Genomic DNA, 115,343 nt, shown 5'->3' on the forward strand with positions numbered 1-115,343 from the left:
GATGAAAATCTTCAGGCTTTCCCCGGTCCCTAAGACCTTGGCGCTTCCTGCAAGCGGTTCCCTTTCGGGGAAGAAACGTGGCGGGGCTGGAAGGATTCGAACCTCCGACCAACTGGTTCGTAGCCAGCTACTCTATCCAACTGAGCTACAGCCCCGCATGGTTGCCGCGTTCCCGCGCCAACGAGGAAAGGTATATAAGTGGCGGTGCCTGAACTGTCAAATACTTTCTCCCGAATTATCTACTTTGATGACATGCATATCCGTAATGCCATTCAGCAGTTGCAGCAGGTGAACCTGCACGTGGATGATGACCGTTTCCGCATCCTGCGCAAACCCTGTTAAGTGGGGCAGCCGTGCCGTCATGGCATGGAGCAGGTCCCGGTGTTCACAGGCAGGCAGCAGGGTGGCGGTGCCTTCTACCGTGAGGGCGGCGGTTCCCGCATGGGGTGTTGCAGAATGGGCAAGGCGCGTGTCCACAAGCAGGCTTATGGTGGAGTTGTTTTGTATATTCGAGTGCTTGCGCGTGTTGCGCCGTGTCAGCATGTACACATCCGCAACCGTTGGGCCGCAGAAATAGCTCATCAGTGATGCATGTGGCTTGCAACCATCCGTGGTTGCAAGTACACAGAGGTCGTTACCGTGCAGAATTTCCTTCATGCGTTCCAGCATGTTCGCCTCGCGTGAGTGATACAGTTGCGCCGTTGTCCGTGCCCGGGACACACAGGTGTGCAGCCGGATGGCGGAGTGAGGAGTATGCAGGTTTCATAGGTCAGATGGGGGGCGGGGCGCAAGGCTCTTCGTGCGGGAGAGTGCTGTGGCGTATCCGCCGGTTTTCCGGAATGATGGTCGGTTTGCGTTCCGCCCGTAGCGGGCAGCGCATTCCGTTCCGCGCTGTTTCGTTGTTGCGGAACGGGCACGCAAGGAGAACCCCATTGTCAGGCAGTTGTTCGGATACTAACGGGGGAGAGAAGATGACACTCGCTCATAAGGTGGCGCGGGCCAAGGATTTGCTGGAAGAAACCGCACTGGAATTCGGGCCGGAGAACGTGGTCGTGGCGTGGACCGGTGGAAAGGACTCCACCGTAACGCTGCACCTGTGGAGCGGTGTGCTGGCAGAAATGGGTTTTTCTGGGCTCCGGGCACTGAACATAGATACCGGATGTAAGTTCCCGGAAGTTATGGAGTTTCGTGACATGTTGACCGCCGAGTGGGGGCTGCACCTTACTGTGGCGCGTCCCGCCGCCGACCTGCGGGACTACCCTGTTGCGCGGGATAAGGTTGCCTGCTGCGCGGCGCTGAAGGTGGAACCCCTTTCCCGGAGTGTACGCGAAATGGGGGCAGAAGCCCTGCTTACGGGCATCCGCCGTGATGAGCACCCGGAAAGAGGCAGGGCGCACAGCGAGCGCCGTGAAAGGCCCGATTGCCTGATGGTGCATCCCATTCTGGATTTTACGGAGATGGATGTCTGGGCGTACATCATGGAGCGCGGGGTGCCCTACTGTTCCCTGTATACCCAAGGCTACCGTTCCCTTGGATGTGTGCCCTGCACGCTGCCCGTGGCAGAAGGAGAGGAGAGGTCCGGGCGTAATGCGGAAAAGGAAGCGCACATGGGAACCCTGCGCGCGCTCGGCTACTTCTGATGCCGGTCTGCGGCCCACCGGAGCAGAAATCTCGGTGCTCTGTCTTCTGAAGAATTTCCCGGTGCCTCTCCTTCCAGTATTCTGCGGTCGCCTGTGGCAATCTACACCCTGTCGCAGAACACGCCTTCCATAAATTCTTCCAGCGCATCGTCCATCTGGGGGATGTAGTCGTTCAGTTCTCCCCGCTTGTTGCAGTGCTCACACTGCATATACACCTGCTGGCAACTGCGCATGGCCGTAATCGGCTTGCCGCAGTGCTTGCAGGGAATAGTGGTCTGGGCACTTCTGCCCCAGCGATAGCTGCCCCACATAGATTCTCTCCGTTCGGTATCGTATCGCGTTCATCCCTGCCGGAGGTGCAATCCGGCTGTAAAACGCAACCAGTGACGGCATACGCCATTGCGTCGTGTCAGGCAACCTTTCCGGGCTGCTCATTACCTGTGCCTGTCTTTCCGTCGGCAGACCGCCCGCGTTGCCGCATCCCTTCGCAACCTGCCGCCCTTCAAGTGTTCTTGCGGAGCGGGCGGGGTTGCATATTCCGGCTTTCCGTGTAGTATGAAAACTTGGTGTATGTGCCTCATGCCGCCCGTCACATCAAAATATCCACGCCTCACGGTGTTTTCGTAAGATCAAAACGCCCCGGCGCATCCCTTAATCATCCATTTCCCGAAAGGAGACTCTTCATGCTCAGCAAAACGATGAATCAGGCCCTCAATGAACAGGTAAAGTGGGAAATGTACTCCGGCTACCTGTATCTCTCCATGTCCGCCTATTTTGCCGAGCGCGGCATGGGCGGCTTTGCCCAGTGGATGCGCGTACAGGCACAGGAAGAGCTTTTCCACGCCATGAAGTTTTATGACTTTATCAACGAGCGTGGGGGCAGCGTGCTTCTGCAATCTATCGATGCTCCCCGCCATGCGTGGAAGAACGTGCTTGAAGTCTTTGAGGAGACCCTCTCCCACGAGCGTCACGTGACGGAGCGTATCAATAATCTGGCCAACCTTGCGCAGGATGAGCGCGACCATGCCACCGGCATTTTCCTGCAATGGTTCGTCACCGAGCAGGTGGAGGAAGAAGACAGCGTGAACACCGTGCTGGGCAAGCTGCGCATGATCAACGGCGAAGGGCAGGGCATGCTCATGCTGGACGCGGAACTGGGAGCAAGGGTCTTCACGCCTCCCGCGGCGGCATAGCGGGGCAGTGCGCATTGTGGAACAGGGGGTGTTCCGCTCCACCGTGAGCAGGACTGCCCGGAATGTCGTCCATGCTCTGTTCGCACCGTTCAGGGCGGTCTGCCGGAGTTTTTTTACCATGCAGTCAGGAGTAGCATGTGAGTAAGCAATCAAAACACATCATCATCGGTGGTGCCGCCGGTCAGGGGCTGGTCACCGTGGGACAGTTGCTGTGCAAGGCGCTCGTTCGCGCCGGATACGAGGTGCTGGTCACCCAGCACTACATGTCCCGTGTGCGCGGCGGTCACAACACCTTTAATATCCGTACAGGAGCGCAGCCCGTTACCGGTCCTGCGGATGCCTGCGACATCCTTGTGGCGCTCAATCAGGAAACCGTAACCCTGCATAAAGAAGAAATGGCCGGGAAGGGGTTTGTCATTCTGGATACAGCATTGAACGCGGAAGGGCTGCCCGCCCTGAAGGTTCCCTTTGACAAGCTTGCGCCCAAGGCCATTTTTCAGAACGTGGCAGCACTGGGTGTACTGTGCAGCGTGCTGGGAGTGGACAAGGAATACGCAGAGGAACTGCTGCGTGAGAGCTTTGGGAAAAAAGGCGAGGATGTGGTGCAGCAGAACAGGCAGGTGCTTGATGATGCCTGCGCGTGGGCGCAGGAGCAGCAGGCGCTGTGCGATGTATTGCCTGCCGTGCCCAGACGCGAACCCCGTATGCTCATCAACGGCAACGAGGCCATAGCCTTTGGTGCTTTGGCGGCGGGAGTGAAATTCTGTTCCTTCTATCCCATGACTCCTGCCACCACAGTGGCGCAGAACCTTATCCTGCACGGGCGCAAGCTCGGTGTCATTGTGGAGCAGGTAGAGGACGAGATAGCTGCCCTGAACATGGCGCTCGGCGCGTCCTATGCCGGGGCACCCACCCTTGTGCCCACTTCCGGCGGCGGATTCGCCCTGATGACAGAAGCTGTAAGCCTTGCGGGCGTCATGGAGCAGCCTGTGGTCATCGTGGTGGCTCAGCGTCCCGGTCCCGCCACCGGTCTGCCCACCCGTACGGAGCAGGCGGATCTTAACCTCGTGCTGTATTCGGGGCACGGGGAATTTCCCCGCGCCATCTTTGCCCCGTGCACACTGGAAGACTGCTTCCATCTTACCCACAAGGCCTTCGATATAACCGAAAAATACCAGTCTCCCGTTTTCGTGCTCACGGATCAGGATCTTTCGGACAGGCTTATGGGCGTGCCTCCCTTCGACCTTTCGTCTCTGCCGCCCGTTGCCGGGCCGGACCTTACGGATGATAACGCCGCAGGATACAAGCGCTATGCCTTCACTGAGAATGGCCTTTCTCCCCGGCGCATCCCCGGCTACGGCAGGTCGCTGGTGCTGGCAGACTGCCACGAGCATACGGAAGACGGCCATATCACGGAAGATATGGGCATCCGGACAGCCATGAACGACAAACGCTTTGCCAAGGAACTGGGCATCCTTTCCGAGGTGGTGCCGCCCAGACGCTTCGGAGCGGAACAACCGGACCGCATTCTGCTGTGCTGGGGTTCCACAGAAGGCGCTGCGCGTGAAACGGCGGATATCCTTAACGCGCAGGGGCAGAAGGTGGCCGTGCTCAGCTTCCCGCAGGTGTGGCCGCTCAAGCCGGATCAGTTCCTGCCGTTCCTTGCCTCGGCAAAGGAAGTAGTGGCGGTAGAGGGCAACAAACTGGGACAGTTCGCCCGCCTGCTGCGGCAGGAAACCGGGTTTGTCGTACACCGTACGGTGCTCCGGTATGACGGACGTCCGTTCACTCCCGACTTCATTCTGGCCAAGCTGTCCGAATAGCAACGAGGTGCACAATGATTGATATCAGCGTTTACGGCGACTACAAGACCTCGTGGTGTCCCGGCTGCGGCAACCATGACGTGCTGGCGGCGCTCAAACAGGCCCTTGCCGAGATGGATCTTGCCCCGCATCAGGTGGCGCATGTTTCCGGCATCGGGCAAGCTGCCAAGGCCCCGCACTATATCACTATCAATGGTTTCAACGGGTTGCATGGCCGTGGTCTGCCTCCTGCGCAGGCCATCAAACTGGTCAATCCGGAACTCACCGTCATTGCCGAAAGCGGCGATGGCTGCAACTACGGCGAGGGCGGCAACCACTTCCTCGCCGCCATCCGGCGCAATGTGGATATGACTCTGCTCGCCCACGACAATCAGGTCTACGGGCTGACCAAGGGACAAGCCAGCCCCACCACGGCGGAAGGACAGATCACCAAGTCGCAGCCCGATGGAGTGACCAACGCCCCCTTTAACCCCATTGCCGTGGCGGTGGCCATGCGGGCCAATTTTGTGGCGCGTGCGTTTTCCGGCAACAAGCCGCACCTGATCAAAATGATACAGGCTGCCATACGCCACCCCGGATTCGCCATGGTGGATATCTTCTCCCCGTGCGTCTCCTTCAACAAGGTGAATACCTTCGGCTGGTACAAGCAGCGCTGCTATGAGCTGGATGCGAACTATGATCCCACCGACTGGAATGCGGCCATGGAAAAGGCCAACGAATTCGGCGACCGCATCCCCATAGGCGTTATCTGGAAGACGGACCGCAAGCCTCTGAACGAGCGTTTTGCCGTGTGCAAGCATGGTCCGCTGGGCAGGCAGCCGGTCGACCTTAAGGCGTTGGACGCAATCATGCATTCCTACATCTGAGAAAGTGAACCGGGCGGGCGTCTGACAGAACAGGACGCCCGCCTTGCAAGGAGACGGACATGCACGGAGAAACCATGCGCAAGGTAGCCCTGTTTCCTTTTAACGGAGACGTGATGTGCTTTATCCACGTACTGCTCAACGCGCTGGATATGCAGGAAAAAGGCTATGGGGTGAAGATAGTGGTGGAGGGCAGCGCCTGTACGGTCATCCCCGCCATAGCGGACCCGCACCACTTCATGCATAAGCTGTATATACAGACCAGAGACGCGGGCCTTATCGTGGGAGCGTGCAGGGCGTGTTCCGTGAAGCAGCGGGTGGACAAAGCCATAGAGGCGGAAGGCATTCCCCTCATAGGCGACATGAGCGGGCATCCTTCCATGAGTCAGTATATGGCCGCAGGCTATGAAATAGTCACTTTTTAGCCGCGCTCCGCTCGCTTTCCGCCGTGGTCGATCACGGGCCAAGCCCCCCGGAGCATTGTGACGTCAGGCGTGTGTCTGCCCACGCTCCGGGTGACCTTATGCAGGCCCCTGCTGGCTTTCGCAGTGCGGCACCGGCTGGAAAAGGCAGGCAGGCTACCCCTCCTGTCCTGTTCCCTGCGGCGAAGCCGCCCGTACCGGGCGCATGGCTGTCACCGTGGCCACGGCCTTTATGCCTTTCTTCTCGCCGGTAAAGCCGAGCTTTTCTTCCGTGGTGGCCTTCACATTCACCTGTTCCGGAGCAAGCTTGAGCAGGCGGCAAAGGTTTTTCCTGATGTGCGGCTTCCACGGAGAGACTTTGGGCACCTGTGCGATCACGGTAACATCAACATGCGTTACCACAATGCCTTGCTGCAGGAGTTGATCGTACACCTCGTTCAGCAGAATGCCGCTTTCGATGTTATCAAACTCCGCCGCCGTGTCCGGAAAGTGCTCCCCGATGTCTCCTCCGCCCATGCAGCCCAGCAGGGCGTCTGTAAGCGCATGCAGCAGCACGTCCCCGTCAGAATGTGCCACCACCTCCGGCGCGCCGGGAATGGGCACACCGCCCAGCTTCATGGGGCGTCCCGTGCCGTAACGGTGCACGTCATATCCCCAGCCCACAACGGGCAGCATGGAAACTCCGTCCACCGTGTCCCGCTCCCTGTTTCCGAGCATGGCAAGGTCCTCCGGGTGGGTGATTTTGTGGTTTTGCGGGTCGCCGGCAACGGTGACAACGGGTATCCCCGCCTGTTCCAGTACCAAGGCATCATCCGTCACCTGCCAGCCATGCGCACGGCAGGCTTGGTGTGCGGTGCTGAGCGTTGCACGGTTAAATCCCTGCGGGGTCTGCACCGCGCGCAAGGTATCGCGCACAGGGGTGGAAACAACGTGCGTCCCGGTAACAACCTTGATGGTGTCCGTGACAGGCAGAACGGGAATAACGCCACCGGCTCCGTCCTGAAGCGCGTCCAGTAGGCGGTTAACCAGCGCGGGAGAAAGAAAGGGACGCGCGGCATCGTGAACGAGCACGGTGTCGCACTGCTCGGGCAGAGCCATCAGGCCGTTGTATACAGAATCCTGCCTGCGCTCGCCACCTTCCGCAACAACCCACGGCAGTCCCAGCCCGCGCAGGCGGTCCAGATCTTCCAGTTCCGCGCGAGCTTCTTCCATGTCGCTTGGCGGGAAGACAAAAACAAGGCCGTGCAGACGTGCCACGCGGGCAAGGGTAACGGCAGACTGCCAGAACAGGGGGGCACCGTTCCAGCGGATAAACTGTTTCTTCACGCCGCCTGCGGCCTGAGCCATACGGCTACCGCTGCCCGCCGCAAGAATGATGGACCAACACTGCATGGGGTTCCTCGCGTGTTGCGCGGTTGTTTTCATTCCGACCTGCTCCGCCAAGAAAAAGGGCGCACTGGGCGCCCTTTCATTGCTAACGGGAGTCGGACTGTAAGCCGGGTTCTGTCCCCTTTGCAGGGGGGGTATCATTCCTCTAGGATCATGGTTGCCCATGACCTCAAGCAACCTACCCGGAAGCATTGGCCGGGCCGACCGTAGCGCTTCCCTATTTGGTCTTGCTCCGAACGGGGTTTACCGAGCATACCGCGTCACCGCGGTATCTGGTGGGCTCTTACCCCACCGTTTCACCCTTACCGCGCGGCATGCCGCACGGCGGTTTGTTTTCTGTGGCACTTTCCGAAGATCGCTCTCCCTGGGGGTTACCCAGCGTTCTGCCCTTTGGAGCCCGGACTTTCCTCTCCGGGTCGTATGACCCGCAGCGATACCCCGTCCGACTCCTGAAAAACGTCTTAGGCCTCTGCGGATTCTTCCGCTTTAGCCTGCGCGGCGCTCTGTCCGCTCTGCGAAAGATTGGCAGGGCACTCATTAAAGTGCTCGCACCAGTAAATGAGCCGCTGGCAGTTGGGGCAGCTCAGAATCTGGTGGCCCTTTTGCAGTTCAATAAAGCTCTGCGGAGGAATGGCAATATGGCATCCGTTGCACACCCCGGCTTCCACAGGCACGATGACCGGGTTGTCCAGCCGTTCGCGGATAAACTCGTATCTGCTGAGAATGGGGGCGGGCACTTCCTGACAGGCTGTATCACGCTTTTTGTTGAGCTTGGCAATAACCTTGCTGGCTTCGTCAATGCGTGCCTGCAGACTGGCCTTCTTGGCTTCCAGATCGCTCTTCAGCGCGCTGTAGTCCACATCCAGTTCTTCCAGGCCGGACTGCTGCCGGGTCAGTTCTTCCGCAAGCGCCAGTTTTTCTTCTTCGCGCATGCGGTTCACTTTTTCAAGATTGTCCATCTCGCGCATCATGGCGTGGTATTCTTTGGTATTCCCCACGAGCATGAGCTTGGACTTGCTCTTCTTCACCTTCAGGGCGTCGTTTTCTATTTCGCCGCCAAGGCGTTTTTCCTGTTCTTTCAGGTGTTCAATTTTTTCGACAAAGCGGGTTCGCTGTTCTTCAAGGCTGTCAAAGCGTTCCTGGAGAATCTTGACCTCGCTGGGCGCGTCTTTCAGTTCCCGTGCAATGACGAGGATTTCATCGTCCACCCTCTGCAGGGCTACAAGCTGTTCTATCTGCTTAAGATACAGGCTCAAGGTTGTTTCCTCCTGAACAGTGACCCTTCCGGCGGCATGCCGGGTCAGGGGTAAATTTCGTTAACGTGCGCCGCGCACGGCAAGGCGCATGGGATCCTGCGCGGGCAGGAAATAAATATCAACGCCGGGAAGGGCGCTTCCGAGATGCAGGGCAAACCGCCGCATCATTTCTTCCTCAAGGCAGAAATGGCCAACGTCCATCAGGCAGCCTATAGAGTCCAGAGCCGCGTGGTATTTCACATCGCCGGTGATGAACACGTCCGCCCCCATGCGGAAGGCGGCATCCGCCATGCCCGCGCCAGATCCTGTGCAATACGCCACCGTGGCTATGGTACCGGGAGTCTGCCCGCAGGTTACCCAATAGTCACGATCTATGATCTGGGCAAGCCTGTCGCGGAATCGTTCTAACGTCATGGCTTCCGGCAGTGAGCCTATGCATCCGAACCCCAGCGTGCGGGGTTCGCCTTCCGGCAGGGCGGCAAGGAATACAGGCCGCATGCCCAGATCGCCTTCCACGGCAGAGCGGGTTTCCGCTCCGCAGGATTTGCGGCAAGTCATATGCACCATGCCCATTGTGCGGCGCACGGTCTGCACTCCGGGCAGCAGGCTCCAGCGGGCTGTCAGGGCATCCAGCTTATCCAGCTTATCCGGCTCATCCGGCTTGCCGGAAGCATCCGGGGCAGAAACGGAAAAGGCAAATGCCTCCAGTTCTTCCCTGTGCACCGGTTCCACAACGCAACGGCCGGTCAGATGCAGTTCATCGGCCAGCCAGCTCACAGGCCCCTGCGGGTTCGCATCCAGCGTGGTGTGGGCACTATACAGCCACACGCCGGATTCCAGCAGGGCGGCCACAATGCGGTAGTGGTCGTCCACCACATCAAGAAATTTGGGCTGCATGGAAAGGGGATGGTGCGTGAGGATGAAATCCACCCCTTCCGCAAGGGCGCGTTCCACCGTGCTCAGCGAGGCATCAAGGGCAACCGCGATGGATTTGACGGATCGCCGCCTGCCCGCCACCTGCACGCCGCATTTATCCCATGCAGCTGCTCCCGCCGGAACGGCGGTCTGTTCGATGGTGGAAATAATTTCCAGCGGCTTCATGCAGTGCCTTAAAAAAGCAGGTGCTTCCCGGAATACGCATTCACTAAGCACCTGCATTCTGTTTGCATGTGTGCGTGGCAATCAACGCACAATGTGCTGATAAGCAAAGAAAAAATGGTGGGCCCACCAGGATTTGAACCTGGGACCTGCCGGTTATGAGCCGGAGGCTCTGCCAACTGAGCTATAGGCCCACGTCATTGGCAATGAGCCGATTTCTATATCCGCAAGCCTCGGGCTTGTCAAGAATCCAGTGCGCATTTTTTGTAGCGCACCGTGTTAGGCGCAGAGCTTTTTTACATAGGATATGGCGGCTTTGGCGGCTTTAGCCCCTTCACCCACGGCAACCCCTATCTGCATAAAGCCACCCGTGCAGTCGCCTGCGGCAAAAACTCCTTGAATATTGGTGCGTTGCTCATTGTCAGCCACCAGAAAAACACCATTGCGCTCCACACCCAGTGAATAAGCAAAGTCCAGTGAAGAGGCTTCACCCATGGCAATGAACAGGCCCTCCGCCTCCAAAGAGCCGCCTTCCTGCAACGTCACCGAAGAAAGGCCGTTATCCCCCGCAAGAGACGTCACCCGTGTTTCAAGAACCGGAATCCCGGCCGTCTTGAGCTGCTTGCTGAAAGCCTCGGTCATGTTCAGCGTTCCGCCCTGCGTGCATATGGTCACATGCGGTGTGTAAGTGAGCAGTTCCAGCGCCTGATTGGCGGCATAAATGCCTTCACCCAGTACCACAACCTTGCGGCCCTTGTAGAAAAAGCCGTCGCAGCTCACGCAGTACGATACCCCCTTGCCTTCGTAGTCTGTCAGATTGGCAATGCCGGGACGCACGCGCGCCACCCCGGTGGCAAGGATGATACCGCAGGCGGTGTATTCTCCGCTGTCGGTATGAATGCGGAACCCTCCGTTATCGCCATGGTGCAGAGAAAGCACCTTTGCGTCCGTTATTCTGGCACCGAATCGCTGCGCCTGCATCCTGCCGCGGGTAATGAGTTCCCTGCCTGTTATGGTTTCATGAAAACCGAAGTAGTTGTCTATGTCATAATCTCCGGCAACCTTTGGTTCGCTGCCGAAGATGAGGGTGTTGATTCCTGCCCGCGCTGTGTAGATACCTGCCGATAAACCAGCCGGACCTGCACCGATGATCGCCAGCGGGATATTGTTGTTTTCAGACATGGGCGCCTGCCTTTGTAAAAGGGTGAAATGAACATATCACTTCTGACAATATGGCACCTGCAGAAAAAAAGACAAGCCCCGTGACGGTCATCGGCAGACCGCCACGGGGAAAAGGGCAGGGGAGGGGCGTATTGCGGAATAGAGCCGTTCTGCGACTACCCCAGACCAAGCTGGGCAAGCAGGTCATCCACATCGTTCTGCGAGGCGTCTCGGGTGGGGCCTTTCAGTTCAGATACCTTCTGCTTGGACTTGGCTTCCAGTGCGTCAAAATCTTCTTCCGGGTTTTCTTCCCGTGCCTTGATGATGAGTCCCGTGGAAAGATACAGGTCCAGAACCGTTGCCTCAATGCGCTGAATGGCGTTGATGATGCGCTTGATGCGCTGTCCGGTAAGATCCTGAAAGCTCAGGTGCGTCATAATGTCGGTCAGGCTGTTGCCAAGATTGTCTTCCAGTGTCAGCAATGCCTTAACATCTTTATCATTTGCGTACCGGGCACTCAGGTCCTTCAGGTGCGAGGCAGCCTTGGTGCGCAGCACCATCTGCAGTTCCAGAACATCCATAATTTTGCCGGTGGCTTCTTCCAGCGTCACGCGAACTTCGTCCAGTTGCATGGAAGCTTCGCTGAACAACTGGTTGGTCTGAGCCTGAGGGCTTGCTTCCGGGCCGCCGTTTTCCTTTTTGGCGGCAGAAGATATCTCTTTGTAGATGGATTGCAGCCCATCGCGCATGTCTTCGCTGATTCGGCGGTAAAATTCGCTTTCAAGCAACGCGCGGGTCAGGTTGGTGGTAAGGGCCTGCTCCACAGTATTCGTGATAACGTCCTTTATGCTTTCCGCCACCTGCGCGGAAACGCGTTCCATGACGGCTTCTACCATCTGGTCGTGTGCTCGCATCGAATTTCTCCCTTTAATGTGTGCGGCTCGACCACCGCAAAAAAAGACCGCTGTGCCGCCGCGGTTGCGCAGGGCGCGGGCAGGTTTTCAGTCTTCCAGCCGCATGGTGCGGATTTGACGCCGCTCTTCCACAAAGACGTGCTGAACAATTTTTTCCAGATCATCCTCACGGATGCGGAAAAACTCCACGGCGCAGACAGGGCGGCCTGTCCCGTCGGCTTCCTTGCGCAGCACCCTGCCCATGGCACCAGCCACGCGCAGGGGAAATTCGCTGAGAAAGAGTACCATTTCCACAAGGTCTCCCTCATTCAGGTCTCCCGAGTCCACGCACCGTACGCCGGCTCCGCTCAGTTCCAGAATCTCCGCGCGCAGCGGAAAGTCCTCCTGAAGCACATCCTGTTTTATATGGGCGAGCACTGCGTTCAGTTTGGCGTCAAAATCAAGCAGAAACGAAACCAGCACTTCCGGGATGTGCGACTGGGCAAGTGACTTGGCATCCACAGGAGCATCGGGCAGCGTAAAGCCGGAAAACCGGGGAGACTCCGTTTCGGAGGCGAGCAGGCGCATCCGGCCTTTCATGAAGAGCCTGATGCGGGAAAACGATCTTTTATCCATATGCCGCTCCGGGCCCCGTCCGTGTCTACCAGGGGCCGTTTTCCGTTTCCACGCTCATGGCATTAACAGGGCATATGCGCACGCACATGCCGCATGCCGTGCAGCGTTCTTTGTCAAACAGCACTACGCGCATCTCCCTGTCCATGCACAGGGAGCTGTTGGGACAGATGGCCGTGCACATGCCACAGTGCATGCACGATTCTTCATCGCGCGAGATGCGTTGCGCCACGGGAGCCACCCGTATGCCGTTATCCGCAAGATACTCCACACCTTTGCGGTAATTCTCTTCAGACCCGATAAGCTCAAGGGTCATATACCCTTCCTTGCGGGGCGTAATCTGCGCCTTAAGGATATTGAAGCTCAGATCATACAGCCGCGTCAGGTTGCAGACAACGGGGTTGCCAGAAACATCCGGCGGGAAGGTGAGGTGTATGTTTTTCCTGAAGTGCTTGCTGGTCATGCAATGTCGTCCTTAAATGTCGTCCTGGCACCGGCGCTATTTGATTTCCGCAATGGCCTTTTTGGCGCGTTCGGCTTCCGGGGATTTGGGGAATTTCTTGATCAGTTCTTCAAGCCGCACCTTGCCGGGTTCCGACTTGCCCATGCGGACAAAGGAAATTCCCTGCTTGAGCAGGGCAGAAGGGTACTTGTCGCTCTTGGGGTGATGGTCAATGACGCGCTGGTAGGCCAGAATGGCGCGGCCATAATCATTCATCTGATAATGACTTTCGCCCTGCCAGAAAACGGAGTTGGCAATCAGATTGTGCTTGGGAAAGGCTTTTTCAAAATCTTCCCACATGCGCACGGCATCCTTGTACCGGCGATCATTGAATGCCTGAAAGGCTGCGTCATACAACTGCTGTTCAGAAACAGCCTGTGCGGGTGCTGCGACCGGTGTCTGTCCGCCGGGAGGTGTTATGGTTGCGGCTTCCGTCTGTGCCGGAAGCTGAGGTGCCTGCCGGGGAGCCTGTCCGGGATTCACAACAAGCTCAGTGCCGTCCGGTGCCACCAGCACATTGCGGTCAGCAGCTCCGGGAACAGCGGGAACAGCGGGAAAAGCCGGTGCCTGTGCCGGGGTCTGGGCCTGTACAGCCTGAGCAGGAGCCTGTGCTGCATCGGCTGCGGGTGCGGCCGGGCTGCTCTGCATGGCCGGAGGACTTTGCAGCATGGGCAGGTCTATGGCCAACTGCGATGCCATAGCGCGGATGGAGGCGTCCAGATTGAGCACATTGCGCTGCACCACGTCAATCTTGCGGGCCATCTCCTCATTCTGTCTGGAACTCATCTGCATGTCTTCCAACTGAGCTTCCATGGCGGCAAGGCGGGAACGCATGCTCTGCACCTCCGACCATGTGTCGGCCTGCTCCGGGCGTGAAGCTTCAATCTGCTTGGATGTCTGCCCAAGTTGCTGGCTCATCTGACGGATCTGGCGGTCCTGATCGGCCACGCGCATTTCCAGCACATCCAGATCACTGCGGTTCACGCAGCCGGGAATAAGGAACAGGCAGAAAATCACCAGAAAGATACGGGAAAAAGTATGCATGGTTCCTTCCTTGTCATGTAATTGGGGCTGTGTTCAGGACGGAGCCGTAACCGCTACCGTCTGGTCGGGCTCTTTGCCCAGTCGGCCAGTCCGCGGGTGCGTCTCCAGCCGAACAGCAGATACAGCAGGCCACCTGCAACGGGAATGAAAACTCCCGCCAGCATCCATCCGTACTTCTCTGCGGGAGTGGAAAATTCATGTTTATACGCATGCCAAATACACCATAGATTCGGCAAAATGGGAAGCGCAAGCGCCAGCAGCCAGACTGCGGAAAACCCGCCGTCCTGCTGCAAAAGGTCCAGAATGGGAAATAACTCTTTCATGGTAAGTGCCCGTGCGTTTGCGCCGTTTAGTGTTCCGGCGCGTTCAGCGTTGCCTGATAAGGGTCAGCAGCACCAATCCCGTGCCCACGCATATGCCTATGTCCGCCACGTTAAAGGCGGGCCAGTGATATTGGCCGATGTGAAAGTCCAAAAAATCAATCACCGCCCGCAGCCGTATCCGGTCAATAAGGTTGCCCAGCGCGCCTCCCAATATGCAGCCCAGACCTATGGCAAAGGTGTTGCACGATGCCGTGCGCCCCATCAGGTGAATGATAACCACGGCCACAATGGCCGCAGTGGCAAAGAGCCATATCTGCCACTCGGTATTCGGATTGTCCAGAAAGCCGAAGGCCGCACCGCTGTTGCGCACGTTCACCAGATTGAAAAAGCCGGGAATGATCGTAATGGTGAGATAGCGGGGAATGGTGGTCACGGCCCAGTACTTGGTCGCCTGGTCCAGCAGCATGATGAAGAGGCCTAAGCCATATATGGTCTTGTAATACGGGCGCATGGGGTCGCAGTAATTCCTGTGCTTTAGTTCCCGGCTGCATGCCGGCATCATTTTGTAAAAGGGCCCGCCGTGGCACGGCAGGCCCATAGTATTTCTATTCTGCCGCGTCCTGCGGCATGGTCTGCATCACTCCGGTGCAGCGGGGGCAGATGGTGGGGTGCCCCGGGTCTGTCCCCAGCTCCTCGCTGTAAATCCAGCAGCGTTCGCACTTCTCACCGGGAGCCTTGGCAACCAGAATACGCAGCCCGTTCACTTCTTCCGCCGTGTGGGCGTTATCCGGTGCATCGGCAAGCGGTGCCGTAGAAAGCGCGGAAACAATGCAGGTGGCGCGCAGGTCCGTATTCAGGCTGCGCAGCGTGGCGGCAAGCGCATCATCCATGTACAGGGTGATGTGGGTGTCCAGCGGGTGTCCCACCTCGCCGGACTTGCGCACCGGCTCAATGGCCTTCGTTATCTCCGAGCGGACAAGAAGCAGGGTTTCCCACGCTGTCCGCTCCTCTGCCGACATCTGACAGGCGGAAAGGTCGTCGTCAGCCACGGCAAACACGGTTGCCGCGTTCATCTTCAGCCCGTCCGGCAGGTGGCGGAACACTTCTTCGGCGGTGAAGCTGAGCACCGGTGCCATGTCACGGATGAGCAGGCGCAGGATGCAGAGCATGGCGGTCTGCGCACTGCGGCGCGCGCGGCTGTCCCGTGCCGAAGAATAGAGGCGGTCCTTGAGAATATCCAGATAGAACGCCGAAAGGTCCGTGGTGCACAGGTTGTGCAGGGTGTGATACACCTTGTGGAATTCGTACTCGTCATACGCGGACTGAATGCGCAGGTGGGCGCGGTACACCACGTCCAGCGCGTAACGGTCCAGCGATTCCATTTGGTCGAACGGCACCAGCCCTTCGGGAGCAAGGTCGCTTATGTTGCCCAGTATGTAGCGGCAGGTGTTGCGTATGCGGCGATAGGCGTCCACAAGGCGGTTGAGTATCTCGTCCGAGATACGCACATCCTCACGGTAGTCCACGGAAGAAACCCACATGCGCAGAATTTCCGCGCCGTGTTTGTTGATGACTTCCTGCGGCTCAATGCCGTTGCCCAGAGACTTGGACATCTTGTGTCCGTTGCCGTCCACCGCGTACCCGTGGGTAAGCACCTGACGGTAGGGCGCGCAGCCGCGCGTGCCCATGGAGGCGAGCAGCGAGCTGTGGAACCAGCCGCGATGCTGGTCCGATCCTTCCAGATACATGTCGGCAGGGAACCGCAGTTCCTTACGCTGTTCCACCACGGCGGCAAAGCTGGTGCCGGAGTCAAACCACACGTCCAGAATGTCTTTGCTCAGCTTCCAGTGGTTGCCGCCGCATTTGGGGCACGCAAGTCCCTGCGGAACAATTTCTTCCAGCGGAGCAGAGAACCAGTAGTCACAGCCCAGCGGATGCTTTTCGAACCGGGAGACAATGTCCATCACCCAGTCCGTGTCGTACCATGCCTCGTCGCAGCTTTCACACAGCAGGGCGATGATGGGCACACCCCACATGCGCTGGCGCGATATGCACCAGTCCGGGCGGTGTTCGATCATCTGGTGTATGCGCTCCTCACCCCATGCGGGAATCCAGCGCACATCGTTGCGTATGGCCTTGAGCGAACGTGCGCGCAGGTCATTGGCTTCCATGGTGATGAACCACTGCGTGGTGGCGCGGAAAATAACCGGCTCCTTGCATCTCCAGCAATGGGGGTAAGAGTGGCTTACCTTGCTCTGCGCCAGCAGATTACCCATTTCTTTCAGCTTTTCAATGACCACCGGGTTGGCTTCAAAAACGGTAAGCCCCGCGAAGAACTCCACGGAATCCAGGAACCGACCCTCGTCGTTCATGGGCGAAAAGGTTTCCAGACCGTACTTCTGGCCAACCTCAAAGTCTTCACGGCCATGACCGGGAGCGGTGTGTACGCAGCCCGTGCCCGCTTCCAGCGTCACATGGTCGCCAAGACAGATGGGGGAGGGGCGTCCATAAATGGGGTGGCTGGCAACCAGTCCCTCAAGGGCAGTGCCCATAGCGGTTCCGGCTACGGTGTAGGCGTCCCAGCCAAAGGCCTTGACGCAGGCTTCCGCAAGCCCGGAGGCCACCAGATGGTATTCGCCGCCATGCTCAAGCAGGGAGTATTCCAGTTCCGGGTGCACGGCTATGCCCATGTTGTCCGGAATGGTCCACGGGGTGGTTGTCCAGATCACGGCATACGACTTCGCAGGGTCTGCGGCGGGGAAGACGGCACGCAGCTTTTCGTCATTCAACGGAAAACGCACATGGATGGAAGGCGAAACATGGTCGGCGTATTCCACTTCAGCTTCGGCAAGCGCGGTCTTGCAGGAGCAGCACCAGTAGATGGGCTTCTTGCTGCGGGCCACATAGCCGCCTTTCATAAAATTGCCGAGTTCGCGCGCGGTTGCGGCCTCATAGCCGGGGTGCATGGTCAGGTAGGGTTCGTCCCATACGCCCATAACGCCCAGACGCTTGAATTCCTTGCGCTGAATCTCCACATACTTGGCGGCATATTCGCGGCAGAGTTTGCGGAACACATGCTCCGGCAGGGTCTTCTTTTTCTCGCCGAGCTGCTTTTCCACTTTCAGTTCAATGGGCAGTCCGTGACAGTCCCATCCGGGCACGTATTCCGAACGGAAGCCCTGCATGTTCTTGGACTTGACGATGATATCCTTGATGATCTTGTTCAGAGCGTGTCCCAAATGGATGCTGCCGTTGGCATAGGGCGGGCCGTCATGCAGGACATATTCGCCCTTGGCTCCGCTGGCGGCGATCATGGCGTCGTAGGCCCCGGTCTTTTCCCAGAAGGCGAGCATTTCCGGCTCGTTCTGCGTAAGATTGGCTTTCATGGGAAAGGTGGTCTGGGGCAGATGCAGCGTCTTTTTGTAGTCGCTCATTGAAATCTCGTTCTTTTTTGTGTCGTTGATGATGCAAGGGGGGAAGAATGCTGCAATGCATTCGTAAAGTCAAGGCGCGGGCAGGCTGTGTCGGCTTGCAAAGGGCCATCCGCCATGGCGCGCAAGCCGATAGACCGGGGCACCATATCCGCTATTGCCGGCTTTCCACCGTCACCACCGTTACCATTGGCATCACCGCCACCGCGGTCGCCACCGTCGTCGCGGGAGTTACGGTTGCAATGGTCTCTATTGTCGCGACTGTCGGGATAGTCGCGACTGTCGGGATTGTCGTGCCAGTCGAGCCATTCCTGCCGGTCGTGCCTGTTCTGCCTGTTCTGCCGGTCCTGCCAGTCACGATTGTCTGCCGTGCTTTGTCCGCAGGCGCACCGTGCGCGAACAACCTATCCCGTCGGGAAGGGCATGCCTGATTACGCGCAAATGGAGCAATCTGTTCCGTGTACTGCAGAACCATGGCAAAAACTATGCACGCAGGGCTGTTCAGCGCAGTCACGCACAAAAACAGCACAAGAAGAGGCGGATACATCCGCAACAATACGGCAGACGGCTCCCGGTGTGTTACCGGATGCGCCCCAGCAATGTCTCAACCGAAGGGAGGATATTCTGCGCTATCCTTGTCATGCCTTCAGCATTGGGGTGGATGCCGTCTTCAAGATTCAGCGCAGGCTTGCCCAGCACGCCCTCAAGGAAGAAGGGGTAGAATACCGGGTCAAACCGCTCCACAAGCTTAGGGAAAAGCCCCTCGAACGCCCGGACGTATTCCTCGTCCGCAGGAACGAGTGGTCGCATTCCGGCGAGCAGGGCAGGAATCTCTTCCTCCGCCAGCCGTTGCAGCAGGCTGTCCAGAGTGGCTTCCACTTCCCATGGGTCGGTGAGCTGAATGGCATCGTTAGCACCCAGTTCCACGATAACGGCGTCTGGTCTGGGCCGCGTGGCGAGGTACCGTTCCAGCCGTTTAAGCCCTCCCCACGCCGTGTCACCGGAAAGGCCCTGATTGATAATGGAGACATTGTGCCCGCGCTGGCGCAGCAGTCTTTGCAGCACGGCGGGAAAGGAAGCCTCAGTCGGGAGGCCGTATCCCTCTGTGAGAGAATCTCCGAGGGCGAGGATGGTTTTCAAACGGTTCACAACAGCACCTGATGCAAACAATCGTATGGGTTAGAAAGCGCCGGGGGAATCTTCGTTGATATTCGCCATTTGCCTGAGAAGGCGCAGTGTTTCCTGCGCTTCTTGAAAATCGAGTTTGCGCAGGGCAAAGCCCGCGTGCACAATAAGGTAGTCGCCAATTTCAGCGGCAGTTTCCAGCAACATGGTGGAAACGTCCACATAGGTGTCGCTTTTACCCACACGGCAACGGGCCATGTCGTTGGGATGCAATTCAACAACTTCAGCGGGTATGGCAAGACACATGGCAACCTCCGGGTCTGTTTATCCAAAAAATGTCGGTCAGCGTCAGCAAACAATGGGCGTGTAGCTTCCGCCTGCGGCAGTTATTTCATCAAGAACACATCGGCACATGTGGGGCAACCGTTCAGCCACATCGGGCGAAACCTCCAGCCCCATGCTATGGTAGTCCACAGGCTCCATGCCTATAACCACCGTTTCCGGCCTGTTGCCCGCAAGTTCACAGTAGATGAGCGTGTCAACAAGATCCGTCTGATGCATGGAATCGTTGAACCCCAGACTCTTGCGCAGGTCTTCGCCCGTCAGGCGGTAAACTGTGGCAGGAGTGCTGCCCCCGAGCACTGCATCTACTACGATCAGATACTGGCTGTCCATCATGGAATCCATGAGTTTCATGCCCAAGGTGCCGCCATCCATAAGGGTTACGTTGTCGGAAAACGTATATTCCCGTTGCAGCATTTCCACGGCGCGCACGCCCAGCCCTTCGTCAGTGTACAGGATGTTGCCTACGCCAAGCACCAGAATTCGTTTAGCATCACTCATGCGTGCACCTTATCTGAAAAAGGGAACCCGGCGCAAGGCCGGGTTCCCGTGTTTTGAGGATTTTCTTTCAATTACAGAATCTTGAACTTGTGCACTTCGTTGGTGCGGCTGTCTATGACGTGCACACCGCAGGCGATGCAGGGGTCAAAGGAGTGCACCGTGCGCAGAATTTCCACCGGGCGCTTGGGATCTGCCACGGGGGTGTTCATCAGGGCTTCTTCCACGGGGGCGAGCTTGTTATTGCCGCAGCGCGGTCCAAGGCTCCATGTGGAAGGCACCACGAGCTGGAAGTTCTCGATCTTGTGATCGCGGATCTTGATCCAGTGAGAAAGTGCGCCGCGCGGTGCGGTGACAAAGCCCACGCCTTCCGCATCGCGGGGCATTTCAATCTCTTCGTATATCTTTCCGTCACCGGCGGCCACATTGGCTTCCAGTTCGTCCAGCATGCGTCCGGTTTCTTCCGCAATAACCACGGTCTCAATGCCCCGTGCCGCCGTGCGGCCAAGGGTGGAGAACAGGGCTCCTGCGCCCACGCCAAGCTTACCGAGAACCATGTCCACCAGCGGCTTGATCTTGGGATGCCCCTTGGCATAGGCGGCCAGCACCTGCGCCAGCGGCCCGGTTTCCATGGCCTCGTTCATGTAGCGGGGAGCTTTCATCCACGAGTAACGGTCTTCGCCGTGCATGTCAGTGTAGCGCGGCTCGGTAACGCCTTCATAGGGATGATGGGCCTTGTCGCCTTCATACCAGCTGTACTTGACGTGTTCTTCGATCTTGTTCTGATCAAATGCCTGCATGTTGCCAAGGTCACGGTTAAAGATGACACCGGGCGGCAGGAAGCGGCTGTTGAGGTTGTATTCATCCGTCGGGAATTCCCCGAAGGTGATGAAGTTCGAGGTGCCGCCGTACTGGGTCCAGTCCTTGTAATTGGCGGCAACGGCCAGCAGGTCAGGAATATAGACCTGATTGATGAAGTCGGTGGTTTCTTTCCACAGTTCGCGGAATTCCTTGATGCGCTTGGGGGTAAGGGCATCGTAACAGGTAACGCCGCCGGCCACTGTGAACTGGGTGTGCGGATTCTTTCCGCCGAAGGCGGCCATCATGCGTGCGGCCTTTACCTGAAGGCGCAGGGCTTCCAGATAGTGCGCGGTGGCGATGAGGTCCACTTCCGGTTCCAGATAGTAGGAGGGGTGCCCGCCAAGGAAGTAGGCGTTGGTGAAGGGGCCAAGCTGGCCGCTGTCCACAAACGCTTTCAGTTTGGTCTGCACGGCCTTCAGGTCTTCCGCCTTTGTGGGGCGTCCGGAGATAGTGTTGGCAATTTTGGCTGCCTTTACCGGGTCAGCCTTCAGTGCGTTGGTTACGTCCACCCAGTCAAGGGCGTGCAGATGATAGAAATGCACAAGATGGTCGTGCATATACTGTGCACCAAGCACTATGTTGCGGATAAGGGTCGCGTTCTTGGGAATACGTACGCCTATGGCGTTATCCACACAGCGTGTGGATGCGAGGGCATGCACATAGGTGCACACGCCGCACGAACGCTGGGTAAAGTGCTGCGCATCGCGCGGGTCGCGGCCTTTGAGAATGATTTCCAAGCCGCGGAACAGCTGGGAAGAGCTCCATACGTTGGAGATTCTGCCGTTGTCCACTTCCACTTCAATACGAAGATGCCCCTCAATGCGGGTAATGGGGTCAACGACCACCTTGCCCGAATAATTGCTCTGCGGAGTAACCGGGATACCGGCAGGGGCCTTCTGCGCTCTACAACCACTCATAGTCATCCTCCTTGGGATGTTCGTTCAAGATCAGTTTTCCTTGCGGCCTACATTTCATAGAAGGGGCTCATGTCATCCCAGAAATTGGGCTCTGAGCACCCAATGCAGGGATGACCGGCTTCTACGGGCCAGCTGGTCTGGTTGAACTTGATCTTGGGGCAGTTGTTGTAGGTGCTGGGGCCTTTACAGCCCAGCTCATACAGGCACCAGCCCTTGCGGGCTTCTTCCGAGTCAAATGAGGGGGCGAACTCTCCCGCCTCAAAGTGGGGAAGGCGTTCGCACTGTTCATGCACGGTCAGTCCGAAGAACATGGTGGGCCGGTTCAGGCTGTCCAGTTCGGGCAGGGCCTTCTTGGTCAGGTAGTACACGATGGTGCCCACCAGATTATACGGGTTGGGCGGACAGCCGGCAATGTTGATGCCGTTCACACCCAGATGTGCCAGAGCATCGTTAATACCCTTGGCGTCGGTGGGGTTCGGGGCGGCCGCCTGCACGCCGCCGAAGGTGGCGCAGGTGCCGTAATTGATAACAGCCAGTGCCTTGGGCAGGATTTCGCTGTTAATCTGCAGCATGGTGTGCCCGGCAACCTTGCCGTAGATGCCGTTATCCTTGGTGGGAATGGCCCCTTCGGTGATGGCGATAAAGCCATGCGGGCTGTTAACGGCATGGTGCAGTGCTTCTTCAGCCGCATCGCCGGCGGCAGCCATAATGGTTTCGTGATAGTCCAGCGAGATGGTGTCGAGGATAAGCTCGTCAATGAAAGGCTGGAAAGTCCGCAGCACGGATTCGGAACACCCGGTACACTCGGCATTGTGCAGATACACCACGGAAGGACGGCCGGGAGCGGTCATTGCTTTAGCAATCTGCGCTCCGAATGCCGGTCCCATTCCCATGGCAACAGCAAGTGCGGAGCAGAACTTCAGGAAGTCACGGCGGGAGACGCCGTTCTTTTCCAGCCGTTCCTCAACGCCTTCTTTGCCGAGACCCACAGAGAACTTCATAGGAACCTCCTTGAATGAAACAGGGTCTACTGCCCCGGAGTATCCCTATCTCCGGGGAGAACACCGGCAACACGAATTGCCGGTGCTGTGCGTTACCTTCTGCCAGGATAGGTTAGCACGACTCCCGCAAAAAGCAGCACCCTCATGCAGGAGTCACGGGAACCATACAATAAAAAAGTACAAAAGATAAAGTGGTGTGGAGAAAAATGTTTTGTTGGATTGTTTATTATAATGCAGGGATAAAAAATGTATTCGCTTTTTCGATGGAGTGAGAAACAGTTTCATGCTCGTGCGTAACACATTGAATGAATGAACAGTCGTTGTTGCCAGTAGTCACCTGCAAAGGTATACAAAGGGCGAACGCAGTAAAGACGCATGCACTTGTGTGCAAGTCTTTGTAGTCAGTGCGGTGATGGGCAAATGCGGTGCGCGGCAGAGCATCATTGCACCCAGTTGCGCTCTCAGCGACGGGGTTGGATCAGACTTGAAACCGGAAAATGCTGATTGCCTGAACAGGGGGCCGAAGGGCATATCTATGCTGCGGTGTCTATAGAAAAGTGCGCCTGGTTGGGCGTAGGTGTGGATGAACCAAGAAGCGCCCCGGATTTTTTTATGCCGGAGCGCTTCAAAAAGCTCGTGCGGGGAAAAGCCGCTGATAAAAAGGGTGAAGAAAAACAGAAGCAAAGCCGGACATACACCATCAAGAAAAAATCTTGATGTTCTCCAGACCATTTCCTTGCGAATACGTAGGGTGCGTAACTGTCAGGGGTTGTTACGCATCTCGCTGACAATACGGGCAATTTCCTTCCGGGCCAGTTCCAGAAACGTATCAAAGCGTTCTTGGCAGGGCACAGAAAGGCCAATGTTCCATGTGGTTATATCCTGCGGCTCCATGCCCAGAATTTCCATGCGGGGGCGTGAGCCGTTCTTCAGTTCGCACATCTTCAGCGAGTCCAGCATGTCAATATCGTGTATGGAAATACGCTGGCTTTCGTTGGAAACAAGGTCATTCTCGGTAAGCGTGTACAGCGTGCCGGGCTCGTGCCCACCGTGGATGACATCCAGCACCAGCAGCCTGTCATATCCTTCAAAAAGATAGAAGATATCCTGTGTAAAGGTGCCACCTTCCATGATGGTCACTTCCGGCGGCCAGGTTTCTTTCTGCAAAGCCTCAGCGGCAAAAACGCCTACGCCATCGTCTGTGAGCAGGCTGTTGCCTATGCCCAGAACAAGCAGTTTCTTCGGTGTGGACATGCTTTGAATCCGGTAACGTTTGAGTGGTTGTATGAAACAGCAGGGCAGCGGGTAAGGGCAAGCGTATGTTGTGCTTTGCACAATGCATGTCCTTATGCACCTGCCAACGGCATTCCGCAGGAAGAATACCGGCAGTACGCCCCGCACCGCAAGCGGATATTCTGCACGCCGGGGCAGGCATGCCTGCCCCGGTTTGGCAGAAGGTAACGCACCGCATTGCTGCAGGCGGTTCCACTAAAAAAGAGGGCCGGAATGCCCGGCCCTCTTCAGTATGGCGGTATCTATGTCAAGTTACTTGCACTCAACAACGGAAACCTTGCCGGTCTCTGCGTGCATCACGTGCACGGCACAGCCCAGTCACGGGTCAAAGGCGCGGATAAGCCGCGCCACGTTTACCGGGTTTTCAATGTCCGGTACGGGAATGCCGATGAGCGCTTCTTCCACGGGACCACGCTGCCCCTTATCGTCGCGGGGGTTGCAGTTCCACAGGGTGGCGGAAACGATCTGGTAGTTGTCAATCTTCTTGTCCTTGATGCTCAGGAAGTGCAGCAGGGAGCCGCGGGGGGCTTCGGTGAAGCCGGTACCCACGCCGGTGTCCGGAATTTCGGGCTTAACGTAGGTTTCTTCGCCGGGCTTAACTTCCTTCAGCCAGGATTCGATGAAGTCGAGCATGTACCACGTTTCTTCCGCACGGGCCACATGGCGACCCATAAGGGAGAAGGCAGCGTCTTCACCAAGGTCGCGGAAGCGCTTGGCGTCCAGACCAAAGTGCTCCTTGAGCGCCTTCTGGCCGATGGGCGACAGCGGCGGGTTCTCAATCCACATACGGGCGAGGGGGCCCACTTCGCAGGCAACACCGTTGTAACGGGGAGCCTTGACGAAGGAGTAGGCACCTTCCTTATGGGGGTTGGGCTTGGTCTGCCCCTTGGAGTAATGCAGACCGGTGGTGCTGTCGTCAAACCAGGAGTACTTCACGTCTTCGTGAATCTGGGCCGGATCAAGTGCATGATCCTGTCCGTTGTAGTATACGCCGGGCTTAAGCATGAACTCTGTCATGGCATCGTTCAGGGGGAACACGCCGTAAGCGATGCATGCGCGGTGTCCCTGGCCCACAGCAAACAGGTCCTTGTACTGGGAACCCACCAGATATACGACAGGCAGGTATTTTTCGATAACGAACTTCTTCACCAGATCAAAACGCGCAGCATATTCTATGAGGCGTTCCTTGGTGGGAATTTCGGATGAACCGCCGGCAACAATACCCTGAACATGGGGCATCTTGCCGCCGAACATGGCTACCATTTCATGGCAGACCTGGCGCACGGTAAGGGCTTCCACGTACTGGTCAACAGCAGCGGCGTTGACAGCGGCAAGGCCCTTGTTACGGTCTGTCAGCAGGTCGGAGTTTTTGTAGCGCGGCACAAAGGGGGCGCTGTCCGGGCCCTGCACAAAGTCCTGCGCAGCCAGATGGTAGAAGTGCAGAATGTGAGACTGCAGGTAGTTGGCACCAAAGATAAGGTTACGGGTAATGCGTCCGTTGGTGGTCACCTTGGTGTCCATGGCAGCATCCTGCGCCATAACGGATGCGGTGGCGTGCGCAGTGGGGCATACGCCGCAGATGCGCTGAACGATCTGGGAAGAGTCGCGCGGATCGCGTCCGCGCAGAATGGTTTCAAATCCGCGGAACATACCGCCGGAAAGCTTGGCATCGACAACCTTGCCACCCTCAACCACCACCTCGGCTTTGAGGTGGCCTTCGATACGGGTAACCGGATCGATGTGCAGCGTGGTCTTGCCGGTTGCGCCAGCAACGCGCTTACAAGAAGACATATGATTCCTCCTTCAAACAATGAAAGACAAGGGTGCGACTACATTTCGTAGAAAGGCGACTTACCATCAGGGAAGTCCGGTTCCACGCAGCCGATGCACACGGCGTTGTCGATGCACCAGTTAATGCCGTTGTTCCACTTGCGCTTGTAGCAGTCTGCCATGGTGCTCGGGCCTTTACAGCCCACTTCCATGCGGCAGCCGTCCTTGTCGCTCAGTGTTTTACACATCTTGTCATCATCGAAAGCAGGCAGGTACGGACAGTTGTCATGGATGTTCTCGCCGAAGAAGGGCGTGGGACGTCCCTCGCTGTCGAGAAGCTTCACCACTTCGCCCAGACCGGCAGCAAGGCCGTGGGTCTTGATGGCTTCCAGGGCAACAACCACGGTTCCCACAATCCAGTCGGGGTGGGGCGGGCAGCCGGGAATGTTCACTACGGGCGTGGCAATGCCTTCCTGAGCAAAGAAGTCGCGAACCGACATGGCGCCGGTTTCGCTGCCTTCCGCAGCAGGAATACCGCCGTAGGCGGCGCAGGTGCCAAGGGCAAGAACGGCGGCAGCCTTGGGTGCCAGGTCCTTCATGGCCTGCACCATGGAGATTTCCTTGTGGTGCGCTTCACCAATGATGCAGTACTTGCCGTCTGCGGCAACAGGAATGGAGCCTTCAACCGCGAGGAAGAAGCCACCCTTGTATTCTTCGGCAATCTTGTACATGTGCTCCATGGCGGGTTCGCCTTCCCACGCCATAACGGTGGGGTGATACTCCAGACTGATCACATCAAGAAGCAGATCCTTGATATGCGGGTTTACGGAGTTCAGCAAAGATACTGAACATCCGGTGCAGCCTGAGCCCTGAACCCACAGCACGGGGGGGCGGCTGCCATTAAGCGAGCCGGAAATGGCTTCACAGACACTGGGGTGGAACATCTGGGAAATTCCCATTCCAGCCACCGTGCCTGTGCACAGTTTAACAAAGTCACGCCTGCTGAGACTCATCCCTGCCTCCTTACCTTTTTGGCGTTTTGAAAAAACCCCTCAGCTATAAACACCCTATAGCTTTGTGAAATACCTATTGATAGCTACAATCCTTTTTAATGTTGTGTCAATGGATTACAAATGTTTTCGACCAGAATCGATAGAGAAAAGTTATCGTATCACAGCTCAAAAAGTGTTTGGGTACACAGTTCTTTGTACGAGTGTGTGAATCGTGAGGAAAGAACAACCTGAAAAACTGTGCAATTTTACGCTCGGCAGCCAGATGTAGCCGGGGCAAGATGTGGATTGTGCAATCAATCAATAAAAGAGGGGGGTGAGGGGGCATCCGAAGACATTTGCAAAGCAGCGGACAAGGCGAAGAGGTTGCATATGAAAAAGCCTGCCCCGATAGTGCACGGAGCAGGCTTTTTGTATTGTATTATCAGAAGGTGTGGTGACTACTTGTTCATCGCCATGAAGAACTCGGCATTACTCTTTGTGCCACGCATCTTTCCAAGCAGGAATTCCATGCTGTCGATGGAGGACATGGGCGAAAGTATTTTGCGGAGAATCCACACGCGGTTGAGCGTTTCCTCGTCCAGCAGCAGGTCTTCTTTGCGGGTGCCCGTGCGGTTTATGTCTATGGCGGGGAAGACGCGCTTGTCGGCTAGGTGGCGGTCCAGATAGATATCCAGGTTGCCGGTGCCCTTGAATTCTTCGAAGATGACTTCATCCATGCGTGAGCCGGTGTCTATCAGCGCGGTGGCAATGATGGTCAGGCTGCCACCTTCCTCAAGGTTGCGCGCAGCACCGAAGAAGCGTTTGGGGCGTTGCAGTGCGTTGGCATCCAGACCGCCGGAAAGCACGCGGCCGGAAGAGGGGGTAACAGCGTTGTAGGCGCGGCCCAAACGGGTGATGGAGTCCAGAAGAATCACAACATCCCGTCCGCGTTCCACAAGTCGCTTGGCCTTTTCCTGAACCATTTCAGCAACCTGAACGTGGCGCTGCGGCGGTTCGTCAAAGGTGGAGCTTACCACTTCCGCGTTTTTGACCGTGCGCTCCATGTCCGTCACTTCCTCGGGACGTTCGTCAATGAGGAGGATGATGAGGTAAACGTCCGGGTTGTTGGCGTTTATGGAGTTGGCAAGAGATTGCAGAATCATGGTCTTGCCGGTGCGCGGCGGTGCCACGATAAGGCCGCGCTGTCCGCAGCCGATGGGGGCCATAAGGTCAATGACGCGCCCGGAGTTGTTGTCCTGCCCCGTTTCCATCTTGAGTTGCCGCAGGGGGTAGATGGGGGTTAGGTTGTCGAAAAGAACCAGATTCTTGGAGCGCTCCGGCGGCTCAAAGCCTATCTCGGTCACGCGCAGCAGGGCGAAATAGCGTTCCCCTTCCTTGGGCGGACGTATGTGGCCGGAAACCACATCGCCTTTGCGCAGGCCAAATCGGCGGATCTGGGAAGGAGAGACATAGATGTCGTCCGGGCCGGGCATGTAGCTGTACATGGGGGAGCGCAGAAACCCGAACCCATCGGGAAGAATTTCCAGCACGCCATCGCCCGAAATGGCTCCGTTCTGCGCCGCACAGCGCTGGAGCAAGGCGAAAATCAGCTCCTGCTTGCGTAGGTTGCTGGGGTTCTCAACCTGATACTGGTCCGCAAGCTCCATGAGCTCGGCTGCGGATTTGAGCTTAAGCTCCGAAAGATTGAGCCCGCCTTCGCCGTTCACATCAGGGGTGACAGCCATATCCAGATCGGCGTCATCATACATGTCCGCTTTTCGATTCTGGTGCTGGGAAGGTTTGGACTTGGAGTCGCCCTTGTTGGAAGAGGGGGATTGTTTGCGTTTTCTCTGAGCAGGCTTGGACTGTCCTCGCGGGCGCTGTGGGGACTCCTGCCTGTTATCATCAACGTCTTTCTTTGTAGCCATAAGGACTCAGATGCGTTGGAGGGTGATGTTTCGGATGTATGTGCGCATGCAAAGCAGAATGGAATCCTGCTAGCCTGAAATGAATGGATGATACTAGGAAATTCTGTCTGTGCATCTGCCGATGCACGGCAGGAAGGACACCGGACGCTTGTAGCGGGGAAATGTCATGACGGCGCATGCAGTAAACCCCAAGCTTGTCCGGGAAAAAACCTAGCCTATTGCAACGTGGAAAGCAACTGGAAACCGCTAATTTTTTTCCTGCGCCTCAAGCACATCGGCAAACATGGCTTCAATCTCAGACTGCACGGCCGCCTGTTCCCGGTCAAGGGCATGGGCCAGTTCCAGCGTTATGAGTCCCATGGCCTGTTCCAGAAGCCTTCTTTCACCAAAAGAAAGCTCCTTATCCTTGCCTATGAGCAGCAGTTCCTTAAGCACGTAAGCCACATCGGCAAGCTCGCCGCTTTTCAGCTTTTCGGAATACTCTCTATAGCGGCGGTTCCAGTTCTGGCCGGTGTACCCGGTAAAGTCGGAACGGTCAGCAAGGCTTTGCAGGATGGAGTTTCCCTTCTCTGCGGAACATACAGCCCGCAGACCCACGTTGGTGGCGTTTTTCACGGGCACCATGAGGGTAACGTTGTTGCTCAGGATGCGTACAATGTAGAACTCGGCTGCGGCAGACCCACCTATGGTCTGGCTCTCAACCTTTTCCACTCTGCCCACACCCTGGGCCGGATACACCACTAATTGGTTCGGCACGAACAACTGTCAAACTCCTTGGATACTCCGCACGGTTTTTTAGCGCGAAAAAGAAATATAGCCCAAACCGCCATAAGAGTCCATGTCAATTTGGTAAAGCCGTAATCATACTCCCGCATCAAAGGCGTTAACCATATGAATGGCCTGCGTTGCTCCCTGCTCGGCAAAGCAGAGCATGCCGCGCACTGCGCCGACCATTACTCGTTGAACAGTGGTCCACTCCTGCGGCGAAAAGCGGCTGAGCACGTAGCTTGCGGTGTTGGGATGATCCGGCTTGCCTATACCGAGACGCAGCCGGTGAAAGTCGCGGGTGCCCAAATGTTGTGCTATAGATTTCAGGCCGTTATGACCAGCCAATCCTCCGCCTGTTTTGAACTTCATGCGTCCGAGAGGCAGATCCAGCTCATCATGCACTACAAGCACCTGTTCCGGGTTCAGATTGTAAAATCCGCAGATATGTCCCACGGCATCACCGGAAAGATTCATGTATGTCTGTGGCTTGGCAATGAGCCACGGAGTACGCAGGCCACCGGGAAAACACTTCCAGAGCAGATACTTCTTCTTGCCGGAAGAGAGGGGGGTGCACGCGTCAGGCTGAAAGCGACGCGCATCGTCCATCAGCGCGTCCACAGCCATAAAGCCCATGTTGTGGCGCGTGTTGTCGTATTCTTTGCCGGGGTTGCCCAGTCCTACGATAAGTCCCGCTACCTGCATTCGTGTGCCTCCCCGCCGGATGGAGAATAGTCCTGTAACCCGTTGACCAAGCGCTGTCAGGGCATCCGTTAAAAATAGAAAAACGGCCCCAAGCCATTCGGCAAGGGGCCGCAAAGGATAAGCAAAGCTTACTTTTTCTTCTTCTTGCCGGTTTCTTCAGGGGTTTCTTCGGCAGCAGAGGAACGGCCGGGCACAACACGCAGGATGACAAAGTCATTGTCGTACACTACGCGCACGCCTTCAGGCAGCTGAAGAGCAGAAGCGAAAACGGCGTCTTCGATCTGCATTTCAGTAACGTCCACAGTAATGAAGGGGGGCAGCAGTTCGGGCTTGCCGACAATGGTTACGGTGTCACGGTAATCTTCCAGACGACCGCCAGCCTTAACACCCTTGGAGGCGCCAACCTGCTTGATCTCAACCTTTACGGAAACTTCCTTGTCAAGGTCCACACCGTAGAAGTCGATATGCTGCACGCGGCTTTTGAAGGGGTGCATTTCCACCTTCCACAGCATGCAGGGCTTGCTCTCGCCTTCGATATCCAGATTGAAGACGGTGGTCTTGCCCACGCTCTTATACAGCTTTGCGAAGGGGAGCACTTCCGTTTCCACGGGAATGTTTTCACCGGTGGGGCTGTAGAAGATGCCGGGGATAAGGCCATTCTCGCGCAGGCGGCGGTTTGCGCCCTTGCCCAGACCTTCGCGCTTTTTGACGGGGTAGGTAATTCTTTCGGACATGAGTTACTCCTTTGGGTTCCACCGCGAGGTGTTTCACTCGCTACGGATGAACATGCTAAACGAATAGCACGCTTACGGACGATTCCGTATGTATGTTATGAATGGAGCGGGCCAGCAGGCTGGCTATGGAAAGTACGGTAATCTTGTCACAGTGCTCAAGCTTATCGCCTAGAGGCACGGTGTCTGTTACCAGAACCTTGGAAAATGCGGAATTATTCAAGCGTTCTATGGCGGGGCCGGAGAGAACGGGGTGGGTGGCGCAGGCCATAACTTCCTTGGCACCGTTTTCCATGAGCACCCTTGCGGCTGCCACCATGGTACCTGCGGTGTCGATCATGTCGTCCACCACAACGGCCACCTTGCCCTTCACGTCACCAATGACATGCATGGCCTGAGCCTGATTGGGCTGGTCGCGGCGCTTGTCGATGATGGCAAGCCCTGCGTTCAGCCGCTTGGCAAAGGCACGGGCGCGTTCAACCCCACCTGCGTCGGGAGAAACCATCACGATGTCGCCCTGAATGTCGCGCAGGTAGTCAAGGATGACGGGCGCGGCATACAGGTTGTCCACCGGAGTGTTGAAGAATCCTTGAATTTGTCCTGCGTGCAGATCAACCGTAACCAGCCGGTGCATACCGGCAGTGGTGAGGAAGTCCGCCACAACCTTGGCGCTTATGGGCGCTCTGGGTACAACTTTGCGGTCCTGTCGTGCGTAGCCGTAGTAGGGCACAACGGCAGTCACGCGGCCCACGCTGGCGCGCTTAAGCGCGTCGAGCATAAGGCAGAGCTGCATAAGGTTGTAGTTAACGGGTGCGCAGGTGGACTGAACAACGAAAACGTCATCGCCGCGGACATTGGCCCCGATTTCAATGCGTATCTCGCCGTCGCTAAATGTCTCGCAGACAGCAGGAGTGAGCTGGCAGCCCAGATGGTTGCATATGGCCTTAGCCAGTTCCGGATTGGATGAGCCAGTGAGTATCTTCAAGTCGCCGTGCATGATTTTCAGGTCCGGGCTTGAGGTAAGTAACTCACCTGTAAATGGAGTAAATGGCTGGGGCGGAAGGACTCGAACCCTCGAATGACGGGACCAAAACCCGTTGCCTTACCAACTTGGCGACACCCCAACATCTACAGGTGGTGGATGTAGGTCCGCACGCCTTCTTTTTCCAGAAGTGCTGCGGCCTGCATTGCCTTTTCCATCTCTCTGTACAGGCCGAAGAGGCTTGCGCCACTTCCACTCATCAACGCAACGGCGGCACCATGCCTGATGAGTGATTCCTTATACGCCCGCAGCTTCGGAAAGGCTGCAAATACCACCGACTCAAAGCTGTTAAAAAGCCACAAGGCACGAGAGAAGGGCCTTGTAAACGTATGGGCGGAATATGTCAACCGCTCCGCTTCGCCTGCGGGAAGGATTTTTCCGGGATTCTGCCTATCCCACGCGCCATATGCCCATGGTGTGGAAACACGTTCAGGCGGACAGGCCAGAAGCAGGGTGAACCCGCTCAGGTTCACGGGGTGTGGAGTCAGCTTTTCGCCAATGCCGGTTGCCCGTGCCGGAACATTGCGCAGAAAAAAAGGCACATCCGCCCCGATGCGCGCCGCAAGCATTGCCATCTGTTGCTCAGATAACGCTGCAGGGCCGGAGGTGGATGCTTCGTTCATACCGTTCGTCGCATGCCGGTTCAAATAGTCGAGAAACACCGCTGCATCAGAGCTGCCTCCCCCCAGACCCGCTCCGTCCGGAATGCCTTTGAACAGCCGCACCTGCAGGTCCGGGGCATGCCCGGTCATCTCGGCAAACAGCCGCCACGTTTTGTGCAGAATGTTGTCCTCCGTGCACAGATCGGCCCGGTCACATTCCAGTACAAGGCCAGCCCCTGCCGTTGCAGGCGCAATTTCCAGCCTGTCGCAGGGAAAGGGCAGGGGGTGGAACAACGTATCGAGCTCGTGGTAGCCGTCCGGGCGAACCCCTATGATGTGGAGGGAGAGATTTATCTTGCATCCGGCCGTGAGAATGACCGGGGGGTGCTGTGATGTTGATGACATGCCTTAACGCCTACCGGGAAATGGTTTCCACCGTGAGATTGGCGTTGGTGAAAACGCATATTTCTCCTGCGATCTCCATGGACTTGCGGCAGATATCTTCAGCCGAAAGCTCCGTGTTGCGGGAAAGGGCACGCGCGGCGGAAAGAGCATACGCACCGCCGCTGCCTATGGCGGCAAGGCCGTCATCCGGCTCAATGACATCCCCCGTGCCGCTGACAATCAGAATGTGCTCCGCGTCCGCCACAATGAGCATGGCTTCAAGCCTGCGCAGGTATTTATCCTTGCGCCAGTCCTTGGCCATCTCCACACTGGCACGCAAAAGATTGCCCGCAAACTCTTCCAGCTTGGCCTCAAACCGTTCAAACAGGGTAAAGGCATCGGCCGTTGCTCCGGCAAAACCCGCGATAATGCGGTCCCTGTAGATACGTCGCACCTTGCGGGCGGTGTGCTTCATGACAATGCTCTGGCCAAGCGTTACCTGCCCGTCACCCGCCATGGACACTCCGTTGGCGTCCTTCACCGCAAGAATCGTGGTTCCCCTGAGTTGCATGTATGCTCCGTACTAATCCTTGTTCCAGAACTCAGCCCGCTCGGCGTGGCGCAGGTCAAACCGTTCCAGCGCTTCCTTGTCTTCCGGGGTGGCCGCGTTGCTGCGTGCAAGGCCTAAATGGTATTGTGTTTTCTTTTTATCGTTCTTGTACAGGGCACTGTATGCAAGGTGCAGGTGCGCCTTGAACAGTCGCCTGTTCTGTCCGAGAAGCCGCCCGTAGTAATAGTGAATTTCAGGGTCTTCAGGCAGGTGCACAAGCATTTCTTCAAAGTAGTTCGCAGCGCCGTTTATGTCGCCCTTGTCGCCCAGAAGTCGTGCGTAATAGAAAAACGCCATGAAGTCGCGCGGGTTAAGCAGAATGGCTTTTTGCAGCAGGCTGCCCGCCCGGTTCAGGTCTCCTTTAAGATAGTGGAAGGTGCCCGCCTCGCGGGAGATAAGATGGTCACGCGGGCCGCATGTCAGAGCCCTTTCAAAGGAATCCGCCGCCTCTGTCACCCGGTTCAGCCGCGAAAGCGTAATGCCCCGGCCCATCAGGCTTATGCAGTCCTGCTGGGTATCGGTATTGTCAAAATGCAGCAGAGCCACTTTGGGGTCTGTGTAACGGGCGCGTATGAGCGTCTGTATGCGCCTGAAGCGGCTGTTGTCTTCCGTGCGTGCGCGGATTTCTTCCGGCAGGGCGCGTATGCGGTCAGAAAGATACTGCAGACGCTCGTCAATATCCGGGTGGGTGCTCAGATAGGCGGGCATGGTGGAGCCCATCTGCCAGCGCCGTTTACGGATGGCTTCAAATCCGCCGAGCATGCCCTGCGGAGGATACCCGCCGCCCACCAGATAGATAAGTCCCATCTGGTCCGCGTCGCGTTCATCCTGTCGGCTGTAGTTGAGCATGGCCGTCTGAGCCGCCGCGATGGATCCCACGGCAAGCCCGCCCTGCATGTTGCTGTCGCCTCCCAGCAGAATCCCTGCCAGAGCACCCGCAAGACCAAGCAGTTGCGTCTTCTTCGCTTTGGCAAGGCGGCTGGCAATATGCTGCTGGGTAATGTGCGCCAGTTCGTGCGCCAGAATACCTGCAAGGTCCGACTCATTTTCCAGATTGAGCAGCATGCCGGTGTTTATGAACAGGTAGCCGCCGGGAACGGCAAAGGCGTTCATGGAGTTGTCCAGCAGAACGCTGGCCTCAAACGTGTAGGGATGTGGCCGCATGGAGGCTTTCAGCCGGTCAATAATCTCGGCGATGTAGTTGACCACCTCCGGGTCTTCAATGATAGGCATGCGCGATTTGATCAGCACGCTGAACTTGCGGCCCAGTTCCATCTCGTCTTTGAGGGTGAAGTCGCCAAACAGGTCGCGGATATCCGCATTGCCGGACTGCACCGGCATAAGCAGTGTTGCGCACACCAAAGTCAGGCACAGCAAAAGCCGTCCGCAACGGCGCGCGCAGAACCCAAGGGCGGTGCGGCGTGCTGCGGACACGGTTCCGGCGGACGGCTTGTTCATTTGGTTTCCTACAGCACATCCCATGCGGGACCGGCGGGAGTATCCCGCACGTCCACACCCAGAGCGGCCAGTTTATCACGCAGGGTGTCAGAAAGGGCAAAGTCCTTTGCCTTCCGGGCTTCCTGCCGCTGCTGTATCAGGTCTTCCACATGGGAAGGAACAATGCCTTTGCGGGCAGCCCTGCACAGCTTCAGTTCATCAAGAAAGGCGCGCGCGTCCGTTCCGAACAGACCGAGCACGGTATTCCACGATGCAAATTCATCCAGAGCTTTCTGGAAAAGAGCACTCGCTCCCTGACACTTGCGCAGGTTCTTGTCCTCGGCCACACGATTCAGCAGTCTGACCAGTCCGAATACATGGCCCAGTGCACCGGCGGTATTCATATCGTCTTCCATGGCGGCATGCCATGCGGTCACATGCTGGTCAAACTCCTCCGTCATTTCGGCGGGCAGTTCCGCACCGGTCCACTTGTCGCGGGCCAGTTCCTCGTGCAGCAGGGCCTTGGTTTCATAGATGCGCTTGAGATTCTTCTCTGCCTCCTCCATCACGTCAAAGCTGAAGTCGATGGGACTGCGGTAGTGCTTTGTGAGAAGGAAAAACCGAAGCGTTTCAGGAAGGTATCGCTCAAGAATGTCGCGTATGGTTTTAAAGTTGCCGAGCGACTTGGACATCTTTTCCGAATCCACCTGCACAAACCCGTTGTGCACCCAGTAGCGGGCCATGTGCTTGTCCGTTGCCGCTTCCGTCTGGGCGATTTCATTTTCGTGGTGCGGGAAGATAAGGTCCAGACCGCCTCCATGAATATCAAGCGGCAGCGGCATGTGCTTTTCGCTCATGGCAGAGCATTCAATATGCCATCCGGGACGTCCCGCACCCCACGGGCTTTGCCAGTGCGGCTCGCCCGGCTTGGCGCTTTTCCACAGCGCAAAATCCAGCGGGTCTTCCTTTTCCTCGCCGGGGGCAACCCTCGCGCCGGAACGCATTTCGTCAACATCCCGACCGGAAAGCTTGCCGTATTCCGGGAAGGCGCGCACACGAAAGTACACGTCTCCGGAAGCGGTGGCATAGGCCTTGCCCTTGGCAATCAGGTCCTCGCACAGGGCAATCATCTCGCCTATATGCTCTGTGCATCTGGGTTCTATGTCCGCCCGCAGCACATTCAGCCTGTCCATGTCTTCATAGAAGGTGCGTATGTACTTTTCCGCCACCTCCGTGCTGGAAATGCCTTCCTGATTGGCGCGGACGATAATCTTGTCGTCCACGTCCGTGAAATTGCGGGCAAAGGTCACGTCCAGCCCCTTGCTGCGCAGGTAGCGGACCAGAACGTCAAAAACCACGGCGGAACGGGCGTGACCTATATGGCAGAGGTCGTATGCGGTTATGCCGCACACGTACATGTTCACTTTGCCGGGTACGGCGGGAACAAATTCCTCTTTTTTGCGGGTAAGGGTATTGTAGAGTTGCATCGGGCGTTCTCAGTTTCCTTCAAAGATATCGATTCGTCGCTGGTGGCGGCCCCCCTCAAAGGGGGTTTCCAGAAAAATGCGGGCAAGTTCCATGGCAACGCCGGGGCCGGTCACGCGCTCGCCAAGGCAGAGCACGTTGGCGTTGTTGTGCTGGCGGGTGGCCCGGGCATGGAATTCGTTTGTGCACAGGGCGGCGCGTATACCCGGCTGCCTGTTGGCTGCCATGGACATGCCTATGCCTGTGCCGCAGATAAGAATGCCGGGAACCTCTTCCGCCAGCACCATATCGCACACCTTGCGGGCAAAGACGGGGTAGTCGCAGCTCTGGGCCGATTCGGGACCGGCATCGGAAACGGTGTATCCGAGTGACTCAAGGTGCCGCACGAGCACTTCCTTGAGTGCAAAACCCGCGTGGTCCGAGCCGATGATCACTTTCTTGGACATGGAATTACCTCTGTATGGGCGGTGGGCCGTCTTCCCGGCAGGAAGTTCCGACTAGTCGCGGTTGTTGTGGGGCGCACGTTCCCGTGCCCTGTTGGCAGCATCTTCCTGTTCCGAGCGCAGACGCAGAATTTCGTCCTGCAGAAACTGCACCTGCCGGGCGGAGCGGATCATATCAAAAGAAGGCGGCACGGCTTCTTCACCGGAGGCGGCAAGATGTTCGGCAGTATGCCTGCCAAGCGCAGCGCATTCTTCGTCCAGCCGTCTTTGCAACTGGCGCAGTTCAAAGGCTCTGCCTGCTCCCACGAGCAACAGTCTCATCTCTCCCAGCCATACCTGAAATCCTATGCGCAGGTTGCGCAGAATAGTGGTTTCCGGCTGTACCCCGGCGTGTTGGTTATTTTCTGTAGTCATTGCATCCTCCGGTAAACCGGGGCTTGATGATGTCAGTTGCGCGGCAGGGGCTTGATGTGCGTTCCTGCAGGAATGTCCACCGCCAACTGAGCGTCGGAGAAGGGCGTTTCCGGCCATGCCCGTTCCCGTATGAGCAGGATGGCGTTCTTGTCTTCTCCCATCTGGATGGTGAAGCGGCGGGGCAGGGCCTCCGGCGTGTCATACCCGGCAATGGTCAGCGCCATGCGGTTGGTTCCTTTGCCTGCCACCCACTCTTCTGGCTGACCGGCAGCGTTCAGCCGCAATACGCTGCCGTGGCCGTCTCTGGAAGTGGCGGGAAGAGTATAGGCAAAGCCGCCTCCGGGGGCAATGGCAACCGAGGAGTATTCCCCAGGTATTACGCGGTCAAACCTGCCTGTCATCAGATTGCCCAGATCGCGGATGCCGAATGGCACAGGCAGACCAAAGCGGAGCAGCACGTTCCCGGTGTCGTTGTTCACATAGGCCTTCTGTCCGCGGGGGTCATAAGCGACAAAGGAATGGCTGTCCTGCCGTATAAGGGCAAGGGTCTGGCCCACACCGGCCTCAATGTCTATGCGCATGGGATCCAGCCCGTTGCCCCATGCCCGCAGCACGAGGCGGTGGCCGGAGTCCGGCGTCGAGTAGCGCAGCGATGCGCCGATGAGGAAGGGCGCTTCGGAGTTTCTGCTTTTGGCGGTGTGCAGATACTGCAGCCAAAGGGCGTGCGCTGTCTCACGCACGGCAGGGTCCTGAATGGCCTCCGGCGGCAACGTCTGCCGCGTGGCACAGCCGGAGAGTGCGGCCAGTGCCAGCAGGAGCACGGCGGAGAGAAGAATGGGCATGCGTCGCGGCGTCGCACTCTGTCCGTTTCCGTGGCACGAACAGGAGAAATGCGGCAGAAGCGCGTGAAGCCTCCGTGCTATGGGCATGGTACTATTTTTCCTGAAGTTTCTTCTTGATTTCATCGGCATTTCCCGGGTTCATCTTCAAAGCTTCCCGGTATCCCTTACGGGCTTCTGCCTTCCGGCCCATGGCCTTGGCAATATCGCCATAGTGTTCCCATATGGTGGGGTCTTCCACGCCAAGCGAGAGACAGCGGTTAATGGCTTCCCATGCCTCTTCCAGATTACCCAGCCGGTAATGTACCCAGGCAAGGGAATCCACAATGTACGCCTTGTCCGGTTCCTGCTTGAGCGCAGTCTCAATGAGCACAAGGGCGCGCTCAAGGTTCAGTCCCTTGTCCGCCAGTGTGTATCCCACGTAATTCAGGGCCTGCGGATTTTCCGGGTCTATGGTGATAACCCGCTCCATGGTCTGAAAGGCTCGCTCCTTGTCCCCGGCAAGGTCGTAAATTGACCCCTTGGAGAAAAGCAGTTCCGGGTCATCGGACCATCGGGCAAGGGCCTCATCCAGAGTGGCGTGGGCCTCGTCAAACAATTGCATGGAGGCGAGCATGTCCACTTCCATGTCCCAGAATTCTCTGTCGCCGGGGTCAGAGGTCCGTCCCTGCGTCACTATCTGCAACGCTTCGTCCTTGCGGTCCACCTCATAGAGCAGCTGTGCGCGGAAACGGGCACTTTTAGCCCACAGCGGGCTGTGCTCCGGTATGTTCTCCAGCAGATCCACGGCCCGTGCAAAATCCTTGTCCACCGAAAAGGCTATGAGTGCGAGATGAAAAAAGACCTCGGCGGGCGGATTGTTCTGGTCGGCAAGCGGTTCGAGCAGCTCCCTGGCGTGTTCGTTGAATCCTTCCTCCATGAACGCTGTTGCCGCCTGCAGATGAAAACCCGTCTCTTCCGGCCCGTTCTTGGCTATGGAAAGTGCTTTGTCGGGCCTGTTCAGCTTTATGTTCAGGGCAATGAGCCGCAGCCACACTTCCTGCCCTGCCTGACCAAGCTCGATGATGCGCTCATAGGTCTTTTCCGCAGCGACGTAGTCCTTCATCACCTCATACAGAAAAGCCAGTTCAGCCCAAGCCTCCACAAAGTCGCTGTTGGATTTTACAGCGGCCTTTAGTTCGCGCTCAGCATCCCTGAATTTCTTAAGGTTAATGTAGGCGCGCGACAGGTAGTACCGGGTAAGCGGGCCGGAACGGATGGCAGATGGTGCGGCCAGAAGGTCCGCCGCTTCGGCGAAACGGTCATGGGCCAGAAGTACCTGTCCCAGATGCAGCCGGGCGTCGGCCGATTCGGGGTTGCGGGTTATGAGGTCCCGCAAAATCCCCACCGCCTCGTCAATGCGGTTTTCTTCCAGATAGGTTTCCGCCAGCAGCACTGTCAGATCAAAGTGGTCAGGAAATTTCTCCAGCCCCATTTTGGCTATGTCGCGGGCAAGGGTAATCTCCTTGCGCAGTCCGTAAAAGCGCGCAGCATCCAGAAATACCGGAACACCGGGGTCCAGTTGCAGCAACTGCCCGATAGCCCTTCCGCCGGCGCGCAGATCGTTGTTGCGGGCCGCCTCGTCCAGCATGAGGTAGTAGTAAACCTGCGCGGCTTCAGGCGTCATGGTCAGCTTCTGACCGGAATCGGGAGGAGCCGCCTGTGTTTCAGGCTCCGCAGGCTTAGGCGACATGGTCGGCTGGCGAACGCATGCGGTCGCCGCAAGGCTCAGGCAGATCAATGCGCATGCGGCGGTGTTGCGCATCAGGCGTGAAGAGGAGCGTGCTGTCATGGGGGAGGTGTCCCTCGGACTTAACGGTTGATCCATTCCTTGGAAAAATCCTTAATCTCCCGGAACAGGTGGTCCCGGATTTTCTGGAGCAGGCGGGCCTCAATCTGTCGGACCCGCTCCCTCGTAATGTCATATTTCTCGCCAATTTCCCGGAGCGTGACGGGGTCTTCAGAGAGCAGCCGCCCGTGCAGTATTTCCAATTCCTTGTCATTGAGCAAGGGCTCAATGGTCTTGAGGTGTTCCCTGAGCATAGTGCTTAATTCGTTGTTGGCAAGCACATCTTCCACTCCGGGCCCAAGAGCGGGCAGAAAGTCCATACGGGTAGCCGTAGAGCCTTCGTCGCCCACAGGAATGTCCAGCGACATGTCGTTGCTGTTCAGCCGCTGCTCCATTTCCACGATCTGCTCTTCAGAAACGTTCAGCTTTTCAGAAAGCATGGCCGAATCGGGCGAAAAGCCCTGCGAAATAAGCCTCTGGCGCTCTTTGTTCAGGTTGTAGAACAGTTTGCGCTGAGCCTGCGTGGTGCCTATCTTCACCAGCCGCCAGTTGTCCATGATGAATTTAAGGATATAGGCCTTTATCCAGAAGGAGGCATAGTAGGAAAATTTAATGCCCTTTTCGGGATCGAACTTGTGCACTGCGCGCATAAGTCCCACGTTGCCTTCCTGCACCAGGTCAAGCACGTTCTGCATCCAGCGGCGTTGGAAATCCATGGCTATTTTTACGACAAGACGCAGATGCGAAGAGACAAGACGGAAGGCGGCGTCCTGATCACCTTCGTCCAGAACCTTGCGTGCAAGCTGAAACTCCTCGTCCGGCTTGAGCAGCGGAAATTTGCTGATTTCACGCAGGTACAGGTGCAGCGAGTCCTTGGAAGAAGCCTTGTCCGGCGAGAGTGCGAACGGAACAGGGGCGAGTGAGCTTTCCAGGTCGATGGTTACGTCATCGTCCAGGTCGATGAAATCCTCGTCAAGCTCCAGCGATTCGTCCTCATCCTCTTCAGGGCCGTCCAGTACCTCAACCTCGGTTTCTTCGTGTTCCGGGAGTATATCTTTTTTCTGGGAATTCTTGGATTTGGTCATTGTTTCGTCTTGTTGGAAATCTCGGATGCTTTGGCCGGACGCCGAACGCGATAGGCATAACATATGAATGGTATAGTTTTCGTTTGTCCTTTTCAATGTTTTTCAGTAGACCGGATCGGGCAATGATCATGATGGGTTCCCGACTGGCGCGCGTTGCCGCCGGAGAACGGGGTAACGATACTACGCTTTTTGCCGAGGGATAGCACGTGCTTGATTTCAGACGGGCCTTACACGAAGGGCGTTTTCTGTTTTTTGACGGTGGTATGGGAACCATGCTGCAGGCAAGGGGCTTGCCTGCGGGCGTGAGCCCGGAAATGTGGTGTCTGTCCAACCCGGATGTGCTTAAGGGTATCCATCTGGACTACGCCCGCGCCGGGGCCGATGTACTCACCACAAACACCTTTGGCGGCACCCGCTACAAAATGCCTGCGGGAACGGATATCGTCGGGTTCAACCGCGCCATGGCCCACGCCGCGCGCCGCGCTGCGCAGGAGGCTGGCCGTCCGGTGTTCGTGGCGGGCAGTGTCGGGCCCACAGGGCATTTCCTCAGGCCGCTCGGCGATGTGGACTTCCATGAACTGGTGGATGCCTTCAAGGAACAGATGCGCGGTCTGGTGGAAGGCGGGGTGGACCTCATCCTTCTGGAAACCCACTTTGACATCGCGGAACTGCGCGCCGCCGTTGTTGCCGCACGCGAGGTCTGCGACCTGCCCGTGGGCGCGTCCATGACCTTTGAAAACGGCGTAAGCCTTACGGGCAGCGCGCCGGACGTGTTCGTGGAAACGGCGGTCAACATGGGAGTGGACCTTGTGGCCACCAACTGCAGCGCCGGCCCCGAGCAGATGGTCGCCGTGGTGGAACACATGCTGGCTGTCTCTTCCGTCCCCGTGCTGGTCATGCCTAACGCCGGACTGCCGGAACTGGATGCGGCGGGCAACACTGTCTTCAGGCTCAACCCGGCATCCTTTGCGGAGCAGACCAGACGCTTTGCGGAAATGGGCGTGCGCTGTATGGGCGGATGCTGCGGCACCACGCCGGATCATATCGCCGCGCTCAAGCAGGCCGTTGCGGATGTGCCGTGTCAGCCCGTGCGTGCGCCGCAGGCGGGAATGGCGGTCACATCCCGCGCTGCGCTGGTCCATTTCGGCGAGCGGCATCCCGTGCGCATCATCGGCGAGCGCATTAACCCCACGGGCAAGAAGCAGCTTATCGCGGAATTGCAGAACGGCCAGTTCACCACCTGCATGATGTTCGTACAGGAACAGGTCGATTGTCATGCGCCGCTGCTGGACGTGAACGTGGGCGCACCCATGGTGGATGAAACAGTGCTCCTGCCGGAACTTGTGGGCCGCATTGTTTCACAGTATCCCGTGCCGCTGGTGCTGGACACCTCGAACATGGACGCTCTGGAAAACGCTCTCGCCATGTATCCCGCTTCGCCCCTTGTGAACTCCATCAGCGGCGAACCGGGGCGCTTGGAGCGGCTCGGCCCGCTCTGCCGCAAGTTCGGCGCGCCGTTCATCCTGCTGCCCCTCAAGGGCCGCAAGCTGCCCGTGGCGGCGCCTGAACGTATTGCCATCATAGAAGAACTGCTCGCGCAGGCAGACGCGCTGGGTATTCCGCGCCGTCTCATCATGGTGGACGTGCTGGCGCTGGCGGTTTCTTCCAAGGCAGAGGCCGCCAAGGCGTGTCTGGAAACCATCCGCCATTGCACGCGGGAACTGGGGCTGCCCACTACCATCGGGCTTTCGAACATTTCCTTCGGCCTTCCTGCGCGCGGTCTGCTGAACAGCACCTTCCTCGCCATGGCGGCTGCGGAAGGGCTTTCCTCCTGCATCGCGCACCCCGGCAACGCGCGTATCCGCGAAACGCTTGCCGCAGCAGAAGTACTGCTGGGCCGCGATGCCAACGCCGCTCAGTTCATCGCCGATTATGCGGAATGGAAACCGGGCAACGCCACGGTTGCGGGTGGAGGAGCCGTCTTTACTGGTGCCGCTGCCACCGCATACGAGGCAGTGGTGAAGGGAGACAAGGACAACGTGGTGGAACTGGTCCGCAAGGAGCTGGAAGGGGGCAAAACCGCGTTCGAAGTGGTGAACGGAATGCTCATCCCTGCCATAACCGAAGTGGGCGGAAAATATGAGCGCAAGGAGTACTTCCTGCCTCAACTGCTGCGTTCGGCAGAGACCATGCAGCACGGGTTCGCCTTCCTCAGGCCCATGCTGGAGGAGTCTGGTGAATCAGGCGTAAAACCCACCATAGTCATGGCAACGGTGGAGGGCGATATCCACGATATAGGCAAAAATATCGTCTGCCTCATGCTCGGCAATCACGGTTTCAACGTGGTGGACCTCGGCAAGGACGTGAAGGCGCAGGCCATCGTGGACGCCGCCGAAAAACATGGTGCCGGCATCATCGGCCTTTCCGCCCTCATGACCACCACCATGGTGCGCATGCAGGATACCGTAGACCTTTTGCGCGAGCGTGGACTCGACCACATCAAGGTCATGGTAGGCGGCGCCGTGGTTACACAGGCCTTTGCGGACGCCATAGGAGCCCACGGCTATTCCGTGGACGCCGTTTCCGCAGTACGGATCGCGCAGTCATTTGCCGCTGCACCATAGGAGTGTTTTTTTATGTATCCTACCTATTGTTCAGAAGGCTCTGTGCAGGCCCGCAGGGGACTTTTTTCCCGGTGGGCAACCCTGCTGTGCGCACTTGCGTTTATGCTGGTTCTGGGAGCCGGTTGCGCGCAGGCGGAAAAAGAGGCCGTAACCGCGGTGGAAGAGATTTCAGCCACCGACCTGCTCACCAAAATCCGGGCAGAGCGCGGCAAGGTTGTGGTGGTGAATTTTTTTGCTTCGTGGTGCCCCCCCTGCAAGGTGGAAGTACCGGAGCTTATACGCCTGCGCAATGAAGTCAGCGAGGAACATATGGTGCTGCTCGGCGTTTCCGTAGACGAGAATCCGTCTGAACTGCAGGCCATGGTGGCCCGTGCGGGCTTCAATTATCCCGTTTTCAGAGCCAAGCAGGATCTGCCCCCCGTCTTCAATATCTCCTCCATCCCCCGCCTGCTTATCTACGACACCAGAGGCGCTCTGGTTGTGGACCATGTGGGCGTGGCCGATCAGGCGGCTTTGTCCGCCAAGGTTGATGAACTGAAGAGGAACAACTAGATGGGCAAGCCCTATATCCGCAAGGCCCGCATGCAGGATGTGAAGGCAGTGCACAAGCTGCTCATGGAATGCTCGGGGCAGGGGCTGCTGCTGCCCCGCCCGTTGAACCAGCTATACGGACATCTTCGCGAGTTTTACGTGGTGGACCCTGACGATGGCGGTCCCATACAGGGCTGCTGCGCCCTTGCCATTGTGTGGGACGGTCTTGCAGAGGTCCGTTCCCTTGCGGTGGATGAGCGGCTGAGAGGACAGGGCTTCGGGCGTAAGCTGGTGGAGGCGTGCCTGAGCGAGTCGCTCACGCTGGGTATTTACAAAGTCTTCACTCTCACCTATCAGGACTCCTTTTTCAGGAAAATGGGATTTGCAGAGGTTTCTAAGGATGTGCTACCCCAAAAGGTGTGGGCAGACTGCATCAATTGTCCCAAATTCCCGGAATGTGATGAAATTGCCATGCAGATTGATCTGTAGCATCGCACACGGAGCGTGACGGAATGATAGTCAAGGAATTGAGAGTGGTGTATGACGAGGCAGCGATAGACAGGCGCCTCAATGAGCTTGCCGAGCAGATAAACCACGACTACGCGGAAGAAGAGCTGGTGGTGGTGTGTGTGCTCAAGGGCGCGTTCATGTTTTTTTCCGATCTGGTCAAGCGCATAACTGTGCAGCCGGAAGTGGACTTTGTGCGGTGTGCAAGTTACGGAAAGGGAACAAGCAGCACCAAAACCATATCCTTTACAAAGGATCTCGAGGTTTCCATCGAAGGCAAGCACGTGCTTGTGGTCGAAGATATAGTGGACACCGGGCATACCATGGCGTTTTTGGTGCGCCAGCTTGAGGCGCGCGGAGCCAGAAGCATCAGCATTGCTGCCATCGTGGACAAGTTTGAGCGCCGCGAGGTGGACGTAACCGTCCGGTACCCCGGCTTTACGTTGCAAAAAGGGTTCATTGTCGGATATGGCATGGACTATGCCGAAAAATATCGTGAACTCGGGGCTATTTACGAGGCAATTGTCGAATAGCTGCACCAGAGCAGCAGAGCATTGAGCAGAAAACAGGAATCGCAATGCACGTAACATGTCCGAATTGTTCTACAAAATATAATCTTCCTGATAAGATGTTCAAGCCCGGTGCCAAGGCTCGCTGCACCGTGTGCAAACATCTGTTCCCGCTTGCCGCCCCTGTGCGCGAGATGAAGCCGGAACATGCCCCGCTGAATGATGATTCGCTAGACGATTTGCTGGGCGACAACGATGCCTCATTCAGCATAGACTCCAAGCCCGCGAAAAAGAAGAGTGCCAAGGGCGGAAAAAAGGCCCTCGTGCTGGTACTCCTGCTTCTTGTTCTGGGCGGTGCCGGGGCGGGGGTGTTCTTTTTCAAGCCCGATATTCTGGATAACGCCACGCAGGCACTGGTGCAGGGCAACGCAAGCCCGGAAGATGTGGTGGCTACAGATAACATCAAGCATCTGGCGTTGCGCAACATCCGGCAATACTATCAGCCCAACGAAAAAGTGGGGCAGCTGTTCGTCATAGAAGGAAAGGTGGTGAACAACTTCAACGTTCCCAAGGAACTGGTGAAGGTGGAAGCAACCCTTTTTGATGCCAGCAACGTCACCCTTACCAGCAAGCAGCAGTACGGGGGAGTAACCGTCTCTCTTTTCCAGTTGCAGGTTCTCGGACAGCAGGAACTGGAATCCGCCCTCAACAATAAGATAGAAATCCTCACCAACAACACAAACATCGCTCCCGGGCAGGAAGTGCCCTTCATGGTGGTGTTCTACAATCCTCCCGCCAACGTGGCTGAGTTCGGCGTGAAGGTTATAGAAGCGAAAGACCCGCCCAAAAATTAGCCGGGATTTTTCGTGAAGACCAAAGAGATTTACCACTGTTCATCCTGCGGAGCCTCCTCGCCGCAGTGGCGCGGTCAATGCCCCCGCTGCGGCGAATGGAATACCCTTGAGGCAAAAATTGTCCACAAGGAGCAGGAACGGCGGCGCGCCGCATCCCCTCATGCGTCCGGGGCAAAGATTTTGCCGTTGCGCGAAGTCTCCGAGGAGCGCGAAGAGCCCTTCGCCACGGGCATGCCGCAACTCGACCGCATCCTCGGCAACGGGCTTGTGCCCGGTGCCGCGCTGCTCATCGGTGGCGAGCCGGGCATAGGCAAGTCCACCCTGCTTTTGCAGGTGGCCGGTGCTGTTGCCCATGCGGGCAGAAGGGTGCTCTACCTTTCCGGCGAAGAAACCCTCGCGCAGCTCAAAACCCGTGCGGAAAGGCTGGACGCCCTTGCCGAAAACCTCACCGCCGTGTCCACATCGCGCCTCGATGATGTGCTGCCCGCTCTGGAAGATTCTTCTCCTCCCGACCTGCTTATCGTGGATTCCGTGCAAACCCTCACTTCCGTGCGTGCCGAAGGCATTCCCGGCAGCGTCAGTCAGGTGCGCGCCGTTGCCACGGAGCTTATAGAGGTATGCAAGCGCGTGGGCACCACGCTGTTGTTGGTGGGCCATGTCACCAAGGACGGCCAGCTGGCCGGGCCCAAGCTGCTGGAACACATGGTGGATACCGTCATTTCGCTGGAAGGCGACAGGCGGCAGATGTTCCGCATGCTCCGCGTCTTCAAAAACCGTTTCGGCCCCAATCAGGAGCTGCTGGTTTTTGAAATGGCCCAGCAGGGCATGTGCGTGGTGGACGATCCCTCCACGTATTTTCTGGGAGCGCGCAATCCGGAGCTTTCCGGCACCGCCGTGGTCATGGCGGTGGACGGGCAGCGTCCCTTTGCCGTGGAGGTGCAGGCCCTTGTCAGCCGCAGCTATCTGACCATTCCGCGGCGTACCGGGCTGGGGTTCGACGTCAACCGGCTGCACCTGCTTCTCGCCGTTCTGGAAAAACGGCTGCGTCTCAACTTCGGGCAGGTGGACATCTACGCCAAGGTGGGCGGCGGCATGCGGGTGCAGGACCCCGGCATGGACCTCGCCCTTGTGGCGGCCGTGCTTTCCTCCTTTTATGACATCCCGTTGCCGGAACGGTGCGTCCTGTGGGGAGAGGTGGACCTGAACGGTCAGGTGCGCCCTGTGGCGGGGCACGATATCCGCCTTTCGCAGGCCCGTCGCCTCGGCTATTCCCCCATTTATTGCCCCGGCGGCAACGGCAACGCGCCGGATACCATCCTTTCGTTGCAGGAATCCTTGTTCAGGCGGTCATGAATGCGCAGGGATACCAAGCCTTTCCCCTGTCGCCCGTTTCGCCTGTCCTCACCATCCCGGCCCGCCGCTTTGCTTTGTGTCCTGATCCTCACCGTAATGAGCGGCGGTGTATCGTTGTGTCTGGCAGAAGAAAACACCCTGCACCTGCGGCATGTGCGGCAGTATATGCAGCCCCTGCGTGACGGTCGGCAGGCGGTGGTCATTGAAGGCGAGGTGCTGAACGGCACATCTGCCGCCCTTGATCATGTAGCCGTCACTGTCATCCTGTATGACCGTGACGGCAGTGTCATTGCCTCCCTGCGCAGATTGTGCGGCCATGTGCTTAGTCGCGAACGTCTTTCTGTTATGGATACGCAGGCTGTTGTCGCCGCGTTCGGTTCCGGCGTTTTCCATAAGCCGCCGGCTGCAACCGCAACGGTGTTGCCCCGGCAGTCCGTTCCGTTCATGGTTGTCTTTCCCGATGAAAATATGTTGTATGAATACAGTGTTTCCGCATACCGTATAGATATTGGCGGCAGCAACGTTTCCGCTGAATGATGTTGCCCGCAGATTGTTCTGCGGTGTTCCGCGCGGCCTTTCGTAACCGTACGTAAGTGTTTGTAACCGTTCGTAGCCGTGCGTAACCGTGCACACAGGTACACCTCGGTGCGCGCGTTGCTTGCCCTGTGTACCATCTGACATGCCGGAGCTTTTGATGATCGATTCCAGCCTCACTGCAATGCTCACCGTCCGGAGTCGTCTAGGCAGAATAATCGCCTCGCGTGAGGATGATTTCCTCGCCCTCGGTGCCGACCTGCACGCCCTTTCTGACCGGGTGGAACTGTTGGCGCAGAAGGGTGGCGAACTTATCGAGACCACCTCCGGGGCCATCCTGCACAATTCCATCGCACAGCTTGCGGATAAGATGGTCGCCATGCGCTCTCTGTGCGCCACCGGCGACGGAAGCGATCTTGCAGAAATAAGCAAGGTCCGTGCTGCGCTTGCAGAACTTGTGCGTCTGCTGGAAAGCTACGGGCGCATCGTACGCACCCTGCAGATGCTGGGCATCTCCACGCGTATAGAAAGTGCCCGGCTGGGCACAGACGGCAAAGGATTCACCACCCTCGCGGACGATGTGGAAAAACTCGGCCTAAAAATTGTGGAATACTCTGCAAGCATACGCGGATTCGCGGAACGGCTGGAGCAGCTCTCTCTTGTGGCGCATGACCGGATAACCACCATGCAGTCCATGCAGACGGAGTGCTCTGTTACCCTGTTCGACCGGGTTCAGGGGAATCTGGAGCGCCTTCGCGCCCATTCGGAAAAAACCGTTGCCGCCTCCCGAGAACTCAGTGCCATTGTACAGGCTGTGCATGATCATACCGGAGAGATCGTTTCCTCTGTGCAGTTTCACGATATAGTCCGTCAGCAGGTGGAGCATGTGGAAGAGGCTCTGGATGAGTCCGCCCGTTTCGTTAAGGCGGAACGGGGCAGGCATCCGGAGCAAGATGTCGCACAATGGCTTTCGGCAGTGAACACCGTGCAGGCTTCACAACTGGACAATGCGCGGCAGAGCTTTTCCCGCGCCGTGCAGGGGCTGCGCACAGGGCTCAATGCTCTGGGCGGTCAGGTGGACGGCGTGCACCATGTCCTTGCCTCCGTAAGCACCGGCGAAACCGGCGAATCGCCGCTGGCTACCATAGGCGGCACGGTGCGTGAAATTGCTGAGCGGTTTGGCGAACTTGCCCGTCAGGGCGAGAGCATGGGCAACGTTATGATGGACGTGGCCAACACCGTGTCTGACATGACCGCCTATCTGGATAAGATTGAGGAAGTGGGGGCAGAGATTGAACTCATTGCCCTGAACGCAAGCATAAAGGCGGCGCACACCGGCGACATGGGCAAGGCCCTGGGCGTGCTTGCCACGTCCATCCAGCGTCTGTCGCAGGACGCTGCGGAACAGACTTCGGGCATTGCCGCCAACCTCACGGCCGTGGATGCCTCGGCCATGCTGCTGCGCGAGCATGCTGCCACTTACTTAGATACATCCCGGGCAGAGGCCGTGGTGACTGAGCTTTCCGGCCTTATGACGGAATTGCGCTCCGTGCAGGGCAGGGCGGATGGCCTGATTGAAACCGTGGACCGCGAGGCCTCGGACCTCTCGCACGAAACAGCATCGCTGGCACAGTCCATCCGGGTGGATGAGGATGTGTGCGCCGCACTGGCTGAGGCGCAGGAGTCGCTGGAACATCTGGTTTCCGGCCTGCCGCAGCAGACAGGCAGTGTTGTGCTGCCTCCCGCCCTGCAAGCATTACTGGACCGCTACACCATGGAGAGCGAACGCCATATCCACCGAACCCTGCTGGGGCGCGGCGGTCACGGAACTTCGGCCCATGCCGGGGACGATGTGGAATTGTTCGATGATTCCTTGGGTGATAATGTCGAATTGTTCTAACTGATGGCAGATACTGGCATTCTTCTGCGGGCCGTTAAAGAATGGTAAAAAGCAGAAATCAGGAAATGTTCAGGATTGAAGCGTAGATAGGCACACGATACTCTGAGCATTATTGCGTCGGAAGCTGAAGACGCAGGGGGATTTGCGGTTCGCCGCAGCAAATAATTGCCGTAAGGGGTTTGGAATGACAAAGACTATAATGACAGTGGACGACTCCGCCAGCGTGCGGCAGATGGTAAGCCTTACGCTGAAAAAGGCAGGATATGACGTCATTGAGGCGCAGGACGGTAAGGACGCTCTGGCAAAGATGAAAGGCTCCGTACATATGGTTATAACAGACCTGAACATGCCGAATATGGATGGCATCACGCTCATCCGCAGCATCCGCGCCATTCCCGCCTACAAGTTCATACCTATTGTCATGCTGACCACGGAGTCGCAGGCGTCCAAGAAGCAGGAAGGCAAATCCGCGGGGGCAACGGGCTGGATAGTCAAACCCTTCAAGCCCGAACAGCTTGTGGACGTGGTGCGCAAGGTGTTGCGCTAGGCGGCAGAGCAGTGGGCGTGTTCCCATGCCTTCGGGGTCCGACAACGCAGCGTATAAGGACATGGCAATGCAGGATGACATAAACACTCAGGCCTTTCGCGAAGAGGCGCAGGATCTGCTCGCGGAGCTTGAGACGGCCCTTCTGGAACTCGAGGAGCAGCCCGAAGACGCCGATCTGGTGGATCGCGTCTTCCGGGCCATGCACACCATCAAAGGCTCCGGGGCCATGTTCGGGTTTGACGATATTGCCGCGTTTACCCACGATGTGGAGAATATGTTCGACAGGGTGCGCAACAATGAACTGCCCGTCACCCGCGAGCTGCTCAGCCTCACCTTGCGTTCGCGCGACCATATCGCCCACCTGCTTGCGTGCAGCGTTTCCGGCGAACATCCGGATATGGATCAGGCTGCGGAGCTCACCGCCGCCCTCAAGGGGTTTCTGGGAGAAGTTCCCCCTGCGCAAGGGCAGGATATCCGGCCGGAAGAGAGTTTCGAGGAACTGGCTTCCGGCAAGGTTACCTACCGCATCCGGTTCAAACCCGCGCGGGATATCTTCCTTTCCGGCATCAATCCGTTGCATCTGCTGGACGATCTTGCGCAGATGGGCGAAATGCGCTGCTTCCCCCATGTGCGCGAACTGCCTGCACTGGAGGAACTGGAGCCTGAATCCTGCTACCTGTGGTGGGACGTGCTTCTGCACACCACGCAGAACGAGGAATCTATCCGCGATGTTTTCATGTTCGTGGAAGATGAATGCGAACTGTTCATTCAGGTCATAGATAAAGGCGACCGCCTGAACAATGAAACGGCCTACAAGCGTCTGGGCGAAATTCTGCTGGAACGCGGCGACATTACGCCGGAAAGCCTCAAATCGGTTCTGGACGAGCATAAGCCGTTGGGCAGGGTGTTGCAAGATGCCGGTCTGGTCACGGAAGATCAGGTGGACTCTGCCCTTGCGGAACAGCAGATCGTGCGCGAAATGCGCCGGAGCCGCGAGGTGGGAGAAAAGCCAGAACCCGCAGGCGCGTCCAGTATCCGCGTGGCGGCGGACAAGCTGGACAGTCTGGTGGATCTGGTGGGGGAACTGGTCATCGTGCAGGCGCAGATAGCCCAGTACGTGCATTCTTCGCCCGATTCTCTTCTGGTGAACCTTTCCGAACAGCTGGAACGCCTTTCCAACGATCTGCGCGATTCCACGCTGGGCATCCGCATGCTGCCCATAGGCACCACCTTCAGCAAGTTCCGGCGGCTCATCCGCGACCTTTCGTCCGAATTGGGCAAGGAGGTGGAACTGGTCACCCACGGCGCAGAAACGGAACTGGACAAGACCGTCATAGAACGGCTGGGCGACCCGCTCATCCATTGCCTGCGCAACAGTCTGGACCACGGTATAGAAAAGCCGGAGGCGCGCAGGGCTGCGGGCAAACCTTCTGTGGGCACCATCACTCTTTCAGCGGAGCATTCCGGCGGCGAGGTGCTCATTACCATTGCTGACGACGGTTCCGGGCTGAACAGGGAGAAGCTGTACTCTTCGGCGGTATCAAAGGGTATCATCAGCCCGGATGCGGAGCTTTCCGACCGCGAAATCTGCAATCTCATCTTCGCACCGGGTTTTTCCACGGCGGCGCAGATAACCAATGTTTCCGGGCGTGGCGTGGGTATGGATGTGGTCAAACGCTCCATAGACTCGCTGCGCGGCAGCATAGAATTGCAAAGCGTTTTCGGAAAGGGCACCACCATCACCATACGGCTGCCGCTCACACTCGCCATAATAGATGGTCTGCAGATCCAGGTGGGCAACGAATACTTCGTCATTCCCCTCAATCATGTGGAAGAGTGCGTGGAGCACATCCGCGCTTCCGTGAACGGGGGCAGCCAGCGCATCATCAATCTGCGCGGCGAGATAGTGCCCTATATCACCCTGCGCGAGCAGTTCGAGGTGCCGGGAGAAGAACCCGCCATAGAGCAGATCGTGGTGGTCAGTTCCGGCGGGGCTCGCTACGGCATCGTGGTGGATCATGTCATCGGCGAGCACCAGACGGTCATAAAGTCGCTGGGCAAGGTCTACAAGGATGTGGAAGGCATTTCCGGGGCAACCATCAAAGGCGACGGGTCCATGGCGCTGATACTGGATATCCCCCGCCTCGTACAGAGTGCCATAGCCGGTCAGTAGGGGAAACCAGTGAAGAACGCCGAGAGCATGCCGGAACCCTCGCCCAATGCCGCAGCCGTTAATTTTCGTCCTTCTCCCATGTCGGATAAGGTCTTCCAGCGTCTCAGCCTGTTCATTCATGAGCGGGTGGGCATAAAACTGCCGCCCAGCAAGCGGACCATGCTGGAGGCGCGGCTGCAGAAACGCCTGCGCACGCTGGGCTACATGTCCTACGAAAAGTACGTGGACTTCGTGTTCACGGAGCAGGGCATGGAGCAGGAACTGCGCAACCTTATTGATGTTGTCACCACCAACACCACGGAATTTTTCCGGGAACCCAAGCACTTCGAGTTCCTTGTCAACACGGTGCTGCCCGACTGGGTGCGCCGTTACGGAAGTCGTCAGTTCTGTCTGTGGAGTGCGGGCTGCTCCATAGGTATGGAGCCGTACACGCTGGGCATGGTCATGAGCGATTTCGCAGAACAGTATTCCGGGTTCTCCTTCCGCATACTGGCTACGGATATCTCGTCCCGCGCCCTGCAAACCGCCGTTAAGGCCGTGTATGAGGAAGACAGAATATCCACCATCCCGGACCGGCTGTGCAAAAAATACCTGCTGCGCAGCAAAGACCGCACCAAGCGGCTTATCCGCATCGCTCCGGAGGTACGCCGCGTTGTGGAATTCCAGCGGCTTAACTTCATGGAGCGTTTTTCCTTCAAGAATCCTATGGATGTTATTTTCTGCCGCAATGTCATCATTTATTTTGACAAGCCTACGCAGGAGCGCCTCTTCCGGCAGTTCTGCCAGTTTTTACAGCCGGGTGGCTACCTGTTCATAGGTCACTCAGAAAGCCTTGCCGGAATGGACCTGCCGCTTACGCAGGCGGCTCCGACTGTTTACAGGAGGATATAACGACATGCCCCCCCGTATAAAGGTGCTCATCGTGGACGATTCCGCTCTGGTGCGGCAGACCCTTGCAGATATTTTTGCCGCCGACCCGGAACTGGAAGTGGTGGGCACCGCGTCCGATCCTTTTGTCGCCGCCAAACGCATGGAGTCCGTGGTGCCGGACGTGATCACGCTGGATGTGGAAATGCCCCGCATGGACGGCATCACCTTCCTGAAAAAGATTATGACCCAGCATCCCATCCCCGTGGTCATCTGTTCGGCTGTTACGGAAAAGGGGGCGGAAGCCACGTTCAAGGCGCTGGAGTACGGCGCGGTGGAAATCATCACCAAACCCCGGCTCAGCACCAAGCAGTTTCTGGAAGAATCCGCCATCCGCATATGCGATGCAGTTAAAGCCGCTGCCCGTGCCCGCATGAAACGGGTAACGGAAAAGCTTAAGGTGTCCCCCAAGCTTTCGGCAGATGCCATGCTGCCGCCGCCATCGTCCGCCACCCGCACCGTTGGTGCCACGGGCAAGGTGGTCGTTGTGGGGGCATCCACAGGAGGCACCGAGGCACTGGCAGCCCTGCTTATGGGCATGCCCGCCAACTGTCCGCCCATAGCCATTGTGCAGCACATGCCGGAACATTTCACCAATGCCTTTGCCAGCAGGCTCAACCTTTCCTGTGCCATGTACGTGAAAGAGGCAGAGGATAATGACCGCATGGAACCGGGCAAGGTGCTCATCGCCCCCGGCAACATGCATATGCTGCTCAAGCGCAACGGCTCGAACTATTTTGTGGAATTGAAGGACGGCCCGCTGGTACGCCGCCACCGTCCCTCAGTGGACGTGCTGTTCCGTTCCGCCGCGCGCTATGCAGGCGGTAACGTGGTGGGAGCCATCCTTACCGGCATGGGCGATGACGGAGCAGCAGGCATGAAAGAAATGTTTGATGTAGGTGCCCACACCATCGCGCAGGACGAGGCCACCTGCGTGGTCTTCGGCATGCCGCAGGAAGCCATAAAGCTCGGCGGTGTGCGCAAGGTGCTGCCCCTGCAGGGTATTGCCGCCGAGATACTGCGCATGTGCGGCTGATGTTCTGACAAGTAACAATTTCCCCCGGCTGTTCATCGTGGCAGATTGCAGATGGTTGTACCCGTCCGGTACTGCTGTGCGCGTAAAAGCGGGTGCATGTCCGCAGGGCTTGTGCCGTCTGTGGCCCACCATTTCAGGCAGCCGGCTGCCATGAACCCGAAAATGAAAAAAAGGATGCATCGCATGTCAAATCCCCTGGAAGGCGCCATACTGCAACGCGACAAGCAGACCTACGCCATTGTTCCCCGTACTCCCGCGGGCATGCTTACCCCTGAGATTCTGGACACCATCTCCTACGTTTGTAAAAAGTATGAGATTCCCATCATAAAGATTACCTCCGGGCAGCGTATCGCGCTTGTGGGTATGCGTGAAGAACAGGTGCAACCCGTGTGGGATGAGCTTCAATGGCGGGTGGGGCGTGCCACGGAGCTGTGCGTGCACTATGTGCAGGCATGTCCCGGCACCGCCGTGTGCAAGCTTGGGTTGCAGGATTCGCTGGGCATGGGGCTGGAGATAGAAAATATGTTCCACGAAAAACCGTACCCCGCCAAAGTGAAGATAGGCGTGTCCGGCTGTCCCATGTGCTGCGGCGAAAGCTACGTGCGCGATGTAGGGCTTGTGGGCACCAAACATGGCTGGAACGTAATCGTGGGCGGCAACTCAGGCGGACGCCCGCGCATCGGCGATGTGCTGGCAGAAAACCTCTCAACGGAAGACGCCAGGGCGCTGGTGGACAAGTTCATGGACTACTACCGCGAAGGTTCCGGCAAACGGCTGCGGGTAGCCCGCTTTGTGGAAAAGGTGGGAATTGATGCTGTGCGCGCGGCGGTGCTGTAGCCTTCGTCTCCGTTCCGGCAGTTCCGGCAGTTGCGGCAACATGACGCAGAATCATGTTCGCGTCCGGCTCCGGTTGAAAAAGGAATGCCTGATCCCGAAGACCGTGCATGAACGGTCTGTCAGGGGTCAGGCGTTTTTCTTCCCCTCGTTATGGCGGTAGAAGATGACGCGCACAGGCTCCACGGTTACCAGTCCCTCAAGGATAATGGCGTCCAGCAGGGGCAGAAAGGCGTTAATCTTTTCCGGGGTGTCAATAATTTCCACCAGCAGGGGCAGGTCTTCGGAAAGACGCAGCACCTTTATGGTGTGCACCCGGCTGTTGGCGCCAAACCCGGCAATACCCCGCGTGACCGTAGCGCCCGCAAGGCCGTTTGCGCGGGCCATTTCCACAATGCACTCGTGCAACGGACGCCCCTTGTGAGAGTCTTTTTCTCCGGTGTAGATGCACAGGCGTTCTGCCGTCTGGGGAAGAGAAATCATGGTCTGCCTCCGGTGAGATATCGTGATGTCCCCGCATGGTGTGGGAAGCGTTTTTGCGTTACAGCAGTTTTCCCGCATACAGCCCAAGCCACAGCAAGGCCATTCCGACAAGGAGCTGTCCTGCGCAGTTAGCAAAGGCATACAGCCACTGTCCTCCGTTCAGCAGGTTGGCTGTCTCGAAGATGAATGTTGAAAAGGTGGTAAAGGCTCCCATAAAACCCGTCAGCACAATGATACGTGTATCCGGGGGCAGTGAGAGACGTTCTTCAATAACGCTCCATGCCACGCCGAAAAGCAGGCAGCCAAGGCAGTTCACCATAAAGGTACCTGCGGGAAAGCCAGCCCCGAACACACGGTGCACAAGGCCGGAAATAGTGTACCTGCCAAGGGTTCCTAGTCCGCCCGCAAGGGCAATAAGCAAAACCTTCTGCACTGTAAAAACTCCTCATGCTGCGGCGCGGCACTTGCATGGCACGGCGCATTGAACGTTGCCCGGAACTATATACCAAGGTTGCGCAAAAGCCCATACACATAATGGGTAAACAGACGAGGGGGAGGGATGTATGGCCCACGAAACAGAACTTAAATTCATAGATGCCGATTTTTCGTCCTTGCGGAAATGTCTTGCCGGGCTTGGCGCAAAGAGCTTGGGGCGGCATGTGGAGCGGAACATGGTCTTTGACACGCCGGAGCGTACCCTGCGGCAGGCACACACGTTGCTGCGCCTGCGTTCCCAGCAGTGGAAGGACCGTCAGGCTACGCTGCTCACGCTCAAATGTCCCCCCTCCGCGCCTGTCCCGCAGGACGTGAAAGTCTACGATGAGCGGGAAACTGCCGTGGATGATTTCAATGCCATGCGTTCCGTGCTGGAGGGGCTGGGCTACGGGGTCGCCTTCCTGTACGAGAAACTGCGCGAGGAATGGCGGCTTCCCGGTGTGGAAATCTGTCTGGACACCATGCCCTTCGGCCATGTGGTGGAACTTGAAGGAGAACGCGATGCCATCCTCGCCTGCGCCCGGCAGCTGGGACTTTCCATGGACAAGGCAAGCCGTGCTACGTACCATGAACTGAACCGGCAATGGCGGCTTGCAGAAGGGCTTGCGCCCGACGAAAGCTTCTGTTTTCCGCCGCAACGGTTGCATGAACTCATCAAGGGATTATAGTATGGCATCGCGGCATCAGTGCCGTGTGCCGGACAACGCGCAGGTTTGCAGTGTCCGCGGCAACCGGCCGCCTTGCCGTATCCGGCGGTTTGCCGACACGGGAGCAGGTGCCGCTATGATAAACAGGAAGAGCCGGATCGAACCATGAGTGCGAACCATGAGTGATAAATTTGCCAGTCCCGACCGCAGGGAAGACATCCTTCTGGAAGACGAGGTGCGCGAACCGCGCCGCTTCCGGGTGCTTCTGCACAATGACGACTACACAACCATGGAGTTCGTCATCGCCATTCTGACGGAGGTTTTCCGTAAAACCACGCGGGAGGCCACAGCCATCATGCTCAGTGTGCACGAGCAGGGAGTGGGGGAGTGCGGCGTTTATACCGCTGAAGTGGCGGAAACAAAGGTAGCCATAGTGCATGCGCGTGCCCGCAAACAGGGGTTTCCCCTGCGGTGCAGCATGGAAGAGGTGTAGATATGCTCGGAAAACGGCTTGAATCTGTCCTTTCTGCGGCAGTGGCAGAGGTGCGGGTGCGTAACCACGAGTTTCTCACTCTGGAGCATCTCCTGTTCGCTATCCTTAACGATGAACAGGGCAAGGGCATTCTGGTGGGGTGCGGTGCGGACGCCGAAGCCCTGCTCCGCAGGCTGGAAGTCTTCTTCTCCTCGCATTTGGAGCCGCTCCCGGCAGATACCCCCACAGAGGTGGTGCAGACGCTGGGTGTCCAGCGGGTGCTGCAGCGCGCCGTGGTGCAGATGCAGTCCTCCGGCAAGGAGATAGTGGACGTGGGCGACGTGCTGGCTGCCCTGTTTGAAGAAGAGGATTCCTATGCTGTGTATTTTATGCGTTCGCAGGGACTCACACGGCTGGACGTGCTTGAATACATTTCTCACTCTCTTCCCGGCGAAACATGGACAGGAGCGGAGTCTCCCAAGGGCGATGCGGACAAGGCAGATGCCCTGCGCCAGTTCTGCGTGGATCTCACGGCTCGTGCCCGTGAAGGAGGCATAGACCCGCTCATAGGCCGCGCGGAGGAACTGGAGCGCACCATTCAGGTGCTTGCCCGCAGGCGCAAGAACAACCCCCTTTATGTGGGTGAACCGGGCGTGGGCAAAACCGCGCTGGCAGAGGGGCTTGCCCTGCGCATAGTGGACGGCACCGTGCCGGAAAGCTTCCTCAATGCCACCGTCTTTGCGCTGGACATGGGCTCACTGCTGGCGGGCACCAAGTACCGCGGCGATTTCGAAGCACGCCTCAAGGCCGTCATCAAGGAGCTTACGAACAGAGAAGGAGCCATCCTGTTCATAGACGAGATCCACACCATCGTGGGTGCCGGAGCAACCAGCGGCGGCTCCATGGATGCCTCAAACATCCTCAAGCCCGTGCTTGCCTCCGGTGCCATACGCTGCATCGGCTCCACCACCTATGAGGAATACCGTAATCATTTCGAAAAGGATCGCGCCCTTTCCCGGCGGTTCCAGAAGATAGACGTGCCGGAACCTTCCACGGAAGAATGCCTGGAAATCCTCAAGGGACTCAAGCCCTATTATGAGGAGCATCATGGCGTACGGTACACTCAGCCTGCCATCAAGGCGGCGGTGGAGCTTTCCGCCCGCTACATCAACGAGCGGTTCCTGCCCGACAAGGCCATAGACGTCATAGACGAGGCCGGTGCAGCCTACCGCCTGCGCAGTGCGCAGCGCAAACGCAATACCATCACGGCGGGCGATATCGAGCGTGTGGTGGCCCGCATGGCCCGCATTCCGGAGCAGCGTGTCTCCGCAGGCGACCGGCTCAAGCTGGCCGATCTGGCTCCCACGCTCAAGGGTGTGGTCTTCGGGCAGGATGATGCCGTAGACGTGGTAGGCAAGGCCATCCTGCGAAGCAGGGCGGGCTTCGGGCGAGATGACAGGCCCACCGGTTCCTTCCTGTTCTACGGTCCCACGGGCGTGGGTAAAACGGAGCTTGCCAAGCAGCTTGCGGCCACGCTGGGCGTGCAGTTCCTGCGGTACGACATGAGCGAGTATATGGAAAAACATGCCGTATCCCGTCTCATCGGTGCGCCTCCCGGTTATGTGGGATTCGATCAGGGCGGGCAGCTCACAGACGCCATCCGCAAGCATCCTTACGCCGTGGTGCTTATGGACGAGATAGAAAAGGCCCATCCGGATGTCTTTAATATACTGCTGCAGGTCATGGATTACGCCACCCTCACCGACAACACCGGGCGCAAGGCAGATTTCCGTAACGTCATACTCATCATGACCTCCAACGCCGGAGCACGGGAAATGGCGGCCAAACCCATTGGCTTCGGGTCCGTGGCAGAAGCGGATGTGGCCGGGCGCGGCCTCCGGGAGGTGGAAAAGACCTTCTCGCCGGAATTCCGCAACCGGCTGGATGCGCTTGTGCCGTTCCACGGGCTGTCGGAATCCGTGATGCTGGGCATTGTGGACAAATTCGTGGGTGAACTGGAAGTCCAGATGAAGGACAAGCGTGTCCGGATAGAACTTACCGATGCTGCCCGTAAGCGGCTGGCACATCTGGGATACGACCCGGCCTTCGGGGCACGGCCCATGCGCCGCGTCATCCGGCGCGGGCTGGAAGATGAGCTTGCCCGCGAGGTGCTGTTCGGCAAGCTGCAGCGCGGCGGAGTGGTCAAGGTGGGAGCCCGCAGGCTCAAACCTGAAGAGGGCAAAGAGGTATACGGCCTCACCTTTACCTATTCCCCCCTGTAGGGGCAGAGCGGCCTGTGTGATCCGATGAATGTCTTCTGGCTGCCGGACAAAGGGGTGGATTTTCCCAACCCGCAACTGGCCGATGCGGAAGGGTTGCTCGCTATAGGGGGCGACCTGAGCGTGGAGCGGCTCATCTCCGCGTACGCCTGCGGAATTTTTCCGTGGTACAGTGAAGACAGCCCCGTGCTGTGGTGGTCGCCTGACCCGCGCTTCGTTCTTTACCCGGAAAAACTGCACATTCCCCGCAGTCTCAGGCGGGTTCTCAATGCACGGCGTTTCACCGTCACCATGGATACCGCCTTCCCGCAGGTCATCCGTAACTGTGCCTGCGCGTTGCGTCCCAACCAGAACGGCACATGGATCGTGCCGGAGGTGGTGCGTGCCTATACGGAACTGCACGCCCACGGCATAGCGCATTCCGTAGAGGCGTGGAACGGGCACCGGCTGGTCGGCGGCATCTACGGCGTATCGCTGGGCAGGGTTTTTTTCGGGGAATCCATGTTCTTCAATGAACCGGATGCCTCCAAGGTCGTACTGGTCTGGCTGGTGCGGCTGCTGCGGGAGTCTGGCTTCGCCATGCTGGATTGCCAGCAGGTTTCGGACAATCTTGCCCGCTTCGGCGCAGAGTGCGTTCCCCGCAGCAGATTTCTCGGGGAACTGTCAGAGGCCCTGCGCACGCCTACGGTGCAGGGCCTCTGGGCGTTTCCCGAATCGTTTTTTCCGCTCTGATGGCCGCCTGCTGACCGTCTGTTAACCGCCTGCTGGCCGCCTGCTGGCCGCCTGTGGACCGGCTTCGGCTCACTGGCCCAGACAGGACGCGCTCGACAGGCCAAGATTGACAGGCTGCGCCGCTACTGTCGGGCCTCCGGTGTCCTGCCTTTACCGCACAGCCTCTGCTGTCCGGCCTCTAGCGGCCGGCCTGTTCGCCTTCCTCTCCGGCCTGATGCACCAGCGGTTCATGCTGGGCAAGGTCGTAGAAGCCGCGTATGGCAAAGGGCAGCGGATACTCCTTCACATCCGTGAACCGGATAAAGCCGAAGCTCTTCCCCTCCGTTATGGAGGAAAGCGGCGTAACTCCCTGCGGTACCGGCAGTTCAACGGGGCAGGCAATGATGGATTCCAGCCTGCTGCCGTAGCGTTCGGCAAGATAGGCCACCACGGCGTCCCGCTCCTCCCGCGTAAAGGCCTCCATAAGGGTCTTGCGGGCATCCTCTGCCGTGCCGGGATGCTGGGGGTCCATGGGCGGGCCGATCAGGCTGTTCCAGTCGTACCCGGCTGCTTCCGTCATGTCCGCATCGCACCGGAAGACATGCGCCTCCACGTTGCGGCGTCCCTTGAACGTGCGAATGGTGATGGAGATGCTGTATATGCGTTCGATGGGGCTGTCCGCGCCAGCCTCAAGTATCGTGGTCTGCATGGTTCCTCCGGAAGAAGTGGTTCTGGGGATGGATCATACCTAGTCCATATTTTGCGTGTCCGCAACCGTGCCCGCCCATCCCCTGCATAATCCCCGCCTGCCGCTCCTGCTTCGCGGACATGAGCGCTCTCCGCTCTTTACCGTGCCTGCGGGGCGGTATAGAGTATCCGCCGAGGTTCTAATCCGCATGCACGATTCCACATTCAGGCTCAGCACGGAGTTTGTCCCGCAGGGCGACCAGCCGCAGGCTATTGCGGAACTGACCGCCAATCTCAACGCGGGCATCCGCGATCAGGTGCTGCTCGGTGCCACCGGCACGGGCAAGACCTTCACCGTGGCGCAGACCATTGCGGCAACCCAGCGCCCAGCGCTGGTGCTGGCACCCAACAAAACCCTTGCCGCCCAGCTTTACAACGAGTTCAAGGAGCTTTTTCCGCATAACGCCGTGGAGTATTTCGTCAGCTATTACGATTACTACCAGCCGGAAGCCTATGTGCCCAGTTCCGATACCTACATAGAAAAAGACTCCTCCATAAATGACAACATAGACAAGCTGCGCCACGCGGCAACCCACGCGCTGCTCACCCGGCGCGATGTCATCATCATCGCCTCGGTTTCCTGCATCTATGGTCTGGGTTCGCCGGAATACTACGCCAAACTGGTCATTCCAGTGGAAACGGGGCAGGCCATGAGCATGGATTCGCTCATCACCCGCCTGATAGAGGTGCAGTACAAGCGTAATGACTACGATTTTCACCGCGGCACCTTCCGGGTGCGGGGCGATGTGCTGGAAATTATCCCCGCCTACCATCACGAGCGCGCCTTGCGGCTGGAATTCTTCGGGGACGAGATAGAGTCCATGAGCGACATAGACCCTATTACGGGCAACGTGCTGGGCAAGGTGGGCAAAACGGTCATCTATCCCGCAAGCCACTATGTTTCAGACAGAGACAACCTCAGCCGCGCGGTAAGCGATATCCGCACGGAATTGCAGCAACGGCTCCGGCTGCTCAAAGATGGCAACAAACTCGTGGAAGCCCAGCGGCTGGAACAGCGCACCATGCTTGATCTGGAGATGATCGAAGAGATGGGCTACTGCACGGGCATAGAAAACTACTCCCGCCATCTGGATAACCGTCCGGAAGGCTCGCCCCCCTCCTGCCTGCTGGACTATTTTGCAGATGATTTCGTGCTCTATGTGGACGAAAGCCACATCACAGTCTCGCAGGTGGGGGCCATGTTCAAGGGCGACCGCTCCCGCAAGCAAACCCTTGTGGAATACGGATTCCGCCTGCCCTCCGCACTGGACAACCGTCCCCTGAACTTCGATGAATTTCTGGAACGCATCGGGCAGACGGTCTATGTTTCCGCCACGCCCGGTAAATGGGAACTGGAACGGGCGCAGGGCTTGGTGGTGGAGCAGATCATCCGCCCCACCGGCCTTCTGGACCCCGTGGTAGAAGTGCGCCCCGTGCAGGGGCAGATGGACAACCTGCTGGGAGAATGCAAGCTGCGGGCGGCGCGTGATGAGCGTGTGCTGGTTACCACCCTTACCAAACGCATGGCAGAAGACCTCACGGAATACTTTAACAGTATGGGCACAGCCTCGCGTTACCTGCATTCGGATATAGATACCATGGAGCGCATGGCCATTCTTCAGGCGCTGCGCCGTAAAGAGTTCGATGTTCTTGTGGGCATAAACCTGCTGCGCGAAGGGCTTGATATCCCGGAAGTTTCTCTGGTAGCCATTCTGGATGCGGATAAGGAGGGCTTTCTGCGGTCCATGGGGTCGCTCATTCAGACCTTCGGGCGCGCTGCCCGGAATGTGGACGGTCGGGTCATCATGTACGCAGACGCGGTAACCCGCTCCATGCGTGCCGCCATGGACGAGACGGCACGCCGCAGGGAACGGCAGCAGAATTTCAACAGCGAGCACGGCATAACGCCCACCACCATCCGCAAAAAGCTGGAGAGTTCCTTCGATTCCCTGTACACCGCCGCCGATGCCAAGGCCAAATCCGGCAAGGGCAGGGCGGAAGCGCCGCAGACTCAGGCAGAAGGCTGGGGGCTTTCGTCGGAAGAACTGGGCAAGCGCATTCAGCAGTTGGAACGCGAGATGCGCGAAGCAGCGCGTGAGCTGGAGTTCGAACGGGCGGCGGAATTGCGTGACCGTATACACGTGCTGCGCCGCAGGTTGCTGGAAGCCGAGGCATAACCGGAACGGAAGAGAGAAGGGCGGTAATGGCCGGAGAAACAACGCCTTCCATGCGCATTGCGGTGATCATACTCCATTATGGCAGGCCAGCCCTTGCGGGGCGTCTTTACGCCCAGATAACCGGGGCAGACCCGCAGTATGCGGAGCACGTCTTCGTGCTGGACAACTGCGCCCCGGAACCGTATCCCGGCGCATGGCGCAGAACGGAGCACAACCTGTACTGGGCGGGGGCGCTGGACTACGCCCTTTGCGAGATGGCGCAGCAGGACTACAGCCACGTCTGGTTTTTGAACAACGACCTGCTGTTTGACGGACCGCCGCCTTATCTGCGCCGTGCCATGGGCAGGCTGGCGCGCATGGAGGGCACCCTCGGCCCCGTGGGTATTTACGCCCCTGCCGTGACCGGCAATCCCTACCATCCGCAGATGGTGGCGGCACCGGGCATGCAGTACCGCACCGTGGAGTATGTAGACGGCATTGCTCCCCTTGTGAGCGTGGCCTGCTGGCAGGCGCTGGGCGGGGTGGATTACACGGGCAATCCATACGGCTACGGCGTAGACGTATGGTTTTCCCTATGCGCCCACCGGGCGGGCTGGCGGGTGGTGGTGGACCACGGGGTTCCCGTGCGGCACCGCTACCATTCCACCGCGCGGGAGATTTCCGGCTTCATGCATACCGCAGCGCAGGCGGAAGCGGCATACCTTGCGGCCCGTCTCGGCCCGGACTACCGGACCGTTCTGGCGCAGAGTGCCCGGCACTGGCACGATGCCGATTCCCTGTAACGGGCTGTGTTTTCAGCGACAGTAATTCAAGGATAATGAAAGAGCATGGCAGATTCTGTTTCGCCTCCCGTATCAGCGCTCCGCGAGGCGCATGCCCGCGCCGAAGAGCTGCGCAGCCTTCTGGAACACCACAGCCACTTTTATTACGTGCTGGACGCGCCGCAGATTTCCGATGCCGAATACGACGCCCTGTTCCGCGAACTGCTCGCACTGGAAGAGGCGCACCCGGCGCTGGTCACGCCGTCCTCGCCCACGCGCAAGGTGGGGGGCGAGGTGCTTCCCTCGCTGGAATCGCGCCGTCACACCCTGCGCATGTTCAGTCTGGATAACGCCTTTTCCAATGATGATTTCCGCGACTTTGTGCAGCGCATCTACCGCGCGGCCGACTCCCCGGATGCGCTGGGGCCGCAGGATGAACTGGCCTTCTGGGCAGACCCCAAGATGGACGGCCTCGCCATGGAGGTCATCTACGAGCGGGGTGAAATGACAGCCGCCCTCACGCGCGGCGATGGCGAAACCGGCGAACTGGTCACCCATACCATGCGCACGGTGAAGAACCTGCCTCTGCGCCTGCGGCAGTCTGCGGGCCCTGTTCCCCTGCGGCTGGAAGTGCGCGGCGAGGTGGTCATGCGCCGCGATGATTTCGAATCGCTCAATGCCCGGCAGCGCGAGGCGGGCGGCAAGGTCTTCGCCAATCCGCGCAACGCCGCCGCAGGCTCCGTGCGCCAGCTCGATTCCCGCGTGGCGGCGGACCGCCCCCTCATGTTCCTCGCTTATGGCGTGGGCGCGGTGGAATGGGAGCAGGAGACGCCGCACTGGACCACGCAGCAGCAGATCATGCTCGGCCTGTCAGACCTCGGCTTCCAGATTCCTCCGCAAACCCGGCTGTGCACAGGCGTGCGGGAAGTGCTGGAGCATTTTGCCTCCCTCGGCGCCATGCGCGGCGACCTGCCCTTCGAAATTGACGGCATGGTGGCCAAATTGAATGATCTGGCATTGCAGGAAGCATTGGGCTTCACCGCACGTTTCCCCAAGTGGGCTATCGCCTTCAAGTTTCCTGCGCAGCAGGCCCGCACCCGGCTTCTGGACATCCAGATTCAGGTGGGCCGCACGGGTGTGCTCACGCCCGTGGCGCATCTGGAGCCTGTAGAGGTGGGCGGCGTGGTCGTCTCGCGCGCGACCCTGCATAACGAGGATGAAATCCGCGCCAAGGACCTGATGATTCACGATACGGTCATCGTGCAGCGCGCCGGAGATGTCATACCGGAGGTGGTGCGCGCCCTTGCGGAGGAACGTACCGGCGGAGAACTGCCGTTTGATTTTCCGTCTGTCTGTCCGGTATGCCAGTCTCCCGCCGTGCGCGAACAGGGCGAGGCCGCATGGCGCTGTATGAATATGGCGTGCCCCGCCGTGGTGCGCCAGTCCATCGCGCACTTTGTGTCCAAGGCCGGGCTGGATATTCAGGGCGTGGGCAAAAGCTGGGTTGAACAGCTTGTGGACCGTGGCGTGGTGCAAACCCCCGTAGACCTCTTTGCTCTCACCAAGGGCAGGCTCATGGGCTTCGAGCGCATGGGCAGCAAATCCGCGCAGAATTTCGTACAGGCTCTCGCAGGGGCAAAACAGGCGGCCACTCTGCCGCGCATGCTCTGTGCGCTGGGCATCCGCCATGTGGGCGAGCAGACGGCGCGCGTGCTGGCGCAGCACTTCAAATCGCTGGATGCCCTTGCCGCCGCAGATACGGAAACCCTCACCGCCCTTCCCGATGTCGGGCCGGAGGTGGCGGCGTCCATCCGGTCATTTTTCGGCAATGAGGCCAACCGGAACCTGCTTGAGCAGTTCCGTGAGATAGGCCTGTGGCCCGTGTACGAATCGGCACCCGTTGCGACCGACCATCCGCTGGCGGGCAAGCGCATGGTCTTCACGGGCACGCTGCCCACGCTCAAACGGTCCGCCGCACAGAAAATGGCGGAAGAAGCGGGCGCAGTGCTGGTCGGCAGCGTTTCCGCCAAGGTGGACTTTGTCGTGGCAGGCGAAGAGGCGGGCAGCAAGCTGGATAAGGCCCGTCAGCTCGGCGTTACCGTGCTGGACGAGGTGGCGTTCCTGCACCTTCTTTCCGGCGCGGGGGAGCCGCAGCAGGCCGCAGAGCAGGAACAGCCCGCGCTGCCTGCGAACGATGTCCGGCACGATGTTTCGCCGGAGCAGCCTTTGCCAGACACGCCAGACACGCCAGACACGGCAGGAACGGATATGGAAGTACCGGTTGCGCAGCAGGCACCTGTCGTTCAGAATGACGCTGCCGGACGCACCCCTTCAGGGAACAAGGGCAATAAGAAAGATCAGCACAGCCTGTTGTAACAGCCGATGGGCAACACCAAAGGAGAACATATGAGCGTGTTAGTGATAGTCATGGGGGCCAACGGGCGCATGGGCAACATCATTGCCCAGATGGTGAAAAACAGCGACAAGCACACCCTTGCCGCCGTGGTGGAACGCCCCGGCAATACCCAGCGGCTGGATGCGTGGGGCTGCATAGTGGGAACCGATCTAGACGAGGTGCTGCCCAAGGTTCCCGGCGGTATCGTCATAGATTTCACCGCGCCGGAAGCGAGCGTCGCGCATGCAGAGGCGGCCGCCCGGCACGGCAACGGCATTGTCATAGGCACCACGGGCCTCAATGATGAGCAGAAGGCCAGACTGGCGGAACTGGCGAAAAAGACCCCGGTGTTCTGGTCGCCCAACATGAGCGTGGGTGTGAATGTGCTGCTCAAAATTCTTCCGGACCTTGTGCGGCATCTGGGCGAACTCTACGACCTTGAAATGGTGGAACTGCACCACAACAAAAAGAAAGACTCCCCCAGCGGAACGGCGTTGCGCCTTGCAGAATGCCTTGCCGAGGCACGCGGATGGGACCTGAAGGACGTGGGCAATTACCACCGCGAAGGCCTCATCGGCGAACGCCCCAGGCAGGAGATAGGCGTGCAGACCATTCGCGGCGGCGATGTGGTGGGCGTGCACACCGTGTACTGCCTCGGACCGGGCGAACGCATAGAGGTCACGCATCAGGCTCACTCGCGTGAAACCTTTGCCGCAGGCTCCCTGCGTGCCGCCGCGTGGCTGGCGGACCAGAAGCCCGGCAAGCTGTACACCATGTCGGATATCTTCTGATGCGCATAGCCTTGTTGCAGTGCAACCCCGTGGTGGGTGATGTGGTGGGCAATGCCCGCCGTATCCGGGAAGCAGTGCTCCGCGCGGCGCATGACGGGGCCGATCTGTGCGTCACGCCGGAACTCGCCATATGCGGCTATCCTCCGCGCGATCTGCTGCTGCGCGAAAATTTCGCGCAGGCCTGCTGGATCGCACTGGAGGAACTGGCCCGTCAGCTTGCGGATACGGGAGAGAACGGATTCGCCGCCCCGGCTGTTCTGGTCGGTACGCCCGTGCGTAACCCGCATCCCGTGGGCAACCCCGTGCACAACAGCGCGGTGCTGCTGGAAGGCGGTTCCGTGACCGTGGTGTCGCACAAGACCCTTCTGCCCACCTATGATGTGTTTGACGAACGCCGGTATTTTGAGCCGGGCAAAGGGTGCGGCCGTGTGGTGGTCGCCGGAAAGCGCGTGGGCGTAACCATCTGCGAAGACGTGTGGAACGACAAGCACTTCTGGAAATCCCACCGTTATTACGATACAGACCCCGTGGCCGACCTTATGGACGGCGAGGTGGATATTCTGGTCAACCTTTCCGCTTCCCCCTTCTCGCTGGGCAAACAGTCCGTGCGTGAACGCATGCTCGCATCCCTTGCCGTGCGCCACGGTGTTCCCGTGGCCTACGCCAATCAGGTGGGCGGCAACGATGATCTGGTTTTTGCGGGCAAAAGCGTGGTATTTGATGCGGCAGGCAAGCTCGTGGCGCGCGGGCAGGGCTTTTCTGAAGATGTGGTGCTGGCCGACCCCTTCGCGGGAACAGGCACCGTGCAGGCAGACGACCCTGCCCCGGAAGCTCAGGCTTGGCAGGCACTGGTGCTCGGAACCCGCGACTATGTGCGCAAGTGCGGTTTCTCCTCCGTGGTGCTGGGACTTTCCGGCGGCATAGATTCCGCGCTCACCGCCGCTATCGCTGCCGAGGCCCTCGGGCCGGAAAACGTTCTGGGTGTGCTCATGCCGTCCCCGTTTTCCAGCCGTGGCAGCGTGGACGATTCGCTGGAACTGGCGTCCCGGCTGGGCATCCGTACCCGCACCATCCCCATTGAGCCGATGATGCATGCCTTTGAAGATGCCCTCGCTCCCGTCTTTCAGGGCAGAGCGCGTGATGTGACGGAAGAGAACATCCAGTCCCGCGTGCGCGGCAATCTGCTCATGGCCATATCCAACAAACTGGGGGCCATGCTGCTCACCACGGGCAACAAGTCGGAGCTTTCCGTGGGCTACTGCACCATCTACGGCGACATGGCGGGCGGTCTGGCCGTCATATCGGACGTGCCCAAAACACTGGTCTGGTCCATCTCCCGCTGGCTGAACACGCAGGAAGGGTCGGAGCGCATCCCGCAGGTCATCATAGACAAAGTGCCTTCCGCCGAACTGCGCCCCGACCAGAAGGACAGCGACAGCCTGCCGGAATACGACGTGCTGGACGCCATCCTCAAAGCCCATGTGGAAGGGCGGCAGTGCCGCGCCTCCCTGCTGGCGGCGGGGTTTGCCGTGCAGGACGTGGAAAGGGTGCTGCATCTCGTGCGCATATCCGAATTCAAGCGGCGTCAGGCGCCTCCCGGACTCAAGATAACGGATACCGCGTTCGGCACAGGGTGGCGCATGCCCGTGGCTGCCCGTGTGAACCTGCCGGAAGATACGGGACAGGCAGAAGATGCAGGACAGGCATAGGCTGGCTGCCATGGCTGCCTCTGCTGTTTGATATAGTCAGTATTCCACTCCGTGTTTTCGCAACGATTTCAGGCCTTGGCGCATATGGGTATGCGCCAGGGCCTGTTTTTATGAAGCGTCTTTCAGGCACAGCCTGATATGAAGCGGCTGACAAGGCTGTTGGCGCAGGTACAAACGAGGGAGCAGCGACAGGCGCGACATCAGTCATGAAAGCAGCCATGACATCAGCCATGACATCAGTCATGACATCAGGCGGAACATTAGGCGGAACATTAGGCGCAGCTTCAGCAGCAGGCGCGCGGCATAGGTCCACGGCCCGCGTAACGGTGCCTTGGAGCATCCGTTTCCATGCGGAAACAGCACATCCAGCACATGAAGAACGGGCGGGGAATCGTTCCGGCGTGCAGCCGTTCCATTGCTGCGGTTCTGTGCCGCAAGGTCTTCGCCCGAATGCTTGGTGTCCGGACAGCTCAGATACCGGGCACATCCGGCACAGTAGGTGATCATGGTCCGGCCCTTTGCCTGCCGCTGTCTTCGCGCCGTCCACCGGCGGGCATATTCGGGCGCACGCAGGCTCACGGCCCCACCTTCGCCGCAGCACAAGGTACGGCCCCGTGCGTGTGTCATTTCCTCCACCCGCATATCCTCGCGCAGCAGCAGTGTGCGCACGGCATCGTGCACGGCTGTCTCTGTGCGCAACGGGCAAGGGTCATGAACGGTCACAGGCTCCGTCCCAGACGCGGTCGCCGGCACGGTCACAGGGCCGGTCACTGGGTATGTCTCAGGTGCGTTCCCAGAGGCGGTCCCAAAGGCTGTCACAGTCGCTTTCATTGTCCGGTTCTGCTGTGCATCTCCGGGCTTCTGCGGCGGGTGTCCGGTCAGCGTTTCATACACGGTGCGCACACGCAGGCCTTCCGCATACCGGCTGAACACCTTGTGGCAGTTGGGGCACGCCGTGAGCACTGTCTCTACCCCGGCTTCACGCAGATTCCGGCATAAGGCCGTGAACCGCCGGAGAAAATACTCCTGTCTGCCAAGGTCGTGCGAAGGCTTGTGGCAGCAGTCCAGCACCATGCCCAGCGCGGGAATGCAGGAACACAGGTGCGTGTAAAGCCGCCATGTTGTGCCGGGGCGGGTTCCGGGAAGCGTGCAGCCGGGGAAGAATACCGTCCGGCAGCCGTCCGGCAGTGCGGCATGGCGGAACAGGGCGGAACTGCCGGTTTGTTCATACGCCAGCAGCGGCCTGTAGGGGGTTATGTCCAGTTCTCCTTCGGTCACGGCAGCCCTGCGCATGCACAGGAGCATGGTGGCGGGGTCAAGCCCTTCCGGGCATACGGCCGTACATAGTCCGCACAAGCTGCACAAAAAGGCAGTGCTTCTGGTGCCGGGGCCGTCGGTTTCGTGCGCCAGCGCAAGTGCTTTTGGTGTGCCGTGGTCCTTCAGAAAAGGGCACAGGGCCACACACGCCCCGCATTCCGTGCATGCGCGCGCCGTATGAAGAACGGGGTCGGGCATCCGCTTAGTTTTCCAGCCGGGCGTGCTGGCTGTAGTAGGCCGCGGTTTCTCCCATGTCGGTGATACGCGGTTCTATGAGCGGATTGGCGCAGTTGCCGTGCTTCATCCAGCCGCCGCGCCGGATGATGGCACAACGCGGGTGCAGGTCGGTCAGCACCTCCACGCGCACCGCCATGCGCCCCTTGGGCGTGGCAAGGTAGATGGGCCGGGTGTTGTCCAGCGTGCGCAGAACGGGATTCCCTATGTTCACCCACACGGTAGGCGGAGCATCCTGCACCACCTCCGGCATCTGGGAATGCAGAAAATCCCGGTGTACGAGCGAAAGCAGTTGCAGCGGAAACCCCTGCGGTACAGGCGGCTCCGTGTGCAGAGCTTCAGGCAGGCGGTATTTTCCGTCGGGGTGGGCAAAGTCATAGTTCTCCCACGCCACGGCGGGATGGTCCGCCATGGCAAACCCCTTGGCCCGCAATTCTTCCAGTGAGACAGAAAGATACGGGCTGTCCAGTGCCTGCCGCAGCACGTCCTCGCGCGTGGGGGCTGCAATGCCAAGGCGCGCCGCAATATCCGTCATAATGTCAAAGTCATGCCGCGCCTCTCCTGCCGGGGCAAACACGGCGGCGGAATACTGCACGCCGTTATGCAGGCACGACCCCAGAATTTCCTCGCGTTCGTGGTTCATGGCGCACGGCAGGATAATGTCCGCCCGCATGGCGGTGTCCGTCATGTAACCGTCCACCACCACCTTAAAGTCAATGGCGTCCATGGCGGCGGCGTTGGTCGCCGCGTCCGGTGTCTGATTTACAAAGTTGGAACCGTCCGCCCACAGAAATTTCACGGGCGGGGTTGCCTGCAAAATCTCTCTGCCGATGGCGGGCAGGAGCAGCCGCCGCGCCGGAGTGCCCGCGTTCTTTGCCCAGTCCGTATTGAGGTTGCGACCGGAGGAGATGTTGAAATACACCCCGCCTCCCGCCCGTCCCACATGTCCGGAAAGCAGGCCAAGAGCGTTGATGAAGCGCACGTTCTCCGCCCCGAACACATGCCGCTGCATGCCCCATCCGATGATGCTGGCAACGGGCTTCAGATCCATGTTGCCGTACACGTTTGCCAGCAGGTTCAGGTCCTGTTCTGAACAGTCGCAGTCGCGTAGCAGGCTCTGTTCGTCCTGCGCGGCGATAAGCTCCTTGAAGGCATCCCAGTTGGCTGTCTTGAAAATGGCACTGGTGGAGGCGTACCCGCGCACCAGCAGCTTGCGGATGATGGCTGCGGCCAGAAAACGGTCGGTTCCGGGGCGTATGCGTATGACGGTATCAGAAAATTCGGCGTTGCCGTCTCCGCCGGGTGAGATAGAGATAACCTTTCTGCCGCGTTTGCGGACTTCCTTCACCAGTTGGGCGGTGTGGATGGAAGAACGCGAAAGGTCTTTGCCCCAGTTCACGATGAATCCGGCGTTGAGCATATCTAGGGGGTCATTATGGTCCAGCGCGCCAAAGTCCGCAATGCTGGCCTCTATGCCCGCATCGTCACACAGTGCTCCGCGTGTGGTGGAGGCACCAAGAGAGCGGAACAGGAATCGGCTGGCTTCCGCCAGTGCGCCCCGGTAGCCGTGGGACCGTATATGCAGTATGGAGGCAGGCACATGGCGCAGGGCGTTCAGCCTGTCCGCAATGCGGTCCAGCGCGGTGTCCCAGTCCACGGGCCTGAACGCGCCGTTGACCTTGGCAAGGGGCGTGGTAATGCGCTCCGGGCTGATGATGCGTTCATGGGCCTTGCGTCCCTTGGAGCAGATGAAGCCTCTGGTAAAGGGATGGTCCGGGTTGCCGGTAATGGAAACCTTGCCGTCCGGCCCGGTTTCCACAATGACGGAACAGGCGTCCGGGCAGTCCAGTGTACAGGCGGAAATATATTTCATGGCTATCCCTTGATGCAGATGAGGGGTTCGGTCCGGGCCACGCGCCGCGCAAGTCCCGCGGCTTCCGTGGCGTGTACCACGGTGTCCACGTCCTTGTACGCCTGCGGAGCCTCCTCCGCAATGCTTCGCGGGTCTTTGGTGCGGATATGTATGCCGCTGCGGTCCAGCGCGGCAAGCATTGCTTTGGCGGCAATATCCCTGCGGGCAGCCGTGCGGCTCATGGCTCGTCCCGCCCCGTGATTGGCGGAATAAAAGCTCTGTGCGCCAGATTCGCACCCGGCCAGTATGTACGATGGCGTCCCCATGCTGCCGCCTACCAGAACAGGCTGCCCCACGGCGCGGCAGAATGCTCCCAGTGCTTCGTGTCCGGGGCCGAAGGCGCGCGTTGCCCCCTTGCGGTGCACAAAGAGACGGCGGGCAACCCCCTGCACCATGTGGGTTTCTTCTTTGCAGGTGTTGTGCGAAACGTCATACACCATGCGCAGCCGCGCGTGGGAGAAGAGGCTGTGCAGCACCGTCCGTGCAAGATGCGTCAGTACCTGCCTGTTGGCCAGAGCGCAGTTTATGCCCGCCCGCATGGCAGCAAGATACTGCTGGCCCAGTTCGGAAAGAATGGGTGCGCAGGCCAGCTCCCTGTCCGGCAGGTGCAGCCCGAATCGTGGAGCCGCCTCGGTCATCCGGGCCAGATAGTCCGTGCCTATCTGATGCCCCAGTCCGCGTGAACCGCAATGGATGGAAAGCAGAATGTCGTCCTGCGCCAGCCCGAATGCCCTTGCGGCTTCGGCGTCATGGATATGCGTCACCCGCTGCACTTCCATGTAGTGGTTGCCGGAACCCAGCGTGCCCAATTGGTCCGCAAACCGCTTTTTCGCCTCAGCGGAAACATGGGCGGGGTCGGCTCCGCGCATCCTTCCGCCTTCTTCCGTCCTGTCCAGGTCGGCGGCGGTGCCGTATCCGGATTCCACGGCCCATACGGCTCCTCCCCGCAGCATATCGTCCAGCTTGCCGGGAGTGAGCGGCATGGCACCTCCGGTACCCACCCCGCAGGGAATGGCGGCGAAGAGGGCGTCTGCAATCTCCCGCCCGCGGGAACGTACATCGTCCGGGGTCAGCCCCGTCACCAGCGAGCGCACCCCGCAGGCTATGTCAAAACCCACCCCGCCAGCCGATACAACCCCGCCCGCTTCCGGGTCAAACGCGGCAACCCCGCCTATGGGAAACCCGTATCCGCTGTGCGCGTCCGGCATGACCATGCTGGCTGTGACAATGCCGGGCAGGGCGGCCACGTTGCATGCCTGCCGCAGGGTGGTTGCGTCCAGCGTGGCGCGCACTGCGTCCGTGGCAAACAGACGGCAGGGCACGCGCATGTCTCCCTGCGGGTCAATACGCCACACGGCATCAGATTCCCGTACAAGATGCAGGGGCGGGGCAGGTGTGCTATTGTGCCTGTCTTTTCTGGTCTTATTATTTTTCATGGCACTGTTCGGGGTTCAAAAATACACAAGGCCGGAACAGTCCGGCCTTGGTTGTCTTGTTAGCAGGCGTAGAGCTTTTCCCCGGGTACGATGGGAATGCAGTGCTTCTGCAAAATCTCCAGAGCCTGATCGGTTCTGTCAAAGCGGAAGATGAGGGTGGCGTTGGCCACGCCCTGCTGCACAAAGGCGTACATGTATTCCACGTTCACGCCGTTGTCGCTGAGCGTGGAAAGAATGTGGTGCAGCCCGCCGGGCTTGTCGTCCACTTCCACGGCCACCACGGTGGTCCGGCCCACGGTGAACCCGTTATCTTTGAGCACGGCCTTTGCGCGCTCATGGTCGCTGACAATAAGGCGCAGGATGCCGAAGTCCGAAGTGTCCGCCAGAGAAAGGGCGCGGATGTTGATCTTTGCATCGGCGAGGGTCTTCGTCACCTCGGCCAGACGACCGGCCTTGTTTTCCAGAAATACGGATATCTGTTCGACTTTCATGGCGTTTTCCTCCGAGGCGTAGGTCCGTTGTTACTGTATGCGGGGCGTTCCTGCGGGCACCGCCTCTTCGGGTGCCTGCGCGTGGTCTGGAACGGTGATAGGCAAATTGTCTTTTTCCTGTATCACTCCAAGAGGTCGATGACAAGCGGCCTCTGCCATGCGCCTGCCGCGATTGTTCACTTTTTCACACTGTTCCGGCTTGCATGCAGTGCTGCTTCGCGTATACCTGTACTTCCGGATACCACCCGGCATGTTTCCCTGCGGAACGATCTGTTCCGGTATGGGGGAGTATACCAGTGCAGGCCCATACAGGCGGCTTCCGGCCAAGTCAGGCCGATTCAGGCCGGTTTAAACCGGTACAATCCTGTACTGTCCTGTACAAGAAGGATAAGACAATGAGCACGAATACGGCGCAGACCGGTGCCGGAACCATGAACTTCGGTTTCATGAAGGCGGAATCCGCCCCCCCCAACGGGCGCAACGTGGCGGTCATCGGGGCCGGTCCCTCCGGGCTTGCCACGGCGGGCTATCTGGCCTGCCTCGGATATCAGGTGCATGTGTACGACAAGCTGCCCAAACCGGGCGGCCTCATGGTGTTCGGCATTCCCGGCCATCGCATACCGGAAAGCCGCATCCAGCGTGGCGTGCGCGACCTTGAAAGACGCCTCGGCGTGGTCTTCCGCACCAACACGAAAATATGCTGTAGCGCGCCCATGCACGAGGAAGAAGGCGACCACTTCGCCTGCGACATCCTCAGCCTGAACGACCTTGTGGAGAACTACGACGCGGTCATGATCTGTTCCGGTTCGTGGAAGTCCCGCAAACTGGGCGTTCCCGGCGAGAACCTGCCGGGCGTGTATTCCGGGCTTGAGTTCCTGTTCCCCATCCGCGCCGTCCGCTATGCCTCCACCAACGTCGCGGTGCCGGACGTGCGGGGCAAGGCCGTTGCCGTCATCGGAGCCGGTTTTTCCGCTGTGGATGTGGTGGATTCCGCCCATTCCCTCGGAGCCTCCGCAGTCTACCTGCTGTACCGGCGCACCGCGCGTGAGGCCCCCTGCGGCAGCTTTGAGATAGACCGCATGCGCGAAATGGGCTGCCAGTGGATGGAACGCCGATCCCCCGTGGTCATTCTCGGAGAGGGCAGGGTGGAAGCCTTGCAGATAACCAACGCCGCAACCGGAGAAACCGAAACCCTGCCCGTGGACGTGGTGGTCAGCGCCATTGGCGAAATTCCCACCCCGCCGTTCCAGAAGGAACTGGGACTGGAAAACGTCAGGCGGGGCGAGGTGCGCTGGCTGAACATGACCGCCATAGACAATGTTTTCGTGGCGGGCGATGTGCTCTCCGGCCCCAGCAAGATAGGCAAGGCCGTCTACAGCGGACTGCGTGCCGCGCGTTCTCTGGCCAATTGGCTGGACCTCAAGGCGCAGCACCGTGAGGATGAATACAATTTTGACGCGGACAAGATGACACGGTAGCCCGGCGTTGCACGGCCTCGCCGCGTTCCCGGAACTGCGGGAGCCATGGCGGGCCATTCTCCGGATTCCGTGTCGTATTCACATCCACCCCGCACGACGGCACGCAGCAGCAGATTATGCGCACCCGTCGGCTCCCCCTTGTCCCGGAGGCAAAGGATATGCTTGAGGGCACAAAAACGCTCTATATAGATTACGCAAAATGCATCGGCTGCGAAACCTGCGAGGCCGTGTGCAAATTTCTGTATGATGTTCCGCGCATCACCATGACCCGGACCACAGAGGGAATCATGGTCCCCCTCTACTGCAAGCACTGCGAAAAGGCATCGTGCATGAACGTGTGCAGCCGTGGTGCGCTTAACCGCGACAGAGACGGTGCCGTGGTGCTGCAACCGCTGCTCTGTCGTGGCTGCGAAACACGCAACTGCGTCATCGCCTGTCCCTATGCGGCATTTTTCGCCACCTGCAGCGGAGTGGCCGTGGCAAAATGCGACCTGTGCGCCTCGCGCCGCGCTATCGGGCTTGGTCCCGCCTGCGTGGAAATGTGCCCCTGCGCGGCCATTCTGTATGTGGACAGGGCAGATATTCCCGCGCTGGAAACCGAAGAATCCCGTAAAGCCTACCAAAGGGTCATGGATCATATCCGTCCGCCCAGATGCGAGACACAGGAATAGCAGACCGAAAGGCCGCTCCGATCGGGGTGGCCTTTTTCCTGTCCTCTGCGGAATGGTGCGCCCCCGTGCCGCACATGTATGTCTCTGTAGGGTGAATCCAGTCCTGTGTTGACTTTGAAATTCAATTTCACTACGTTCACCCCTGCATACCCGCAGCAGCCATACAGACCGGAGGAACATCCGCATGAAGCCGTCAGAAATAGTCAATGCCCTCGCCACCCTCATCATCGTGGAACAACCCGCCTTTCTCTGGGGGCCGCCCGGCGTGGGCAAAAGTCAGATCGTGGCGCAGGTCGCGGCAGAAAGGGGACTTACCCTTGTGGATATCCGTGCCGTGCTGCTGGACCCGGTAGATCTGCGGGGTCTTCCCCGGTTTGACGACGCAGGCCGCACCGTCTGGTGTCCGCCGTCCTTCCTGCCCGTACAGGGCAGGGGAATCCTGTTTCTTGATGAACTGAACGCCGCGCCGCCCCTCGTGCAGGCCGCCTGCTACCAGCTGGTTCTGGACCGCAGGCTGGGAGAATACGAACTGCCTGCAGGCTGGACCGTCATCGCGGCGGGCAACCGGGAAACGGATAAGGCCGTCACGCACCGCATTCCTTCAGCCCTTGCCAACCGCATGGTGCATCTGGATGTGGACCCCGATCTGGAAGACTGGCTGACATGGGCCAAAAGGGCGGGCATAGATGCGCGCCTGTGTGCATTTTTGCAGTTCCGCCCGCGCCTTCTCCATGCCTTCGACCCCAAGCGCAACGATAAGGCCTTTCCCTCGCCCCGGTCATGGGAATTCGTGTCCCGCATTCTTTCGGCCCATCCCTCTGCGCTTACGCTTGAAGCACTCCTCCGCGGAACCGTGGGCGAAGGGGCTGCGGCGGAGTTCTGCGCCTTCCTGCGCCAATACTCCTCCATGCCCGATGCGGACGCCGTTCTCGCCAATCCCGGCGGCATACATTTGCCGGAAGATCCCGCCGTCATCTGCGCCCTGTGCGAATCCGTGGCCCGCAAGGCGGCGGAAGAGGTTATGCCGGAATTTGCGGTGCTGGCTTCCCGGCTGCCTGTAGAGTTCGGAGTGCTCCTCATGCGGGATGCGGCGGCGATCCAGCCTTCCATAGTAGAGACGGAAGCCTTCCGGGGCTGGGCCTGCGCAAACAGCGATGTGCTGGTCTGATAATCTGGGGAACCCTTATGATCAATGAAACGGCACACCGCAAGATGCAGCGTGCCAGAAGCGAACTGGTGCTCGACCATCCCTTCTTTGCGCACCTCGCCCTGCGGCTGGAGATGCGCGAAGACCCCACCTGCCGCACCGCCTGGTCCGATGGTCGCGTGCTCGCCTATAATCCTCTGTATGTGGAATCCCTGCCCCTCGGCAAGCTCAAGGGAATGCAGTGCCACGAGGTGCTGCATCTGGTCTGCAACCACCATACACGCCGTAACGGAAGGGATGAGCGGCTGTGGAACATGGCCTGCGATTACGCCATTAACCCTGTTCTTCTGGAGGCGGGCATAGAACTGCCGTCCGGCTATCTGGATAATCCTGCCCATCATGGATTGAGCGCAGACGCCATTTATGCCGGACTGCTCGCCTTGCAGGAAGAGACGCACGGCGGTGCCGAAGGCGGCGCGCGGCAGGGCGAGGAGGTGGCATCCGAGCAAGGTTCTCCCGGCGGGGGTGCGGAGGATGGCGAGGCGGGAGAAGAGAGCGATGCAGGCGAAACGCCTCTGCCTGAAGCCGGAAGGGAAGACGCGGGCGGCAATTCCGGTGCCGAGGGCGAAAGCCCCTCGGAGAAGACTACGGAGGCCGAAGGCGACCCCGGCATGAGCGGCGAGGTGCGCGATTCCCCGTCTCAGGCAGCAGGCGACGGCGGAGCCGAATCCCTGCGGCAAGAAGAGCAGTCATGGCGTGCGGCCCTTTCGGAAGCCCTGCATAAGGCCCGCGAATTCGGCAGCCTGCCCGGCAGTCTGGAACGTCTGCTTGATGGCGGGCATCAACCCGCGCTGGATTGGCGGGAACTGCTGCAGCGGTTCCTGTATAATGCCGCCCGTAACGATTTTTCCTGGGCTCGCCCAAACCGGCGGTTTTTGCACACCGGGTTGTATCTGCCCGGACTGCATAACGAGGAACTGGCACAGGTGGCCGTGGCTGTGGATGTGTCCGGCAGTATCACGCCGCCGGAACTGGAACGCTTCGCATCAGAACTTTCCTCGGTGCTGGAAGAATTCGATGCGGCTATCACCGTCTTCACCTGCGATGCGGCCATAACCCGGCGCGAACATCTTTCGCGGTGGGATTTGCCGCTGGAATTCACCGTATCGGGTGGTGGCGGAACGGATTTTTGCCCGCCGTTCGAGCACCTGCGCGAAGAGGGAACCTCTCCCGCCTGCCTCATCTATTTTACGGACATGGAATGCGGCCATTTCCCGGAAGAGCCGGAGTATCCGGTCCTGTGGGTTACGGCAAACGGGGCGCACACCCCGCCACCCTTCGGCGACGTGCTGCTCATGCCGCCATCGGCCTGAAAACGGGAGGATACGGGAATGGATATGGAGTGGACCATCCTGAAAAAACGCGGCAACTTCCGGCCTGTCCTGCGCTACACGCTCACCCTCACTGAATTCGAGGTGCAGTTGGGCATGCCGGCGGTGCGTGTGCAAAGCCCCATTCCCAAGCCGCCGGACGCAGGCTGGACCCATTGCTGGCCCGGACAGAATGAACGTGCGGAGTGGATTCCCGCTGAGTGGTATCTGCTCATGACCCCCTCGTACCGCACAGTCACGGTCACGGAAGATATCCGGCTCCCGTGGCGTGCAGACAATGAATACCCGGAAGTGGAGGCGGCCTTCACCCAACTGCGCGAAGCCTTTGAGAGTGCCCTTGCCGATGCGGTGGAAAGCGCGCCGATGGATGAGCGGGGCAGCATGCAGACCTCGGCCGCCGCCAAGCGTGTTATTGCCCCTGCCTTTGCGGCAGAACGTCTGTTGCGGGCTGTCCGGGGCTGACCTACCCCTGCACGCTGGCCGTTTGAGCACATAGCTGGTTGTCTCAATCTGAAAGGCCGCTCCTTCCGGGGCGGCCTTTTTCATGGCAACTCAGTCTTCGCGGTAGTGGCAGCCTATGCTCTGCCGGTTCCGCTTGGCGGCAAGGGTTATCACATGCGCCGCCTGACATCCGTGGAACAGGTCTATGAGCCGTTTGGAAAGCGGAGTCCGCTTATAGAAATCGTGCACGTTCTTGGCAAGCTGCCCCATGTCTTCCACGGCGCGCGAAAGGCGGCTCGTGGTGCGGGTTATGCCCACATAGTTCCACATGGTATGGCGGATGCGTGCCCAGTCCTGCGCAATAAGGGCGGGGTCGTCGTTGTGCTCCTCGCCCGTGGGGTCCCAGTCGGGCACTGCATCGCGCAGCCGTCTGCTTAACCTGCGGGTTATGCGCTTGCAGATGTCGTCGGCAGAAGAATGCCCCCATAACAATGCTTCCAGCAGCGATGTGGAGGCCAGACGGTTGGCACCGTGCACGCCGGTGCAGTTGCATTCGCCCACGGCGTACAGCCTCTCCAGCGTGGTGCGGCCCCTCGGGTCCGCCAGAATGCCGCCGCAGAAATAGTGGGCAGCGGGCACCACGGGAATAAGTTCCCTGCGGATATCTATCCCAAGGTCCAGACAGCGCCGGAAAATGGTGGGAAAACGCATGGCAAGGTCGTGCTTCACCCCGCTCGGGTCCAGATACACGCAGTCCTCGCCCTTCTTGAGCATTTCTTCCACAATGGCGCGGGCCACAATGTCGCGCGGGGCAAGGTCGGCGCGCGTGTCATAGCGCTGCATGAACGGCTCGCCCTTGGCGTTCACCAGCCGTGCGCCTTCGCCGCGCATGGCTTCGGTGATGAGGAACCGTCGTTCGGAGCGGTGGAAGAGAGCGGTGGGATGAAACTGCACATACTCCGCGTTGTGAATGCGTGCCCCTGCGCGCGAAGCCATGGCAAGCCCGGAGCCTATGGACGCCGGGCTGTTGGTGCTGTGCAGGTAAATCTGACCCACCCCGCCCGTGGCAAGCACGGTGTAGTTGGCCAGCATGGTTTCCACATGCCGCAGCTTTTCGTTAAATACATAGGCCCCCACGCACTGGTTGTTCAGCTGATATCTGAATTCCTGGTCGCGCGTGTGGTGGTGGCTGGTCAGCAGGTCCACCGCCGTCCGGTTGGTCAGCACGGTAATGTTGGGGTGCGTAGTCACCGCCTGTATCAACCCGTCCATGATGGCCCGGCCCGTATAGTCCGCGCAGTGCAGAATGCGCGGCACCATGTGTCCGCCCTCGCGGGTAAGGTCCCATTCGCATTCCGCGTCCGGGCTTGCCTTGGCAAAGGGAATGCTCAGCCGTTCCACCAGAATGCGCCGTACAGATTCCGGTCCCTTGGTGCACAGGTAGCGCACCGCGGTCTTGTAGTTGCGGTTGTGCCCTGCGGTAAGAATATCTTTTTCCAGAAGCCGGGGGTCGCCCGCCGTGGCTTTGTAGACAATGCCCCCCTGTGCAAGGGCAGAGTTGCCGTTGTCCAGCGAGTCTCCGGAGGTGATGAGGGTGCATTCAACACCGCTGTCCGCAAGGCTCAGGGCGGTGGTGCACCCCGCAATGCCAGACCCGATGATAAGAACGGGGGTAATATGGCGATATGTGCTCATTTTCTGGCCTGTTGCGAGTTCCTGTTTGGAGAGCCTGTCGGACGTTCTGCCGGAATTTTCACCGGATATGTTTGACGGATATGCTTGCCGGAGATGTTCCTGCCAAACTTACGCGCACGCCTCCAGCATGCGCGTGAGCGCAAGCCGTGCATGGTCTGCAAACCCGATGGGCGCGCGCACTTCTTCTGCCGTGCCGTTTGCCACGTCCTGCAAGGTTATGGCCAGCTTCTCTTCGGTTACGCTTGCCATGTGGGAGCACGCGCTTTCCAGCAGGGGCACCACGGTTTTGCGACCCCGGTATTCCTGTGCAAGCCGCTCCACCAGATTTATTTCCGTGCCAATGGCTACAGCGGAGCCTTCCGGTGCTTCACGTACATAGTTGATGATGAACGAGGTCGAACCGGCGGCGTCAGAGGCAGCCACCACTTCCGGTGCGCATTCCGGGTGTACCACCACGCGCACGCCGGGATGTTCCTGCCGCGCTGTCTCAATCTGCCGCAGGTTAAACCGGGCGTGAATGGCGCACAGTCCCGGCCACAGCAGCAACCGGGCACGGGCGGCGGCATCGGTGTCCACGGCATCGCCGTCCTGCCGGATGTTCAGCATATGCCACGCGCTTTCGGGAATCCCCAGCCTGTTGGCTGTGTTGCGTCCAAGGTTCTTGTCCGGGATAAAGAGCACCGCATCGCCACGTTCCATGGCCCAGCGCATCATGGTTTCCGCGTTTGCAGATGTACACACCGAGCCGCCGTGTTTCCCGCACACGGCCTTCACACCCACGGAGGAATTGACGTAGGTAAGAGGCACCACGGTGCGCCCGGAACCGGCGAGGTGGCGCAGCACCTTGTCCACGCGGGCTGCGGGAGCCATCTGCGACATCACGCAGTTGGCGTCTTCTTCCGGCAGATATACCTTCTGTCCTTGGCGGGCGAGCAGGGCAGCCGATTCGCCCATGAAGTAAACCCCGCAAAAGACGATGTGTTCCGCCTTAACACTCTCCACCTTTCTGGCAAGTTCAAGGGAGTCGCCCTTCAGGTCCACGTGGCGGATAACGGAATCAGACTGGTAATGGTGCCCCATGATGACAAGGCGTTCCCCCAAGTCCTTCCGGATGCGGGCAATGGTTTCCGCATGGCTGTTCATGTATGTGATCCTTCTGTTACTGCACAAGCATGCTGAAATCCGCAGCGGGTGCGGAGTGGGTGAGCCTGCCCACGGAGATGAAATCCGGCCCCCTGTCGGAGGCGCAGGCAACGGAGCGTATGTTCTCCAGCGTCACGCCCCCGCTCACCTCGGTTTCCATGCCGTTCGGAATGATATCCAGAGCCTGGCGAATGCCCTCCGGCTCCATGTTGTCCAGCATGATGCGGTCTGCACGGCATTCCACTGCCTCGCGCACCTCTTCAAGTGTCCTGCACTCCACCTCAATGGGCGGGCAGGGCGTGTAGCGTGCGCGCAGCATGTGCACGGCGGGAGCAATACCGCCTGCAAGGTCAATGTGATTGTCCTTGAGCATGAGCATGTCTGCAAGATTTTTTCTGTGGTTCAGCCCGCCGCCGACAAGTACCGCGTATTTTTCCGGGTAGCGCAGGCAGGGCAGGGTCTTGCGGGTATCCAGCAACCGGGAGCCCGTGCCCTGCAGTTGCCGCACATAGTCGCCGGTAAGGTTGGCTATGCCCGAAAGGTGGGCGATAAAGTTCAGGATCACCCGCTCCGCCTTCAGCAACCGGGCGGCGTCTGCCTCTATGGTGGCAACCACGGTTCTGTCCGCCACCCGTTCGCCTTCCTGTACAAGGGGCTGCCACGACCAGTCTCCGCTGCCGTCCCGTGCCGGGCATCGTTCCATCACAAGGGGGATGAGCGGCAGCCCTGCCACCAGCGTTTCCTGCTTGGCGATTATGCGTGCCGCAAGTCGGTGTCCGGCGGGGAAAATTCCCTCCGATGTCAGGTCCGGCCCGTCTTCGCGCAGGGCAAGGTCTATGGCCTGCAACAGCAATTCATGGGCCTGTCCACGGAAGAAACTGGAAAATTTTTCAATATTCATGGATTGTGGTAGGAACGTCTTGATGATAGATGCTCAATGCCAAACGGGCAGAATCGATCAGGCGGTTCATGAGTGCCCGCTATCGGGTCACCATGAACCGATTTTGGTCTGCAACAGATGCTGCGGAGCCGCGTGCGTCAAGCAACGGCACCTTCTCTTTGCGTGTTTAGGACTCCGTAACCGTTTCGTCAAGCCGTCTTCGCGTAAAGTGTGGGATGGCTTCAGGTAAATCCGGCAGGATGACAGATTATGACTGATACCCGCACAACTCCCCCCATCATTCCGGAAGAGTCTGGCGAAACGCCAAAGCCTGTAGTCATCCCCGTGGACTGCCGCGAAGAGGTGGCGAACATTTCTGTGGAAGAATTCGCCCACCCTGCGGACGCGGCGGAGCACATCCAGAACCTCACGCTCGAAAAACAGGTCTGCATGATGCAGCACCTTGCGGCAGAAGACGCCGCAGAGGCGCTGGCAGAGATGGAAGACCGCGTCCAGACCGACATTCTGGAAAACCTCGACCCCGAGGTTGCCGCGCGCATTCTGGGAGAAATGTCTCCGGACGATGCCGCCGACGTGCTCAGCGAACTGGATGCAGATCACCGTGACCAGCTGCTCCGGTATGTTGAAGCGGAAGACGCGGGAGACGCAGAAGAAATCCGCACGCTGCTCGCCTTTGATGAAGACACGGCGGGCGGCATTATGAACACGGAAATCATAATCCTTAATCACAATCTCACGGCAGATCAGGCTATCATGCACATCCGCCGCGAGATGGAAGACAAGGAAATTCCGTACTATGCCTACATCGTGGATGATAAGCTGCGCCTCGCCGGCGTGCTGTCTCTGCGCGACCTTCTGCTGTGCCGTCCCGGTTCCGTGCTGAAAAACGAACTTTCCGACCAGAGCCTCATCTCCGTGCTCTTCGATGTGGACCGGGAAGAAGTGGCGCACACCCTTGCCCGATACGATTTTATGGCGTTGCCCGTGGTGGATTACGAAGGCCGCCTGCTAGGCGTCGTCACCTATGACGACATCATCGACATCATCCATGACGAGGCGTCGGAAGACATGCTCGGCATGGTGGGCGCGGGGCAGGACGAAACCGTGGATACCCCGTGGCTGGAATCCGTCAAGGTGCGGCTGCCGTGGCTTCTGGTAAACATGTTCAATTCCGCCGCCTCCGCCTTTGTGGTCTATATGTTCGAAGAATCCATAGCCACCATGGCCATTCTTGCCGTGCTCATGCCCATAGTGGCCAATCAGGCCGGAAACACGGGCCAGCAGGCACTTGCCGTGATGATCCGCCAGCTTGCCGTGGAGCGGTTCGACCGCAAAAAATCGTGGATAGCGGTGCTGCGTGAGGCAAAAATCGGCCTGCTGAGCGGACTTATCATCGGCATTGTGGTGATGTTCGCGGTGTTCGGGTTCACCCAGAATCTGCGGCTTGCACAGGTTGTTTCACTGGCGCTGGCGCTGGATATGGTGCTCGGTGCGCTGGCGGGGGCCTCCATTCCGCTCATCCTCAAGGAACTTGGGCGTGACCCGGCGCAGGCGTCCAGCATCTTCCTCACCACGCTTACGGACGGTGCCGGCTTCTTCATTTTCCTCGGGCTGGCCACGGTCATGCTGCTTTAGATTCCCATAGCCCCACGCATAGCAACAAAGAGGCCGCCACTCCGAAAGGGGTGACGGCCTTTTGCTTTCCAAAACGATTGGCAGGTGGGTAACTGTATTGCATCGGTGTTCGGCGCGGGAGATGCGGAATACATCCGGCGCCCATATCCGGCCTGCCGGGAAGATGCACAGAACCGCCCGCATCCTCTGACTGGTTGCCGCAACGCGGCAGGTTGCCTTTTCAAAGGATGTTTAAGGCAGCTCAGTTGCCGTGTGCAGCCTCGGCAGGGCGTACCCGGCGCGCAAGATAGAGAAAGGGCGTATCCAGCAGGGCGACGACAACCTTGAACAGGTAGGTGGTAAGCATAATCTCCATGAGCACGGGCGCGGGAAAAACACCCCAGAAGGCCAGCGTGCAGAAGATGGAAGAATCCAGCGCCTGCGAAACAAGGGTGGAGGCGTTATTGCGCAGCCACAGGGCGCGTCCGTTGGTCACCCGTCTCCAGAAATGGAAGGCCCACACGTCATGCCATTGCGAGACAAGATACGCCGCCATAGATGCCACCGCCAGACGCGGCAGGAATCCGAATATACCCTCCAGCAGAGGCTGGGCAAAGTCGTCCGGTGCCGGGGTGTAGAGCAGGGCTATCTGCATGTACACGGTGGCGAGAATGAGTGTGGCAAAGCCCAGCATCACGCCCTTTTTCGCCTCCTCCTTGCCGTGCAGCTCGCCCAGCATGTCGGTGGCAAGAAACACCCCGGCGTAGAGGATATTGCCCAGTGTGGTAGTCAGTCCGAAAAGCTCCACAGTCTTCAGAACCTGAATGTTGCAGAGCAGCAGGTTGAACACGATAAGGGCAAAAAGCCCCGTCTTGCCGAACAGCCTGTACATGACCAGCGTGACGGTGAGGTCCAGCAGGGCAAAGCCTATCCAGATAAGCTCGTTCACGGTTTTCTTCCTTGCAAAAGGGGAAAGGGCCGGAATGTCCGGCCCCGAGTATGCATTGTATGCGAAGGGGAATCAACGCCCGATGCTCAGGCAGCCCGCTTGTGGCTCATTTTGCTCTGTCCGTCAAGAAGCCCTGAGCAGGTTGGGAACAGGCCCGGAGCAGGTTGGGAACAGCCCGGACAGGCCCGGAGCAGGTTGGGAACAGCCCGGACAGGTCAGGAGCAGATCAGGAGCAGGTCGGGAACAGGTCAGCGTGCCCTGTATTTTCGTCTAGTCCACAAAAACTGCCCCATCACCCCGGTCAGTCACTTTGCCGGACATACTCAAGACTTTTGTGTCCTGTATGCACAAGGTGCCATGCGTCTTCACGCTCCATGCACAGGCTGTGCGAGCCTAGCAGTTCCCCGCCAGCTTGGGTTTTCCGGTCCGGCTGAGCCTGTTCCCGGTCACGGGAGAGCCGCCGCCTGCATGTCCTGTCAGCACGGGCTGCTTGTTGCTGTCCTTGCGTGTCCGGGTCGGGTCCGCTGAAGCAGCTATATGACACTGCGTCGCACTGCACACGCGGTTTCTTCCGCACGCTTTGGCGCGGTAAAGAGCCCTGTCTGCATCGCCCAGAATCTGTTCAGCCGTCTGCGCCTGCGTTTCCGGCACGGGGGAAAGGCCTATGCTCACGGTCACGGGAATGTTCAGGCCTTCATGGCTGAACGGGTGGCCTTCTATAATGGAGCGCAGGCGTTCTGCCAGCATAAGGGCCTGCTCATCGGGCGTGTAAGGAAGAATAACCACAAATTCCTCACCGCCGTAGCGTGCCACATAGTCGGTGGTACGCAGGGTGCTGCGCAAAAGTCCCGCAAGCTGCTTAAGCACGGCATCACCCGCCTGATGCCCGTAGGTGTCGTTAATGGGCTTAAAGTGGTCAATATCCAGCATCATCAGGGTAAAGGGCTGTGCGTAGCGTATGTGCCTCTCGGTTTCCTCCGCCAGCCGCGTATCAAAATGCCTGCGGTTGTGCACCAGGGTCAGCCCGTCCAGATCAGCGTGCTGCTTCACTTCACGGTAAAGCATGGCGTTTTTGAGCGCCAAAGCCAGATGCCGCATGGCCGATTTCAGAATCTGCAGTTGGTCCTTGCCCAGATGCAGTTCGTTGCGGGCAAGCAGGGCAAACGCCCCAAGGGTTTCTCCGCCGGTTTTCAGCGGCAGAATGACAACCTTTCCCGCTTCCGGCAGCACGGGTGCCTCCGCTTCAGCAGGGGCAAGGTACTCCGTGTGGTATTCGTCCACGGAGCGGTCAGAGAGTTTCTCCGCACTGGCAAGCAGCAACGTCACCCATTCATCGTAGGCGGCATGCGGCTGGCGTACGGGAACATACAGTCCGGCCTCAAAACGCCGTCCGGCACCGGGGGCCCAGCACACCGCCCCTGTGGCGGAAATGGGCAGCAGCATGGCAAGATCTTCCTGTGCGCTCTGCATGATCTCCAGCGGCTCAAGGCTTTCCGTGGCACGCGAGAGGAAGGAGACAATAAAGGAAAGTATATCGTTTTTGCGTTCCAGCAGTTCCCGCTCAAGACATATCTCGCGGGTCATGCGGATGATGTCATGATAGAGGTTGTGCGTTTCCGCTGCGCGCATGAGCACATCGCGAATACGCGCCTCCGTCAGCGGCGGCTTGATCACGTCCGTGAATCCGCTGTCCAGTGCGTCTTCCAGTTCATGCATGCTGTAGTGTCCGCCCAGCAGCAGCACGCGGGGAACAATTTCCAGATGCCTCGTGGTATTCACAGGCAGTTTCTTCAATTGGTCCCATGCGGACTTGGCAATCCAGACAAGGCTCGGCTCGTCCCTGTCCATGTCCTTGGCGCTGGGAATGGACCCTTCAGGCAGCATGACGAGCGTAAAATCCTTCCTCCCCACGGAACGGATAAGTGCCTCGTCAGCCTCTTCAAGGCCCATGCCCCACATTATTCTTTTCTTGCTTGTACCGCGCATAGCGCATCCCCTCCGTGGTCATACGGCAGAAACTGCCGAACAAGTCATACACTGGCGTTCATGCTGCTCTTTGCAAGATGGAGACCACCAAGAATAACCGCCCTCCGGCAGGGCTCCCGGTACGCCTGCGTACGGGGGGTGGGATGTACCGTGGACTGTGCAGGGAGTATGAAAAAAGAACCTTTCCGGGCAAAGGGTTATCCGCCATGGCGTTCTGCGTCGTACCCAGCGGAACACCTATGTCCAGAATGGTGGCATCCGCAATGCGTCCGTAAAAGCAGGAAAGGGCAGGGTGTCTGCTTTTTGACGCAAAGATGGCGGCAACACGCACTCCGTGCCGTTCCGTATTTGACAAGCGGCGCGTTCTGTGTCCTTCTCATGCCATGAAAAAGACAGGAATATGGGGAACCTTGCATCCCTTTTTCGAACGCGGCGATATCATGGGACGCAGCGTTGCCAACGAAGGTTTCATCCGCGCTCTGCTGCGTCGCGACCCCTTCGCGGCATACCATTTCTATCTTTCAGATGCGCATCAGACGCGTATCCTTCTGGAGCGACTGCGGGACGAGTTTCCCGTCATGCTGCGCAACGGCAGATTCGTGCTGGGCACGTATGCCGATGTGCCCCGCGCCCTTGCCACACATGATTTCCATTGCTTCCACCTTTCGGACTGCATGCTGCACAACGCACATCTGGCCCGCCTGCGCAACCTGCATTCCCGGCGCATCTTCCCCATCACCGGCAGTACCCATTCCCTCAGCTATGCCCGCTACATGCCCATGCTTCTGGGGCAGGTATGGGCGGGAACCAGCCAGCGGGATGCCGTGCTCGCCACCTCGCACGCGGCCGTATCCATGATGGAAACCGCCTTTTCCCGCCTGCGCAGTGCCTACGGTCTGCCGGCGTCCGTCCCGCATCCCCGGGTGGAGCATGTTCCTCTCGGCATAGACTGCGCCACACTGTCCTGCACCGCCGGTTCAGATACCGTCTCACAGACCGCCGCAAGCCGCGATGAATCCGCTGCAGCAGTTGCGCGTGCAAGAATGCGCACCCAACTGGGGGTGGAAGAGCAAGATGTCCTGCTGCTGGTGTTCGCCCGCATTTCCCATTACTCCAAAATGGATATTCTTCCCCTGCTGCGGGCACTCCAGCGCCTTGCCCGGTCAGGCGTTCCCATGCGCCGCCTGCATCTGTGCGTTGCGGGTTTCCTGCCGCAGGGCGACTCCACGCCCCAAACCCTTGCCGGGCTTGCTTCCGTCCTCGGTGTGCGCATGCATGTTCGGGCCAACCCCCCGGATGCGGAGCGCAACGAACTTTACGCGGCTGCGGATGTATTCGTCTCTCCCGTGGACAACCTGCAGGAAACCTTCGGACTCTCCTTGCTGGAGGCGGCTGCGTCCGGGCTTCCCGTCATCGCCTCAGACTTCGACGGCTACCGCGATCTGGTCGTGCACGGGCAAACCGGGCTGCTTATCCCCACCCTCGGTCCGGCATGGACCGACGATGCGGACACCATGGCCAACCTCGCGTACGACAGTGCCACGCATCTTGCCCTTGCCCAGCGCACCGTGGTGGATGTGGGGGCGCTGGCAGATGCCCTCCGGCAACTGGTGGAAAGTCCTGCTCTGCGACGCGATATGGGACAGAAGGGCCGTGCCCGTGTGACCGCAGCCTTCGGCTGGGATACCGTGCTGGATCAATACCTCGCCTGCTGGGAGCGCCTCAATGCCGTTCCCGTTTCCGCAGAAGGGGAGCAGGCTCTGCGCGCGGCGGTGCATCCGCTGCACATGCCGTATGCGGAGCTGTTCGTGCAGTATCCTTCAGCCATAGTGGAAGGGGCCATGCAGGTGGTCTGGACAGCAGCAGGCGAAGCCGTCTACCGCAACAGGGAACAACCCGTCATTTACGAGGGCATTGCGGCATCCGTGGACCCGGAAACCCTTCGCCACATGCTGTTCCTCGCGCGCCGCGGCATTCCCGTGGCACGTCTCTGCGCACTGCTTGCGGAGCGGGGGGGGCAGGCAAGCTCTTCCGGAAGCCGCACAGATTCCCGAACGCATGAAGCGCTTGTTCTCTGGGCGCTCAAGCATGACTTTTTGGAGCGGGTGTGATGCCGTCTTCTCCCGTTCCTCCCGGCACCATGCCGCACGGTGTGCATCTGCACTCCCTGCTGGCCCTGCGGGGCGGAGCGGCACGCATTGCCGCCATGCTGCGCGACCATCTCGCGTGCGGTATAGCCTCCCCGGATGGTTCAGGCCGTTCAGGCCGTCTAGGTCATCTGCGCGGCACTGTTCCCGGTACTGTTCAGAATACTGTCTCCGATACTGTTCAGAAACATTTTCAGCCCCCCGTGCCAGTCTCCTGCTCCTGCGAGATTGCGGACGAAGGGGCCATATCTTCCTGTGCGGCCGTGTCCCCTGCGGATGTGGCCCTTGCCGTCCCCGGAACAAGCCTCCTGCATCTGCACGGCACGCAGGACTGGACAGCCTGCCTTCAGGGCGTTGCCTGCAGGGAACTCCCCTGTGTCATAACCCTGCATGACTGTTCTCTGCTCACGGGCGGCTGCGTCTACCCGCTGGACTGCCCCGGCGCCACGCAGGGGTGCCTTTCTCCGTGCCCGCGCGGTTATCCGCATGCCGCAGCGGTTCAGCGGGCGCAGCATGCGGCTGTGCGGGCGGCCATAGCCCGTCTCGTTGCTCCTTCCGGCTGGCTGCGTGCCATGGCCAAAGCGGCCCTGCCGGATGTTCCCTGCACCGTCATCCCCAATGGTGTGGAAACGCCGGACCCGGCCATCACCCGTTCACTCGCGCGTAACAGGTTCGGCCTTGCGCCCGGCGCGCGCCTTGTGTTGTTCATGGCCCACGGCGGAGAGCAGGCGGCCTATAAGTCGGGAGGACGCTGGCGCGAGGTGTGGCACAGCGTGCGCACCTTGGTTCCCGGCGCGGTGTGTTTCATGGTGGGGGGGGATGGGCACGCCCGTGAGGATTCACTGGTGCTCTGGCCCTATGTGGACAGGGAACGGGCGCAGTTGTTCATGGCGGCAGCGGACTGCTTCGCCTATCCCACGCTGGCAGACAACCATCCCCTTGTGGTGCTGGAAGCCATGGCAGCAGGGTGTCCCGTGGTTTCTTTTGCGGTGGGCGGGGTTGCGGAACAGGTGGTTCCGGGAAAAACCGGCGTACTTGTGCAACCCGGAGACTGGCAGGCGTTCACCGGTGCCTGCGTATCTGTGCTCACAGGTGCTGCGGAGCAGCGGCGCATGCGGCATGAATCGCAGGAGCTGTTCACCCGCCGGTTCACTGTGCAGCGCATGGTCCGCGATTACCGTTCGTTCTACTCCCGGTTTTAAGCCCGGCTTGTAGCCTCTTTCTTGCCTTCCGTTTTCCCTCAGGTTCCATGCCCCGGTCTACGTCGGGATATGTATCCGGCTTTCCGGCTCCCCAGCGGCTTCCGGTTCTTCCCATTCCGCGTCGCGGTGCAGCAACCCGTCCCCGTGTCCGGCGTGCTCGTCCACAATGGCGCGTATGGCGGCAATGGCCTGCATGGCCGTGCCCCGGTGATAGAGCATGGCTATGTGGCTCACCAGCGGCGTGCGTTCTTCGCGCCACGCGGGGTTGCGTATGTGCAGCCCTTCCTGCGGCAGCACCATGTTGTCCAGCGCGGATGAAAGGCTGTAGCAGGGCATGGCGGGCTGTATGTCTTCGCTTTCAATGCGCCGTATGAGCGGGCTGCGAAAGACTATGCTGCGGCACAGCGAACCTATGCCCAATCCGGCCAGTTTGCTGCCCTGATGGGGAGATCCCAGGGTAACAACGCCCAGAACGCGGTTCTGGTTGTCATTGCGGGCAATCCATGAACGGATGATAAGCCCGCCCAGACTGTGCCCCACCAAGACGGGTTTTACGCCGGGGCAGGCGGCTTCCAGTGCTGCAACCCGGTTTTCCAGCTTGTCCACCAGCGCGTCAAAGTGGGTATTGAAGCTGAAATAGGAATAGCAGAACGTATTGGAAAATCCGGCCTCCTTCAGCCACCTCCTGTACAGCACCCATGCCGAGGCATTGTGATACAGGCCGTGCACCAGCAGAACGGGCGGATTATTCCGGCTGGCGTCTTTCAGGCTGCCCGCGCGGGGAATGGCTGCCCGGTTGAACAGGGCCAGCGGGTAGGTGAAGAAGACTATTGTCTGGCTCAGAAAGCTCATGCCCATACCGCGTGCAATGCAGGCTGCGCGGGTGCACACGCCCGGGTGCGGTCCGTAGGGGCGGCTTCCTTCTTCGTACCAGTAGAGCAGATACGTGATCAGAGAGACAAGCACCGTGAGCAGGATGACGGCCTTGAGCAGAAACCAGAGCATGGCGTACCACCGTGGGGATAGAATGTTTGCACACGGTGTATATAAGGAATGCCCCGTCCGGGCAACCTTTCCCGTACTGGCCTCGCCGGCTGTGCCATGCCACTTTCTGCGGGCCGTTCATCAATGGTGCGATACAAGACGAAAAAAAGTTCAGGGCTGAATCGCATATAGCCATACGCGATGTCAGATATGAACATTTCGCAGCAAGGCGGCGGATTGCCGTATCAACGGCCCGCTAGGTGATGGTGCTCACCAGCTTTCCGGTGGTACTTTCAATAATCGGGCGCACCGTCACGCTTTTAGACAGCTCCGGCGAGGCAATCCCCAGCGAATGGAGCGATGAAAAGGTCTTGGCCAGCGTGCGCAGGTTCTGGCTGGCAACGGATTGAGAAATATTGGAGGCACCCGCAATGGCGCTCCACATCTGCGAAGAGTCAGGTGTCATGGTTCCCCCGCAAAGATAGGCACGAATATACGTTGTCGTGTGTCTTCTGTCTGGCCGCCAACGTTACATCCTCGCGGCATACATGCCTTTTCGCATGCACGTGGCGTCAAATAACCCCGGAGGTACCGCACCACCGGGATATATCTATGCAAAACAAGCACAGCAGTTCCGGTGAAAAGGAGAAAACAGTGCCCCTCCGTCCGGTAACCGTCAATTCTTGACTCACGGATGCTAACTAATTATCCTAGTGGCCTCAAGAGCGATTTGCTCGTTTTTTTTTGGAGAAAAGAATGTCATTTTATACGATTCCTTTTTTTGCATGTTTACGGAACTGCCTGCTTACCGGCTTCCTGTGCTTTGTGCTGTCCGGCGTATCTGTTCTGCCCGCCGTTGCAAACAGCACGCCTGAACCCCCGGCCATGCCTGCCGATGTGGAAGCCGGGTTGGATCACCTCATCGCTGCCGTGGGCGATAAAAATATTTCAGCCGATTTCAATGCCATAGCCGCTGTGCTGGATTATGCCCTGCAAAGCGACCTTGCCCCCGCCAAGCCGGAGGCAGAACCCATGCCCCGCAAGCGGGAGCAGGGCAACGGCATTTTCATGCGTGAACAGATCAACGTGCCCATGGAAAAACTGGTCCGTTATTGCTATGACCCGCAGGTGCCGCCGTCGGTGCTGTTTCCCAACTCCATCCGCCGGGGGCACTGGCTTTCCGGCAGCGATATCCTCGTCAGCGGGGTAAAACTGTGGGACGTGCTGGACGGTCTGGAAGAACCTCTGGTCATGCGCGGGGCAGAGTATGAAGAGATAACCCCGGACGCCTTCAGCGGTTCCTATTACGGCTACAATCTGGACAGGTTGCTGATCGTACTTCCCTACAAGGGGCACCGCATGTTTGTCTCCGTTTCCCGCCAGCAGAACCCTTCCACCGTGGGGATGAAGGGAGCCATCGTGGGTAACGACGACAGCTGGGACTACGTCTATTCCGGTGTTAACGGTGCCACGGCGCGCGGTATAGGCTGGATGGATACCTATATGTACGCCTCTTCCACCGTCACCGTTTTCTTTGACGGCGGGCCGGAAAGCACGCAGACTCAATATGCCGTGTTCAAATGGCTCAAGGCGGGCTGGGCGAATCTCAATGTGGTGAAACGCAGTCATATCCTGTCCGGCACCCGGCGTTTTCTGGACGGGTTCCGCCGGATAATAGAAGACTCCAACCTGCCGCCTGCGGAAGATATCGTGCGGCAGATGCGCGCATTTGAATCTTCGTCCGAACAGGAATTGCAGGCCGCCATGCACACCTATGCCCAGCGGCTGGAAGTTGTGGCCCAAAAAGATGACGTGCTCTCCCGGTCAGACTTCAGGAAGATCATCGCCAATGCCGGATACGCCGTGCACCTGAACAAAGATGAACTGGTGCACGACCTTATGAAGCGGTTCATCAAGAGCCGGCTCAGCATAGCCGATCTGGAAGGCTGAGCCGGGGTATCTCATCACTGCATGCAGTGCGGGCCGGAGCGGATAATCCGTTCCGGCCCGTTTTTTTTGATGACAATGCACGTTGCACAGTCTCTGGCTGCGGCGGCGAAGGGAACTGAGCCGGCTCTGCTCCCCGCATCCGTATGGCTCAATGATTCGCCATTCGGCGTAAGGCCGCTCCCCGCGTCAGCGGGAAATATCTGCTTCAGGGGCTGTCAGCAACCGTACTGTAAACACGTACGAGAAGCGTACTGCGCCTTCAGGCCAGAAAGTTGCGTATGCCGGTAAAGATGATCTGGGCGGAAAGGGCAGCCAGAACCAATCCCGTGATCTTGGTCATGATGGAAAGGCCAATATTTCCGATCACCCGTTCCACCTTGGGTGCCAGATAGAGCAGCACGCCCATGGAAAGAATGGCGGCAACCAGCGCGGCAGTGCCCACAATATTGGCAACAGCCCCCTTCATCTGCGCCCCCATAATGAGCAGTGCCCCGGTGGTGGCAGGGCCCACGGTAATGGGAATGGCAAGCGGCACCACGCTTATGTCGCCTTCGGTTTCCGCCTTGGGCGGAGCCTTGGTGCCCCGCACCAGTTCCACAGCAGAAAGAAAGAGCAGGGCGCCCGCGCCTATGCGGAAGGAGTCAAGCGTAATGCCGAATATGGCAAAGATGGTGTCTCCGAAAAAGTACAGGCTTATGCAGATAACCACCACCGCAGACGTTACACGCAGGGCCGTCTTTTTCTGTCGGTCTTCGGGCATGTCCCGGGTAAGGGCAAGAAACATGGTCATAACAAAAAAAGGTGCCAGCACGAAAAACATCTTTATATACGTAGAGATGAACAGGGTAATGTGTTCCATTTTCAAATTTCCTTTATGGTTTGCAGGGCGTCTCGGGGCGCGGCGGCACACTCCGGGCAAAATTGGTCAAACCGGTTCGCAGCCCCGGATAAGAATACGTCATGAATAAAAAGGGTTGAATGATATCTGTGTGTGTTACAGCAGAAAAGTGCAGTGAAGCAGGAAAAATTTTCAACGTGGCGGATGAGGGCTTCTATCGTGTTGTTGCTTTGTCTTCAAGGGGTTGTTTGAAAAATCAATCTCCCGGCCATATTGGTTCAACCAATCAAAAAGTCGACATTTTTATGAAAAAAATGGTATATGAGTCATCCGTCACATGCTCCTTGCCGGGCTTCTGGGGTTTGCCCGGCATTTACGGAGTATTTCAGCAAGGTGCGTCTCTCCGCTCGCGCGGAAGCGCACCTGAACAACGAAGCGAGAGGAAGTATGGGTAACAATCCAGCCAAAGTTAAAACGGTGTACTATTTTGGCACCTGTCTTGTGGATATGGCCTATCCCAAGGCAGGCATGGCAGGCATCAAACTGTTGCAGCGCGAAGGGGTGGAAGTGATTTTCCCCCGTGAACAGGCTTGCTGCGGCCAGCCCGCCTACAATTCCGGCTTCAGGCAGGAAGCCAAGGACGTTGCATGGAAGCAGGTGCAAATTTTTTCCGGCAACGACTATCCCATCATCGTGCCTTCCGGTTCCTGTGCCGGGATGATGAAATATCACTATCTGGAACTCTTCAAGGACGATCCGGAATACTATGATGTGAAGCGTTTCTGCGACCGCATCCACGAAATCACCTCCTTTTTGCGCAATGTGCTCGATGCGCAGTATACGGACAAGGGCGCACCCATCAAGCTTACGTGGCATTCGTCCTGTCATGCCCGCCGCGAAATGGGCTGTACCGAAGATTCCAAGGCCCTCATCCGCCAACTCAAGAACGTGGAACTGGTGGAAATCGCCCGCGAGCACGAATGCTGCGGTTTCGGCGGCACCTTCTCCATCAAGCAGCCCGAAATCTCTGCGGCAATGGTCCATGATAAGGTGGAAGACATCAAGAGCACCGGTACGCATAAGTTTCTTACTGGCGACTGTGGCTGTATGATGAACATCACCGGCCACATGGAAAAGGAAAAAGTAGCCATTGAAGGCCAGCACATTGCTGAATTTATTCTGGAGCGCATCCATGGCTAGCAACAAAACCTTCGATTTCAAGCAGAATATCGCCGGTGCGCTTGCGGATAAGCAGTTGCGCAGCAACTTCAAAAACGCCACAGATACCCTTCGGGGCAAGCGTCTGGCTGTTTTTACCGATCCGGAAGAAACCCTCCGTCTGCGCCATGTGGGCAACCAGATCAAGCGTGCGGGGCTGAACCGCCTCCCCGAACTGCTGGAGCAGCTGGAAGCCAAGTGCAAGGAAAATGGCATCATCGTGCACTGGGCAGAGACGGTGGACGAGGCAAACAACATTGTCCTCAGCATCATGGAGCAGCATGGCGCGCACAAGATGGTCAAGGGCAAGTCCATGGTTTCCGAGGAAATGCACCTGAACAAGTTCCTCGAAGACAAGGGCAAGCTGCCTCTGGAAACCGACCTCGGCGAATACATCATCCAGTTGAACAATGAGCCTCCGTCGCACATCATCGTCCCTGCGGTGCACAAGAACCGCAAGCAGATCGGTCAGATCTTCGCGGATAACATTCCCGGCGTCTCCTATACGGAAGACACGGCGGAATTGCTCGCCATCGCCCGCGGCAGGCTGCGTGAACATTACCGTACGGCGGATATCGGCCTCTCCGGCGTCAACTTTGCCATAGCGGAATCCGGCACCCTGTGTCTGGTGGAAAACGAAGGCAACGGCCGCATGTGCACCGCCGTTCCGCCCGTGCATGTGGCGCTCATGGGCCTTGAAAAGGTGGTCGGCACGCTGGAAGAGGTTCCGGCCCTGTACCGCCTGCTCTGCGGCTCTGCCACGGGGCAGCGCATCACCACCTATTTCAACATGATCAAGGGGCCCCGCAAGCCCGGCGAAAAGGACGGCCCCAAGGAAGTCCACCTCATCATTCTGGACAACGGCCGCTCCAAGATACTTGCCGACAAGCAGCTTCGCCAGACCCTGCAGTGCATCCGTTGCGGCACCTGCCTTAACCATTGCCCCGTGTACACCCGCATCGGCGGTCACGCATACGGCTCCACCTATCCCGGCCCCATCGGTGAAATCCTGATGCCGCAGATAGAGGGTCTGGACAAAAAGGGCAATCTGGCCACGGCATCTTCGCTCTGCAACGCCTGCGAAGAGGTGTGCCCGGTGATGATTCCCATCCCCGCCCTCATCCGCCGCCTGCGTGACGAAAGTTACGACATGGACGAGAACGGCGTGGTCAAGGGCCACGGGTGCAAGAAGAACCTGCTGGAAACCGTGATCTGGAAGGCGTGGAAGTACATGCAGGTGTACCCGCTGCTCAATACCATCATGCTTAAAAAGCTCCAGCTGTTCGGCAACAAGCTGCCCAAGGTCGGTCCGTTGAAGGCGTGGACCAGCGTCCGCACCGCTCCCAAGTTCGCCCGTCAGAGCCTGAAGGATCTGGCGAAGAAAGAGGGTATCCGCAATGAGTAATACCAGTGCCCGTGAGAGTATATTCGCCCGTCTGCATTCCGCACGTAGTGCGGGTCTGCCATATGCCCCCGTGCCGGAAAAGTGGGAGCCGGCTCCCATAGAAGATAAAAAGGCGCGCGTGGCCCGTTTTGTGGAGCTCATGACTGCCATGCGTTCCGAGGTGTATCAGGTAAAGGGCGACGAGTGGGTCGGCAAGCTTCAGGAAATCCTCGCGGAGCGCGGCTTGAAGAACCTTGTGTACGGGCCCGGAACCGAAATCGCCAAAAAGCTGGAATCCGCGTGGAAGGGTAAAAAGGATGTCGGCGCCGAACTGGTGCCGTGGAAGAATGATGTGGAAGAATTCCGCGACGAGCTGTTTGCTGCGGACGCGGGCATCACCACCACCATGGGCGGCGTTGCCGAGTCGGCAGCCATGATCCTGTGGCCCTCGCCGCAGGAACCGCGCCTGCTCTCCCTTGTGCCCCCGGTGCACTTTGCCGTGGTAAAGGCCGACCGCATCTGGACTTCCTTCGCGGAAGCCATCCGCGAACTGGACTGGAGCGCAAAGGCTCCCACTAACGCCCTGCTTATCTCCGGCCCGTCCAAGACGGCAGACATCGAATTGATTCTGCAGTTCGGCGTGCACGGCCCCACAGACCTTATCGTGTTTGTCGTGGAATAACAGTCCCGGCACGATAACCTTGTGTATCACAGGCACCGGAGAGCCATGCGCTCTCCGGTGCCTTGCCATATTGTCCGCTCCTGCCTCCTGTTGCCCGGCACCGGTCCCTGTCCGGCGGAAGGAATTGCATTGCGCGCGCATCCCCTGTATAGCCCCCGCAGGTATGCAGAGCCAGCCTTCGGAGCGGCGGCGGGGCCATCCGGCGGAGTGTCGTGGTGATAATCATGAGTGATAATCCGGGTGATAATTGGGGGGGGATAATCATGGGTTCGTACTATCGACATTTCAAGGGCCGGTATTATCAGGTAGTAGGCGAGGCGTTGGATACAAGCACAGATTCTCCCGTGGTGGTGTACCGCACCCTGTATCCTTCGCAGTATTCGCTGGTTACCCGGCCCGCAGAGGAATTTTTCGGAGAGGTGCTGCTGGCGGACGGAACCCGCACTGCGCGTTTCTCTCCGGTCAATGCAAGCGATCTTCCCGAAGATGCCGCCCGGTATGCATGTGACCGGCCCTTTGATTTTCCCGTCTCCGGTGCAGGCGGTGTCCGCTGACAAAGCCCGCATCCTGCGGTCAGGTCAGCTCAAGGTCAGGTCAGACGGCTGGCGAAGCTCAGAGGATAAACTTGTGTTAAAAGTTGCACAGTTCCGTGCGCTTGCAAAATATTCTTGCGTCCTGTAGCAACTCGGGTACTTTTTGAGGAAAACCGTCGCCCTCATCGGCGTTACATGAAGGAATGGAAAGAATGAGCGAAAAGGATACGCAGCAGGAAACCCGGCAGGAAGCCGACCCCAAGGGGAAAGGCCCGCGCGGTTTCAGCCCCGGCGGACTCGGGGCCATGCTCAATGAGAAAGAGCGTAAATCCTTGCTTGCCTATATTGCGCTTGGGGTCATCATTGTGGAATTTATGGTCACGGTGGTGGCCATCCTGCACGGCATAACCAACATGCACGCCATGCCGGACGGTACCATGGAATACTCCTTCCCGTGGAAGGCGTATCTTGTGGCCGTGTTTCTCGCTCCCGTCGGCGTCATGTTCATCATCCAGATTATCGGCATGGGTTTCTCGCGCATCATCCTCGGAGATCCGGACCTTGCCGATGCCGCCTCGGAGCACATGCCCGAACGTATGAAACGCTGGTTCGGGCTGGTACAGGGCATGCCCACCATCATCATGCTGGCTGGCCTGCTGCTTGTGGGGCTTGTGCTCTTTAATCTGGACGTCATCATGGGCTTTTTGCTCAAGCTGGGCGAAACAGCAGCGGAACTTGCCCTCTGGGTGGGTGCAGGCCTGTTTGCCGCGTGGCTGATAAGCTACATCGCCAAGCTCTGGCTTATGTACCGTACCCGCCGCCTTGCAGAAGAATACGCCTTCCGGCGCGATGTGCTGGAACGAACGGGCATTGCTATTCTGGATCAGAACACGGCCATCACAGCAGACGGGCGCATGATCACTTCCGGCGGCGAAGACCGGAGCAAGACTATAGAGGCCCTGCCCATGAAGTCCGGCGGAAGCGGCTCCCATGTGCCGCGCAGCCTGCCTGTGGGGCCGTCTTCCGGCGAGGAATAGACCCGCATCGTTTTGCTTTGTACCTGTTTTCTCCAAGGCCCCGGCATCCGTCCGGGGCCTTGTCTTTTTCCTACAGGCTGCACACAAACCGGGGCAGGGTAAAACCCCCCAGTGTACGCTTTATGCTGAAAAGGCATGTGCCCATGGAGTATTCAAAAACCTCCCCGGCGCAAACCTTCAACTGGTTTTTCATGAAGGAAAAGGTCATGGGAACAGTCTCGTTTACGGCCTCTTCACAATAGCTTTCCCGTACAGACGGGGCGTGCTGCACGCGTCTGCCGTCCGGCATGATGACCTGAACGCAGTCCATGGCCGTGACCACATGAACGATATTGCCCTCACCATCAAAGCATAGAGAATTTATATCTCCGCATATACCTACTGCATCCGGGTTGAAGGCGTGTACCGTGCCTATGGGGGTTGTTATCTCCACCGGCATGTCCGGTTCCACGGATTCAATGGCCCCGTTGGAATGAAAGGCAATGCCGTTGCGCACAGGAATCCTGCCCGCCGGGGTGTCCACATCCAGCTTCGTTCCCGGCCACAGGGTTATGCTGCGCATCAGTCCCGTCTTGCCGAAGTGTACCCCCACAACGCGCACATCAAGCCTTCCCAGCGGGGTATCTATGGCAACAGGTGCCGCCAGGGCATCTTCGTTTTCCTGCGTCCAGTAGCCGTTCAGGGTGCCGTTCAGCGGAAAAACCCTGCGCAGCGCCCCGGTCTCATGGAAGGTGATAAGTTCCGCAGGCATCGTGCCCGCAGGCGTCCGGATCTCCGCTTGCGTTTCCAGAGGCAGGGACTTCAGCAGCCCGTTTTCATAAAACTCAATGATGGGTAGTTGCCTGCGGCGCACTTCTGCGGCCGTGTACTGGGGAATGAAAACTCCCCATGGTGTTGCCAGCGGGCTTGCCTCACCTGCCGTGCAACTGCGCAGGGCACCGTTGGAATGATACTCCACCCGTGTGGCTCCGTGTATGCTTCCGTAAACCGTATGCAGTGTGGTCATGGTAACCTCCTGAGTGTTGCAGGGGAGTAAGCATAAACAGTGCCATTCTCTATTTAGCTGAAATAATTCTGTTTTTTTTGTCTGGTCCCGTCTGCGTGCCTACAGAAGTGTAGCGGGCTACATTTATGTATGTACAAGAAAAGATGCATGAATCCGTGCGCACATCGCCCAATCCGGGTTGACAGACGCTCCTGTATGTCCGATGCTGTTCACGGTCAGAGAAGCGTTGCTTAACGTGGTGCTGCCCGGATACAGCCAGACCCGGATACAGGCCAGACCCGCAAAGGGCCGGGTTCGTCCAAGCATGCACGGGTATACTCCGTACAACTGCGACAGTTCATCGATTTCCGGTTACGTTTTCAGGTGAATCATCGCGCCCGTGGTGCGGCTGCGGCGCACCCGGCAGAGCACATGGGCTTCGGCCCCGACCCAACAATGCCAGACTCAGGAAGGTGGTTTCCCGTTCATGCTGCAACCTAAACTGACAGGCATACTCCTCGTCCTGCACATCCTGTTCGTCTTTTTCTGTCTTTCCGGCAGGGCAGACGCGCAGGTCATAGAGGTGCTCTACATGGAGCGCCCGCCCTATTACTACACCAAAGACCACAAACCGGCCGGATTCCTGCTGGAACAGTCCCTGAGAGTCTTCCAAAAGGCCGGGGTGGAGGTGAGAGTCCGCTCTCTCCCAGCCAAGCGCATTTTGCAGATAGTGCAGGAAGGGCAGGCGCAGGTGGCCGCCATCGGCTGGTTCAAGAGCAAAGACCGTCTTGCGTGGGCCAGCTTCAGCAGCCCGCTGTACAGAGACCAGCCGCTTATCGCCCTGCACAGAAAGAAGGCGAAGGACGGATTGGGCGAAACGTCTTCCCTGAGTGACCTGTTTACCAACCCGCAACTGCGTCTCGGAGTGCTGGACGGCTACTCCTATGGCGATCAGGTGGACGATAGCATCCGGCGTCTTTCCCCGCCGCGTTTCGTGCTTTCCGGCGATCAGGTGCAGCTTGTGCGCATGCTTGCCGCAGGACGTGTGGATTACATGCTGATCGCCCCGGAAGAGGTGTCGCACCTTCTTCTTTCCGCAGGAGAAAACGAGCGTGATTTCAGCTTTACCCTGCTGGCGGATGTGCCGGAGGGCAACACCCGCTACATCATGTTCAGCCGGTCCGTTTCACCGGAAATCATCCGCAGGGTAAACCTCGTTCTGCAAGAGGCGGGGTGGTAGCCGCTTACTCGTGGGTATCAGGCGGAAGAGGCTTTTCCAACAGGCCGCCAGGCCACCAGGCCACCAGGCGCAGTACGTGGCAGCCCCTGTTTTCTGCACAGGCGTAGCGTACTCCCTGCGGTAAGGTCTGCAACGTCGTTTCGAGATCAGCGTTAGCGGCGCATAACAAAAAGGCGGCCCTCCGTGTGGAAGGCCGCCCTGCATTGTTCGCATACCGCAGTCGCGTAGCGGAATCGAATGTCCTTTTAGCCGCAGTTGCCCGCGCTGGAGCATCCGCCGCAGGAACTGCCGCCACTGCTCATGGGGTTGGCAGATTCTACCGAAAAGCCCATGTAGGAAAGATCAATCTTCACTGCACCCGTCTGGGCCAGCAGGCCGGTGTTGATGCAGAAGGTGAATTCCTTTTCATTGAAAACCGTGTCGTCATCGTTTGGCTCATCCAGAGCCAATGCCAGGCGGGGGCCGCTTCAGCCACCGGGCGCAAGATAAATCCGTATGCCGGATTTTTCCTTATCCGCAAAATACGCCGCCAATTCCTTGTGGGCGCTTTCCGTCAATGTAAACATCGCAATCCTCCGTAGGGTGTGAAACGAACAAGTACGTACACCTAGAGGTATTGTCAATGGCAAGAGGTCATAGTTATAGATTTCACAACTTGTTGGGTAGGAAAACCGGGACGTTGTGTCCTTTTTCCCGGAGCATCTTCCTGAAAAAGAAAACGGCCCCGAAGGGCCGTCCGCAGCAAGAAGCGTAAAACTGTGCGGCTACGAGCAGCAGGAGGAAGAAGAGCCGCATCCGCTGCACCCGCCGCCAGCACCGGGCAGAGGAACAACGGGCAAAACGCTGAAGCCGCCGCAGGAAACGGAAATAGTCGCTCCCTGCACCTGATCCAGCAGTGTGTTATTCATGATGAAGCTGTAGCCGTTACTTTCCGCAGTGGCGTCGTCGTCTCCGGCTTCATCCAGCGCAAGGGCAAGGCGCGGTCCGCTGCATCCTCCCGGTGCCAGATATACGCGGATGGAAGACTTCTCCTTGTCCGCGAAATAGGCATCCAGTTCCTGCCGGGCGCTGTTTTCCAATGTGATCATGTTGCCTCCGGTCTGCGGGTGTATACACCCGCATTACGTATTTCAATGCCTTGCGGCACCGTCTATTTGTTGTTTAAATATACCAAAATACTCACTTTTTGTCAACGATGAGCAGCCGTTCCCTTCCGACAGGCCTTCCATCCCCGCTGCAATGGTGCGGAGAAGAAAGACAACTTCCCTAAGCTGACGTCTGGCTTCACGCGTCATGTTTCAGGCTTGTGGCTTCGGCTCTCCCGAACATTCCGGAAGGGCAGGGGGCAAAGAGAGCGTGTTCACACATTGATTTGTTGCCCGCCTGCGGGTATGTGTGCGAAATAGAGTGGCGGCTTAAGGTTTGTGCAAGTCCTGCGGGCCGTTTCCCCGAGTCGGTTGGTCCGGTTATTTCCCGGCATGTGTCCGAATCGTTATACAGATCGACCTGCCATGCGGCGTACCTCCCGGAACAGGCGTAAATGCCCATACCGCCCAGCCCCTTAACCCCTTCAACCACCTAACAAGGCCGGTCCCCATGAAGAACGGAATAGTCATCCTCACAGAAGAAGACATGCGCCGCACGCTGGAGCGGCTAGCCTATCAGGTGCTGGAAAAACACGGAGAATGCGCCAACCTGCTCATCATCGGCATCCAGCGCCGCGGGGTGGACCTTGCGGCAAGGCTGCGTGCCATTCTCGGGCAGCGTCTCGGCTGCGAACCCCCGTTCGGCGCGCTGGACATAAACCTCTACCGCGATGACTGGACAAGCCTCGAGTCCCACCCCGTCATCAACCGTACGGAGCTGCCGCAGAACATAGACGGGCAGAATATCCTGCTCGTGGACGATGTCCTCTACACAGGCAGAACCATCCGCGCGGCGCTGGAGGGCATTCTGGATTTCGGCAGGCCGCGCACCGTTGAATTGCTGGTTCTTGTGGACAGGGGCCATCGCGAACTGCCCATCCATGCAGATTACGTGGGCAAGGTGGTCAATACCGCGCGCGAAGAGCGGGTGGATGTACTCACCAAAGAACGCGACGGGCAAGACGTGGTGATGCTGCTCGAAAAGGCATAAGGCTATGTTCCGTTACGCGGCAGACTGAAAAAAGGCCGCGAACTTGCGCTCCCCTTCAGCCGTGCCTATGAGAATAAGCTCGTCTCCCGGTTCCACCACGGTGGCGGGGTCCGGGTTTATGAGCATCCTTTCGCCGCGCTTTATGGCAATGACGCTGCACCCCGTCTCTTCACGAATGGTCTGTTCGTGCAGTGCCTTGTTCACCACCTTCTGATTGGGCATGGACCGGAATATGTTCAGCCCTTCGGAGATCATGAGCAGTTTTTCCGGCCTGAGCAGGTTCAGTATGGTGGTCTGGCACAGCGATGAGAACGACATCACAAGGTTTGCCCCCGCGCGGTGCAGGGTGTTTATGTTTCGGTCCAGGCTGGCGCGGCTGATAATCTGCACGTCCGGCCGCAGCCTGCGGCAGTAGATGGTAAGAAAGATGTTCAGGTCGTCATCGTGGGTGGTGATGATAATGGATGGCGTGTCGTTAATGCCTGCCCGCGTCAGCACATCCAGGTCCGCCGCGCTTCCCAGCACCACGCGCGAATCTTCCTGCACGCGTCCGGCCTTCTTTTCCACCACCCGGTAGTCTATGCCCCTGTCCCGCAGGGTGGAGGCAACAGACATGCCCACTCTGCCGCCACCCAGTACCAGAACCGGCCCGTTGTGAGCGTCAGGCGATTTGGAACTGCTCATCAGCCTGTCATACCGTTCAAGCTGCGTTTCCGAACCGGCCAGCACCAGCACGGTAGAAGCCTCAATCCGCCTGCCGGGACTGGGGAGCATAAACCGCCCCTGTTCCCACAGGCCCACCACCGTAACCCCGCTCGTTTCGCGCAGCCGGCTTTCGGCAAGGGTCCGCCCCTGCAGTGCCGTGCGCATGGCCGGCGTCTCCGCAATCAGCAGTTCGTCAAAGCTGCCTATCACGTTCGCCTTCATGCTCACGCCCAGCACGCGCCTCGCAAGCACCTGCCCGAGCATCTTGGTGAACTGAAAGGTGTGGGTGCTGCCCGCAAGGTTGAGAATGTCCAGCGAATCGTCCTGATCCGCATTGGTAACGGTGATAACGCTGTCAGATACTTCACGGATGGTGAAAATGATGTTGGTGCTGGCTATGTCCTCGTTCATTACAATGACAAGCGCCGCATTCTCCACCCGCAGCCGTTTGTATGTCTCCGGATCGTCCAGTTCGCCCACCACCACGCGGAACCCGGACTCATGCAGGTTCAGCGCCTGCTGCAGGTCAGGCACGAGTATCACGTTGGGAATGTTATACTGGTTCAGTTTTTCCACAATGCCCACGGCAACGGCGTCAAAGTGGGTGAGAATGACATGGCCTTTGGTTCCTTCCGGCACGCTGCGCGGGGTGCGGGCCTTGTTCTGGGCTTCCAGCCACGGGGCATAGAAAAACTGAATGAAGGTGAAGGGCAGCATGATGAGCAGAAAAATCACCCCGCTCAGCATCACCAGAATGGAAAACAGCCGGCCGGCGTCACTGGTGAAGGTAATGTCGCCGAACCCCAGCGTCGACATGACGGTGAGGGTCCAGTACAGCCCCGTGATCCATGAATGTTCCTGTCCCTCATACAGCATGAGAAAGTGAAAGCCCGCAGTGTACGCAAAGAACAGGAACAGCAGAATGAGCAGAAACCGCACCATGAGTCTGGTGTTGTTTTTTTGTTTTCCGGTCTGCACCAGCGCGCTCATCTGCGACAGCATGAATTTCATGTGATTCTCTCGGAATAAAGTTGGGTGGAACATGCGCAGTCGCGCCCAGCCAGCTAAGATATCGTATTGCCCCAAGCCCTTGCAAGCCTGTAAAAAAGGGCTCCGCGTCAGTATGCAGACGCGGAGCCCGGCGTGTCAGGCCCGATGTTCTGGCCCGATATTCAGACCTGATGTTCAGGCCCGATGTTCAGGCATGGTCTCAGGCGTGGCTTCCGGAAGGTTATCCGGGCCGACGGTTTATCAGGACATAAAGGCCGTTGAGGCCAGATACGCCGTATAGGCCACATACACGGCCAGCAGGGCTGCGCCCTCATATCTGTTTATGCGTCCGGGACCGCGGAACCCGTAGCCGAAAACAAAAAGCGAAACGGTTACCGCCAGCATCACCATGATATCGCGCGAAAAAATTTCCGGCCCGAAGGATATGGGGGACATGGGCGAAATGGTTCCCGCTATACCCACCACAGCCAGCGTGTTAAAGAGGTTGGAACCGAGAATGTTGCCAAGGGCAATGTCGTGTTCTCCCTTGCGGGCGGCGATGACGGAAGAGGCAAATTCCGGCAGCGATGTGCCCACCGCCACCACGGTCAGGCCAATGATCAGGTCGCTCACGCCAAAGCCGTGCGCAATCTCCACAGCGCCCCAAACCAGCAGCCGGGAACTGGCAATAAGCAGCAGCAGCCCGATGGCGAGCCAGATGAGTGCCCGGTTCAGCGGCATGGTGTCAGACTCCAGTTCCTTCTCCATATCGGTTCCCAGCTGGTCAGACTTGGCCCGCGTGCCCTGAAACACCGTCCAGGCCATCAGCGCGCCGAACACTGCCAGAAGGATAAAGGCTTCCATCCGGGAAATGCTCCCGTCGTATATCTGCCACGCGGCAAGGCCCGAAATGGCGGTGAGTATGGGCAGTTCCTTACGCAGCACCAGCGAGTGCACGGCAATGGGGCTGATAAGGGCGGTCACTCCCAGAATAAGGGCAATGTTGGTAATGTTGGACCCGTAAGCGTTGCCCAGAGCTATGCCGGGATTCCCCTGTAACGCGGCAATGGCGGAAACCACCATCTCCGGAGCCGAGGTGCCGAATCCCACAACCACCATGCCGATAAGCAACGGGGACATGCCGAAATAGCGTGCGGTGCACGCCGCTCCTTCCACAAAACGATCGGCGCTCCATACCAGAAGCGCCAATCCGGCCACAAGTGCGATGACTGCCAGCAGCATTGCGATGTTCCATTTGGTTTAACGTGTCAGAAAATCGGTCTGCGCACTGCAGCAGCCTGGGCCGCCTCATGCCGCATGACCCGCAACGCGGGCATATATGCCTGCAGCCTTGCGCAGGCAAGGGGAGGGAGAAAATTATTATTTGAAAGGAAGGCCCGCAGTGAGCACGCCCGTGCGCGAGGCGGCTTATCCGTTTTGGGGCAGGGGCAGGCGCACATGAAACGTGGCTCCCTTTCCCGGGGCGGATTCCACGCTTATATCCCCTCTGTGATTGCGGTGAACTATCAGGTAGCACACCGAAAGCCCGAGCCCTGTTCCCTCTCCGGGGGGCTTGGTGGTGAAAAAGGGTTCAAACACGCGTCTGCGTGTTTCTTCATCCATTCCCGGGCCGTTGTCGGAAATGGAGGCTAGCAGGTGGCCGTCCTGCTCCGTCAGGCGGATGGATATCCGCCCCTGCACAGCCTGCCGAGTGTGTCCAGCCGGTTTCACCTGTCCAGCCCGTTCAACCCGTCCAGCCCATTCGGCCCACTCAGCTTGTCCCGCGGGCAGTTCCCTTCTCGCTATGGCTTGCGCGGCGTTGCGGATAAGATTGAACAGTACCTGCACAATCTCCATTTCGGAGCACTCCACTCTGGGCAGATTGGGGGCGTACTCGCGCAGGATTTCAATATTGCGGAAGTCATAGCGTGTATTCAGGTCGTAATCTGCCTGTGTAAGCGCTATGGCCCGCTCCGCCATGTCCGGCAAAGACCGCAGGGCATGGCTGGTTTCGCTCTTGCGGCTGAAGTTGAGCATGTTGGAAACAATGTCTGCCGCCCTCTGCCCGCATTCGCGGATGCCCTCCAGCATCCGGTCAATGCGCCGCAGCCGCATATAAGCCTGCACTGTTTCAAGGCCGCACCCCGCTTCTTCCGCTGCCTTGCGGTTGGCGTCCACATCGCCGGAAAGCCGCCGCGATATGTTCTGTACCCCTTGAAGAATTCCTCCCAGCGGGTTGTTAATTTCATGCGCCATGCCCGCCGCCAGCCCGCCCACGGAAATCATTTTCTCATTCTGCACCATGAGTTCCTGCATCTGTTTGCGTTCGGAAATATCCCGCAAAAAGGCAACCACATAGGTGTCTTCCAGCAATTGCATGGCGGTAATGCTCACCTCTGCCATGAAAACGGAACCGTCAAGGCGTCTGTGCTGCCACTCAAAGGTGTGGCTGCGTCCTGCAAGCGCGTCCCGTACTATCTCTGCCGCCGCAATGGCGGAATCTTCGCCTCCCGGCTGCAGTGGCGGAGAAAGCTCTCCGGGAGAAAGCCCTATGATCTGTTCGCGTGTACAGCCGAACATTTTCAGTGTCTGCAGGTTGCAGTCTACAAACCGGTTGTCCTTAAGCAGGAATATGGCGTCCGGTGAAGACTGGAAAAGCACCCGGTGCTTCTCCTCGCTGAACCGGCGCTCGGTAATGTCGGTATGGGTTCCGCAGATAAGCGCAGGATTCCCCTGCGTGTCGCGTTCAATCACATCGCCTCTGCCCAGTATCCACTTCCATCCGCCGTTTTTGGTGCGCATGCGGAATTCGGCTTTGTAGGATATGGCTCCCCCGGAGCGGATGGTTTCATCAATCTGCACCATGGCTGCGGCATGGTCTTCCGGATGACACAGGCTCTTCCACGTACCGAAACACATGGGCAGTTCCTGATCCCGGTACCCCAGCATTTCGTACCAGCGGGGGCTGAAATAGGTATCCCCCGTGGCGTATGACCATTCCCATATGGCGTCAGACGTTGCGCTGATCGCGCGTGAAAGCCTCTGTTCGCTCTGCTTGAGCGCTGCGTTGGCGTGATCAAGAGCGCGGTAGGAGGTGTCAAGGCGGGTCATCAGTTCGCCAAAGGCGGAACTTAGGTTGATAATCTCCGTATCCCGCGAAAAGACGGGAAGGGCGGCGGAAGCGGTTCCCGCATCCATTCCCCGCATGGCTTCTCCCAACTCGCTGAGCGGCGTAACCACAGACCGGCGCAGCCGGTTGAGCAGCAGCATTTTCATGCACAAAAAGGTTATGAACAGCAGGGCGAAAAAGAAGCCGAAGAAGTTGATGAGTTGCTTGCGGAGCAGGGTCAGGTCTTGGTCAATGCGCACCCACCCCAGCACCTCCCCGGCAGCAATGAGGGGGCGGGTAAAGTGCAGGGTGCTGAAGTCGTGCTCAAAAATGTAAGGCACCCGGCTGTTCAGGACAGACACGTCCAACGCAGGCTCGTCTTTCATCGGCTGGTCAGCGCCTGCGGAAGCCCCGGCAATGGGCGCTCCGTGTGCATCGTACAGGGTAACGCGCACCATGTCCTCAATCCGGCTCATGTCCGCCAGGCGCATGTTCAGGGCTGCAGTACGTCTTTCAAACAGCTCATTGGCAAGGTTGTCCTGCTCCCGGGCAACGAGCGTATCCAGCAGGCGGCAGACGGTATGGATGTTATCATCCTTCCACCGCAGCTGCATGAAGCTTCCTAATGCGACGAACAGGCAGGCAATGACGGTAAAGGTAATCAGGATGTCATGGTTCATCCGTTGGGCAATGCTTCTGCTCATGGAATCGGTTCCACCTGTCTGACAAATTCCACCCTGCCCGGGGTGATGCGCAGCACCACAATGGGTTTCACGGGATCGCGGGATTCCGAAAACCGTATGCTGCCTGTCACCCCCTCATACCGTTCCGTTTCCGCCAGTGCCCTGCATATGTCTTCCGGTCTTACGCTTTGCGCGCGGACAATGGCATCTGCCAGAAGTCCCACCGCGTCATAGGCATTGGCGTTGCCCGCATCGATCATGGACAGGGCGTCTGGCCCGAACTCTTCGTGCAGCAGCCGGACAAACTTGCTGTTCTCTTCACCGTCCGCTGCCGGATGCCAGTGCGAGACATAAAAATTCTCACCTCTGGCCGGGTCAAGGTAGGGGTAATGCTCAAGGGCCGTCCACCCGTCACCGCCCAGAAACGGCACGGTCAGGCCTTCTCCGCGAGCCTGCTTGAGCAGCAGGCCGGAATCGCGGGTATAGCCGGGAACAAAAACTACATCAGGCTTCATCTGCCGTATCATATCCACCTGTTCCGAAAAATTCATGGCATTCTGCAGATAACGCGATTGTCCTGCCACAATACCGCCCGCCTTCGTGAACCTGTCGCGAAAGGCTTCGCTCAGTCCCTCGCTGTACACATCTCCGGCTATGGTTACGATAACGGCGCTGCGGGCCTTCAGGTCGCTGCGCGCAAACAGGGCCAGCACCCCCGCCTGCATGTCATCGGTGTAGCATACGCGGAAGATGCAGTTGCCAATCCGCGTTACCTCCGGTGCCGTAGTTGTCGCGCCTATCATGGGTATGCCGGCTTCCTGCAGTACAGGCCCCATGGCCATAGCCTGCGAACTCCATGAAGGGCCTACAACAGCCACAACACCGGCTGCCACGGCCGCTGCGGCCGCCTGCCGGGCTCCCAGCGGAGTGCTCATGGTGTCAAATTCGATGATCTCAAGAGGACGGCCCAGAACGCCTCCCCGGGCATTTATGGCTTTCACGGCCAGACGGGCAATGCGGTAGTTGGGCGAACTCTCGGCAGCAGCCGGTCCCGTTTTGGCAAAGCAGCTTCCGATGCGTATGGGAGAAGCTCCGGTGTCAGGGGTATCTGCTGCGGCGGTGGTTGCGGCAGCGCAGAAGAGGCTGGCCGCCAGAAACAGCGGCAGAAGCAGGGCGCATATGCATCGGAAAATGGTGCGCGGCGGCATGCCGGTATCGGCCGGAGAAGTATGGCAAGGAAGCTGTAGATGCATAGTACGCACCACCATAATACTCTGTCCGGGCTGCTGTACTGCTGCGATATCCGCAGAAACCTGCCGTGTTCCTTTATGTGCCGCAACTGTGGCTTCACTATGGGGGAGCATTGTATAGGTATAGCACATTGCGGGTCACGGGCAACAGGTTTTGCTGAACAGTATCATCCTTATGCAAGGATATACGCGTCCTTGCATGGAATATGGCAATGGCTATGCCGTGCCGTGTTCCGCCCTTCCTCAGGCAGGTACCCGTCAGTCTTCAGGGTGCGTTAAGGAGGCAACATCCGTGTGATTCAGGGGCAGGCGCAAATGGAACGCGGTTCCTTTTCCCGGAACGGATTCCACGCTTATATCCCCCCTGTGATTGCGGTGAACAATCAGGTAGCACACCGAAAGCCCGAGTCCGGTCCCCTTTCCGGGGGGCTTGGTGGTGAAAAAAGGCTCGAAAATACGGCGTCTTGTTTCGCCGTCCATGCCGGGGCCGTTGTCGCGCACCATGACAGCCAGACTGTCTCCTTCCTGCCGGGCGGCAATGGTTATGCGCCCCTGTTCAGTGCGGTCCGCCCGTTCTGTGGGCCGTTCACTTGTCCGTTCACTAGCCCGATTAGTAGCCCGATTAGTAGTCTGTTCAATGCGTTGTTCGGCGATGGCTTGGGCGGCATTGCGCAGCAGGTTAAAGAATACCTGCACCATTTCCGTTTCAGAGCAGTGCACCTCAGGAAGGTCGGGCGGAAAATCACGCGTGATTATCAGACTGCGAAAATCGAACCTGTTCAGCACGTCATAGTCCGACTCCGCAAGACGAATGGCCCGTTCCACAATGTCCGGCAGCCTATGCGGGGCATGGTGGCTCTCGCTTTTGCGGCTGAAGTTGAGCATGTTGGACACGATCTTTGCCGCCCGCTGTCCGCATTCCCGTATGCCTTCCAGCATGCGGTCCATGCGCCGCAGGCGCATGTATTCGCGTATGGCTTCCAGGCTGCATCCCGCCTCTTCGGCTGCCTTGCGGTTGGCTTCTATATCGCCATAAAGCCGCCGCGAAATGTTCTGCACACCTTGCAGAATGCCGCCCAGCGGATTGTTTATCTCATGGGCCATGCCTGCTGCCAGCCCGCCCACGGAGAGCATTTTTTCCGACTGCACCAGCAGTTCTTCCGTACGCTTGCGTTCGGTGGTGTCCGTAAGAATGGCAAGAATCTCGTTCCCTATGGGCTTAACTCTAAACTCCACAAAGCGTATTTCGCCATTTTTGCAGGCAACCTCCCATTCCCGCACAGTGGTGTTGGAGGGCAGGGCGTTTCCCGCTCTGCGAAGCGCCGCATCCCACAGCATGCGCCCTTGTCTGCGGTATCCGGGGTCCGGAAGGGCTTTTTTCCACCATTCATCCATGTGCGGCACATCCCCGTGCGTATAGCCGAGCATACGCGTGAATTCCGTGTTCACCAGTAACACGTTACCGTTTCGGGCAATAAGGGCCATGCCCAGCGGCGAACTTTCCACCAGAGTCCTGAACCGTTCCCGGCTCTGCCGCAGGTCGGCGGTTTTCTGCTGCACGGCCCGTCGCAGGCTCCACGTCCATAACAAAAACCCGCACAGGAGCAGGGCGATGGGAATACCGGCATACATGGCGTAGAGCATTAAGGTCCGGGTTATGGATTCCCGTTCATACACCCCGAACCACTTGTCGTGGATGCGTTCATATTCCCCGGAATTTTTAATGATGTTTAACCCTTCGTTAAAGGTCGCCCGCAGCACCTCATCCCCCTTGCGTACCACAATGCAGAAGCGCCTCGGCTCCATGGGCGGTCCCACTGTCTCCAGTCCGTCTAGTTTCCGGCGGTGTATGATGTGCAGTGCCTGCAGGGTGCCCAGCAGTGCCGCGTCGCATCCGCCCGATGCCAGCGCGTCGAGCGCTTCATTCTGCGAGGTAACTGTCACTATGGTCACATCGGGCAGGTTCAGGCGTGCATAGTCGTGCATAATGTCGCCCTGCTGCACAACAATCGTCTTGCCCGCAAGATCATCAAGTGAGGCTATGGGTGAGCCTTTGCGCACAAACAGGGCGTGATTGGCTATGATATGCGGTGTACAAAAATCCACCAGTCTTTCCCGTTCCGGGGAGTAGTACATGCCCGTCAGGGCGTCTATTTCTCCCTGTTCTATCTGGCTGCGCACTTCTGTCCACGGACCAAGGTCAATGCGGATATTCAGATTCATGACCCGTGCCACAGCACGCACAATGTCCACGCTGAACCCGGAGGGAACGCCATTGTCCAGAAAATCGTAGGGGGGGTAGTTGTAGTCTCCACGTATGTGGATGAGATTGTCGTCTTCCGCGCTCTGTGCGGGAGAAGCGTAAACGCCGGACCCCAGCAGCAACGTGCATGCGAAGATGATGAGCAGGGTGCGCATGTCCTTGTCCTCGGGCGTTATCGCTGTGGCGTACGGTGCCGCTGAGGCGTACGGTGCATGTACAACCCGTTCGGCATGTTACAGTATATACGTCTTATGCCATTCCGGCATATATGAAAAGACCGGCCAGAAAAAAACCTGTAAGGTGTACAGAAATATCGTGCTGTGCATATCCGTATTGCCCGCACCCTGCATATGCGGTACTTGAAAAAGAGGGGCCTGTTCCTGCCTGTGTGTGGCAGGGTAATCACTACAAGGCCGGAGGCCCGGCACACAGCATGCGATGGCGCAGGCCCGCAGAAGAGGAGAACAATGAAGCGATTTTGTTACACCATAACAGTGTTTCTTTTGTGCGGCATGCTGCAGAGTATGGTTTCGGGCTGTTCACAGAGAGAGCACCATGAACCTGTCCGGCGTGTTACTCTGGAAGCAGCCGTGCAGGAATTCTTAGCATCTTCTGGAGCGCCGGGGGTGGTCGTCTCCGTGCTTCGGCGCGGCGAGGATGCGCCGCTTTCCGTAGCCGGCGGGCTGGCCTGTCTGGAAAACCCTGTGGAAATGGCACCCCTCAGCGTGCTGAAGATTGGTTCCGTCACCAAGGTGTATACGGCATTGCGTGTGGAAATGCTCATGGAAGAGGGCGTCATAGGACCGGATACGCCCCTTGCCCGCTTTTTTCCGGAATTTCCCGGCGCAGAAGCAATACACATCCGCCACCTGCTGACGCATACGTCAGGGGTGCCGGAAATGCTCAGAATGGAGCGCCTGCTCGCCAACACCGCAAAGGCATGGACCGCGCAAGAAATTCTCGCCATGGTTGCAGAACAGCCGCTTGATTTTGAACCGGGTACCAGGCAGAAGTACTCTAATTCTGGCTATCTGCTCCTCGGCCTCATCATAGAAAAGGTCACGGGCGAGTCATACGAGCGGCAGATACTGCAGCACGTTGCAAAGCCGCTGGGCATGGCGGACATGCGCGCCGGAGACGATACCTCCATAGTGCCCGGCCTTGCCTGCGGATATGCGTGTACTGCGCAGGGGAACCTGTGCAAACCCATGCTGCTGAGCATTGTCCCCGGCTTTGCCACGGGCAACCTGCTCGGCACGGCGGAAGATGTGGTGCGCCTCGTCAATCAGGGCCGCATACTGCGGAACAATCTGTTGGATAATCCGCCTTCCGGCCCGTACATTTTGGATACCGGCGAAGCCGCGTATACCCATACGCAGTTTCAGGATATGTCCTACGATGAGAGCAACCACAGCGGCATGGCCACATATCATTTTTCGGAACGGTCCATGACCCTCGTGGGCAAGGCCGGCATGTTTCCGGGTTTTGCCACATGGTTTTTGTATGATCCGCAAACCCGGATGGCCGTTGCCGTGTCCACCAATCACGAGGCCCGCTCTCTGGAGGCCCAGCAACTCGCCGTCCATGTGCTGGAAGATATCCGTCGTACAGGCAGGCCATGATGAACCCCGCCGTCAACCTTCCGTGTCCGGTGTTACCGCAATGAACCATCCGCCGCAGGCAGCCTCATGCGCACTCCTGTCCGGTGCCGTCCCCACAGACAGCATGGCTGCCCCGTGGCTGCCCCGGACCGTGCCCTGCGGCACCATCCTGTGCGTTGGGCTGGTTCTGGCGGGCGATCCGCAGCACTGGTGCGCGGCTGCTTCGCCCTATGCCGCACCGGATGAACTGGAGCGGGCGTCCCGCTTCATCCATACCATAGACGCGGCACGGCATCTGGCGGGCAGGGCGCTTGTCCGCAAGGTTCTGGCTGCGGCAACAGGCGTCTCCTTTCCAGCCACCCCCTTTTCCCGCAATGCATGGGGCAAGCCGGAACTGCCCGGCAGTCCCGTTTCCTTCAGCATCTCTCATGCCGGAACCATGCTCTGGACCGCTTTCTGCCGTCATACCCCCGTGGGCATCGATGTGGAGGCAATACCCTCCGCAACAGACGTTTTTGAACTGGCCCGCATGTTGCACTCAGACGAATGCGCTGAGATTGCCGCCCTTTCGCAGCATGAGGCGGTGGCGTGTTTCTACCGCACATGGGTCCGTAAAGAAGCGGTGCTCAAGGCGGTGGGCGAGGGACTCAACCGTTCGCTGACCAGCTTCCGCGTCAGTACCGGTGCGGCCTCCGGCAACTGGCTGCAGCAGCCGCCCGGCGGGGAAGGATATGCCTCCCCCGGCTGGACCACCGCAGACATTGCAGTGCGCGAAGGCTATTTTTGCAGCGTGGCCGCACAGGCGTCCGGTCTTTCCCTTGCCGTACACCATGTGC

105 protein-coding genes, 3 tRNA genes and 1 other RNA gene (1 of these 109 cut by a window edge) are annotated in these 115,343 nt (G+C 58.7%); 47 read left to right on the forward strand and 62 right to left on the reverse strand.

Features of this window, described 5'->3' with window-relative positions; all coding sequences use genetic code 11:
* Positions 1-78: 78 nt before the first annotated feature.
* Together HUV26_RS15010 and HUV26_RS15015 are read right to left on the reverse strand one after the other, a co-directional pair.
* Positions 79-155: transfer RNA gene (locus HUV26_RS15010), tRNA-Arg, on the reverse strand.
* A gap of 61 nt (positions 156-216) precedes the next feature.
* The gene (locus HUV26_RS15015) at positions 217-669 is read right to left on the reverse strand and encodes a pyridoxamine 5'-phosphate oxidase family protein (RefSeq protein WP_174410956.1); all 453 of its coding nucleotides are present in this window, start codon (positions 667-669) and stop codon (positions 217-219) included.
* A gap of 302 nt (positions 670-971) precedes the next feature.
* Here HUV26_RS15015 and HUV26_RS15020 point away from each other — a divergent pair, with 302 nt between their 5' ends.
* Positions 972-1,640 (forward strand): phosphoadenosine phosphosulfate reductase family protein, encoded by a 669-nt coding sequence (locus tag HUV26_RS15020; protein WP_174410957.1) that lies wholly within the window; start codon positions 972-974, stop codon positions 1,638-1,640.
* Between the two features lie 101 nt (positions 1,641-1,741).
* On the opposite strand, the gene HUV26_RS15025 is transcribed toward HUV26_RS15020, so the two are convergent.
* Positions 1,742-1,951, reverse strand: coding sequence for a dual CXXC motif small (seleno)protein (locus HUV26_RS15025; RefSeq protein WP_174410958.1), 210 nt, complete (start codon positions 1,949-1,951; stop codon positions 1,742-1,744).
* 372 nt (positions 1,952-2,323) lie between these two features.
* Between HUV26_RS15025 and HUV26_RS15030 the strand changes: the two genes are divergently transcribed.
* The 4 genes from HUV26_RS15030 (at position 2,324) to HUV26_RS15045 (ending at position 5,944) form a co-directional block, all read left to right on the forward strand.
* The gene (locus tag HUV26_RS15030) at positions 2,324-2,833 is read left to right on the forward strand and encodes a ferritin (RefSeq protein ID WP_174410959.1); all 510 of its coding nucleotides are present in this window, start codon (positions 2,324-2,326) and stop codon (positions 2,831-2,833) included.
* A gap of 137 nt (positions 2,834-2,970) precedes the next feature.
* Positions 2,971-4,656 carry a 2-oxoacid:acceptor oxidoreductase subunit alpha gene (locus HUV26_RS15035; protein ID WP_174410960.1) on the forward strand — a complete coding sequence of 562 codons (1,686 nt, stop codon included), beginning with the start codon at positions 2,971-2,973 and terminating at the stop codon, positions 4,654-4,656.
* A gap of 14 nt (positions 4,657-4,670) precedes the next feature.
* Positions 4,671-5,522 carry a 2-oxoacid:ferredoxin oxidoreductase subunit beta gene (locus HUV26_RS15040; RefSeq protein WP_174410961.1) on the forward strand — a complete coding sequence of 284 codons (852 nt, stop codon included), beginning with the start codon at positions 4,671-4,673 and terminating at the stop codon, positions 5,520-5,522.
* 59 nt (positions 5,523-5,581) lie between these two features.
* Positions 5,582-5,944, forward strand: a complete 363-nt coding sequence (locus tag HUV26_RS15045; protein ID WP_243451411.1) for a cytoplasmic protein — start codon at positions 5,582-5,584, stop codon at positions 5,942-5,944.
* A 153-nt stretch (positions 5,945-6,097) separates the two neighbouring features.
* Here HUV26_RS15045 and ispD read toward each other — a convergent pair whose 3' ends face one another.
* The 13 genes from ispD to ileS all read right to left on the reverse strand — a co-directional run bounded on the left by ispD (position 6,098) and on the right by ileS (position 17,674).
* Positions 6,098-7,333 carry a 2-C-methyl-D-erythritol 4-phosphate cytidylyltransferase gene (gene ispD / locus HUV26_RS15050; protein ID WP_174410962.1) on the reverse strand — a complete coding sequence of 412 codons (1,236 nt, stop codon included), beginning with the start codon at positions 7,331-7,333 and terminating at the stop codon, positions 6,098-6,100.
* A gap of 84 nt (positions 7,334-7,417) precedes the next feature.
* Positions 7,418-7,780: RNase P RNA component class A (rnpB, locus tag HUV26_RS15055), an RNA gene on the reverse strand.
* 11 nt (positions 7,781-7,791) lie between these two features.
* A complete protein-coding gene (locus tag HUV26_RS15060; protein WP_174410963.1) occupies positions 7,792-8,586 on the reverse strand; it encodes a zinc ribbon domain-containing protein in 795 nt (264 codons plus the stop codon).
* A gap of 60 nt (positions 8,587-8,646) precedes the next feature.
* Positions 8,647-9,687 carry a Nif3-like dinuclear metal center hexameric protein gene (locus HUV26_RS15065; protein ID WP_174410964.1) on the reverse strand — a complete coding sequence of 347 codons (1,041 nt, stop codon included), beginning with the start codon at positions 9,685-9,687 and terminating at the stop codon, positions 8,647-8,649.
* Positions 9,688-9,802: 115 nt separating this feature from the next.
* Positions 9,803-9,878, reverse strand: a tRNA-Ile gene (locus tag HUV26_RS15070).
* An 85-nt stretch (positions 9,879-9,963) separates the two neighbouring features.
* The gene (locus HUV26_RS15075) at positions 9,964-10,866 is read right to left on the reverse strand and encodes an NAD(P)/FAD-dependent oxidoreductase (RefSeq protein WP_174410965.1); all 903 of its coding nucleotides are present in this window, start codon (positions 10,864-10,866) and stop codon (positions 9,964-9,966) included.
* 155 nt (positions 10,867-11,021) lie between these two features.
* Positions 11,022-11,759, reverse strand: a complete 738-nt coding sequence (locus tag HUV26_RS15080; RefSeq protein WP_174410966.1) for a protein phosphatase CheZ — start codon at positions 11,757-11,759, stop codon at positions 11,022-11,024.
* An 87-nt stretch (positions 11,760-11,846) separates the two neighbouring features.
* Entirely contained in the window at positions 11,847-12,374 is a 528-nt protein-coding gene (locus HUV26_RS15085) for a PilZ domain-containing protein (RefSeq protein ID WP_174410967.1), read from the reverse strand.
* 25 nt (positions 12,375-12,399) lie between these two features.
* Positions 12,400-12,834: an NIL domain-containing protein gene (locus tag HUV26_RS15090; protein ID WP_174410968.1), complete on the reverse strand. Its 435-nt coding sequence runs from the start codon at positions 12,832-12,834 to the stop codon at positions 12,400-12,402.
* A 36-nt stretch (positions 12,835-12,870) separates the two neighbouring features.
* The gene (gene ybgF / locus HUV26_RS15095) at positions 12,871-13,917 is read right to left on the reverse strand and encodes a tol-pal system protein YbgF (protein WP_243451412.1); all 1,047 of its coding nucleotides are present in this window, start codon (positions 13,915-13,917) and stop codon (positions 12,871-12,873) included.
* 53 nt (positions 13,918-13,970) lie between these two features.
* Entirely contained in the window at positions 13,971-14,240 is a 270-nt protein-coding gene (locus tag HUV26_RS15100) for a PLD nuclease N-terminal domain-containing protein (protein WP_174410969.1), read from the reverse strand.
* Between the two features lie 43 nt (positions 14,241-14,283).
* The gene (lspA, locus tag HUV26_RS15105) at positions 14,284-14,751 is read right to left on the reverse strand and encodes a signal peptidase II (RefSeq protein ID WP_174410970.1); all 468 of its coding nucleotides are present in this window, start codon (positions 14,749-14,751) and stop codon (positions 14,284-14,286) included.
* Positions 14,752-14,845: 94 nt separating this feature from the next.
* Entirely contained in the window at positions 14,846-17,674 is a 2,829-nt protein-coding gene (gene ileS, locus HUV26_RS15110) for an isoleucine--tRNA ligase (protein WP_174410971.1), read from the reverse strand.
* 47 nt (positions 17,675-17,721) lie between these two features.
* Here ileS and HUV26_RS15115 point away from each other — a divergent pair, with 47 nt between their 5' ends.
* Entirely contained in the window at positions 17,722-18,102 is a 381-nt protein-coding gene (locus HUV26_RS15115; RefSeq protein ID WP_174410972.1) for a hypothetical protein, read from the forward strand.
* A 148-nt stretch (positions 18,103-18,250) separates the two neighbouring features.
* Here the strand turns inward: HUV26_RS15115 and HUV26_RS15120 are convergent, their stop codons facing one another.
* The 5 genes from HUV26_RS15120 to HUV26_RS15140 all read right to left on the reverse strand — a co-directional run bounded on the left by HUV26_RS15120 (position 18,251) and on the right by HUV26_RS15140 (position 22,415).
* Complete coding sequence (locus HUV26_RS15120; RefSeq protein WP_174410973.1) at positions 18,251-18,820, reverse strand: arylesterase; 570 nt, start codon at positions 18,818-18,820, stop codon at positions 18,251-18,253.
* A gap of 30 nt (positions 18,821-18,850) precedes the next feature.
* On the reverse strand, positions 18,851-19,102 hold the full coding sequence (locus HUV26_RS15125; protein WP_174410974.1) for a HypC/HybG/HupF family hydrogenase formation chaperone: 252 nt from the start codon (positions 19,100-19,102) through the stop codon (positions 18,851-18,853).
* 42 nt (positions 19,103-19,144) lie between these two features.
* Positions 19,145-19,639, reverse strand: coding sequence for a HyaD/HybD family hydrogenase maturation endopeptidase (locus HUV26_RS15130; protein WP_174410975.1), 495 nt, complete (start codon positions 19,637-19,639; stop codon positions 19,145-19,147).
* 71 nt (positions 19,640-19,710) lie between these two features.
* Positions 19,711-21,414, reverse strand: coding sequence for a nickel-dependent hydrogenase large subunit (locus HUV26_RS15135; protein ID WP_174410976.1), 1,704 nt, complete (start codon positions 21,412-21,414; stop codon positions 19,711-19,713).
* A 47-nt stretch (positions 21,415-21,461) separates the two neighbouring features.
* Positions 21,462-22,415: a hydrogenase small subunit gene (locus HUV26_RS15140; protein WP_174410977.1), complete on the reverse strand. Its 954-nt coding sequence runs from the start codon at positions 22,413-22,415 to the stop codon at positions 21,462-21,464.
* Positions 22,416-22,919: 504 nt separating this feature from the next.
* On the opposite strand from HUV26_RS15140, the gene HUV26_RS15145 reads away from it, so the two are divergent.
* Positions 22,920-23,132, forward strand: coding sequence for a hypothetical protein (locus HUV26_RS15145; RefSeq protein ID WP_174410978.1), 213 nt, complete (start codon positions 22,920-22,922; stop codon positions 23,130-23,132).
* A 45-nt stretch (positions 23,133-23,177) separates the two neighbouring features.
* On the opposite strand, the gene hysD is transcribed toward HUV26_RS15145, so the two are convergent.
* The 18 genes from hysD to HUV26_RS15235 all read right to left on the reverse strand — a co-directional run bounded on the left by hysD (position 23,178) and on the right by HUV26_RS15235 (position 40,768).
* Positions 23,178-23,669: a NiFeSe hydrogenase maturation protease gene (gene hysD, locus HUV26_RS15150; protein ID WP_174410979.1), complete on the reverse strand. Its 492-nt coding sequence runs from the start codon at positions 23,667-23,669 to the stop codon at positions 23,178-23,180.
* Positions 23,670-24,026: 357 nt separating this feature from the next.
* Positions 24,027-25,499, reverse strand: coding sequence for a NiFeSe hydrogenase large subunit HysA (gene hysA, locus HUV26_RS15155; RefSeq protein ID WP_174410980.1), 1,473 nt, complete (start codon positions 25,497-25,499; stop codon positions 24,027-24,029).
* 38 nt (positions 25,500-25,537) lie between these two features.
* On the reverse strand, positions 25,538-26,491 hold the full coding sequence (gene hysB, locus HUV26_RS15160; RefSeq protein WP_174410981.1) for a NiFeSe hydrogenase small subunit: 954 nt from the start codon (positions 26,489-26,491) through the stop codon (positions 25,538-25,540).
* A gap of 437 nt (positions 26,492-26,928) precedes the next feature.
* Positions 26,929-28,215 carry a transcription termination factor Rho gene (gene rho / locus HUV26_RS15165; protein ID WP_205245162.1) on the reverse strand — a complete coding sequence of 429 codons (1,287 nt, stop codon included), beginning with the start codon at positions 28,213-28,215 and terminating at the stop codon, positions 26,929-26,931.
* 429 nt (positions 28,216-28,644) lie between these two features.
* Positions 28,645-29,160 carry a CarD family transcriptional regulator gene (locus tag HUV26_RS15170; RefSeq protein WP_174410982.1) on the reverse strand — a complete coding sequence of 172 codons (516 nt, stop codon included), beginning with the start codon at positions 29,158-29,160 and terminating at the stop codon, positions 28,645-28,647.
* Positions 29,161-29,259: 99 nt separating this feature from the next.
* Complete coding sequence (gene pth / locus HUV26_RS15175) at positions 29,260-29,868, reverse strand: aminoacyl-tRNA hydrolase (protein WP_174410983.1); 609 nt, start codon at positions 29,866-29,868, stop codon at positions 29,260-29,262.
* A 128-nt stretch (positions 29,869-29,996) separates the two neighbouring features.
* A complete protein-coding gene (locus HUV26_RS15180) occupies positions 29,997-30,602 on the reverse strand; it encodes a 50S ribosomal protein L25 (protein ID WP_174410984.1) in 606 nt (201 codons plus the stop codon).
* A 55-nt stretch (positions 30,603-30,657) separates the two neighbouring features.
* Entirely contained in the window at positions 30,658-31,596 is a 939-nt protein-coding gene (locus tag HUV26_RS15185) for a ribose-phosphate diphosphokinase (RefSeq protein WP_174410985.1), read from the reverse strand.
* 51 nt (positions 31,597-31,647) lie between these two features.
* Positions 31,648-31,723, reverse strand: a tRNA-Gln gene (locus HUV26_RS15190).
* A gap of 4 nt (positions 31,724-31,727) precedes the next feature.
* Positions 31,728-32,648: a 4-(cytidine 5'-diphospho)-2-C-methyl-D-erythritol kinase gene (gene ispE / locus HUV26_RS15195; protein WP_174410986.1), complete on the reverse strand. Its 921-nt coding sequence runs from the start codon at positions 32,646-32,648 to the stop codon at positions 31,728-31,730.
* Between the two features lie 10 nt (positions 32,649-32,658).
* A complete protein-coding gene (gene hslV / locus HUV26_RS15200; protein ID WP_174410987.1) occupies positions 32,659-33,198 on the reverse strand; it encodes an ATP-dependent protease subunit HslV in 540 nt (179 codons plus the stop codon).
* Between the two features lie 12 nt (positions 33,199-33,210).
* Positions 33,211-34,695 (reverse strand): beta-barrel assembly-enhancing protease, encoded by a 1,485-nt coding sequence (locus HUV26_RS15205; RefSeq protein ID WP_174410988.1) that lies wholly within the window; start codon positions 34,693-34,695, stop codon positions 33,211-33,213.
* Between the two features lie 8 nt (positions 34,696-34,703).
* Entirely contained in the window at positions 34,704-36,161 is a 1,458-nt protein-coding gene (gene cysS, locus HUV26_RS15210) for a cysteine--tRNA ligase (protein WP_174410989.1), read from the reverse strand.
* A gap of 9 nt (positions 36,162-36,170) precedes the next feature.
* Positions 36,171-36,605: a ribose 5-phosphate isomerase B gene (gene rpiB / locus HUV26_RS15215; protein WP_174410990.1), complete on the reverse strand. Its 435-nt coding sequence runs from the start codon at positions 36,603-36,605 to the stop codon at positions 36,171-36,173.
* Positions 36,606-36,656: 51 nt separating this feature from the next.
* A complete protein-coding gene (locus HUV26_RS15220) occupies positions 36,657-37,016 on the reverse strand; it encodes a hypothetical protein (RefSeq protein WP_174410991.1) in 360 nt (119 codons plus the stop codon).
* Between the two features lie 32 nt (positions 37,017-37,048).
* Positions 37,049-37,858 carry a hypothetical protein gene (locus HUV26_RS15225; protein ID WP_174410992.1) on the reverse strand — a complete coding sequence of 270 codons (810 nt, stop codon included), beginning with the start codon at positions 37,856-37,858 and terminating at the stop codon, positions 37,049-37,051.
* 91 nt (positions 37,859-37,949) lie between these two features.
* Complete coding sequence (locus HUV26_RS15230; RefSeq protein ID WP_174410993.1) at positions 37,950-39,686, reverse strand: tetratricopeptide repeat protein; 1,737 nt, start codon at positions 39,684-39,686, stop codon at positions 37,950-37,952.
* Positions 39,687-39,706: 20 nt separating this feature from the next.
* Positions 39,707-40,768, reverse strand: a complete 1,062-nt coding sequence (locus HUV26_RS15235; protein WP_174410994.1) for a sigma-70 family RNA polymerase sigma factor — start codon at positions 40,766-40,768, stop codon at positions 39,707-39,709.
* Between the two features lie 206 nt (positions 40,769-40,974).
* Between HUV26_RS15235 and HUV26_RS15240 the strand changes: the two genes are divergently transcribed.
* The 13 genes from HUV26_RS15240 (at position 40,975) to HUV26_RS15300 (ending at position 55,100) form a co-directional block, all read left to right on the forward strand.
* A complete protein-coding gene (locus tag HUV26_RS15240; protein ID WP_174410995.1) occupies positions 40,975-43,392 on the forward strand; it encodes a homocysteine S-methyltransferase family protein in 2,418 nt (805 codons plus the stop codon).
* A gap of 12 nt (positions 43,393-43,404) precedes the next feature.
* Positions 43,405-43,944: a TlpA family protein disulfide reductase gene (locus tag HUV26_RS15245; RefSeq protein WP_174410996.1), complete on the forward strand. Its 540-nt coding sequence runs from the start codon at positions 43,405-43,407 to the stop codon at positions 43,942-43,944.
* On the forward strand, positions 43,945-44,412 hold the full coding sequence (locus tag HUV26_RS15250) for an N-acetyltransferase (protein ID WP_174410997.1): 468 nt from the start codon (positions 43,945-43,947) through the stop codon (positions 44,410-44,412).
* A gap of 23 nt (positions 44,413-44,435) precedes the next feature.
* Positions 44,436-44,963, forward strand: a complete 528-nt coding sequence (gene hpt / locus HUV26_RS15255) for a hypoxanthine phosphoribosyltransferase (RefSeq protein ID WP_174410998.1) — start codon at positions 44,436-44,438, stop codon at positions 44,961-44,963.
* A 44-nt stretch (positions 44,964-45,007) separates the two neighbouring features.
* Entirely contained in the window at positions 45,008-45,793 is a 786-nt protein-coding gene (locus HUV26_RS15260) for a DUF3426 domain-containing protein (protein ID WP_174410999.1), read from the forward strand.
* A 12-nt stretch (positions 45,794-45,805) separates the two neighbouring features.
* Positions 45,806-47,146 (forward strand): DNA repair protein RadA, encoded by a 1,341-nt coding sequence (gene radA / locus HUV26_RS15265; RefSeq protein ID WP_174411000.1) that lies wholly within the window; start codon positions 45,806-45,808, stop codon positions 47,144-47,146.
* A gap of 96 nt (positions 47,147-47,242) precedes the next feature.
* The gene (locus HUV26_RS15270) at positions 47,243-47,683 is read left to right on the forward strand and encodes an FxLYD domain-containing protein (RefSeq protein ID WP_174411001.1); all 441 of its coding nucleotides are present in this window, start codon (positions 47,243-47,245) and stop codon (positions 47,681-47,683) included.
* Positions 47,684-47,840: 157 nt separating this feature from the next.
* The gene (locus tag HUV26_RS15275) at positions 47,841-49,580 is read left to right on the forward strand and encodes a methyl-accepting chemotaxis protein (protein WP_174411002.1); all 1,740 of its coding nucleotides are present in this window, start codon (positions 47,841-47,843) and stop codon (positions 49,578-49,580) included.
* Between the two features lie 184 nt (positions 49,581-49,764).
* Positions 49,765-50,127, forward strand: coding sequence for a response regulator (locus HUV26_RS15280; protein ID WP_174411003.1), 363 nt, complete (start codon positions 49,765-49,767; stop codon positions 50,125-50,127).
* Positions 50,128-50,188: 61 nt separating this feature from the next.
* A complete protein-coding gene (locus HUV26_RS15285; RefSeq protein ID WP_174411004.1) occupies positions 50,189-52,300 on the forward strand; it encodes a chemotaxis protein CheA in 2,112 nt (703 codons plus the stop codon).
* Between the two features lie 27 nt (positions 52,301-52,327).
* On the forward strand, positions 52,328-53,191 hold the full coding sequence (locus HUV26_RS15290; RefSeq protein WP_174411078.1) for a CheR family methyltransferase: 864 nt from the start codon (positions 52,328-52,330) through the stop codon (positions 53,189-53,191).
* A 4-nt stretch (positions 53,192-53,195) separates the two neighbouring features.
* Complete coding sequence (locus HUV26_RS15295; RefSeq protein ID WP_174411005.1) at positions 53,196-54,263, forward strand: protein-glutamate methylesterase/protein-glutamine glutaminase; 1,068 nt, start codon at positions 53,196-53,198, stop codon at positions 54,261-54,263.
* Positions 54,264-54,446: 183 nt separating this feature from the next.
* Positions 54,447-55,100, forward strand: coding sequence for a ferredoxin-like domain-containing protein (locus HUV26_RS15300; protein WP_174411006.1), 654 nt, complete (start codon positions 54,447-54,449; stop codon positions 55,098-55,100).
* Positions 55,101-55,226: 126 nt separating this feature from the next.
* Here the strand turns inward: HUV26_RS15300 and HUV26_RS15305 are convergent, their stop codons facing one another.
* Both HUV26_RS15305 and HUV26_RS15310 read right to left on the reverse strand, forming a co-directional pair.
* Positions 55,227-55,577, reverse strand: a complete 351-nt coding sequence (locus HUV26_RS15305) for a DUF190 domain-containing protein (protein WP_205245163.1) — start codon at positions 55,575-55,577, stop codon at positions 55,227-55,229.
* Positions 55,578-55,638: 61 nt separating this feature from the next.
* A complete protein-coding gene (locus HUV26_RS15310) occupies positions 55,639-56,013 on the reverse strand; it encodes a fluoride efflux transporter FluC (protein ID WP_174411008.1) in 375 nt (124 codons plus the stop codon).
* Positions 56,014-56,143: 130 nt separating this feature from the next.
* Between HUV26_RS15310 and HUV26_RS15315 the strand changes: the two genes are divergently transcribed.
* From HUV26_RS15315 to aat, 4 genes are all read left to right on the forward strand, one after another.
* The gene (locus HUV26_RS15315; protein WP_174411009.1) at positions 56,144-56,743 is read left to right on the forward strand and encodes a class IV adenylate cyclase; all 600 of its coding nucleotides are present in this window, start codon (positions 56,144-56,146) and stop codon (positions 56,741-56,743) included.
* 157 nt (positions 56,744-56,900) lie between these two features.
* Positions 56,901-57,215 (forward strand): ATP-dependent Clp protease adaptor ClpS, encoded by a 315-nt coding sequence (locus HUV26_RS15320; RefSeq protein ID WP_174411010.1) that lies wholly within the window; start codon positions 56,901-56,903, stop codon positions 57,213-57,215.
* Between the two features lie 2 nt (positions 57,216-57,217).
* A complete protein-coding gene (gene clpA, locus HUV26_RS15325) occupies positions 57,218-59,476 on the forward strand; it encodes an ATP-dependent Clp protease ATP-binding subunit ClpA (RefSeq protein ID WP_174411011.1) in 2,259 nt (752 codons plus the stop codon).
* Positions 59,477-59,500: 24 nt separating this feature from the next.
* Positions 59,501-60,205 (forward strand): leucyl/phenylalanyl-tRNA--protein transferase, encoded by a 705-nt coding sequence (gene aat, locus HUV26_RS15330; protein ID WP_174411012.1) that lies wholly within the window; start codon positions 59,501-59,503, stop codon positions 60,203-60,205.
* 178 nt (positions 60,206-60,383) lie between these two features.
* Here aat and HUV26_RS15335 read toward each other — a convergent pair whose 3' ends face one another.
* Positions 60,384-60,893 (reverse strand): hypothetical protein, encoded by a 510-nt coding sequence (locus HUV26_RS15335; protein ID WP_174411013.1) that lies wholly within the window; start codon positions 60,891-60,893, stop codon positions 60,384-60,386.
* A gap of 187 nt (positions 60,894-61,080) precedes the next feature.
* Between HUV26_RS15335 and uvrB the strand changes: the two genes are divergently transcribed.
* The 5 genes from uvrB to HUV26_RS15360 are packed head-to-tail and all read left to right on the forward strand — an operon-like array spanning position 61,081 to position 68,764.
* Entirely contained in the window at positions 61,081-63,108 is a 2,028-nt protein-coding gene (gene uvrB, locus HUV26_RS15340) for an excinuclease ABC subunit UvrB (protein ID WP_174411014.1), read from the forward strand.
* Positions 63,109-63,134: 26 nt separating this feature from the next.
* On the forward strand, positions 63,135-63,890 hold the full coding sequence (locus HUV26_RS15345) for a glycosyltransferase family 2 protein (protein WP_243451413.1): 756 nt from the start codon (positions 63,135-63,137) through the stop codon (positions 63,888-63,890).
* A gap of 45 nt (positions 63,891-63,935) precedes the next feature.
* A complete protein-coding gene (ligA, locus tag HUV26_RS15350) occupies positions 63,936-66,245 on the forward strand; it encodes an NAD-dependent DNA ligase LigA (RefSeq protein WP_174411015.1) in 2,310 nt (769 codons plus the stop codon).
* A gap of 30 nt (positions 66,246-66,275) precedes the next feature.
* A complete protein-coding gene (gene dapB, locus HUV26_RS15355) occupies positions 66,276-67,055 on the forward strand; it encodes a 4-hydroxy-tetrahydrodipicolinate reductase (RefSeq protein WP_174411016.1) in 780 nt (259 codons plus the stop codon).
* The gene (locus HUV26_RS15360) at positions 67,055-68,764 is read left to right on the forward strand and encodes an NAD+ synthase (RefSeq protein WP_174411017.1); all 1,710 of its coding nucleotides are present in this window, start codon (positions 67,055-67,057) and stop codon (positions 68,762-68,764) included. Before dapB ends, HUV26_RS15360 begins: the two co-directional genes overlap by 1 nt.
* Before the next feature lie 240 nt (positions 68,765-69,004).
* Here the strand turns inward: HUV26_RS15360 and HUV26_RS15365 are convergent, their stop codons facing one another.
* From HUV26_RS15365 to HUV26_RS15380, 4 genes are read right to left on the reverse strand one after another with little or no spacing between them, the layout of a single operon-like run.
* Positions 69,005-70,279 carry a (Fe-S)-binding protein gene (locus HUV26_RS15365; protein WP_174411018.1) on the reverse strand — a complete coding sequence of 425 codons (1,275 nt, stop codon included), beginning with the start codon at positions 70,277-70,279 and terminating at the stop codon, positions 69,005-69,007.
* 4 nt (positions 70,280-70,283) lie between these two features.
* The gene (locus HUV26_RS15370) at positions 70,284-72,188 is read right to left on the reverse strand and encodes a molybdopterin-dependent oxidoreductase (RefSeq protein WP_174411019.1); all 1,905 of its coding nucleotides are present in this window, start codon (positions 72,186-72,188) and stop codon (positions 70,284-70,286) included.
* A gap of 2 nt (positions 72,189-72,190) precedes the next feature.
* The gene (locus HUV26_RS15375; RefSeq protein WP_174411020.1) at positions 72,191-73,663 is read right to left on the reverse strand and encodes an RtcB family protein; all 1,473 of its coding nucleotides are present in this window, start codon (positions 73,661-73,663) and stop codon (positions 72,191-72,193) included.
* A 59-nt stretch (positions 73,664-73,722) separates the two neighbouring features.
* Positions 73,723-74,154: an ACT domain-containing protein gene (locus HUV26_RS15380; RefSeq protein ID WP_174411021.1), complete on the reverse strand. Its 432-nt coding sequence runs from the start codon at positions 74,152-74,154 to the stop codon at positions 73,723-73,725.
* Positions 74,155-74,549: 395 nt separating this feature from the next.
* Between HUV26_RS15380 and HUV26_RS15385 the strand changes: the two genes are divergently transcribed.
* From HUV26_RS15385 to HUV26_RS15405, 5 genes are all read left to right on the forward strand, one after another.
* Positions 74,550-75,632: an FAD-dependent oxidoreductase gene (locus tag HUV26_RS15385; RefSeq protein ID WP_373869067.1), complete on the forward strand. Its 1,083-nt coding sequence runs from the start codon at positions 74,550-74,552 to the stop codon at positions 75,630-75,632.
* A 158-nt stretch (positions 75,633-75,790) separates the two neighbouring features.
* On the forward strand, positions 75,791-76,303 hold the full coding sequence (locus tag HUV26_RS15390; protein ID WP_174411022.1) for a 4Fe-4S dicluster domain-containing protein: 513 nt from the start codon (positions 75,791-75,793) through the stop codon (positions 76,301-76,303).
* A gap of 184 nt (positions 76,304-76,487) precedes the next feature.
* Positions 76,488-77,471, forward strand: a complete 984-nt coding sequence (locus tag HUV26_RS15395) for an AAA family ATPase (protein WP_174411023.1) — start codon at positions 76,488-76,490, stop codon at positions 77,469-77,471.
* Between the two features lie 17 nt (positions 77,472-77,488).
* Positions 77,489-78,823: a vWA domain-containing protein gene (locus HUV26_RS15400; RefSeq protein WP_174411024.1), complete on the forward strand. Its 1,335-nt coding sequence runs from the start codon at positions 77,489-77,491 to the stop codon at positions 78,821-78,823.
* An 18-nt stretch (positions 78,824-78,841) separates the two neighbouring features.
* Positions 78,842-79,303 (forward strand): hypothetical protein, encoded by a 462-nt coding sequence (locus tag HUV26_RS15405; RefSeq protein ID WP_174411025.1) that lies wholly within the window; start codon positions 78,842-78,844, stop codon positions 79,301-79,303.
* 90 nt (positions 79,304-79,393) lie between these two features.
* Here HUV26_RS15405 and nadB read toward each other — a convergent pair whose 3' ends face one another.
* The 3 genes from nadB to nadC all read right to left on the reverse strand — a co-directional run bounded on the left by nadB (position 79,394) and on the right by nadC (position 83,021).
* On the reverse strand, positions 79,394-80,977 hold the full coding sequence (nadB, locus tag HUV26_RS15410) for an L-aspartate oxidase (RefSeq protein WP_174411026.1): 1,584 nt from the start codon (positions 80,975-80,977) through the stop codon (positions 79,394-79,396).
* 108 nt (positions 80,978-81,085) lie between these two features.
* Positions 81,086-82,120 (reverse strand): quinolinate synthase, encoded by a 1,035-nt coding sequence (locus HUV26_RS15415; protein ID WP_174411027.1) that lies wholly within the window; start codon positions 82,118-82,120, stop codon positions 81,086-81,088.
* Positions 82,121-82,136: 16 nt separating this feature from the next.
* A complete protein-coding gene (nadC, locus tag HUV26_RS15420) occupies positions 82,137-83,021 on the reverse strand; it encodes a carboxylating nicotinate-nucleotide diphosphorylase (RefSeq protein ID WP_174411028.1) in 885 nt (294 codons plus the stop codon).
* A gap of 249 nt (positions 83,022-83,270) precedes the next feature.
* On the opposite strand from nadC, the gene mgtE reads away from it, so the two are divergent.
* Positions 83,271-84,656, forward strand: coding sequence for a magnesium transporter (gene mgtE / locus HUV26_RS15425; protein ID WP_174411029.1), 1,386 nt, complete (start codon positions 83,271-83,273; stop codon positions 84,654-84,656).
* A 241-nt stretch (positions 84,657-84,897) separates the two neighbouring features.
* Here the strand turns inward: mgtE and HUV26_RS15430 are convergent, their stop codons facing one another.
* Together HUV26_RS15430 and HUV26_RS15435 are read right to left on the reverse strand one after the other, a co-directional pair.
* A complete protein-coding gene (locus HUV26_RS15430; protein ID WP_174411030.1) occupies positions 84,898-85,584 on the reverse strand; it encodes a queuosine precursor transporter in 687 nt (228 codons plus the stop codon).
* A gap of 393 nt (positions 85,585-85,977) precedes the next feature.
* Positions 85,978-87,570, reverse strand: a complete 1,593-nt coding sequence (locus tag HUV26_RS15435; RefSeq protein WP_174411031.1) for a GGDEF domain-containing protein — start codon at positions 87,568-87,570, stop codon at positions 85,978-85,980.
* Positions 87,571-87,980: 410 nt separating this feature from the next.
* Here HUV26_RS15435 and HUV26_RS15440 point away from each other — a divergent pair, with 410 nt between their 5' ends.
* Positions 87,981-89,681 carry a glycosyltransferase family 4 protein gene (locus HUV26_RS15440; protein WP_174411032.1) on the forward strand — a complete coding sequence of 567 codons (1,701 nt, stop codon included), beginning with the start codon at positions 87,981-87,983 and terminating at the stop codon, positions 89,679-89,681.
* Positions 89,681-90,919, forward strand: coding sequence for a glycosyltransferase (locus HUV26_RS15445; protein ID WP_174411033.1), 1,239 nt, complete (start codon positions 89,681-89,683; stop codon positions 90,917-90,919). Before HUV26_RS15440 ends, HUV26_RS15445 begins: the two co-directional genes overlap by 1 nt.
* Positions 90,920-90,976: 57 nt before the next feature.
* Here HUV26_RS15445 and HUV26_RS15450 read toward each other — a convergent pair whose 3' ends face one another.
* Together HUV26_RS15450 and HUV26_RS15455 are read right to left on the reverse strand one after the other, a co-directional pair.
* Complete coding sequence (locus tag HUV26_RS15450) at positions 90,977-91,924, reverse strand: esterase/lipase family protein (RefSeq protein WP_174411034.1); 948 nt, start codon at positions 91,922-91,924, stop codon at positions 90,977-90,979.
* Between the two features lie 235 nt (positions 91,925-92,159).
* Positions 92,160-92,369: a hypothetical protein gene (locus HUV26_RS15455; RefSeq protein WP_174411035.1), complete on the reverse strand. Its 210-nt coding sequence runs from the start codon at positions 92,367-92,369 to the stop codon at positions 92,160-92,162.
* Between the two features lie 290 nt (positions 92,370-92,659).
* On the opposite strand from HUV26_RS15455, the gene HUV26_RS15460 reads away from it, so the two are divergent.
* The gene (locus tag HUV26_RS15460) at positions 92,660-93,853 is read left to right on the forward strand and encodes a hypothetical protein (RefSeq protein WP_174411036.1); all 1,194 of its coding nucleotides are present in this window, start codon (positions 92,660-92,662) and stop codon (positions 93,851-93,853) included.
* 259 nt (positions 93,854-94,112) lie between these two features.
* Here the strand turns inward: HUV26_RS15460 and HUV26_RS15465 are convergent, their stop codons facing one another.
* The gene (locus HUV26_RS15465; protein ID WP_174411037.1) at positions 94,113-94,712 is read right to left on the reverse strand and encodes a MarC family protein; all 600 of its coding nucleotides are present in this window, start codon (positions 94,710-94,712) and stop codon (positions 94,113-94,115) included.
* Positions 94,713-95,138: 426 nt separating this feature from the next.
* Between HUV26_RS15465 and HUV26_RS15470 the strand changes: the two genes are divergently transcribed.
* The 5 genes from HUV26_RS15470 to HUV26_RS15490 all read left to right on the forward strand — a co-directional run bounded on the left by HUV26_RS15470 (position 95,139) and on the right by HUV26_RS15490 (position 99,545).
* A complete protein-coding gene (locus HUV26_RS15470) occupies positions 95,139-95,891 on the forward strand; it encodes a (Fe-S)-binding protein (RefSeq protein ID WP_174411038.1) in 753 nt (250 codons plus the stop codon).
* Complete coding sequence (locus HUV26_RS15475; RefSeq protein WP_174411039.1) at positions 95,884-97,314, forward strand: LutB/LldF family L-lactate oxidation iron-sulfur protein; 1,431 nt, start codon at positions 95,884-95,886, stop codon at positions 97,312-97,314. The genes HUV26_RS15470 and HUV26_RS15475 overlap by 8 nt, the downstream gene beginning before the upstream one ends.
* Positions 97,307-97,975, forward strand: a complete 669-nt coding sequence (locus tag HUV26_RS15480; protein WP_174411040.1) for a LutC/YkgG family protein — start codon at positions 97,307-97,309, stop codon at positions 97,973-97,975. The genes HUV26_RS15475 and HUV26_RS15480 overlap by 8 nt, the downstream gene beginning before the upstream one ends.
* 224 nt (positions 97,976-98,199) lie before the next feature.
* Positions 98,200-98,529, forward strand: coding sequence for a DUF1653 domain-containing protein (locus HUV26_RS15485; protein ID WP_243451414.1), 330 nt, complete (start codon positions 98,200-98,202; stop codon positions 98,527-98,529).
* Between the two features lie 191 nt (positions 98,530-98,720).
* Positions 98,721-99,545 (forward strand): hypothetical protein, encoded by an 825-nt coding sequence (locus HUV26_RS15490; RefSeq protein ID WP_174411041.1) that lies wholly within the window; start codon positions 98,721-98,723, stop codon positions 99,543-99,545.
* Between the two features lie 70 nt (positions 99,546-99,615).
* Here HUV26_RS15490 and HUV26_RS15495 read toward each other — a convergent pair whose 3' ends face one another.
* A complete protein-coding gene (locus HUV26_RS15495; RefSeq protein ID WP_174411042.1) occupies positions 99,616-100,551 on the reverse strand; it encodes a hypothetical protein in 936 nt (311 codons plus the stop codon).
* A gap of 466 nt (positions 100,552-101,017) precedes the next feature.
* On the opposite strand from HUV26_RS15495, the gene HUV26_RS15500 reads away from it, so the two are divergent.
* The gene (locus HUV26_RS15500; protein WP_174411043.1) at positions 101,018-101,770 is read left to right on the forward strand and encodes a substrate-binding periplasmic protein; all 753 of its coding nucleotides are present in this window, start codon (positions 101,018-101,020) and stop codon (positions 101,768-101,770) included.
* A gap of 245 nt (positions 101,771-102,015) precedes the next feature.
* Here the strand turns inward: HUV26_RS15500 and HUV26_RS15505 are convergent, their stop codons facing one another.
* Entirely contained in the window at positions 102,016-102,336 is a 321-nt protein-coding gene (locus tag HUV26_RS15505) for an IscA/HesB family protein (RefSeq protein WP_174411044.1), read from the reverse strand.
* Positions 102,337-102,534: 198 nt separating this feature from the next.
* Positions 102,535-102,858 (reverse strand): IscA/HesB family protein, encoded by a 324-nt coding sequence (locus tag HUV26_RS15510; protein WP_174411045.1) that lies wholly within the window; start codon positions 102,856-102,858, stop codon positions 102,535-102,537.
* Positions 102,859-103,366: 508 nt separating this feature from the next.
* On the opposite strand from HUV26_RS15510, the gene pyrR reads away from it, so the two are divergent.
* A complete protein-coding gene (pyrR, locus tag HUV26_RS15515) occupies positions 103,367-103,906 on the forward strand; it encodes a bifunctional pyr operon transcriptional regulator/uracil phosphoribosyltransferase PyrR (protein WP_174411046.1) in 540 nt (179 codons plus the stop codon).
* A gap of 12 nt (positions 103,907-103,918) precedes the next feature.
* Here the strand turns inward: pyrR and HUV26_RS15520 are convergent, their stop codons facing one another.
* The 5 genes from HUV26_RS15520 to HUV26_RS15540 all read right to left on the reverse strand — a co-directional run bounded on the left by HUV26_RS15520 (position 103,919) and on the right by HUV26_RS15540 (position 113,061).
* Complete coding sequence (locus HUV26_RS15520; protein ID WP_174411047.1) at positions 103,919-105,622, reverse strand: potassium channel family protein; 1,704 nt, start codon at positions 105,620-105,622, stop codon at positions 103,919-103,921.
* A gap of 240 nt (positions 105,623-105,862) precedes the next feature.
* A complete protein-coding gene (locus tag HUV26_RS15525; protein WP_174411048.1) occupies positions 105,863-106,843 on the reverse strand; it encodes a calcium/sodium antiporter in 981 nt (326 codons plus the stop codon).
* Between the two features lie 186 nt (positions 106,844-107,029).
* Positions 107,030-109,414 (reverse strand): PAS domain S-box protein, encoded by a 2,385-nt coding sequence (locus tag HUV26_RS15530; protein WP_174411049.1) that lies wholly within the window; start codon positions 109,412-109,414, stop codon positions 107,030-107,032.
* A complete protein-coding gene (locus tag HUV26_RS15535; RefSeq protein WP_174411050.1) occupies positions 109,411-110,601 on the reverse strand; it encodes an ABC transporter substrate-binding protein in 1,191 nt (396 codons plus the stop codon). Before HUV26_RS15535 ends, HUV26_RS15530 begins: the two co-directional genes overlap by 4 nt.
* A 300-nt stretch (positions 110,602-110,901) precedes the next feature.
* Positions 110,902-113,061, reverse strand: a complete 2,160-nt coding sequence (locus tag HUV26_RS15540) for a transporter substrate-binding domain-containing protein (protein ID WP_174411051.1) — start codon at positions 113,059-113,061, stop codon at positions 110,902-110,904.
* 312 nt (positions 113,062-113,373) lie between these two features.
* Here HUV26_RS15540 and HUV26_RS15545 point away from each other — a divergent pair, with 312 nt between their 5' ends.
* Together HUV26_RS15545 and HUV26_RS15550 are read left to right on the forward strand one after the other, a co-directional pair.
* Complete coding sequence (locus tag HUV26_RS15545; RefSeq protein ID WP_174411052.1) at positions 113,374-114,528, forward strand: serine hydrolase domain-containing protein; 1,155 nt, start codon at positions 113,374-113,376, stop codon at positions 114,526-114,528.
* Between the two features lie 40 nt (positions 114,529-114,568).
* On the forward strand, positions 114,569-115,343 hold the 5' portion of the coding sequence (locus tag HUV26_RS15550) for a 4'-phosphopantetheinyl transferase family protein (protein ID WP_174411053.1). The gene runs 32 nt beyond the window's last position; the window shows 775 of its 807 coding nt (coding positions 1-775); its start codon is at positions 114,569-114,571; its stop codon lies beyond the right edge, outside the window.

Source organism: Desulfovibrio psychrotolerans (assembly GCF_013340305.1).
Lineage (GTDB): Bacteria > Desulfobacterota > Desulfovibrionia > Desulfovibrionales > Desulfovibrionaceae > Halodesulfovibrio > Halodesulfovibrio psychrotolerans.

Coding starts and splice junctions, on each gene's coding strand:
- HUV26_RS15545 (WP_174411052.1), top strand. CDS start 113,374: ATGAAGCGATTTTGTTACACCATAACAGTGTTTCTTTTGTGCGGCATG.
- HUV26_RS15075 (WP_174410965.1), bottom strand. CDS start 10,866: ATGTCTGAAAACAACAATATCCCGCTGGCGATCATCGGTGCAGGTCCG.
- HUV26_RS15475 (WP_174411039.1), top strand. CDS start 95,884: ATGGCTAGCAACAAAACCTTCGATTTCAAGCAGAATATCGCCGGTGCG.
- HUV26_RS15390 (WP_174411022.1), top strand. CDS start 75,791: ATGCTTGAGGGCACAAAAACGCTCTATATAGATTACGCAAAATGCATC.
- HUV26_RS15225 (WP_174410992.1), bottom strand. CDS start 37,858: ATGCCCATTCTTCTCTCCGCCGTGCTCCTGCTGGCACTGGCCGCACTC.
- aat (WP_174411012.1), top strand. CDS start 59,501: ATGAATGTCTTCTGGCTGCCGGACAAAGGGGTGGATTTTCCCAACCCG.
- HUV26_RS15370 (WP_174411019.1), bottom strand. CDS start 72,188: ATGAAATATATTTCCGCCTGTACACTGGACTGCCCGGACGCCTGTTCC.
- rho (WP_205245162.1), bottom strand. CDS start 28,215: ATGGCTGTCACCCCTGATGTGAACGGCGAAGGCGGGCTCAATCTTTCG.
- HUV26_RS15535 (WP_174411050.1), bottom strand. CDS start 110,601: ATGCCGCCGCGCACCATTTTCCGATGCATATGCGCCCTGCTTCTGCCG.
- HUV26_RS15085 (WP_174410967.1), bottom strand. CDS start 12,374: ATGGATAAAAGATCGTTTTCCCGCATCAGGCTCTTCATGAAAGGCCGG.
- HUV26_RS15455 (WP_174411035.1), bottom strand. CDS start 92,369: ATGACACCTGACTCTTCGCAGATGTGGAGCGCCATTGCGGGTGCCTCC.
- HUV26_RS15220 (WP_174410991.1), bottom strand. CDS start 37,016: ATGACTACAGAAAATAACCAACACGCCGGGGTACAGCCGGAAACCACT.
- HUV26_RS15525 (WP_174411048.1), bottom strand. CDS start 106,843: ATGCTGCTGGCAGTCATCGCACTTGTGGCCGGATTGGCGCTTCTGGTA.
- hysB (WP_174410981.1), bottom strand. CDS start 26,491: ATGAGTCTCAGCAGGCGTGACTTTGTTAAACTGTGCACAGGCACGGTG.
- ligA (WP_174411015.1), top strand. CDS start 63,936: ATGGCAGATTCTGTTTCGCCTCCCGTATCAGCGCTCCGCGAGGCGCAT.
- HUV26_RS15020 (WP_174410957.1), top strand. CDS start 972: ATGACACTCGCTCATAAGGTGGCGCGGGCCAAGGATTTGCTGGAAGAA.
- HUV26_RS15365 (WP_174411018.1), bottom strand. CDS start 70,279: ATGCCCGACCCCGTTCTTCATACGGCGCGCGCATGCACGGAATGCGGG.
- HUV26_RS15260 (WP_174410999.1), top strand. CDS start 45,008: ATGCACGTAACATGTCCGAATTGTTCTACAAAATATAATCTTCCTGAT.
- HUV26_RS15480 (WP_174411040.1), top strand. CDS start 97,307: ATGAGTAATACCAGTGCCCGTGAGAGTATATTCGCCCGTCTGCATTCC.
- HUV26_RS15140 (WP_174410977.1), bottom strand. CDS start 22,415: ATGAAGTTCTCTGTGGGTCTCGGCAAAGAAGGCGTTGAGGAACGGCTG.
- HUV26_RS15290 (WP_174411078.1), top strand. CDS start 52,328: ATGCCGGAACCCTCGCCCAATGCCGCAGCCGTTAATTTTCGTCCTTCT.
- HUV26_RS15385 (WP_373869067.1), top strand. CDS start 74,550: ATGAGCACGAATACGGCGCAGACCGGTGCCGGAACCATGAACTTCGGT.
- ileS (WP_174410971.1), bottom strand. CDS start 17,674: ATGAGCGACTACAAAAAGACGCTGCATCTGCCCCAGACCACCTTTCCC.
- HUV26_RS15245 (WP_174410996.1), top strand. CDS start 43,405: ATGTATCCTACCTATTGTTCAGAAGGCTCTGTGCAGGCCCGCAGGGGA.
- HUV26_RS15470 (WP_174411038.1), top strand. CDS start 95,139: ATGGGTAACAATCCAGCCAAAGTTAAAACGGTGTACTATTTTGGCACC.
- pth (WP_174410983.1), bottom strand. CDS start 29,868: ATGCAGGTAGCGGGACTTATCGTAGGACTGGGCAACCCCGGCAAAGAA.
- HUV26_RS15315 (WP_174411009.1), top strand. CDS start 56,144: ATGGCCCACGAAACAGAACTTAAATTCATAGATGCCGATTTTTCGTCC.
- HUV26_RS15495 (WP_174411042.1), bottom strand. CDS start 100,551: ATGACCACACTGCATACGGTTTACGGAAGCATACACGGAGCCACACGG.
- HUV26_RS15180 (WP_174410984.1), bottom strand. CDS start 30,602: ATGTCCGAAAGAATTACCTACCCCGTCAAAAAGCGCGAAGGTCTGGGC.
- HUV26_RS15270 (WP_174411001.1), top strand. CDS start 47,243: ATGAGCGGCGGTGTATCGTTGTGTCTGGCAGAAGAAAACACCCTGCAC.
- nadB (WP_174411026.1), bottom strand. CDS start 80,977: ATGAGCACATATCGCCATATTACCCCCGTTCTTATCATCGGGTCTGGC.
- HUV26_RS15450 (WP_174411034.1), bottom strand. CDS start 91,924: ATGCTCTGGTTTCTGCTCAAGGCCGTCATCCTGCTCACGGTGCTTGTC.
- HUV26_RS15405 (WP_174411025.1), top strand. CDS start 78,842: ATGGATATGGAGTGGACCATCCTGAAAAAACGCGGCAACTTCCGGCCT.
- HUV26_RS15465 (WP_174411037.1), bottom strand. CDS start 94,712: ATGGAACACATTACCCTGTTCATCTCTACGTATATAAAGATGTTTTTC.
- HUV26_RS15080 (WP_174410966.1), bottom strand. CDS start 11,759: ATGCGAGCACACGACCAGATGGTAGAAGCCGTCATGGAACGCGTTTCC.
- HUV26_RS15285 (WP_174411004.1), top strand. CDS start 50,189: ATGGCAATGCAGGATGACATAAACACTCAGGCCTTTCGCGAAGAGGCG.
- HUV26_RS15235 (WP_174410994.1), bottom strand. CDS start 40,768: ATGACCAAATCCAAGAATTCCCAGAAAAAAGATATACTCCCGGAACAC.
- nadC (WP_174411028.1), bottom strand. CDS start 83,021: ATGAATATTGAAAAATTTTCCAGTTTCTTCCGTGGACAGGCCCATGAA.
- HUV26_RS15510 (WP_174411045.1), bottom strand. CDS start 102,858: ATGATCACATTGGAAAACAGCGCCCGGCAGGAACTGGATGCCTATTTC.
- HUV26_RS15400 (WP_174411024.1), top strand. CDS start 77,489: ATGATCAATGAAACGGCACACCGCAAGATGCAGCGTGCCAGAAGCGAA.
- HUV26_RS15125 (WP_174410974.1), bottom strand. CDS start 19,102: ATGTGTCTTGCCATACCCGCTGAAGTTGTTGAATTGCATCCCAACGAC.
- HUV26_RS15500 (WP_174411043.1), top strand. CDS start 101,018: ATGCTGCAACCTAAACTGACAGGCATACTCCTCGTCCTGCACATCCTG.
- ybgF (WP_243451412.1), bottom strand. CDS start 13,917: ATGCATACTTTTTCCCGTATCTTTCTGGTGATTTTCTGCCTGTTCCTT.
- ispE (WP_174410986.1), bottom strand. CDS start 32,648: ATGTCATCAACATCACAGCACCCCCCGGTCATTCTCACGGCCGGATGC.
- HUV26_RS15490 (WP_174411041.1), top strand. CDS start 98,721: ATGAGCGAAAAGGATACGCAGCAGGAAACCCGGCAGGAAGCCGACCCC.
- HUV26_RS15345 (WP_243451413.1), top strand. CDS start 63,135: ATGGCCGGAGAAACAACGCCTTCCATGCGCATTGCGGTGATCATACTC.
- dapB (WP_174411016.1), top strand. CDS start 66,276: ATGAGCGTGTTAGTGATAGTCATGGGGGCCAACGGGCGCATGGGCAAC.
- HUV26_RS15530 (WP_174411049.1), bottom strand. CDS start 109,414: ATGAGCAGAAGCATTGCCCAACGGATGAACCATGACATCCTGATTACC.
- HUV26_RS15230 (WP_174410993.1), bottom strand. CDS start 39,686: ATGACAGCACGCTCCTCTTCACGCCTGATGCGCAACACCGCCGCATGC.
- clpA (WP_174411011.1), top strand. CDS start 57,218: ATGCTCGGAAAACGGCTTGAATCTGTCCTTTCTGCGGCAGTGGCAGAG.
- HUV26_RS15300 (WP_174411006.1), top strand. CDS start 54,447: ATGTCAAATCCCCTGGAAGGCGCCATACTGCAACGCGACAAGCAGACC.
- HUV26_RS15015 (WP_174410956.1), bottom strand. CDS start 669: ATGCTGGAACGCATGAAGGAAATTCTGCACGGTAACGACCTCTGTGTA.
- HUV26_RS15380 (WP_174411021.1), bottom strand. CDS start 74,154: ATGAAAGTCGAACAGATATCCGTATTTCTGGAAAACAAGGCCGGTCGT.
- HUV26_RS15540 (WP_174411051.1), bottom strand. CDS start 113,061: ATGCGCACCCTGCTCATCATCTTCGCATGCACGTTGCTGCTGGGGTCC.
- HUV26_RS15395 (WP_174411023.1), top strand. CDS start 76,488: ATGAAGCCGTCAGAAATAGTCAATGCCCTCGCCACCCTCATCATCGTG.
- pyrR (WP_174411046.1), top strand. CDS start 103,367: ATGAAGAACGGAATAGTCATCCTCACAGAAGAAGACATGCGCCGCACG.
- HUV26_RS15280 (WP_174411003.1), top strand. CDS start 49,765: ATGACAAAGACTATAATGACAGTGGACGACTCCGCCAGCGTGCGGCAG.
- lspA (WP_174410970.1), bottom strand. CDS start 14,751: ATGCGCCCGTATTACAAGACCATATATGGCTTAGGCCTCTTCATCATG.
- mgtE (WP_174411029.1), top strand. CDS start 83,271: ATGACTGATACCCGCACAACTCCCCCCATCATTCCGGAAGAGTCTGGC.
- HUV26_RS15375 (WP_174411020.1), bottom strand. CDS start 73,663: ATGAAAAATAATAAGACCAGAAAAGACAGGCACAATAGCACACCTGCC.
- HUV26_RS15040 (WP_174410961.1), top strand. CDS start 4,671: ATGATTGATATCAGCGTTTACGGCGACTACAAGACCTCGTGGTGTCCC.
- HUV26_RS15090 (WP_174410968.1), bottom strand. CDS start 12,834: ATGACCAGCAAGCACTTCAGGAAAAACATACACCTCACCTTCCCGCCG.
- HUV26_RS15205 (WP_174410988.1), bottom strand. CDS start 34,695: ATGAACAAGCCGTCCGCCGGAACCGTGTCCGCAGCACGCCGCACCGCC.
- HUV26_RS15100 (WP_174410969.1), bottom strand. CDS start 14,240: ATGAAAGAGTTATTTCCCATTCTGGACCTTTTGCAGCAGGACGGCGGG.
- HUV26_RS15115 (WP_174410972.1), top strand. CDS start 17,722: ATGCTGCAATGCATTCGTAAAGTCAAGGCGCGGGCAGGCTGTGTCGGC.
- HUV26_RS15135 (WP_174410976.1), bottom strand. CDS start 21,414: ATGAGTGGTTGTAGAGCGCAGAAGGCCCCTGCCGGTATCCCGGTTACT.
- HUV26_RS15185 (WP_174410985.1), bottom strand. CDS start 31,596: ATGCACGGCGACTTGAAGATACTCACTGGCTCATCCAATCCGGAACTG.
- ispD (WP_174410962.1), bottom strand. CDS start 7,333: ATGCAGTGTTGGTCCATCATTCTTGCGGCGGGCAGCGGTAGCCGTATG.
- HUV26_RS15065 (WP_174410964.1), bottom strand. CDS start 9,687: ATGAAGCCGCTGGAAATTATTTCCACCATCGAACAGACCGCCGTTCCG.
- cysS (WP_174410989.1), bottom strand. CDS start 36,161: ATGCAACTCTACAATACCCTTACCCGCAAAAAAGAGGAATTTGTTCCC.
- HUV26_RS15275 (WP_174411002.1), top strand. CDS start 47,841: ATGATCGATTCCAGCCTCACTGCAATGCTCACCGTCCGGAGTCGTCTA.
- HUV26_RS15250 (WP_174410997.1), top strand. CDS start 43,945: ATGGGCAAGCCCTATATCCGCAAGGCCCGCATGCAGGATGTGAAGGCA.
- HUV26_RS15415 (WP_174411027.1), bottom strand. CDS start 82,120: ATGAACAGCCATGCGGAAACCATTGCCCGCATCCGGAAGGACTTGGGG.
- uvrB (WP_174411014.1), top strand. CDS start 61,081: ATGCACGATTCCACATTCAGGCTCAGCACGGAGTTTGTCCCGCAGGGC.
- HUV26_RS15520 (WP_174411047.1), bottom strand. CDS start 105,622: ATGAAATTCATGCTGTCGCAGATGAGCGCGCTGGTGCAGACCGGAAAA.
- HUV26_RS15025 (WP_174410958.1), bottom strand. CDS start 1,951: ATGTGGGGCAGCTATCGCTGGGGCAGAAGTGCCCAGACCACTATTCCC.
- hysD (WP_174410979.1), bottom strand. CDS start 23,669: ATGTCCACACCGAAGAAACTGCTTGTTCTGGGCATAGGCAACAGCCTG.
- HUV26_RS15335 (WP_174411013.1), bottom strand. CDS start 60,893: ATGCAGACCACGATACTTGAGGCTGGCGCGGACAGCCCCATCGAACGC.
- hpt (WP_174410998.1), top strand. CDS start 44,436: ATGATAGTCAAGGAATTGAGAGTGGTGTATGACGAGGCAGCGATAGAC.
- rpiB (WP_174410990.1), bottom strand. CDS start 36,605: ATGTCCAAGAAAGTGATCATCGGCTCGGACCACGCGGGTTTTGCACTC.
- HUV26_RS15045 (WP_243451411.1), top strand. CDS start 5,582: ATGCACGGAGAAACCATGCGCAAGGTAGCCCTGTTTCCTTTTAACGGA.
- HUV26_RS15460 (WP_174411036.1), top strand. CDS start 92,660: ATGTCATTTTATACGATTCCTTTTTTTGCATGTTTACGGAACTGCCTG.
- HUV26_RS15445 (WP_174411033.1), top strand. CDS start 89,681: ATGCCGTCTTCTCCCGTTCCTCCCGGCACCATGCCGCACGGTGTGCAT.
- HUV26_RS15130 (WP_174410975.1), bottom strand. CDS start 19,639: ATGAGTGATGCTAAACGAATTCTGGTGCTTGGCGTAGGCAACATCCTG.
- HUV26_RS15435 (WP_174411031.1), bottom strand. CDS start 87,570: ATGCGCGGTACAAGCAAGAAAAGAATAATGTGGGGCATGGGCCTTGAA.
- hysA (WP_174410980.1), bottom strand. CDS start 25,499: ATGTCTTCTTGTAAGCGCGTTGCTGGCGCAACCGGCAAGACCACGCTG.
- HUV26_RS15320 (WP_174411010.1), top strand. CDS start 56,901: ATGAGTGATAAATTTGCCAGTCCCGACCGCAGGGAAGACATCCTTCTG.
- HUV26_RS15360 (WP_174411017.1), top strand. CDS start 67,055: ATGCGCATAGCCTTGTTGCAGTGCAACCCCGTGGTGGGTGATGTGGTG.
- HUV26_RS15295 (WP_174411005.1), top strand. CDS start 53,196: ATGCCCCCCCGTATAAAGGTGCTCATCGTGGACGATTCCGCTCTGGTG.
- HUV26_RS15030 (WP_174410959.1), top strand. CDS start 2,324: ATGCTCAGCAAAACGATGAATCAGGCCCTCAATGAACAGGTAAAGTGG.
- HUV26_RS15485 (WP_243451414.1), top strand. CDS start 98,200: ATGAGTGATAATCCGGGTGATAATTGGGGGGGGATAATCATGGGTTCG.
- hslV (WP_174410987.1), bottom strand. CDS start 33,198: ATGCAACTCAGGGGAACCACGATTCTTGCGGTGAAGGACGCCAACGGA.